The organism is Phocaeicola sp. RTP21198st1_B8_RTP21198_201120, assembly GCF_040929485.1.
Classification (GTDB): domain Bacteria; phylum Bacteroidota; class Bacteroidia; order Bacteroidales; family Bacteroidaceae; genus Phocaeicola; species Phocaeicola dorei.
The window spans coordinates 57672-173014 of record NZ_JBCOCI010000003.1 but is presented as its reverse complement, the minus strand read 5'-3'; the positions used below and the strand labels follow the sequence as shown (position 1 = coordinate 173014).

The window sequence follows — 115343 nt, the reverse complement described above, 5'->3', positions numbered from 1 at the left end:
CCAGAAAATGCTTCAGCCCGAAGAAAAATCCTTCAGCCGCACCCTTTGGGAGTATGCATACTCCGCACAGACTGGTTCCCCAATGCTTCAAAAGTCCTATATCCAGGCACTTGTCACCGTATCGCACCCCTAAATAAGCAAACTGACACAACCGGAAACATATTCTCTTTCATCAGGATAAGTTTGTATTTTCCGTCCATCACCTAGGTAAACACGCCATCCCACTCTGGTGAAAATCCGTTGTCACCTGTGTGAAACGGCTGCTTCACTAAGGTGAAGCAATAAAGCCATTACGGCACAAAGCAAACTCTTCCTAATAGTAACATCATTTCCAACAGGCATAAAAGCACTAAAAAAAATGAACTTACACAGAGACACATCCCGAACAGCCAAAAACTGAAGCTTCCATAATCGGGCTGAAGAAATTTCCAAAGGCAATCCTTTAGCCGCTTCGCCCTATTGACGGGCTTTTGCGGAGAGGCTGAAGCTTCTGAAACAAAAAACAGGGCAATGTCCCCGGAGGCACTGATAATCACCTCAATGGTAGCAGAAACCGACAAGTGTACACATGAAGCGGCAACTTCCGAATAAAATAAGCCCACTCCCGCAGTATATAGCCGGAAATATTGTATATTTGCTCTGTACAAAAAGAAATAGAACCACTATGAAGAAAGAAGAATTAATGCGGAAAGCCATTGAGCTTTCTATAGAGAACGTGGCAAACGGTGGCGGACCCTTTGGAGCTGTAATTGCCAAAGATGGTGAAATCATTGCGACCGGAGTCAATCGCGTCACTTCTCAATGCGACCCTACCGCCCATGCGGAAGTCAGCGCCATCCGTGCGGCGGCAACCAAACTGGGAACATTCAACCTGAGTGGGTGTGAAATTTATACTTCGTGTGAGCCGTGTCCCATGTGCCTGGGAGCCATTTACTGGGCACGACTGGATAAAATGTATTATGCAAACAACAAGACGGATGCCAAGAATATAGGTTTTGATGACTCTTTTATCTATGATGAGTTAAGCCTGAAACCTTCGGCACGCAAGCTGCCCTCCGAAATTCTTTTGGCGGAAGAGGCAATAAAGGCATTCCAACAATGGGCAGAGAAAAGTGACAAAGTGGAATATTAATTAATAGAAAGGCGCGGACGAAATCCCTATCATCCGCGCCCGAAATCTTTATAAGATCTTAAAGACTATTCTTTTACCGGCGTATTTTCCAACGTAGCTACTACGAAATCATAGAACTTACCTACAGAAGGAATAAAGCAGCGTTCATCCGGTGAGTGAGGAGAACGCAAGGTAGGGCCGAAAGAAATCATATCCAAGCCGGGAACTACCGCACCGATGATACCGCATTCCAAACCGGCATGAATCACTTTCACAGCAGGTTCTTTACCGAATTGTGCCTGATAAGACTCCTTCATCGCTTTCAGAATAGGAGAATCCACATTGGGCTCCCAGCCTGAATAACCACCTGAACGGGTCACTTCCATGCCTGCCATAGAGAAACAGCTTTCCAATGCAGTATTCAGATAATCCTTCATCGAGTCACGCGAGCTACGGGCCAATATCTTAATCTCCGCCTTACCACCGCCTATAGAAACAATAGCCAGATTAGAAGAGGTTTCTACAGTATCGGGGATAGTAGGAATCATACGCATTACCCCATTTTGACAAGCATAAATGGCATCCACCAGATTATCTTTGATTTCATCGGGAACCATCATCTTCGGCAATTCCACACGTTCTGCCTTGAAGCTGATCGGAGTTTCGTGTACATGATACTCTTCATTCCACAATTCTTCGCACTCCTTCACATAGTCCAGTACGTCCGCTTCTTCATCAGCCGGCACTGTAATAACGACTTCACATTCACGAGGAATCGCGTTACGCATATTGCCACCTTGCCAGGAAACCAGGCAAGCCTCATCGTAAGTTATCACCTGATTCATGAAACGAGCCATCAGCTTGTTAGCATTGGCACGTCCTTCATTGATTTCCAATCCGGAATGACCACCGCGCAGCCCTTTCAAGGTAACTTTCAAAGCGATGTCAGCCGGATCTGTTTCCACTTCTTTATATTCCAACACAGCTGTCAGGTCTTCTCCGCCTGCACAACCGATATACAATTCTCCTTCTTCTTCCGAATCCAGATTCAACAGAATATCACCGTCTACCGTTCCCGGCTTTAAGCCGAACGCACCAAACATACCTGTTTCCTCGTCGGCAGTAATCAGTGCCTCCAACGGACCATGTTTCAGCGTTTTATCTTCCATGATAGCCATGATAGCGGCAACACCCATACCATCATCAGCTCCCAAAGTCGTGCCTTTAGCTTTCACCCAATCTCCGTCAATGTAAGTTTCGATAGGATCATTTTCAAAATCATGCACTGTATCGTTATTCTTCTGAGGAACCATGTCCATGTGTGCCTGAAGAATCACCTTCTTGCGGTTTTCCATCCCCGGAGTGGCAGGCTTGCGATAAATGATATTACCGGCTTCATCCTGGAATGACTCTACGCCTACACTTTTTCCAAAGTTCAGCAAGAACTCTTGAACCTTCTTCAAGTAGCCCGAAGGACGGGGAACCTGAGTCAATGAATAGAAATGCTTCCACACATTCTGCGGAGCGAGAGAGAGAATTGTACTCATAACTTCTTAGTTTTATTTGTGAACGGCAAAGCCGCTAATCCATATATACCCAACAAAATTAATAAAAAAGTTTGTATTCCATGCACTAATAAGGCAAAAATTCCCGCATCTTCTTTTCCTACTCCATAGAGCATCATCATCGTTATGACAGCAAAATGCCACGGACCCGCCCCATTAGGAGTCGGAACCACTACCGCAATGCTACCTACGGCAAACATCACCAATCCTGCCATCACACCTAAATCATCAGAAAAATCGAAACAAAAGAAGGAAACATAGAATTGCAGGAAATAGCAAGTCCAAATGCCAACGGTATAAAGAATGAACAGAGGCATCCGCTTTACATGACGCAAAGACAGCACACCCACCCACACATTATGGAGAATGCCTTTCACTTTGGCAAAGACCGTCACATTCCTGATCAGAAAAAAGGCCAGTACCAATACAGCCAACACACAGATGATAGTAATATAGAAATGCCCCGAAGTAAAGACCTGTGCCAAAACCGTGGTATCCGTGCCGGTTTCTTTAAAAAAAGTATCGAACACTCTTGCCTGCATTATAAGAGTTACCCCTGTAATCAACGACACACACAGCGTATCAATCAACCGTTCCGCAACCACCGTACCCAGCGATTTGGAAAAAGATGTACCATCATATTTAGCCAACACCCCGCAACGGGAAATCTCACCTACACGGGGAACAACCAAGTTGGCGGCATAAGACACAAAGATGGCATACACACAATCGGATGTTTTGGGATACTCGCCCAACGGAGCCAGCGTAAGCTTCCACCGCCAGCCACGAAAAATATGACTAAACACGCCAAACACTAATGACACTAACATCCACCAATAATTCATTCCTCCATCCAAGACCTCCCATACCCGGGAAAAATTGAATCCGTGATACATCCATATCAGTATTGCAGCCCCCAAAAATAACGGAAATGCAATCTGCAAACCTTTATTTATAATCTTTTTTAATCGAGTTCGTTCCAAAATCTGTGTATATTAATTTAGAATGTTTACCTTTGCACGATGCAAAGATACTATCTTAGCGAAATAAACCTATTTATAAACGATAGAAAAATAACGGAATGGGATTAGTAAAGCCAAAAAAATTTCTAGGACAACACTTCTTGAAAGATCTCAGTATTGCAAAAGATATAGCCGATACAGTAGATGTGTGCCCTGACTTGCCAATTTTGGAAGTAGGACCGGGGATGGGGGTACTAACCCAGTTTATTATGCAGAAAAACCGTGCGGTAAAAGTGGTGGAACTGGACTATGAATCTGTAACCTATCTCCGTGAGAACTTTCCTGCCTTGGAAGATAATATCATTGAAGACGACTTTTTGAAACTGAACCTCGAAAAATTATTTGACGGGAAACCTTTTGTTCTGACCGGCAACTACCCTTATAATATATCCAGCCAGATATTCTTTAAAATGCTGGATTACAAAGACCTGATACCCTGTTGTACCGGAATGATCCAAAAAGAAGTGGCCGAACGCATTGCCGCCGGTCCCGGAAGCAAGACATACGGCATTCTCAGTATCCTGATACAAGCCTGGTACAAAGTAGAATACCTGTTCACCGTACACGAACATGTATTCAATCCGCCTCCCAAGGTGAAAAGTGCGGTCATCCGTATGACACGCAATGAAACGACGGAACTGGGATGCAATGAAAAATTGTTCAAGCTCATTGTAAAAACAACATTCAACCAACGGCGTAAAACTTTGAGAAATTCTATTTCTTCCATTTTAGACAAAGAGAATCCATTGAGCGCAGACCTGATTTTCAACAAACGCCCGGAACAGTTGTCTGTATCAGAATTTATCGAACTGACTAACAGAGTGGAAGCGGCACTGAAAAATAAAACGGATATAGTTTACAGTAACGATATCGCCCGGAAAGGAACAAACAAGAAAGAATAACACCTATTTATTATATTAACGGAAGAGTAGGATGAATAAAGAGGAATTAGAAAAAGTAGAGCAGCTGATCGAGCAAAAAGACTCAGAGCAACTTAAGGACTTGCTTGCCGGTCTACATCCTGCCGACATAGCAGAGCTGTGCAATGAACTGGATGCGGAAGAAGCACGGTTCATATACCTGTTACTGGACAATGAGACTGCCGCCGACGTCCTTATCGAAATGGACGAAGACGCCCGTAAGGAATTCCTGGAAATCCTTCCCTCTGAAACAATCGCCAAACGGTTCGTTGACTACATGGATTCGGATGATGCCGTGGACATTATCCGTGAAATGGACGAGGACAAACAAGAAGAAGTCCTCTCACACATTGAAGACATAGAACAAGCCGGAGACATTGTCGATTTGTTGAAATATGACGAAGACACTGCCGGTGGATTGATGGGTACCGAAATGGTAATCGTAAACGAAAACTGGAGTATGCCCGAATGTCTGAAGGAAATGCGCATCCAGGCGGAAGATATGGACGAAATCTATTATGTATATGTAGTAGACGATGACCAGCGGCTGCGCGGTGTGTTCCCGTTGAAGAAAATGATCACCAGCCCTTCCGTATCCAAAGTGAAGCACGTGATGAGGAAAGAACCGATATCCGTCCATGTAGATACCCCTATAGACGAAGTGGTACAAACCATTGAAAAATATGACCTGGTCGCCGTTCCGGTAGTGGACAGTATCGGACGCCTGGTAGGACGGATTACGGTAGACGATGTGATGGACGAAGTACGTGAACAGGCTGAACGCGACTACCAGCTGGCATCAGGTTTGTCACAAGACGTGGAAACAGACGATAATGTATTCCGCCAGACTACAGCCCGTCTGCCCTGGCTGCTCATCGGCATGATAGGCGGAATAGGCAACTCCATGATTCTGGGCAACTTTGACAGTACTTTTGCCGCACATCCCGAAATGGCCCTCTATATCCCCCTTATCGGCGGAACAGGCGGTAACGTAGGAACACAGTCCTCGGCACTTATCGTACAAGGACTGGCAAACAGCTCGCTGGATGCCCAAAACACCTGGAAACAAATAGTAAAGGAATCTGTAGTGGCCGTAATCAATGCTACTATTATTTCTATGCTGGTATATATCTATAATTTCATCCGTTTCGGGGCAAGTGCCACCGTGACTTATTCGGTTTCATTCAGCCTGTTTGCAGTAGTCATGTTCGCTTCCATCTTTGGGACCCTGGTTCCTATGACACTGGAAAAACTAAAAATAGATCCGGCCATCGCTACAGGTCCGTTCATATCCATCACCAATGACATTATAGGTATGATGCTTTATATGGGCATCACCGTATTACTATCCTGACACGTTTCACTACAGATTACATAGATTGAAATTCAGAGAAAAAACAGATTCACACAGAAACCGGCAAAGAATCACAATAAAAGAGAATCTGTATGAATCTATGTAATCTGCAGTGCATTTATCCCCCTTGATTCTCCTATTTTCTCCACTTTTAAGGATTTTCCTAAAAAAATCGGGAAAAACAGTATGAAGTTCTAATTTATTTCTTTTAATTTGTAAATTGTTGTTATAACAAAAACGCTTACTTTAAAAATCTATACGATGGACTCGAATGAAACTATCCGCCCTTTAACCGAAGTTCCAGTGGAACAGACATCTGAAACTTTGGTATCATCTTCCGCTACTGCAGAAGAAAATAACGCTACGTATGTACCTAAACAAACGAAAGAAGAGGTCATCGAACGTTTAAAAGAAATCAACGAAGACGCCTGCAATGCAGACAAACAAGAGTTGGATTTATTGAAACAGAACTTCTACAAGCTGCACAAGGCTGAGCAAGAAGCCGCCCGTAAGGCATTTATTGATGGCGGAGGTGCTCCTGAGGCATTTATTCCCCAACCGGACGATGCTGAAAACCGTTTCAAAGATATCATGAGCTCTATCAAAGAGAAAAGAAGCGCCATACAAGCAGAACAAGATAAAGAAAAAGAAGATAACCTGGTGAAAAAGCTCGCCATTATCGACCGCTTGAAAGAACTTGCCGAATCTCCCGAAGATGCCAACAAAGCATACAATGAATTCAAGAAACTGCAACAGGAATGGAACGATATAAAACAGGTGCCGGCTGCCAAAGTCAATGAACTATGGAAAAATTATCAGCACTATGCAGAAAAGTTCTATGACTTGATAAAGTTGAACAACGAATTCCGTGAGTATGATTTTAAAAAAAACCTTGAAATAAAGACTCATCTTTGTGAAGCCGCAGAGAAATTGGCTGATGAAGAAGATGTGATTTCCGCTTTCCATCAATTACAAAAGTTACATCAGGAATTCCGGAATACGGGTCCTGTTGCAAAAGAATTGCGCGAAGATATCTGGACCCGGTTCAAAACCGCCTCTACAGCCGTAAACCGTCGTCACCAGCAACATTTCGAAGCCTTAAAAGAAAAAGAGCAACGTAACTTGGATGAAAAGACCGTAATCTGTGAAATTGTGGAAGCAATGGAATACGATACGTTCACTACCTTCCAAGACTGGGAAAACAAAACTCAGGAAATCATTGCTTTGCAAGCCAAATGGAAAACAATTGGTTACGCACCTCAAAAAATGAACGTGAAGATATTCGAACGTTTCCGTGCCGCTTGTGATGAATTTTTCAAACGCAAAGCCGAGTTCTTCAAGTCCATCAAGGAAAGTATGGCAGGCAATCTGGAAAAGAAGAAAGCATTATGTGAAAAAGCAGAAGCACTAAAAGAAAGTACAGACTGGAAAGCAACTGCTGATATTCTAAGCAAATTACAAAAGGAATGGAAAACAATTGGTCCTGTACCTAAAAAGTATTCGGATGCCGTATGGAAACGATTCATTGCCGCATGTGATTATTTCTTCGAGCAAAAGAACAAGGCGACTTCTTCACAACGCTCAGTTGAACAGGAAAACATGGTTCAGAAAAAGGCGATCATTGAAAAGTTAAATACAATTGACGCACAGGAAACACCGGAAGAAGATGCCGGAAACACCATTCGAGAATTAATGAAAGAATGGAATAGCATCGGTCATGTACCGTTTAAAGAGAAAGATAAATTATACAAGCAATATCATGGTGTCATTGATAAGTTGTTTGACAAGTTGAATCTTTCCGCATCACAGAAAAAATTAAGTAACTTTAAATCAAGCATCAGTAAGGAAGGCAACCTTTATCGTGAACGCGAAAAACTGGTTCGTGCTTACGAAAACATGAAGAATGAAATTCAAACATACGAGAACAATTTGGGCTTCTTGACCAGTTCTTCCAAAAAAGGTAGCAGTTTGGTTACGGAAATGAATCGTAAAGTGGAAAAACTCAAGGCAGACCTAGAATTGATCTTAAAAAAAATAGAGGTGATTGACCAATCAATGAAAGACGAATAAAAACAGTTATAAAAAGAGTTTAATGCAAATGCGTTAGACTCTTTTTTTACTAACGTACTACTGATTTTTTGCACCTTTTTCATCCTGCGTGTTTTCATGGCCTACTAAAAAAGACAAATAGAACAATTGAGAGAAAGCAAAACCCCGAATTACTCCCGGATTGGCGTTGCATTGTTTTCGGACTGCCCCGCTTTTTTCATGAGTCTTACGGAAAAATAGAGAGTTGACACCAATTTTGATTGGTCTATTTTTAAGATAGCTAGCCCAAAATGAAAAAAGTTCTTCTAAAATTGCAATTTTAGAAGAACTTTGTCTTTAATAAGTGGTTTATGTGTTGGGATACCAGGATTCGAACCTGGAAAAACAGGACCAGAATCTGTTGTGTTACCATTACACCATATCCCAATTTTCCTATCAAAACACCCGTTTTGATTTTGACGCTGCAAAGATACGTTTTTTTATTTAATCCACAAATTTTTGAAGCTTTTTTTTCTAATCAAGATTCTTTTTTCTCCATTTGCTTTCTTTTCCAGCCTTCCTTATCCTTCTTGACCGTGTATCTTCACTCTAGGCTTAACATAACAATAAAAAGATTCTCTAACTAAAAAAAACAAAAACCGAATATATTTAATGCACATTTTTTCGCTAGAATGAGAAAACCAAGTATCTTTGTGCATTGTTGTAAATACATATATTAGAATAATCAGTTGTTAATAACATTATAATGAACGAAGCAGAGACTTTAGTAAAAAAAATAACAGAAGGCATTCAAGAAAAGAAAGGTAAAAACATTGTAATAGCGGACCTCACCGCCATTGATGATACCATTTGCAGCTATTTCGTAATCTGTCAAGGTAATTCCCCAAGTCAAGTTATAGCTATCGTTGACTCAGTCAAGGAATATGTACATAAAGAAATAGATGACAAGCCTACGGGAATAGACGGACTGAGAAACGCAGAATGGGTTGCAATGGACTACAGCGATGTACTGGTACATGTCTTTTTGCCGGAAACAAGAAATTTTTATAATCTGGAACATTTATGGGCAGATGCCAAACTGACCCAAATTCCTGATCTAGACTAATCCAATACAGAATCAAAATGAGTGAAAATACCAATAATAGACCAAAGATAAACATGCCACGCTTCAATTTGAGTTGGCTGTATGTTATCATTGCCATGAGTTTTGCCATCCTCTATTTTTCCAATCAAGAAGGAGGAATTGACAAACAAATAACATATACCGAGTTTAAAGATATGATAAACAAGGGATATGCCAATAAAATAATTGCATACGATGACAATACGGTAGAAATGTACATTAAACCGGAATTTGTTAAAGATGTATTAAAAAATGACTATAAAAAAGTAGGGCGTAACCCAGCATTGAACGTAGAAATAGGTTCCATGGAGTCATTGGATAAATTCATGGAAAAGGCACAGGAAGAAGGTCACTTTACCGGATCTATCAGTTATGAAAAGAAACGCGACTACTTCGGCGCATTATTTTGGAATATCGCTCCGTTTTTACTATTGATCGGTATCTGGATGTTTGCCATGCGTCGCATGAGCGGCGGAGCAGGGGCCGGAGGCGCCAATCCGTTCAACGTAGGCAAAAGCAAAGCTCAGGTATACGAAAAAGGAGACAAGACTAACCGGATTACTTTTAAAGATGTAGCCGGACAAGCGGAAGCTAAACAAGAAGTGGAAGAAATTGTAGAGTTTCTGAAACAACCTCAGAAATACACGGAGTTGGGAGGTAAGATACCTAAAGGCGCTTTACTGGTAGGCCCTCCGGGAACCGGTAAGACTTTGCTGGCAAAAGCTGTTGCCGGTGAAGCAGATGTACCTTTCTTTTCGCTTTCGGGTTCCGACTTTGTGGAAATGTTCGTTGGAGTAGGTGCATCCCGTGTACGTGACTTGTTCCGCCAGGCGAAAGAGAAAGCTCCTTGTATTATATTCATTGATGAAATTGACGCAGTAGGACGTGCCCGTGGCAAAAATCCAAGCATGGGTGGAAATGATGAACGCGAAAATACATTAAACCAATTATTGACAGAAATGGATGGTTTTGGTTCAAATAGCGGTGTGATCATTTTGGCCGCTACCAACCGTGCGGATATATTGGATAAAGCATTATTGCGTGCTGGTCGTTTTGACCGCCAGATTCATGTTGACTTACCCGACTTAAACGAACGTAAAGAAGTATTTGGAGTACATTTGAAGCCCTTAAAGCTGGATGAAAGTGTCGATCTGGATTTGCTCGCCCGTCAAACTCCGGGATTCAGTGGGGCAGATATTGCCAATGTATGTAATGAAGCAGCACTGATCGCCGCCCGCCATGGTAAGAATGCGGTTGGGAAACAAGATTTTCTAGATGCTGTAGACCGTATTATCGGTGGTTTGGAAAAGAAAACCAAAATCATGACTGCCGAAGAAAAGCGTACTATTGCTTTACACGAAGCCGGTCACGCTACGCTGTCTTGGTTTTTGGAACATGCCAATCCTTTGATTAAGGTAACCATTGTTCCCCGTGGACGCGCATTGGGAGCCGCATGGTATTTGCCCGAAGAACGGCAGATCACAACCAAAGAACAAATGCTGGATGAAATGTGTGCCACTTTAGGGGGACGTGCAGCCGAAGAGCTGTTCACCGGACATATTTCAACCGGTGCCATGAACGATTTGGAACGTGTGACAAAACAATCATATGGAATGATTGCTTACGCCGGAATGAGTGAAAAGTTACCCAACTTATGTTATTACAGCAACGATGAATACTCTTTCAGCAAGCCTTACAGCGAACGTACAGCCGAACTGATTGACGAAGAAGTGAAAAGAATGATCAACGAACAATATGATCGGGCAAAGGCAATATTGTCCGAACATAAAGATGGTCACAACGAGCTGGCCCGTCTGTTGGTTGAAAAAGAAGTAATTTTCGCCGAAGACGTGGAACGCATTTTTGGCAAACGTCCCTGGACCTCACGTTCAGAAGAAATTATGGCTTTAGAAGCTACAGTAAAACCAGTAGAAGTAACCGAAGATTTTGAAGAGAAGAAATCTTCAGATTCTGAGGAAAAGGAAAAAGAAAAAAAAGAAGCATAACATTGTAGAAAGATCTGTCAATCATAATCATGTCATTCTGAATGATATAAAGAGTCTGTAGTAATCCAGATACGGGTTCTTCATTATCACTCAGAATGATTAAACAACAGATCTTCTATTTTGATTTTTGAATCACTTAAGACTAACGACCGTGAAAAGCAATTTCTTACAACGTGCCATAACCGGAATTATTTTCGTTGCAGTACTGATAGGCTGCATAGTGGGTGGGGCTGTTTCTTTCGGTATCCTATTTGCCATTATCAGCGCATTGGCTATCAATGAATTCTGTAATTTGGTCAATCATGTAGAAGGAATACAAGTAAATAAACGCATATGTATTCTCAGCGGATTTTTTCTTTTCCTGTGCTTTTTTTATTTTGGAATAGATCCTTCACAAACAGGTATATTTATTCCTTATCTGGCTTTATTCATCTACCTGATGGTCAGCGAACTTTATTTGAAAAAAGAAAACCCTCTGAACAACTGGGCATACGCCATGCTAAGCCAAATGTACATCGCTCTGCCATTTGCTTTGTTGAATGTATTGGCTTTCCACTCGGACGAAACAGCGAGTATTTCACAATACAATGCTATTCTCCCACTATCTATTTTTATTTTTAACTGGGTGAATGATACGGGGGCTTATTGCACGGGGATGCTGTTTGGCAAACACAAACTGTTCGAGCGTATTTCCCCTAAAAAATCGTGGGAAGGTTCTATCGGTGGCAGTGTATTCTGCATCATATCCTCCTTCATACTGGCTCATTTCTTTCCCTTCATGTCCACCGGGGTATGGATTGGACTAGCATTAACAGTAGTAATATTCGGTACATGGGGTGATTTGACGGAATCTTTATTGAAGCGCCGTTTAGGTATCAAAGATTCGGGTAATATTTTGCCGGGACATGGTGGAATGCTCGATCGTTTCGACAGCGCAATCCTCGCTATCCCTGCAGCAGTAGTCTATTTGTATGTAGTTTCTTTATTTTAATTCCGCCAGATCCAAAAGATTAAAATCAGGCGTACTCTTGTCAGTAAGCGGGTAAGAGAAGATATATGTTTTTTCTTCACCGCCTACAGGACGTACCAGCACCTTTAATCCTTTTAATTCACTGTTTTCCGGTGAGTAACTTCCTAATTTGAAAGAAACCAGACCAGGTACCAACCGTCCTTGGCTGCCATTATTGTTATAGCGGAGTTCCAAATGCGCATACCCGTCATTTACCAAAGGAATCATCTCATTGACAACCAGATTGAGAATAGGCCTTTGGGGATTGGGAAAATTCAGCATAAAACGCACATTCATATACTCATTGGAAAACCATATATCTTTAATCTGCACTTTCATATTTCCTATACTATCCATATTATCAGGATTCAGTCCGATAATATCTTGAACAGGTACCATGGCATAGTCATTCAAACGGATATCATAGGCAAAACCACTCTCACCAGCTTCCAGAAAGGTATAACTTCCAAAGATACGCTCTCCCGTCTTCAAATCCCGGTAAGGTACAGCATTCTGTACCACCCACAATTTCTCTCCATTATCCAATATAAAATAAGGAGCGTCATACTGAGGTTGCTTTTCTACTGTAGCCATAGCTATAGTTACTGTACTATCGGGATAACTTTCGTCATTGCCACAAGCTGAAAAGGCGAATACTCCGCTAAAAAGAAGTACCGCCCCTAACATCGATGAAAAAGAATATTTCATATTTTCCGGGGTTTAGGTTATTTACCCGAAAGAACAAAAAAACAGCGTGAAAAGTTTATTTCTTCAGTAAGGCCACCATCTTGCGTGCCGCTGCCTCCGAAGCTCCTGCCGGACCTAAAATTTGAATTATACGATCATACTCTTCCAACATCTTATTCCTATATACCTTATTATATAGAAGAGCTTCCAACTCCGAACGTACATTATCTACCGTCATCGTATCGGCTACCAGTTCACGCACCACTTCCTTATCGGCTACCAGATTAACCAACGAAATATATTTCACTTTTAGAATATGCCGGCGAAGAAAAGCGATAAACGTCCCTACCGGAGTATAGTAACACACCACTTGAGGAACACGGAAAAGAGCTGTTTCCAAAGTTGCAGTACCCGAAGTCACCAATGCCGCCTGCGCGTGCTGCAACAGCCTGTAAGTCTGTCCGAAAATGATTTTAACCGGTACATTCGGATTTATATAACCCGCATAATAGGCAGGGTCCATCCCCGGAGCCCCTGCCAACACCAATTGATAATCTTTGGTAAACGGAGCAGCAGCCTCCAGCATCATCGGTAGGTTGTCTTTGATTTCCTGTTTCCGGCTGCCCGCCAACAATGCGATAACAGGCTTTTCGGACAAACCATTATCCGCCACAAATTCCGGAAACCCATCCGGATGTTTCTTACAATAAGCATCCACTGCATCTACACAAGGATTACCCACATAATGAACAGGGTACTGATGTCCGGCAAAAAACTCAATCTCAAAAGGCAGGATAGAAAACAATTCGTCCACATCCCGCTTGATATTTTTAATCCTATACTCTTTCCAAGCCCATATTTTAGGAGAAATATAATAGTAGACAGGTATTTGCGTCTGCTTCTTTATAAACTCGGCTATTTTCAGGTTAAAGCCAGGATAATCCACCAGAATCACTACATCAGGAGCCCAACGAACAATGTCCTGCTTACATTCTTTCATATTCCGAAAGATAGTACGCAAATGCAACAACACCGGGATAAAACCCATATAAGCCAGTTCTTTGTAATGCTTCACCCGCGTTCCACCAACAGCCGTCATCAAGTCCCCGCCAAAGAAACGGAATTCTGCTTCCGGATCTTCCTGTATCAAGGCACACATCAAATTAGATGCGTGCAAATCGCCTGATGCCTCGCCTACTATCAAATAGTATTTCATACTTCCAGATTCCAGTTTTTCAACTCATTCATCATCCCATAAGCGGTCACATCAATTTGGGTAGGAGTTACCGCCACATACCCATGCCCTAATGCCCAGTGGTCCGAATCTTCCGCTTCCGGTTCATAGTTATCAAACTCTCCGGTCAGCCAGAAATACTCTCCACCCCGAGGATGCAGACTACGCTTCCATTCATTAATCCAAGCCCCATTCGTCTGACGGCAGATGCGTACCCCTTTCAAAGAAGCCGTATCCGGAAAGTTCACATTCAAGCAAATACCCAAAGGCAAGCCATGCTCCAGGACCTGCTCAGTAATACGGCGTATATAAGGCAGCGATGAAGAGAAATCAGCATCCGCAAAATGATTACATAATGAATATCCGATAGAAGAAATCCCCTTCAGGCACCCTTCAATCACTACCCCCATCGTACCGGAATAATGCACATTCACTGAAGAATTATCACCGTGGTTTATTCCACCTATCACCACATCGGGACGACGGGGAACAACTGTATGCAATGCCAGTTTCACACAATCTACCGGTGTACCCGTACATTTATACACAGTCAAGTCCTCCTCTTCACGTACCTTGTAATACCGCACAGGATGTTCGGAAGTGATCGCCCCCGAAGCTCCCGAACGAGGACCATCCGGCGCCATTACGATCATTTCACCCACTCCACGCAACCCACGTATCAACTCATTCAATCCCTTAGCTTCCACGCCGTCATCATTTGACAGCAATATCAACGGTTTTTCTCTCTTCATATTTTTCCACTCTTTTTCTCGGAGCGTAAAGATACAACTCTTTGCCGGAACTACCCCTCGCCAGAAAAGAAAATTATCTTAATGTTCTACAACCCAGTGCTAAAAATAGAATAGAATTGAATGAAAATTTCTATCTTTGCCGCCGTTGAGTTATTAACAAAACCAATGAGTTATCAACAGTTTTGCTAATGTCTGCCGTTTTTTATAGGTACAATCACCTATTATTTGTTACTTCGCAGCGAGAAAAACTGATTAATATGGGAAAAATTATTGCTTTAGCCAATCAAAAAGGTGGCGTAGGTAAAACTACCACAACGATTAACCTCGCAGCTTCTCTGGCAACGCTGGAGAAAAAAGTGCTGGTTATTGATGCAGACCCTCAGGCCAACGCATCATCAGGATTGGGTGTGAACATCAAAGAGGTAGAATGCTCTATCTATGAATGTATTATCAACGAAGCCGATATACGGGAAGCAATTTATACCACCGACATTGACGGACTCGACATTGTATCTTCACACATCGACCTGGTTGGCGCAGAAATAGAAATGTTGAACCTGGAAGACCGCGAGAAGATCATGAAAAAAGTATTAGCCCCCATGCGGGACGAATATGACTATATCCTGATAGACTGCTCCCCGTCATTAGGCTTGATAACGATCAATGCGCTGACAGCAGCCGATTCAGTAATTATCCCTGTTCAATGCGAATATTTTGCATTAGAGGGCATCAGCAAATTGCTGAATACCATTAAGATTATTAAATCGAAACTGAATCCTTCACTGGAAATAGAAGGCTTCCTGCTGACAATGTTCGATTCACGTCTGCGTCTGGCCAACCAGATTTATGATGAAGTGAAACGCCATTTTCAAGAATTGGTATTCAAGACAATTGTACAGCGTAACGTCAAACTGAGCGAAGCTCCCAGCCACGGCATTCCTGCAATATTGTATGATGCCGACTCTACCGGAGCCAAGAATCATTTGGCATTGGCACAAGAAATTATAACACGTAACAGTAAGTAAACAATGGCAGTACAGAAAAAATTTGCTTTAGGACGCGGGCTTGACGCACTGATCTCGACCGAAGAAGTAAAGACAGCCGGCTCATCTTCTATCAATGAGATAGAACTGAGCAAAATATCCGTCAACCCTAACCAACCGCGCCGTGAATTTGATCCGGTGGCGTTACAGGAGTTGGCTGACTCTATTGCCGAAATTGGTATCATCCAACCCATTACGTTGCGTCAACTGAGTGAAGACTCTTACCAGATCATAGCCGGAGAACGTCGTTACCGCGCCTCCATACAGGCAGGACTTAAATCTATTCCGGCATACATCCGCACAGCCGATGACGAGAATGTAATGGAAATGGCGTTGATTGAAAATATTCAGCGTGAAGATTTGAATTCATTGGAGATTGCACTGGCTTATCAACATTTATTGGAACAATATGCATTGACACAGGAACGGCTGAGCGAACGTGTCGGAAAAAAACGTACCACTATCGCCAATTATCTGCGTCTGCTGAAACTTCCGGCTCAGATTCAAGTAGCATTGAAAAACCGCGAAATAGACATGGGACACGCCCGTGCCTTATTGTCCTTAGATGATCCTAAGACCCAAATACGTATCTTTAATGAAATACAGTCACAAGGCTATTCTGTCCGCAAAGTGGAAGAAATTGTCAAGGCACTGAGCAGTGGCGAGACAGTGGACAGCGGTGGGAAGAAGATCAAACCAAAAGGTTCCAAACTATCCGAGGAATACACTTTGCTGCAAAGCCATCTCTGCGGATTCTTCGGTTCAAAAGTACAGCTTTCATGCACAGCCAAAGGAAAAGGCAAGATCAGTATTCCGTTCAACAACGAAGAGGACTTGGAACGAATCATGGAAATACTGGATTCACTGAAAAAGAAAGAATAAAGCGTTATTACTACATTGAAAAGAAAAACATCCACATATAAAGTGTTTACATTCATGCTTTTATGCCTTATGATGGCTGGAAGCCTGAATGTTCACGCCCAAAAGGCACGCAACCGCCGTATGGGTATAAAGGCAGATTCTATCATACAAGTCAAAGATTCACTTGTCATTGACAGCCTAAAATTGTTGGAAGAACGACAAAAGATAGAAAATATGGAAGCACCTGTTGATACTGCCGCTTTAGTCCGTAAAAATGATTCCATACAGAAAGCAATGGCTGCCGAAACAAAACCCCGATTTATTCCGAACTCCAACCGTGCCATCTGGCTGGCGTTGGTAATTCCCGGCGGAGGACAGATATACAACCGTAAATATTGGAAACTGCCGATAGTATATGGAGGATTTGTGGGATGTGCATATGCGCTGACCTGGAACAACAGAATGTACAAGGACTATTCGCAAGCCTATCTGGATATTATGGACGATGACCCTAATACCAAAAGCTACGAAGACTTCCTGCCTCATGGCGTGAGTGCGGAAGGTATGGAGGATACCTTTAAAAAACGAAAAGATTTTTATCGCCGATATCGGGATTTAAGCATATTCTGTTTTATCGGTGTATATATACTATCTGTCATAGACGCATACGTGGATGCTGAACTATCTGATTTTGATATATCCAAAGACTTAGGTCTTCAAATACAACCTGTTATTTTTAATGATGGCCGGAGCAGGATACCTAATACAATAGGCCTGCAATGCAGCTTCAAATTTTAATCGCATGAAAAACTTTTTAATTGGTTTATTTACATTTATAGGAACAACGGGAATCAACGCACAAACCCAAAGTATTACCGTTCACTCGCAAACTACAGGAAAAGAAGAAATTATTGATGTTCCTGAAAGTATGCAGTCAGAAATGGACAGTCTTTACTGGGACTGGCAATCTAAGAATTACATCACATTGGGAGAAAACTGCACAATGGCCTCTACCAACCCTGTTGTAAGTGATTCCATCTATATGGATCGTCTGTCACGTATCCCCTCTATCATAGAAATGCCTTACAACGAGGCTGTACGCAAATTCATTGATATGTATGCCGTCCGTCTGCGCAATAAAGTATCCTTTATGCTTGCGGCAACCAATTTTTATATGCCTATCTTTGAAGAAGCACTTGATTTATACGACCTTCCTCAAGAACTGAAATATCTGCCGGTTATAGAATCTGCCTTAAATCCTGTGGCAGTTTCCCGCCAGGGAGCTACCGGTTTGTGGCAGTTTATGCTGGGTACAGGAAAAATATACGGGCTGAAAAACAATAGTCTGATAGACGAAAGGCGGGACCCGGTCAAATCAACTTGGGCGGCGGCACGTTATCTGAAAGACTTATATGACATCTATCAAGACTGGAACCTGGTATTGGCAGCTTACAACTGCGGGCCAGGCACTATCAACAAAGCCATACGCCGTGCCGGAGGAGCCACAGATTATTGGACAATCTACAACTACCTGCCCAAAGAAACCCGTGGGTACGTTCCTGCTTTCATTGCAGCAAACTACATCATGACTTATTATTGCGAACATGACATCTGTCCCATGGAAACACAGCTCCCCAACGCTACAGACACCATTCACATAAACAAAGACCTCCACTTACAACAAGTGGCAGAAGTATGCAACATCAACCTCGACCAGCTTCGCAGCCTGAATCCCCAATACAAAAAGGATATTATTCCCGGTAACAGCGAGTTGTGTGTACTTCGTTTGCCCAATAACTTTGTCAGTACTTTCATTGACCGCCAAGACAGTGTATTCGCTTATAAACCCAATGAATATCTGACCAAAAGAAAAACGGTAGCTATCAAAGAAACAACCAGTAGCAGAAACCGCTCATCCAAGGGAACTCTTTATCATAAAATCAAACAAGGAGACACATTGGGAGGAATTGCCGCCAAATACCACGTATCCATCAGTCAATTACGTAATCTAAACGGTATAAAGGGCAATAATATCAGAGCCGGAAAAAGTTTGCGGATCAGATGATTGATAAAAAATACAGATTTAACACTATACATTTTCTGAAAATACTTGCTTGAATATGTTTTTTGTATATTTTTGCAGTATAGATTATAGGAGGCAAAGATATGACGGATGAAAAGCAGACTCAGGAACAGGCGGATGAGGAAATGATAAACCAAGGGTTTCAGGAACTTTTGGACAGTTATCTAGCGACCAAACACCGTAAAAAAGTAGAAATCATCACAAAGGCATTCAATTTTGCCAAACAAGCACACAAAGGAGTAAAACGACGCTCGGGTGAACCATACATCATGCATCCCATAGCCGTTGCTAAAATTGTATGTACCGAAATAGGACTGGGATCAACTTCCATTTGTTCGGCTTTACTGCATGATGTAGTTGAAGATACAGACTACACTGTGGAAGACATCGAAAATCTGTTTGGTCCTAAAATTGCACAGATTGTAGATGGCCTGACTAAAATATCCGGCGGTATATTCGGAGACCGGGCTTCCGCACAAGCCGAGAATTTCAAGAAATTGCTACTGACCATGAGTGATGATATCCGGGTTATCCTCATCAAAATAGCCGACCGTCTGCATAATATGCGTACGCTTGGCTCCATGCTTCCCAACAAGCAATACAAAATTGCCGGAGAAACCTTATACATCTATGCGCCATTGGCTAACCGCTTGGGGTTAAACAAAATAAAGACAGAACTGGAAGATCTCAGTTTCAAATATGAGCATCCGGAAGAATATGCACAGATAGAATCCAAGCTACAAGAAACACAAGCGGAACGCGAAGAAGTATTCCGTGAATTTACAGCACCTATCCGCGCACAACTGGACAAAATGGGTATCAGTTATCAATTGATAGCACGAGTAAAATCCCCTTATTCCATTTGGAATAAGATGCAGACCAAGCATATCACATTTGAAGAAATATATGATATCCTGGCTGTCCGTATCATTTTCTGTCCCAAAAATCCGGAAGAAGAACTTAATGAATGCTTTAACATATACGTATCCATATCTAAGATTTATAAACCGCACCCAGACCGCTTGCGCGACTGGGTAAGCCACCCTAAAGCCAACGGCTATCAGGCACTTCACGTAACCCTGATGAGTAACAAAGGCCAATGGATAGAAGTGCAGATACGCAGTGAGCGGATGAATGACGTAGCCGAACAAGGCTTTGCCGCACACTGGAAATATAAAGAAGGCGGAGGCAGTGAGGACGAGGGTGAACTGGAAAAATGGCTGCGTACCATCAAGGAGATTCTGGACGATCCGCAACCGGATGCCATGGACTTTCTGGATACCATCAAACTGAACCTGTTCGCTTCTGAAATATTTGTCTTCACTCCGAAAGGTGAAATCAAAACAATGCCGCAAAACTGTACGGCACTGGATTTTGCATTCTCCATCCATACATTCTTGGGCAGCCATTGCATCGGAGCTAAAGTCAACCACAAGCTGGTGCCCTTGAGCCACAAACTGCAAAGTGGCGACCAGGTGGAGATTCTTACTTCCAAATCACAGCATGTACAGCCTTCGTGGATAAACTTTGCCACCACCGCAAAGGCCAAAGCCAAGATTTTGGCCATACTGAAACGCGAACAGCGAGGCATGCAGCAGGCCGGTGAGGAAATGTTACGGGAATTCTTTTCCAGAGAAGGAGTAGAGTACACTCCCGAAAATATACGAAAGATCTGTAATCTGCATACCATCAAAACACAGGAAGAATTGTTTGCCGCCATCGGATTAAAAACAATCATTCTAGGAGAAAACGACAAGAACGAACTGAAAGACAAACCGACTTCCAGTAACTGGAAAAAGTATATCTCTTTCGCCTTCGGAGGCAGCAAGACAAACAAGGAAAAACCGACAGAAGAGAAGGAACCCTTACAAAAGATAGACAGCAAGAAAATATTGAAACTGACTCCCGAAGCTATCCAAAAGAACTATGTGATAGCTGAATGCTGCAAGCCTATTCCGGGAGATGACGTTTTGGGATATATAGGCGACAATAATCGTATCATCATCCACAAACGCCAATGCCCGTTGGCTACCAAACTGAAGAGCAGTTACGGCAACCGCCTGTTGGCTGTCCAATGGGAGACGGGAAAATCCTTGTACTTTCCTGTAAATATCTACATAAAAGGTATTGACCACATCGGTCTGTTAAATAAGGTAACAGAAGTCATTTCACAACAATTGAATGTAAATATCCACAAGTTGAATATTGAAAGTAACGACGGTATCTTTGAAGGAAGAATACAGCTATTTGTGCACGATGTGGATGATGTAAAATCCATCACTACCAATCTAAGAAAGATAGATGAGATAAAAACCGTCACCCGTATCGAGAAGTTCGAAGACCAGCCGAATTAGCCAATACCAATTTCACCGCAGACTACACTGATTGTTCATAACGATTATCCGCAACTCGTTTTTAATCCGTGCAATCTGTGGTGAATATTCTTAAGTCAGATAATCCAGTTCTTTACGCATACTAACCAATTCCTCACGTATCAGTTTCAATCTGTCCAAAATCTCCGCAGTACGGATAGTGGTTTCTCTGTTCATCTTCAGTTTCTGCTTGGCCCCCTGTAAAGTCATCCCTTTCTCTTTCACCAGATGATAGACCAGCCGGATATTCTCAATATCCTCTTTACGATACTGACGGACATTCCCTCCCGCCTTCTTGGGAGAAATAATAGGAAATTCCTTTTCCCAATAACGCAACAAGGATTCATTTACATCAAACATCTTTGCCACTTCCCCTATGGAATAGTAAAGTTTCAGTTCTTTATTAGGATTATAGGCCATGGTAAATTAAAATTGAGAATTAAAAATTCACGGCTAGTCAAATACCTTACCGTGGTTGGCTGCAATCTGTATCATCTTATCATAATCTTCCGCGCTCAAATCCATGAAATAATAATTCACAGGATTCTGCACTTTTCCTTTCACGTGCACTTCATAGTGCAAGTGAGGTCCGGTACTTTTACCTGTACTTCCCACAGCTCCAATCACTTCACCCCTGACCACCTTCTGTCCCGGTCTTACCTTGTAAGCACTCAGATGTGCATAGCGCGTAAGATAACCAAAGCCATGATTCACTTCGATGGTATTCCCATAACCTGTCTCCCATCCGGCCTTCACCACAACACCATCACCGGTGGCATACACCGGCGTGCCCGGACTAGCAGAAAAGTCCATCCCCGCATGAAACTTGGTTGTCTTATAAATAGGATCTATACGGACACCGTAACCGGAAGCCGTCTTCTTCAAATCCTTATTGGAAACAGGCTGGATGGCCGGAATACATTTCAGCATCTCGTCATGGCTCTTACACAAATCCACCACCTCGTCAAAAGACTTGGACTGGATATAAAGCTGCCGGTTCAACATATCCAGTTTCTGAGTGGTATTGATAACCAGATCGGCATTCGCCATATCCCGTAACTGTTCATAGCGGTTTGTCCCCCCATAACCGGCCTTACGGACAGCATCCGAAACAGGATCGGCCTGCAACACCACCCGATACAAATTATCATCACGCTGCTGGATATCCTGCATCACCCCCATAGCCTCATCCAGACGATGAGACAACACATTATACTGGGCCAGTAAGCGAGCATTCTCTATACGGAGCTCTTTCTCGGACGGAGAACCAAAGATCAATAATAAAATAATAAAACTGCCTGCCCCCAAGCCCATTCCTACAAACAAACGGCGCAAGATGCTTAAGGCGCGCTGCCTCACTGTGGGGTAAATGCGGTCATAAGTTCGGGTCTTAGGATTATAAATATAGTAGACTTTACGCATCTAATTCTGCTTTTTGAAGTTTTTAATGCACAACACATCAATATTTTGCACAATTCTTGTCGACAAAAATAATAAAACCAATTATCTTTGCAAATCCTTTTTGAGAATATTAACTAGAAGACAATATATTAAGCGACATGATGACAGCTAAAGAAATTAGAGATTCTTTCAAAAGCTTTTTCGAGTCGAAAGGACACCAGATTGTCCCATCGGCTCCGATGGTCATTAAAGATGACCCCACATTGATGTTCACCAATGCAGGAATGAACCAGTTCAAAGACATTATTCTGGGCAATCACCCGGCCAAATACAAAAGAGTTGCGGACTCACAAAAATGTTTGCGTGTAAGCGGCAAGCACAATGACCTGGAAGAAGTGGGACATGATACCTACCACCATACTATGTTCGAGATGCTGGGCAACTGGTCTTTCGGAGATTACTTCAAGAAAGAAGCTATCGGCTGGGCATGGGAATATCTGGTAGATGTACTGAAAATAGATCCGAAAGATCTGTATGCCACCGTATTCGAAGGAAGTCCCGAAGAAGGACTGGAACGGGACAATGAAGCCGCCTCTTACTGGGAACAGTTCCTGCCGAAAGACCATATCCTCAATGGCAACAAACATGACAATTTCTGGGAAATGGGTGATACAGGTCCCTGCGGCCCGTGTTCTGAAATCCATATCGACTCACGTTCGGAAGAAGAAAAAGCTCAAATCCCCGGCAACCAACTGGTAAATAAGGATCATCCGCAAGTAATCGAGATCTGGAATCTTGTATTCATGCAGTTCAACCGCAAAGCAGACGGTTCACTGGAAGGTCTTCCCGCCAAAGTAATCGATACCGGTATGGGATTCGAACGTTTGGTGCGCACACTGCAAGGCAAGACATCCAACTATGACACTGACGTGTTCCAACCGATGCTGAAAGCCATCGCCGAAATGGCAGGAACCACCTATGGCCAAGACAACCAGAAAGATATCGCCATGCGCGTTATAGCCGACCATATCCGTACCATCGCATTCTCAATCACCGACGGTCAGTTGCCCAGTAACGCAAAAGCCGGCTATGTAATCCGCCGTATCCTCCGCCGTGCCGTCCGTTACGGATATACTTTCCTGGGACAGAAACAAGCATTCATGTACAAGCTGCTGCCTGTATTAATTGAGAATATGGGCGAGGCCTATCCAGAGTTGAACGCACAAAAAATACTGATCGAGAAAGTGATCAAAGAAGAAGAAGAATCTTTCCTGCGCACACTGGAAACAGGTATCCGTCTGTTGGACAAGACTATGAACGATGCCAAAGCTGCCGGGAAAAAAGAGATCAGCGGTGTGGATGCCTTTACATTATATGACACTTTCGGTTTCCCCCTCGACCTGACAGAACTGATTCTCCGCGAAAACGGCATGACTGTAAACGAAGAAGAGTTCAACGCCGAAATGCAGAAACAAAAAGAACGCGCCCGTAACGCGGCAGCCGTTGAAACTGGCGACTGGATCACCATAAAGGAAGGTGACACCCACTTTGTAGGTTATGACTTTACCGAATATGAAACCAGCATCCTGCGCTATCGCCAGATCAAGCAGAAAAACCAGACACTGTATCAAATTGTACTGAGCGATACTCCTTTCTATGCCGAAAGTGGTGGTCAGGTAGGTGATACAGGGGTGATCGTAAGCGAATTCGAAACCATCGAAATCATTGATACCAAGAAGGAAAACAACCTTCCTATCCATATCACCAAAAAACTGCCCGAACACCTTGACGTTCCGATGATGGCTTGTGTAGATACAGAAAAACGTGCCGCCTGTGCCGCCAACCACTCTTGTACTCACTTGCTGGACGAAGCGTTGCGCCAGGTATTAGGAACTCACGTAGAACAAAAAGGTTCTTTGGTGACTCCTGAGTCATTACGTTTCGATTTCTCTCACTTCCAGAAAGTGACTGACGAGCAACTTCGTGAAGTGGAACATTTGGTAAATGCCAAAATCCGTGAGAATATCCCTTTGACGGAATACCGCAATCTTCCTATCGAAAAGGCAAAAGAACTGGGTGCCATTGCTTTGTTCGGTGAAAAATACGGTGATGAGGTACGTGTTGTCCAATTCGGCAACTCTATTGAATTCTGCGGAGGTACCCACGTTTCGGCTACAGGCAAGATCGGTATGGTTCGTATTATCAGCGAAAGCTCTGTTGCTGCCGGTGTGCGCCGTATCGAAGCTATCACGGGTGCCAAAGTAGAGGAATTGATGGATACGGTCCAGGATACGCTGAATGACTTGAAGGCATTGTTCAACAATGCTCCCGATCTGAAAGTCGCCATCCGCAAGTATATTGACGAAAATGCAGGATTGAAGAAGCAGGTGGAAGAGTTCATGAAAGAAAAGGGCGCCGCACTGAAAGCCAGACTGGTAGAGAATGCCAAAGAAATAAATGGTGTGAAAGTGGTGAAAGCCATCATTCCGATGTCTGCCGACGTAGTGAAAGATATTGCCTTCCAGCTGAAAGGTGAAATTCCTGCCAATTTGTTCGTTGTAATAGGCAGTGTGGACAATAACAAACCGATGCTGACTGTCATGATTAGCGAAGACCTGGTAAAAGCCGGACAGAATGCAGGCAAACTGGTCCGTGAAGCAGCCAAACTGATTCAAGGCGGCGGCGGTGGTCAGCCCCACTTCGCAACGGCAGGCGGTAAGAATCCTGACGGTTTGAATGCGGCTGTTGATAAAGTGATAGAGCTGGCTGCATTGTAATCTATTCGAATTTCGTCCATATTTCGTATATATCAAAACTCCGCCATTCTGGTCTGAAAGCCGGTGGCGGAGTTTTTTTCATCTGGTTCACTAAGCCTTTTCTCCTCTATGGATAAGGGAAACAGAAAAGAAGATTTCTATCTCCCAAGCCTTTGGAGTTATCTCCATAACCTTTGGAGTCAACTCCATAAGCTTGGGAGTTAACTCCAAAGGTTATGGAGATAGAACATAAACGTTCAAAAAAGCTTAGCCATAAGGAAAAAAAAACTAACTAAACGGCTGGAAGCATATAATCAGTCATTAACACCTCACTGACTGTCTGCTTATTCCGTCTGCTCCTTCGGCCAGTTCACTAGATACAGAATTTCCGTAGCACGGGTGAAAGCCGTATACAGCCAACGGAAATAATCCGGAGTCAGCATATTCTCCGTCATATAGCCCTGATCCAAAAAGACCCGTTTCCACTGGCCACCCTGCGCTTTGTGACAAGTAACGGCATACGCATATTTCACCTGTAAGGCATTGTAATGAGGATCGGCTTTCATTTTCTTCATCCGCTCACGTTTCACAGTTATATCAGCATAATCCTCCAATACCGAATAAAATAACTTGTCATTCAATTCTTTAGGCAATGCGGGTGTTTCAGTATGCAAGGTATCCAACAAAAGTTTCACCTCCAGTTCCATACCATCATAGTCGGGGAACACCAGCACCACATCGGCAAAACGAAAGCCGTATGCCTCACGCACCCGACGAACACGGCGAATTACAGCTATATCTCCATTGGCTATAAAATCAATCTCCTTACAGCCCTCCGTCCAAAAATAGTTATTCTTCGCCACCATCAGCAGGTCACCGCTGTTCAGTTCATCCTCCCGAAACAAAATCGTATTCCTGATTCCCTTATTATAAATATTCGCCCGTTTATTGGAACGGCAGACCACAATCGTTTCGTCCATACCTGCCTGACCGTAACAATCATTAATAACCTCAATCAGCTCACTACCAGAAACCATCCGAATATCCGGAAACCCTTCCACACGGACAGAAGGCAAAGTGAGAAAATCTTCCGCGGATATGTAGCGGCGCAATTCTGTCGCATTCCAAAGAATCCCCGAATCGTGCATCTGACGGACCACCTCAGTGAGCTGCGCCTCATATACTTCCATGCCATACCCGCGTAACTTATCGGCCGAAAGAGACGGACTCTCCTCTTCTCCTACCGGAGGAAGCTGCGCCGTATCCCCTATCAGCATCAAACGGCAACCTGTTCCGGCATATACATATTGAATCAAGTCGTCCAGCAAACGCCCTGTACCAAAGACTGCCCCCGCCAATCCGTCATTAGCGATCATCGACGCCTCATCCACAATAAACAAAGTATGCTGATGCAAGTTATCATCCAAAGAAAAGTTATCCAGGTCATTTGAAAAGTTGCGCTGGCGGTAAATCTTCTTATGAATAGTATAAGCCGGATGCTGTGCATAATGTGAAAAGACTTTAGCCGCCCTGCCCGTCGGAGCAAGTAGAACACACTTTTGCTGTAACTGGTCCAAGGTCTTCACCAATGCCCCGATAAGGGATGTTTTACCCGTACCGGCATATCCCTTTAAGAGAAAAACCGAGTCCGATTGGTGGGAAAAGAGAAAATCTGCTAAAAATTTAACAGCTTTTTCTTGTTCTAAAGTTGGTTTATATAGAAAATTTCCCTTAATTTGCTGCACTAAATAACTATTAATCATAATTGCGTAATAAAAAGTTCCTTGAACTGTGCGTTATTAGATTTATTTGTTTTATTTTTGCGATGCGAATATAAACTAAAAAAAACACATATTTATCATGAAAACAGTTATTAATATTGTATTGGCTGCTTGCGTTATCGGTTTGATATACGTTTGCTACGGCAGTATCATGGGACCGATTAACTTCGATGACGCTAAAAAAGCTAGAGAGAAACAAGTTATTGCACGCTTAATTGACATCCGTAAGGCACAGTTGGAATACCGCAACCTGCACAACGGACAATACACTGCAAGTTTCGACACCTTGATTGATTTCGTCAAAACTGCAAAACTTCCATTTGTAAAGAAAGAAGGAGTTTTGTCTGATACGCAACTGGAAGCTGGCATGACTGAAAAGAAAGCTATGGCAATCATCAACAAAGCCAAAAAAACTGGTAACTGGAAAGAAGTTGAAAAAGAAGGTTTAATGAACTTCAAACGTGATACTTTATGGGTTGCCGTAACAGATACAATCTATGCTCCGGGATTCAATGCAGACTCTTTAAGATATGTTCCTTTCGGAAATGGTGCACAGTTTGAAATGGTTATCCGTAACGATACAACAAAATCAGGTGCCCCTTTGCATTTATTCCAAGCTCAAACTCCGTATGAAACATATTTGGGTGGTTTGAATGCTCAAGAATTGGCTAACCTTAAAGACCTTCAAACCAAACTGGGCAAATATTGCGGTTTAAGAGTGGGTGATATCGAACAGCCTAACAATAACGCAGGTAACTGGGAATAAGAATGACTGAACGTATCGATTTTACAAAATCGGAACAATATACATTATCCATCCGCCTCAGTGCGGATGGATTTTCTTTTTCTATCTATAACCCACTGACAGATAATGATTTCTGCTTTGTTCCGTATCCTGTCAATACCGGATACTCTATGACGGCTAATCTAAAGGAAATGTTAACCGAGACAGAAACTCTAAGATATCCGTATAAACGGGTTAACATTCTGTATGACTCCCCCCGTTTCACACCTGTTCCTTTAGAATTATTCGAAGACGAACAAATGGATACTGTTTTCTATCATAATTTTCCTAAAGGAAATAACGAGATTGTACTTTGCAATGTTCTGGGAAGGAGTAATGTGGTAATACTTTTTGCTATAGACAAACATACCCATTTGTTACTGACTGAACATTTTCCTACAGCTCGTTACTTCTCCACCGCCAGCCCGCTGACTGAATATTTCGCCCGGAAAAGCCGGTTGGGCAACAGCCGGAAACTATACACACACATACGCGAGCAACAAATGGAAGTTTTTTGTTTTGATAAGGGCAACTTATTACTGATTAACTCATTTCCATGCAAACAAACCACAGACCGTGTGTATTACCTATTATATATATGGCAACAATTAAATTATAATCAGGAAAAAGACGAACTGCACTTGACAGGAAAATTAGAGGACAAAGAAGAATTATTGAAAGAATTGCGCAACTATCTGCGTCAGGTATTCGTCATCAACCCCAAAGCGGAATTCAACCGCTCCGAGATAAGTAAAATAGAAGAGATACCTTTTGACATGCAAACCTTATTATTATGCGAGTAATCAGCGGTATATACAAACGGCGCCGTTTCGACGTGCCTCATACATTCAAGGCACGTCCAACAACGGATTTTGCCAAAGAGAACCTTTTCAATGTATTAAGTAATAATTATTTTGACTTCGAGAACGGAGTTACAGCTTTGGACCTTTTTGCCGGTACGGGCAGCATCAGTATAGAACTGGTTTCACGCGGTTGTGACCGGGTTATCTCAGTGGAAAAAGATCCCCAGCATCTTTCTTTCATCTCGCAGGTGATGCGTGAAGTGAAGACTGACAAATGTTTTCCTATCCGTGCTGATGTCTTTAGATTTATAGACAAATGCAGCGAGCAGTTTGATTTCATCTTCGCCGATCCTCCATACGCCTTGAAAGATCTGGAAAGTATCCCCACCCGTATTTTCGAAAGCGGGATTTTAAAGGAAGACGGATTATTGGTATTGGAACATGGCAAAGAGAACCATTTCGAGGATAATCCCCATTTTATTGAGCGCCGTGTATATGGCAGTGTGAACTTCTCTTTCTTCAAAGCAATGGTGCCAGCAACCGAACAATAGATTCTTGTGCTTTTTGATACCAAGGACGCTTCATCCATGTTTTTCTCTGTAACAGGATAGCGTCCTTCTGGTCTTGCAGGAAAATACCCTTCAACATCAATGCTGAGGCCGGATCATACATAAAGGCATTCACCTCAAAATTATGCTCAAAGCTACGGAAGTCCATATTAGTAGAACCTACCGTAGAGAGAGTATCATCACTAACCATCAACTTGGAATGCAAAAAACCTTTCTGATAAAGGTAAATCCTGACACCCGCACGCATGATATCATCCAAATAAGATAACGAACCTAAATGTGTTATCCACGTATCGGCACGTGCCGGTATCATAATGCGAACATCCACACCTGCTAAAGCTGCCGTTTTCAATGCCATCAGAATAGGTTCGGTAGGCAACAGATAAGGGGTTTGTATATAAAAATATTTTCGGGAACTACTGATAGCTATCAGTAACCCTTGCATAATATCCCGCCATTCGCCTACAGGATCGGAAGTAACAATCTGTATCAGAGCCTTCCCAAAGATTCCAACTTCGGGGAAATAACGGGAGGAAGTGATAAGAGTACGGTCTACCACATACCAATCGGTCAAAAAAGCAGTCTGTAACCCATATACCGCTTTTCCTTCTATCTTAATGTGAGTATCCCGCCATATCCCCCATGGAAAGCCTTTCATATAGCGCAAAGCAATGTTCATTCCTCCCATATAAGCCACACGACCGTCAATTACCACTATTTTACGGTGATTACGATAATTTACCTTACTGGTAAATAAAGGGAAACGAACTTTCAAAAAACTACGTGCTTCAATACCTGCTCCCCGCATTTCATCAAAAAAAGCATGGGGAACTTTCCAACAGCCCACGTCATCGTATAGTAAACGCACTTCTACTCCCTGCCGCGCTTTATCTATCAACACATCGCGCAGCAGCCTGCCTGCCGGATCATCCTCAAAAATATAAAACTGTAAATGGATGTGGTGCTTTGCTTTACTGATTTCTTTCATCAATGAATACAGCATGGAATAACCATCCGTAAAAACTTCCGTCGCATTTCCTTCAAAGGGCAAAGCATTATTCACTTTCCGGAAAAAACGCATCAACTGGTACTGTTCATCAGGACACTTAAACGCCTTTTGCGCTTGGTATTCTGCCATAGGACGTTTTATAAGACGGGTGAACCCTTTCTTGCTGATCAATTTCTCCTTACGTGTGCTTCTGCCGAAAAAGAAATAGAATACAAGCCCCACAATGGGCAGGAAAAAGAGTACAAGTACCCATGCCATTGTTTTAACAGGATTACGATTATCAAGTATCACTATAAAGATAGTTCCGATGATAATCACAAAATAAAGCACGTTAAAAGCAACAGCAAAGATTTCATTAAAGATACTCCACTCTACCATATAATTCCAAGTAATTTACTTATAAGCAAACTTATAAAAAAAATCCCAACCTATAACAATATAGATTGGGAAAAGATTAAGATATAGTTTCATTTAAAAAGGACGCCGGCCATGTCTTCCTGGACCGGGACCAAAACCGGGACCACCGAATCCCCTATGGCTATTCATCATCTTGTCACGAGCGGCTTTACTTCCAAAAATATTCAGACGATAGATAAAATGCACCATACAGTAACTATTGATACTGTTGTATTCGGTAACCGAACGTACATCTGCAGTCAAAGAACGGCTGATATTACTCTGTTGTTTTAAAATGTCATACATTTCAAAACTAACAGTTGCTGCTCCCTTCAATAAACTTTGTGCTATTTGGGCATTCCAAATCAGTTCATTATTGTTCAAACTGGCATCATCATATCCTCTACGGGACTGGTTGGTGATATTAGTAGACAATGTCATCTGCCATGGTAGAGTGACATTGGTACTCGCTCCATATGAGAATGTATAAGGATTTTGGTTCTTTTCAGGACGCAGCTTGCTACGTTCCGCTGTATATTCAATAGAACCATTCAATGAAAATTCAAACCAGTCATTCCGATAGGACCCATTCAGATTCTCCGCCAAAGTCAAGCCGGTAGTCGTATTCTTATCATCATGCAATGTTTCCTTATTGTATAAGAACGCTACTTGATTCCGGTAGTTAACACGAGAAAAAGAATTTATAGTAAACTTTTTATTCTTCAAAGCCGAATTAAAACCGAACATACCAAACGCATTCCAGTTTCCATTGATATTCTGAGGAGTTGAAGTAGTACCACCCGTATTCTCATCATATATCGTACTATTACTGATACTATTCTGAGTAGCAGTGAAATTTACATGGGTCATTATCCCACGCTGCTTCTCGGCATTATAAGTGTTATAAAACAAACGCATGGTATGGGCAAACGAAGGCTTCAAACCAGGATTACCCACACGGATATTCAACGGATTGGAATTATCGACAATCGGCAGCAGGTTTTCCATACTAGGCTGACTACTACGCCCACGATAAGTGATACGCAGCTGACTTACCTTAGAGAAGCGATAACGAAAATCCAGATTCGGAGCAAAATTGAATACCGTTCTTGTGGTATCAGTCATGTAATCTCCCTTCTTATAGGACAATTTCGTATTTTGAGGCTGTAAGGACATGCCGGCACTCAACTGATATTTCTCCCGGATAAATCGTAGTCCTAAAGAGATATCATGATTAAAGTATTTATATTCAGCATCCTTACTCAAGCTATCTACATAAGCAGTTTCATAGTCTTCGGGTAATCCGTCATTTATATTCCAAGGATACCCCAAATCATATGTCGATTTATCACTCTTGCTATTCTTATATTGGAATCTATAACTAAATTGCAGGAAAGTAGCCCGTGCTATAGGTTCGCTATAAGTAAATTGTGCTGTATAATTATAATTTTTAGTAGGCATCGTAATGTATTGATTACGATATTCAATGGAGTCCCCTCCTAAATAATTCTTTATCTGATAATAACGAGTTTCCGATTGAGCATACTGATCGCTGTCATCATCTCCATATCCAAACGAACCACGGAATGTAATATTACGTCCTTTATCATTCAGTTTCCGATTCAGCTGTAAAGTTGCATTAGCCGACAAACTATTTGATTTTGACAAATTGTGTTCATTGGTAGCATTAATACGAGTATCCCTTAACGGGTCATCGGTACCTATATTGTTAAAGTTCAGATAATCATTGGGATTTACCACATATTGGTAAGGGTCCTCATTAAAAGTTCCTGATTCTGTTGCCGAAGTCCCTTTTGTTTTATTATAAGAAACATTCGGCCGAAAAATAATATTGGTCATTGAATCGGGACGCCATTCCATACGAAAATCCGCATTGAAATCAGTCACTTTATTACGATCGGCTTTGTTTGAATTGGAATAAGAATCCCCCGACTGCAAAAAACGCTGTGAAGATCCTACTGTTACTACATCCGCATCACGATAGTTGTAACGCATGCTACCTCCCACTTCCATTTTTTCTGTTTCTGTAGCAAAATTCGCTCCTAGCATTTTAGTTGCGTTCAATCCATTGTTACGCCTCCAACGAGGTCCTCCTCCCGAAAATCCCTGATCATTCACATTATTGGCGGAACCAATAATAGAGAATTGAGTTTTATCATAAAAACGGTTTATCATAGCTCTTCCCGCATAACGGTCTTCCGTACCGGCCGCCAAATCCACATTTCCAAACCAACCCTGATTCATCCCCTTCTTTACCGTCAAATCGAGCACTGTTTCCTCCTCACCATCATCAATACCCGTAATGCGTGCCAAATCGGACTTCTTATCATATGTTTTCAGTTTTTCCACCATATCGACTGGCAGATTCTTCAAACCGGTCTTCACATCGCCACCAAAAAACTCTTTGCCGTCTACCATAATCTTTTTTACTTCCTTACCATTGATTTTGATATTACCATCGTCATCTATTTCTGCTCCCGGAAGTTTTTTCACCAACTCTTCCAACATTGCCCCCTCAGGAGTACGATAAGCAGAAGCATTATAACCAATAGTATCTTCTGAAATGGTTACTTGCGGAGCCTCGGCTACAATAACTGCCTCACCCAACATGATAGCATCGGTAGGTAAAGTGACCGTTCCAATATTAACGCTCGGTTTACCAGCTGTCAGCTGCAAAGATTTTTCCTGAGTAAGATAACCTACAAATGAAATTTTAAGTACATATTTTCCCGGACGGGCGGCAATAGAGAATACTCCGTTGTTATTGGTAACATTTCCTACCACCATTGTACTATCGGGTAGAGAAAGTAATTGTACGGTAGCTTGTCCAACCGGGCTTTTATCATCACCATCAATCACAGATCCCGTCACGGTTATGCGCTTGCCACTTTGCGCCCAAGAGAGAGTTGCACAGGTACATACCAGTAACAACAATAATATTAACTTCTTCATTTTTTTCCTTGAAATTTTAATGCCTAATGTCCTTTGGACACTCTTGTCAACAAAAGGTTTAACGGAAAAATGTATTTATTTCTTAAATAATCGGTCAACCCGGCTTTTTTGTACGCCAAATTCCAGACAAATAACATTAAAAGCCATATAAACTATAGCAATGGAATTATCCGCTTCTTCCAGATTTCCATTATATACTCCTCTGACCAACATTACAATATAATAAATGCCCAGCAAATAAATAGCATAACAAATAGCCTTGACACGTATTCGGGAAATCTTCTCATTCTCATCCTTCACTTTTGCCAAGAAGATCATAAACAGAGAAAACCAGATAAGTAACTTGATAGAAGCCTTTGTAAACAACAAGTTACTATCATTTATCATGCCAAACATAAACATGAGCAACGGTACGAAAACAGACAACAACAGAACAACATATCCCATCGTCCTACAATAAACCGGTAAAATTCCTTTCATTATTTTATATTTTAACGTACAAAAGTAATTATTTGTAAGCAAAGAACGGTCATCTTTTTGCTTTTTTACCTAAATTTGCAGGCAAATAATAGAAAATATGAGTAAACAAGAAGTTATTATCTGCCATAACTTAGAAGAAAATCTCAATAAGGCAATAACCCAATGCCCACATGACAAATTATTTGTCTTGGCTGATGAACATACGCGTAAACTTTGCATTCCTGTTTTATCTGGATTTGATTGTATTAAAAATGCCCATTTTATTTATATAGGGGCCGAAGATGTGCACAAAAACTTGGAAACATTGGCATATGTATGGAAAGAGTTGGGAGATAAAGGCGCAAGCCGTCATTCGTTACTTATCAATTTAGGTGGAGGGATGGTTACAGATTTAGGAGGATTCGCCGCATCAACTTTCAAACGAGGGATCAAATATATCAATATTCCTACCACGCTACTGGCTATGGTTGATGCATCTGTAGGAGGCAAGACCGGAATCAATTTCAACAGATTAAAGAATGAGATCGGAGTCTTCTCCCCTGCCGAAAGTGTATTGATTGACGCTGATTTTCTAAAATCACTGGATCTTCGAAATCTATTGTCCGGATACGCTGAAATGTTGAAACATGGTCTTATCAGCACCCATGATCATTGGATAGAATTGCTGAGATTTGACTTCAACAATATAGATTACAAGGTCTTACAGACTTTAGTCGGAAAATCTGTACAGATTAAAGAAAATATAGTGGAACAGGACCCTTTTGAAAGAGGAATCCGCAAAGCTTTAAATCTGGGACACACCGTAGGGCATGCTTTCGAAAGTCTGGCATTAGAGACACAGCATCCTATATTACATGGTTACGCTGTGGCATGGGGGATAGTTTGTGAACTTTATTTCTCCCACATCAAAACAGGTTTTCCCAAAGACAAGCTACGTCAAACCATCTTGTTCATCAAAGAACATTATGGAGTTATGCCTTTTGATTGCAAACAATATGAACACCTCTATGAATTCATGAAACATGATAAGAAGAACTCAGCAGGCATCATTAATTTCACCCTATTAACTGAAATAGGAGATATACAGATTAACCAATCGGCAAGTAAAGACGAAATTTTTGAAATGCTGGATTTTTATCGTGAATCCATGGGTTGCTGATCCCCCTTTAAACAGATGGAAAGATTGTACAATCTTTCCATCTGTCCGATACAATAAAAAACATCTTTTATTTATCCCCAATTATGCTCAGGCAAACTTTTAACAATCAAGAAATTAGAGTATTTATGATATATTAGTTAAAAAACCAAGCTTATCATTTAAAAAAGACAAATACAAAGTGCTTTTTTTCCGTAAAATTGTTCCTAAATACCATTGATCAACTTTTCAATGCTTCAGAAATCCTATTTTTGCACTATAATTGGTTGGTATAAATGTTATATAAGGAATTTGAAAAGAATAGAGAAGATATATTAGAGAATGAATTTTGCATGCAATCTGATGCATCAACATTGCCCATTACAGATTGCCCCTCTTATACCCCTATATGTACTATTGGAATCTGTATACAAGGAAATGCTAAAATAAGAATGGATTCTCAAGAATATACTATACATCCACATGATGTTTTTGTCTTTATGCCGGGATTGCTAGTCTCAGTCATAGAGACAAGTACTAATTTCACAACAAACTATTTTACACTTTCAAACACATTTTTCTATGATGTAATAAAAACTATCAGAAGTTTTTCTCCTCAATTTTTCTCTTACATGAAATCTCGTTTCCTTTATCCCTTGCCGGAACAAGAGATGCAGTATTTCATGAATTATTATGCATTACTGAAGAGTCGGAGCAAACTTCCCAAAAGTTTTTCCAGAGAAGCAATTATAGCTCTGCTAAGAATTATATTCCTAGATTTATATAATGACTTTGAAAATTATATCAATCATAGAAATAATACAAGTACAACACGTAAAGAAGATTTAACACATAGATTCTACACGCTAATGATGGATAACTACAGAGAACATAAAGAGGTTATCTTTTATGCCGACAAACTTCATGTTTCTTCCAAATATTTGTCTGAAGTAGTTAAAGAAACCAGTGGAAAATCTCCTAAGGACTGGATTATAGATTATTCATTACTGGAGATAAAAGAATTATTGAAAAACAGTTCTCTTAATATTCAGGAAATAACAATCAGAACTAAGTTCCTGAACCAGTCTGCTTTAGGTCGTTTTTTTAAAAGACACACCAATATGTCTCCCTCTGAATATAGGGAATCGACTTATTAGTTTTATCAATACCTTGCATAAAAAGATGTACTTTTAATGTAAAAAAGTACAGAGAATATTTGCAAATACAAAAAAGCCGTACCTTTGCATCCGCAATTCGGGATGTAGCCCAGCCCGGTTAGAGTACGCGTCTGGGGAAATTGAATAAGATTACCGATAATAAAATTACAATAATATATAAATCAAGGAGTTAAATAAATACTTAACTCCCTATTTTTTACCTGCGGATACCTTACGAATAAGGTTTTCGGGAAACTTGGCTTATTTTATCCGACTATTGCCTTTTATTATGCGGATTTTGCATTATTGCATTGAAGAATTTTCCAAATACATTAAATAAGTGGTAAAGCAAATAATCACCTCCTCTCTGCTTATTGTTCAGTCACCACAAAAGGCTCTTCTTTTAAGGCTGAAATAGCATAGCAGCAGTACACCCTAAATTCGCAGACTCACGATATAATCTTATCGCCTCGTCTTTGTCTTTAGACACTCCCCATAAACCGTTTTCATGAGCCTTACCTAACAAATACATTGCATAGGGAATTTCCAATTGGCTCATAAACACCAACAGACTAACACCTCTATATTCATTTAGAGGTGTTCCTCCAATACCACCATATAAGAATAAATTTATAGCTTCCCACTATACAATTTCATCACTGGGGTTTGTCATTGACGCACACACAAAGAGTTCGGCAGCTTTTAAAGGGTCTGGCTTCAAATCCCATGCTCCTACTTTATACAGATATCCACTTATCATTTGTGACTCAGAATGCCCCAAATCTGTAGCCTGTTGAAAATAAAAGAGTACTCTTCGGGTATCTTGAGGAATTTTTGTGCCATTCATGTACTACTTTCCTAACTCAAATGCAGCATCCTTATCCGTATTAGCCTGTTTCATTAACGACAAAAGATATTCAGAATCTAATGCCTGTACTTCCTTGTTTTCCATAATCTCATTTTTTAATATTATAACTTACTTATGTATATCACTAACTATTTTACAATAACACGCTGATATACAATTAGGAGCATCACGTATAAGATAACTATTCCAACACAAATACAATTGATTTCTCATACCAAACTTTTTATAAGTTGCATGAATATAACGAAGAATTTATGACCGAGATTTAAATATTTGTGCTAATTTTTATTGAATTACTGATTTTCAATCTATTAAACAAGTATTTTCGAGTACAAAGGAACTCTTTTTTACACTCTTAGAGGAGCAAACAATAAGGGTGGAGCAGCTTGCCCCACCTTATCTTAAATACCCCGTTAAAAACTTTATTTCTATAATATCATACCAAGAACTGTTTTCAAAACACGGCAGCTATTTTCTTTATATTGTTTAGCTTTTCACGCAAGGAGTTATTCTTTCGTGCTACCTGTATATTATAATCCGTTTGCATTCTTACAAGCAAATCGGCATTGACACCCAAAGCCGCCTCTAAAAACAAGGCAAATTCGGTAGTTATCGGACGTTTTGCATTTAATGTTTCATTTAAGGCAGAATAAGACAAGCCAAATCTCTTTGCAAAGTCTTTTTGCCTTATGCCTCTACATTCCAATTCTTCCTTTATCAATTCACCCGGATGATAGGGACGGAATGACTGCAAATTATTTGTTGCTATACCCATAGTTCCTCCTATTTATAATGATTTGTAATGTCTATCAAAGAACAGACTTCTATGATTGTTTGATTACCCGCATTGGTGATTTCCTTAAATTCCAATCTGTATTGGTCATTGATGCGTAAAGAAGAAAGTCCTTTTTTATCACCTTTCAACTTTTCATAGTTTAAAGACCTATACTGATATAAATCTTCCATTCGAGAGGCATTTAGTAGAGCTTTGACACACTTCAAATAACCATTGACTATTTGAGGTTGGAAACGATGCTTCTTATCATCAGTTTTTCCTTTTTCATAAAGTTCTGCCAAATATTCCTTTTCAAATTCTACGTTCATATAACCGTTCTTTGATGACACAAAGATAACACATATTTGCACAATTCGCAATATTAGCGAATTATTTTTATATCCTGCCGAGTACTTTTATTGTGTTAGATAAGTTTTTGGCCGTGCACGCCCAATAGACACCTCATTTAAAAGATAAGGCTTGGTAATCATCTGAAGAATAAACTTAGGAAGTGAAGTTTACACTCTCTGATGATTACCAAGTCTTATTTGAATAAGAAGAGGATTAACAGGCGGCATTGAATATTCGTTGTTCCTCCGTGACGCTCATCCTGTCTGCCGACTGCTCCAACAGCCAAGCAAGATATTGTTCTATTTTGCCTGTCAGTTCCAAGGTCAGGCTAGGGAGAGCCAAATGTTTTTTGCCCCACTCCAACGCTTCTTGGATTTTCTTTTGTATTTGCCCATGCAGGACACGGTCGGCTGGTTGCGGATTTTCCCGAAGTTTAAAAAGGACGTGCTTTACATAATAAGACAGGTTTTGGTCGGCATTTGCTATACAAATGCACCACTTGGCAAAGTCCTTGGCGCTCTCAAAAATACGGTAATCCACATCCCAACAATCATTAGGCAGTTTCACCATATCCTCATAATATCCAAACCACTCTGCAACCAGCGTCCAAAATACCTGTTTACTCCAAAGTTCCTCTGCTACTATATCCCTGCCAAACAACCTATTCAGTCCTTTGGTGCCAAATGTTACCTCGTACCTCAATAAGTTCCTCGGCAAGTTCTCTCTTCCATATTTAGGCAACTCACGCTTCTTCTTTGCCTCCTGTATCTTATCATAAAACTTGCAACGCACTTCTTCGTCCTCTATGTACTTAGTACCATTCCACTCATTAGGTCTAAATTTCTTCATGGCATCCAACTTCTGCATATACATAATAGGAGGCTCTGTCATGCTAAAGTTATGTGCAAACTCCGCAGACTCCACCACTGCCTTATACATAGGTACACCCAAGTCCTTACTCAACTTCATTATAAGCCACTTGACCAGCCTTAATGACAAGGTCTTTAAGTTATGTCCCCATAGACATTTAGGAAGACTGCCCTCAAATGACACATACGTTTCAGTAGCTATGACCCTACGTCCAAGCCAATACCCCTTACCACCCGTACCATTAGCAAAATAGTCCTTTACAACTGTACGTTGCAGGACTGTTTGCCAGTCGTACCCTGTTGGCAGGTCATATAGCATTAATTTGATTTTGTCATACATGGCTATGAATTAAAATGTATTTAAAATGTTATACAAAATTGAACTTATTAACTATTTACGAAGACGAGCAGCAAATCCCAACTCCATACTTTCAATGAATTCCTGCTTAGTTTCCTGCCTTTTAGCAATCATCCACGCTATTATTTCATCACGCCTAAATCTTAGTATTCGCCCACTTTCCGCACGATAACAAGGTATCTCCTTATGACTTGTCAACTTATAAATTGTATGTTTGGACTGCCCAATCAACTCACTACAAATATCAATGCCGAATACCTCCGGATAATCTTCCATCCGTTTTAGAGGTCTATTGTTCTTCTGTTTTTCGCCTTTACCCTCTGACGGTACTGTTCCCAGCATAGTACAAATTATTTCCCGTAACGACCTTATTTGAGCCAAAACATAATATTCCCACTCGTTTCTTAAAAACTCCATATCGTTATACAACCATGCGCTTTCCACAGAATCACGATGATGTTCATTAATGAAACCGTACTTTGCTATTGCACCATACAGGAAATCTTTTGCTAAAATAATTTTTCCCTCTTTCTGTAAGTAGGCTTCTTCATTATAGATATCATCCAATTCTTGACTACTCATCTTTAATTCTCCCTGAACTACAGACTTTACCTTTACTTCGTATAAGGAAATAAAATATTTGCTTTTCCACATAATAATAGCTGCATCAACTACCTTTAATGCCTGTCGGAGTTTTCCTTTATCCCCATCCGTCAATCGCTTCACATAAACAACCAACCAACTTTCACGGACTGTTGCTTCCCCTCTGAGCGACTTGTTTATCAAGTCGCCCAAAGGCATTCCATAATGAATAAACATACCTATAATATTTTTACGACTTTATCCAAAACACTTGTAGAGAAACTGGCAAGATATGTAGCCGTTGTCGTAAGGTTACTATGTCCCAGGGCTTGGCTTATTATTTCACGGGGAATATCATTGCCTTGCAAAGTCATGGCCATTGTGTGTCGTGCTGTGTAAGTTGTCAAGTTCAATGAAATTCCTAAAGTCTTACCCATTTTTTTCAAATTGGCATTAATACGTTTGTATCGGCAACGCACATGCTCATACAGTTGTTCGCCATCATACTCTTTAGTAATAATAGGAAGTAAATACTTGCCTGTTTGAGGTGTGTTTGCCTTAAACCATTCCAATAGCTCCTCTATGGCAGGAATAACGAATATTTTTATCGGTTTTACATTCTTGGCATTTTTTGTCTTTTGCCGTTTATACACGATATGCGTTCCTGTTGCCAACACTTCAAGATTGTCTGTTGTCAGGTTTGCCATATCAACAAAACTCATACCTAAACAATAATAAGAAAATAGGTATATCCGACGGGCACGCTCCAATACAAAATTTTGTTGAGGCGAGTTCTTTATCAACTCCAATTCTGTTGGCAGTAAATAGCGTTTTGCCGTTTCCTCCGCCAGCTTGTTGATTTCAAAACCACCTTTGCCAAACGGATAAGTGTTGTTTGAGGCTGCTTTTTCTTTAATGGCTTTATTGATTACTGCACGCAATGTTTTTAAAGTGTGCATACGGGTGTTTCCACAACAACCATTCTTTTCCATAGCCATATTTAAGCGATTGATGTATTTCACGTCTATTTCTGAAAACAAACGTTCTTTTGCCTTAGAGTCATATTTGCAAAACAGGTGCAAGTCACGCTCATAAACCTTTCCATTACCGATGTGACCTGTAGACTTTAAATCCTCCACCTGCTTCACCCAATAATCATAGATTTTTCCTTGTCTCGAAATTCCCAAAAATTCTTCTTCAAATTGGTTTAGTGTCCAATCCACCTGTGCTTTCATAAACTTATTCACCACTTCATTTTTACGTTCCTCGCAACTAATCAACCAGTTGTTATACGACTCATAGTTGGGGTTCACTCGTTTGTCCCTTTTAAATCGGTCCGCATTTGTATCCCACTCATTTTCAAAGGCGGACAATTTTAAATCAATGTATTTTAGTTTACCTCTTTTAGTGATGCGTAAACAAACAGGGTTACTCCCATCTTTTCTTTTGTTACTCGTGTGGAGTACAATACGAAACTTTGCCATAATCTTCTTTCTTTTTTTAATTAATAATACAGTTCTCTATGAGTGCAACGTAAAAATTCAATCCACGATTAAATTTTTGACGAGTAAAATTAACCTATTAAGATTTATTAACAATGAACACACGGAAAGTTTCTTTCAATATACGTCAACCCCATACTAATAATGAGAAATGTAGTAGCAAGATATATTCCTATTTTGTATCTATCTTCGATTAAAGTTTGATTAAAGTTTTAGGGTAAAATAATCCTATTCCATACAAAAGACGATAGACTAAATACAAATAGCCGAACAGAACAAAAGCCTTAAGCAATTAAAGTATTGTTTAGAAACAATTCTAAATAGCAGTAAGTAAAGCCATCATAAAACACTAATAATAAAGACCATACAAAACATACCATAGAATACAACAAATAAAAAGCAATCAATTTATTTGCAGATTAAAAATAAAGCACTACCTTTGCATCCGCAATTCGGGGTGTAGCTCAGCCCGGTTAGAGTACGCGTCTGGGGGGCGTGTGGTCGCTGGTTCGAATCCAGTCACCCCGACTGGTGATTATCAAGGAGTTAAGTTGATGACTTAACTCCTTTTCATTTGTAGCGATTACTTTTTGATTACACTTTTCGGATAACTTAGTCCAACCCAATACAAATTGTGATACCAATAGGATTTGTATTTAGTTGACCGTTAATGTTTCCTAACCCCTAATAATTTTTCTCATACGCAACCACACTCCCTGTTTGCGCATAGGTTCTTTTACTCTTCTATTAGAAACAAACCTAATATAACAAACAGGGTAGGACAACTATTGCCCTACCCCTATCTTATACGCTCCGTTAGAAGCCCTAATTATTGCATTCGATTATATCGTTTACAATACGTTCTCAACTCATTATAAGACTTTTCTAACCCTTTACTATAGAGTGCTGTTATCATACAACCTGTTCCCCATAGTTTCCCATACATTGGATGAGATTTGCTTCCCTTAATGTAATAAGTAAGGTCTGAAATCTCATACATGTCTTTATACATTCCTATTAAACTCAAATCTAATGATTTGTCGATTATAGAGTCCATTAAAGCCAACGGTTCACCTTTACCTATAAACAAGGGAGCTTGGATTGTGATTGAAAACTGGATGGAATCTTTTACATGATATGCCCAATAACTGAATGATATTGAATCTGCTGTCATAGCTTCACACCTTATTCCTTGTCCTAAAGGTATCGAATCATTCTTTTTGAAATAGGAATATTTGTTTTCGTAATGCTTTAAGACAGCCTCAAGATTGTCAGGGCTGACATTTGCTTCACCCCCTAAATTAACTAAAGTGGAGTATGCATTAATCAATCTTACTCCTATATCAATAAGTTCTCCACTTGTTGGTACAGGTTCTTGATGTACATTCTTACTGTTACAGCTTATTAACACAGCAGCAACAATCCATATTACAAGAAATTTTTTCATAATACTGCGATTTGCTTTCCACAGCCCCAACAGGAAAGGTTTATATAAAAAGATAGCGTGAGGCTGTTAGAATTATCTGCCTTTAGAGGTTCTGGACAAACCCACCACACGAGATAAAACGACACCCCACGCCAAGCCATATATATCACTGATATATACAAGATTAGCATGAGCGTTTGTATCGTCTATCCCCGTGTGGTTCGAAATTGTCCAGATTTCTAAATACGGGATAAAGCTAAACGCTTCCTTTAATTAATATGTCACCAACAGGTCTTTAACCTGTTAGCGGGACAAATATAACTAAAATTCAGCGTTCTACAAACGTTTTTAGGGATGTCGTGGAACAAATTTACTCATTTATTGATAGTTCACAAGATTTTAGGGAGAGAACTCCGATGAGGCGTTTGCACATTGGGACGTCTAAACTTTTGCAGACACCTCTAAACAGCCTCATCATCATACATGTAAATCCAAGCATACCTAACATTCGATTTTATTCCACTCTTTTTAGGTGATGCACGATTATTTCCACTCCTATATCATAAGACCTCTATAGCATTGTACCCTGTCATCACAAGACTCATCACTATATAACGAAGATTTCTTAACCCTTACTCTTCTTTGATGGCAACTTGCATTGTTTCTATCGACTGTACACTAACAGTCTTATCACTTTTTATACTCCTCTTACAACCCTCTATTGAAATCTTACTGCCTAATTGGGCACAAGGTTCCGCATCTGTATTTAGAATCTCGTATTGCTCCTTACAGACACTCTATTTAGTGAAAGCCTTTGGGCTATTATTTAATTCTTATCATACGCATCGGGGGATTCCGTAAATTTCCATGTTAGATAGTCCTCAATCTTTTTCGTCAGTTCTATTATCAATTCCGACTGTCCCATATATTGTTCAAAGTGTTGGAGAGCCTTTTTCATACGGTCTTGTATCCTTTTATGGGATTGATAATCTGTATCTTTTGGATTTTCTCTGTTTTTGAATAACTGTTCTTTTATGAAATTAGGAAGTGCGATAACACTGTTAGCTATACAGATACACCAATCCTCCATATCTTTTGTGGATTTTATTTGCTCAAAACTTACATCAAAGAGCCTGTCAGATAATTTACCTATATCCTCATAAGCACCAAACCATTCCGCAATGAATTGCCAAAAGACTTGTTTGTTATACAAATCACAGGCTTTTAGCTGACGTCCAAACACTTGTCTTATTTTTGCCTTTTTAAACTTCATTTCATAACGCAACAAGTTCTTTCTTTCCCTCTCCGGCAGAGGGCAGCTTTCTCGCTTATGGCGACGCTTGCCCCTCTGCCGGGATTCCTTCCCCTTATCATAAAAGCGAAGCATGGAACCACTTATAGGGAAATAAGTCGTACCTTTCCACTTGTTAGGGTGGGATGTCCCCAAAGACTGCATTTTGGATATATATAATTCGGGAGAATTTTCAACTTCAAAATTTTCTGCAATATCCACCTCAACAACATCAGCCTTGTCCATAGGAACATTAAGTTCTCGTCTTAATCGTTTGAGAGCCTCCTTCGTATGTTCTAATGTCAAACTCCTAATATTGTTTCCATAGTAATATTTAGAGAGACTCCCTTCTATCCTAATACGCTTATCTGTAACAGAAACACGTAAACCACCTGTATAGCCACAGCCACCCTCTACTTTTTTATACTCACAGGTCTGATAAATGTTTTGGAGAATTGCCTGCCATTTATATTTATCACCTATATCCTCTTTTTTCAATATCAATATAACCGTATCATACATAGCCTCACCTTTTGTATATACAAATTCCCTAATAATTACGGGTTATTATTTCCTGTTACGAGCTAACAGACGTTTATCCATGAACTCAATATACTCTTGAGTGGATTCCTGTTTTCGTTTTGTCATCCACTGATATATTTCCTCACGTCGAAACATTACTTTTCTACCATTGTCACCCGGACGGAAACACGGTATTTGATTTTCATGTATCAACTTATAGACGGTATTCTTTTTATAACCTGTTATTTCACAACACACATCAACCCCAAATACCTCAGGAGGGTCTATCGGTTGTTTTTCGGGTCTATTGCTCTTCTGTTTTTCGGTTTTAGGTTCTATTGACACTGTACTCAGCATTTGCTTTACAATTCCCTCTAACGACTTTATTTGGGCCAAAGCTAAATCTTCCCATTGGGACTTTAAGAAGTCTATATCATTATTTAGACGCGCCATATCCATTGCATCACAATGATGTTCGTTTACAAAGCCTATCTTCTCAATTTCATCATAGAGGTAATCAACCGTCAAAGCTATTTTGCCCTCTTTACGTAAACACTCTTCCTCCACAAACAAATCATCCAAATCTTGTGAAGTCCATTGGGTAGTACCCGTCCGATAGGCATTCACTCTTTCATCATATACTGAAATGAAGTAGGAACACTTCCAATTATCTATGGCATCCTCTATCTCGTTTAAAGCCTGTTGAAGTAACTCATGGTTATTTCCCATCTTACTATCCACATAGGTACGAAAATCCTCATCATGGAATTCTGCTGCTTCCCCTCTAAGCAGCTTTTCTATTAAGCTGCTTAAAGGCATATCCGTTTCTATTCTCATTATTTATTTAAAGGAGTTTTGCAGCCTCATCCACTACACTCGTCTCGAAGCTGTCAAGATATACATTTGTTGTTTCAAGATTGCTATGTCCCATTACTTGACTGATTACTTCACGGGGAACTTTGTTACTCTGTAATGTCATAGCCATTGTATGCCTACTTACATAGGTGGTCAATTTCTGACATTCAATCCCCAACGCTGCCCCTAATTTCTTTAGGTTCTTGTTGTAGCGTCCATAGCGAGAACGAATGTGATTATACAGTTGTTCTCCACTGTAATCCCTTGTTATGATAGGTGTTAAATAATCCCCAACAAGAGGCGTTTTTTGCTTAAACCATTCTATCAGTTCTTTTATTGTATCAGTCAGAGGTATTTTAATAGATTTTACTCCCCTTTGATTCTTTATCTTCTGCCTCTTGTAAACAATATGTTCACCTGTTTCAAGTTTTTCTATATGATGCGTTGTCAATGTAGCCATATCCACATAGCTGATACCAAAACAGTAATAGGAAAACAGAAACAGCCTCCGTGTATATTCCATAGTGAAATTTTCTTGTGGAGAGTTTTTAATCAAGTCCAAATCCTCTGCCAGCAAATACCTTTTACGCGTTTCTTCCTCCAACTTGCTAATTTCAAAACCACCATTTCCAAACGGGTAGGTGCTAACAGAAGCCTCTTTCTCTTTTATAGCTTTATTTAATACAGCACGCAGGGTTTTCATATAATATTTTCGTGTATTACCGCAACAACCGTCTTTCTCCAAGGCTACATTAAACGCATTCACATATTTGATATCTATTTCGGGAAATAAACGCTCCTCTATTTTATCGTCATATTTCCCCATTACATGGAGTGTACGTTCATAGGCTTTAGCATTCCCGTGATGATTCGTAGCCTTCAAATTTTCAATTTGGGTAAGGAAGAAGTCATAAACCTTCCCCTGTTTTGACATACCTAAAAACTGCTCCTTAAACAAGTTTAAAGTCCAATCAACCCGTTCCTCTGCAAACTTTCTTAAGATACTACTTATGCGTTCTTCGTAGTGGTTCAAAAGGTTGTTATCTTTTATATAATTAGGATTCAATCTTTTATCTCTTTTGAATCGTCCCGAACTTTTATCCCATTGATTTAATTGAGTAGTTACCCCTAAATCTATATATATCCTTTTACCGTCCTTAGTTACCCTTAAATATATAGGATAGCTCCCATCTTTCTTTTGATTACTCCTGTAAGCGATAATATTGAATCTTGCCATAACTAAATTATTTAATTGTTCTTTCCTACTGCTTTAAGTACCTTAGGATGATACAAATATACTCATTTAGTTGCAGAAATCATAGACTGAAAGCCAAGTAGTTCGACTACTTTTCCACCTGTCCATGCAAGGTGTTTTTTACCTCTCGATTACATTTTTATTACACTTTTCATCTCACTTAATCTCAATAGATACAACACATCACCCCATTCACAAGGTATTGTACCACTGATTTCTAACCCAATACCAATGAATACAAATATTCTTTCAACAGCTGGGGGGCGTGTGGTCGCTGGTTCGAATCCAGTCACCCCGACTGGTAGAAAAGGATTGATAATCAAACGATTGTCAGTCCTTTTTGCTTTTCTGCACCTTTTGCTTATATGCTCCCAAACATACCCTCGCAAGGGTAGTTGTGTAAACCGCTGTGTAAACCGTAAAATTATGAGCGTAACAATTGCAGTTGTTTGTTTCAAGAGCAAGACACTTGCCAATGGTGAACACCCTTTGATGTTAAGAATTACGCAAGACAGAAAAAGGGTAATGAAAAGTTTGGGCATATCTGTGAATCCTCAATATTGGGATTTTACTAAAGGAGAGCCAAAGCCCAAATGCCCTAACAAGGAACTAATCCAAAACATTATCTTAAAGGTCAAAGCTGAATACCAAACTAAGGTAATAGAAAAGCTATCAAGGGAAGAAGAGTTTACAGCAACTTCTTTAGTCTATGAGCAACGCAAAAACATCAAAGCCCAAACAGTGGAAGAGTTCTACTTGTCTTTGATAAAAGAACTGAAAGAAGATGGCAGGATAGGTACAAGCTATGCTTATCTCAATTCGTACAGGACATTAAAGAACTTCAATAAAGGAAAGAAATTAAATTATACCTTTAGCTATATTGATGTGGAATTTTGCAAAAAGTTTGAGAAATGGATGAAGAGAAAAGGTAACAACGATGTTACTATCAGTTATCAGTTTAGAAGTCTGAGAGCAGCTTTTAACAAAGCCATTGAAGCTAAAGTTGTCAGCAAAGATAAAAATCCATTCATAGAATACAAACTAAGCCGCTTCAATACCAAGACAGCCAAGAGAGCGTTATCTAAAGATGATATTCTTAAAATCATAGATGCAGATTGCAGTCAAGCAAGCGAAATGCGGCAATTTACACAAGACATATTTACGTTCTCTTACCTCTGTGGTGGAATCTCGTTTGTGGATATAGCCCACTTGACAGAAACGAATATCATAGAAGATAGATTGCTTTATCAAAGACAAAAGACACATGGGAGCATAAACTTAATGCTGACAGACAGAGCCAAACAGATTATTCAGAAATATAGCTTATATCAACGTCAGACAGGTTACCTGTTCCCCATACTTCATAATAAGCGTCATGTTACACCTATGCAGCAGAATAATAGAGTACACAAAATCTGCCATCAGATTAACACAGAATTAAGAGCATTTGCAAAGGAGTTAGGCATTACGGCAGAAGTTACCACCTATGTTGCAAGACATTCAAGTTTTCTTTTCTAATTGAAATACAGACAATTGGAAAATATCTATACTATAATAGGTAACGATTTAGAAACGAGCGAACTACGTATATTTGTCATGTTTTGCATTAAGTCTAAAGAACACTTTTATTACACTGCAAAGATAGTATTTTTTTGTTTATCTGCAATTTCCCTGATTGTAATTTTAACTGGCAATAGCAGGTGCTACAGCAGGTTCAACAGGCAATTTTGATAAACCTTATTTCATATTTTCCTAATTAATGTAGCAAATCCCATTCAGGGCTGTTCATCAACTCCACGCTGACGCAACTCGGGTGCAATATTTTATGGAAGATGTTTCGCAACGGAATGCTGGAACATTACGGGCTGTTTCTGAATCTGGAGACGATGAAGGTGAATCCAATATCTGTGTAGGTTTACCTTATAGAAATGAAAGGTATTAAATGATAACCAAGCAGAGATGCAATCACATAATCTCTTATGATGACGGTGAAGATAACCTGCTCAAATTCGATTAGAGCAAGGCTAAGATTTCTGAAGAGATTCTATCTTTATCATGTTCTTGACAAAGTAGCACATTCCCGTCCAGCATTGTAATGTGTTTGATTGCTTAGTTCTTATCTAAACTTTGAAAATTTCATTGATAATCAACTGGCTATATTCGCCTATTTTGCTACAATGTCCTTTAGTTTTAATCTTTCAAAACGACATTTTTTTGTACTTCAGCATTGAATAGATGTCTGTTATTTAAATGAAGTTTTGACATTATCATTTCTCCTTGGCACTAGCAGTTTGTATACGTTTCATAAAGAAATAGTATCCAATTATTATTATTTATTCGGTAAACACTAATTATATTCTGATGGCAGACATCCATATTCTTCCTTAAAGTACTTGGCAAACTGCTTGGGGGACAGCCCCACCTGATAAGCTATTTGAGAGATACTGAGTTGACTCTTCTCCAATAATTGTTTTCCGCGTTTAAGACGTAAGATTCTCATAAACTCCAAAGGAGACTTCCCCGTAATAGACATCAACTTCTTATATAGACCACTCCGGCTAATACCTATCTGCGCGCTGAGCTCCTCAACGGAAAACTCTGAGTTATCCATATTTTCTTCCACAATGCGGATAGCCTTCTCTATTAATTGTTCATCCAGACTGCTAATCGTTATTTCGGATGGAGATACCTCCATCTTGCCGAACTTTTCATGGTTGCTCTGTGTCCATTGCAGCAACTTCTGAATCCGCAACAATAGGATGTCGAGGTTGAAAGGCTTGGTGATGTAGTCGTCGGCTCCTTCGCGCAATCCGCCCAACACATGTTCTTCGGCGGTGCGGGCGGTCAGCAGGATGACGGGGATGTGCGAGAACCGGATGTCCGTCTTGACGGCATGGCATAATTCCAGCCCGTCCATGACAGGCATCATCACGTCGCTGATTACCATTTGTACAGACTGCTGCGACAGGATCTCAAGTGCTTCCTTGCCGTTGGAAGCCTCGAACACCTGATAGTGTTCTTTCAGGCATCCCACTAGGAAACGGCGGAAATCGTCGTTGTCCTCCACCACAAGAACCGATATGCCTTCCTCTTGGGAGCCGTGGCAAAGCTGCCTTTCCTCATTCGTCCCGCCCACGACAGGCAAGGTAATGACAAAGATGCTTCCTTGCGGCCGATTATCGGTTATCCGGATGGTACCTTGGTGCAAGGTCACGTATTCTTTAACGATATGCAATCCGATGCCGCTGCCTACATACGTTGTGGCGGCGTGCTGTTCCTGAAAGAAACGGTCGAACACTTTTTCCTTGTTCTCGTCCTTGATGCCAATGCCTGTATCGGCCACTTGTATGCGTACATGTTCTTTTTCCGACACACGTATTTTATCGACCGTAACCACCACGCTTCCATCTTCCCGATTGTACTTGACGGCATTGGACAGAAGGTTGAGCAAAATGCGTTGCATCTTGTTTCGGTCAAAGGACATGCTGATATCGGCATCCATCAGGTTTAACTCCAACTGTATGCCGTTTTTAAGAGACAGTTCCTTGAAGGAATCGCAAGTCTCTTTGACAAAATCCGACAGGTTACCGTATGAAAGAGAGAGTTGGGCTTTCTGCTTATCCAGTTTTCGGAAGTCAAGCAACTGATTGACCTCGTCCAGTAAAGCCACCGCATTGCGATGAATCAGCTCCAAGTCTGCTTTCAGGTTTCGGGCCGACTCCGAAGCCAGCAACTTTTCGAGCGGAGTGATAATCAAAGCCAGCGGAGTACGAAGGTCGTGACTGACATTGGTGAAGAAACGCATCTTCGCCTCATCCATTTCATGCTGTTGCGTTATCTCCATCTCATGCTTTTGTTGTTCCATCAAGCGTTTGTGCTTTCTTTGGGTATTCCTTAATATAAGAAGGAAAAGAAAAATGACCATCAGCGCATAACACCCATACGCCGGCAACGAAAGCCAAAACGGAGGACGGACGTGAATAAGTAAAGAAGATACAGGATTGTCGTATCCGTTAGGCTCATACACTTTTACTTGCAATCGGAAGGTCCCGTAAGACAAACGGTTGAAATGAATGCGGTTTCCCTCCAGCTTCACCCATTCCTCCTGTTCTCCCAAGCGATAGGCAAATTGCTGCTTGTGCCGATTCTGATAATCCATGGACGATACCTCCAGCGCAAAATTACTATCGGAATAGTCCATGGTTATCTCCTCTAATAGCTGAATGTTTTTGGGGAGCAGGATGCGTCCGTTGGAAGTACGGGAACCGACTTCCATTTTCTGATTCGCCAACAGCAAGTCGGTAAATACAACAGGATTCCCGGAACGATTGTAGAAGTCGGTTGGCCGGGGAGTTATTTTCAAATATCCGCCAATGCCTCCCATCAGGATTTCCCCTTGCCCGGTGCAGGTAATGGAATGTGAGTTAAAAGTCATATCGCCAATACCGTCTTCTTCAAAATAGGGGTAACACAAGTAGGATGAAGACTTTCCCGTCGGAGAGGCCGCCACCCAAATATTTGTTATTCCATGATCGGTCGCCACCCAAATGTTCTTATACTTGTCTTCCGTCACGGCACGAATGCACTGGTGCGACAGCCCGTCTTCTATAGAAAGGTGTATCATTCCATCCTTTTTCTCGTCAAAAACAGTCATTCCGGTACGAGTACCAATCCACAACAATCCACGACTGTCATAAAACAGACAGGTGATATAAGAATCGGGCAAGGACTGAGTCCCAGCTTTATTCCCTGTTAGGGGAACCATCTTTCGCGTATAGATATCCATGGAATAAAGTCCGCTGCTGGTTCCGACATACAGGTTACGTCCTCCCGAATAAGCCAGATCCATGATACTGTTCGTTTGGAGGATGGAAGAATCCATCGTATAGGCGGTAAAGTTCCCATCGGCATCCATGGCATACAATCCTTGCATAAACGTACCGAACCAAATGGTTCCGTTCGCATCTTCCGCTATGCGTCGGATGTATTTCAATGAAGCGGGAGCGGCATTACGCAAGGGAATGAACGTTCCTCCTTGTTCATAAAAAGCTCCTCCTCCATAAGTTCCGAACCAAAGCCTGCCCTTGGCATCCAGACACGAACAAATAATCAAATCGGAAGGGATGGAGTGTTTTTTCATTTTAAAGCGCGTATAAGAGGCCTTGCCCGCATCCTGTCGGATTAGCCCCTCTCCATCGAACCCCATCCACAGGTTTCCTTCCTTGTCTTCCTGCAAGCATTTCACGTCTTCCTGTTCCGGCAAGAAACAAGTGTTGAAGGCTATTTTATCCAAAGCGGCAAAAGATACTCCCTGTTTGCCCGTTCCTACCCACATGGTGTTCTGATTGTCTTTGAAAAAACAATTGATATGATTGTCGGCCAATGAAAAAGGATTCTCTGATTTCTTGTTTATCCGCACCAATTGCTTGTCTTGATTGTAACTGATATAAACTCCTTTGTCATCCGTTCCAATCCATAAATTGCCGTCCCCGTCATCCATTACGGCAGTTATCAACGCATCTGTCACTTCCTGCCTACCCACGTAATCTATCCATTGTTTTTGATTGGTATCATAAACATTGCAAGCCCGAAGCATGCGAAGCGTAAAACCAAAGCCTGTCCACCGTATCTATATAAAGGTTATATTGCAAACCGGAAGAGAGGGTTCTTCGTGTTTCCGGACGGATATGTTGAAAGTTTGAATCGATGCGGGCTATTTCTCCATTCGAGAAGAGCAGATAGGCACACGAACGCCGACAAACAACCTGTTGCATTTTTTCCTTTCCAGGCAGTTGAAAGGTATGCAACTTACTCTTTGCAAAATCATAATGGAACAACGTATCCATCACGGTACACCACAGGTTGTAATCCTTATCGACAGTAAGATAGCTCACCTCTCCCGTTATTCCATATTTATTTAAGACAGGCTGTATCTTGTTCTCCAATTTATCTTGTTCCCGATCGTAGATATAATAACTGACGGGACCTTTTATCCAAATATTGCCTGCCGCATCTTCTGCGATAGATTCAATGTCATTGTTGTAAGCCCCTAATTGGGTCGTTGTGTATTTCTTGAACTGATAACCATCGTATCTGTTCAGACCGTTGAGCGTGGCAAACCACATGAAGCCATACTGGTCGCGCAGAACAGACCGTACATAATTATCCGAAATCCCGGACTTCACATCAAGATTTCTAAAGTTTAATCCGTCGTGCGCATATACAAGCCCACAGACAAAACACATCAAAATCAGGAGCAAGTTCTTTTTCATCATATCAGTATTAGGTTTAACGCTGCAAAGTTATAAAAATCAAATGGGATAATAGAGGCAAACACTATCCCAAATGAGTAAAAACACTTCCCAAATTGATAAATACACAATACGGATAGTCTGATAATCAATTGAAGAAGCCGATCTATATCTTTCCTCATACATTTGCCAGCACAAAAAGAACCGAATTTAAATTTAATGAATAACATGAAGAACACCCTTGTAACCCTATGTCTTTCCGCAGTACTCTGCGGTGCGTGTTGTACAGAAACGCAACAGCAGGCATCTCCCTTTGTACAAGTTGAAAAGGGAATGTTTGTCCGTGATGGCAAACCTTATAAATATATCGGTGCCAACTTTTGGTATGGAGGCATTCTTGCTTCCGAAGGTGAAGGAGGAAATCGTGAACGCTTGGTTCAGGAACTGGATTCCTTAAAGAGTATAGGTATAGACAATTTAAGAATACTGGTAGGCAGCGACGGTGCCCGTGGAATTACCTCGAAAGTAGAGCCTACGCTCCAGACAGCACCGGGTGTTTACAACGATACCATTCTTGCCGGGCTGGACTTTCTTCTTTCTGAAATGAAAAAAAGAGACATGCTGGCAGTTCTCTACCTGAACAATTCCTGGGAATGGAGCGGCGGGTATAGCCAATATCTGGAATGGGCCGGAAAAGGAAAAGCCCCTGTCCCAAGCATAGACGGATGGCCGGCATTCATGGATTATGTTAAGGAATTTCCAAACAACAAGAAAGCAAAATCACTTTTTGCCGACTATGTAAAGGATATCATTACCCGAATCAATAGGTATACAAACATAAGTTATGTGGAAGACCCCACAATCATGTCATGGCAGATAGGCAACGAACCTCGTGCGTTCTCGGGAGAAAACAAAGAGGCTTTCGCTATCTGGATGGCTGAGGTTAGTCGTTTCATCAAGTCGCTCGACCGGAATCATCTGGTCTCAACAGGTAGCGAGGGCAAACATGGCTGTGAGGAAGACCTCGCCCTGTTCGAGCGAATCCATGCCGACAAGCACATTGACTATATGAACATTCATATCTGGCCCTACAACTGGGGATGGGCGCCGGCAGACAGTTTGTCGGAAAAGGCAGAGGCAGCGCAGTTGCAATCGAAACAATACATAGACGAGCATCTGGAAATAGCACAAAAATATGGCAAACCGTTGGTTTTGGAAGAATTCGGTTATCCAAGGGACGGGTTCCGGTTTGACAAATCAGCTACAACACAGGCACGAGATACCTACTATCAATACATATTCAGCCTGATAACCGATAGGACCGCGCAATCAGCCGGACTGACTGGATGCAACTTCTGGGCATGGGGCGGACTGGCTGCCCCCAAGCACTTATATTGGCAAAGAGGAGATGACTATACGGGCGATCCGGCGCAAGAGCAGCAAGGCCTGAATTCGGTATTTATGTCCGACAGTACCACTATAGCCATTATCCGTACTGCCAACCAACAACTGAAACAACATTCATTTTAACTATTTATACCATGAACAGAAACAGAAAAATTTGGATTGCCGGCTTCATGCTGTACCTGTGTACCGCATCCATGTTTGCACAAATCCGCGGAAATGAAATCCGCGTGGTGGTCTCGCCCGATCATTCGGACTGGACATACCGACTGAAAGAGAAATGTACTTTCACCATTCAGGTGTACAAAGCGCAGAATGTATTGCCCGATGTGAAAGTGGACTATGAACTAGGCCCTGAGTGGTATCCCACAGAAAAGAAAGATGGAGTATCACTGAAGGATGGAAAGCTGACTGTCAGCAGCAGCATGAACACTCCCGGTTTTCTTCGTTGCAAAGTGAAGGCGTACGTTGGCAACAAGACATACGACGGCATGGCAACCGCCGCATACGCTCCGGAATCCATCCGGGCACATGCCGTAAACCCAAGCGACTTTGACAACTTTTGGGAAGGCACTTTGAAAGAAGCCCGCCAGGTACCTTTGTCTTCCACCATGGAACTGCTACCGTCACGCTGCACCGAAACGGTCAATGTCTATCAGGTCAGTTTCCAAAACATCCGTCAAGGCTCGCGTACTTTCGGTATTCTCTGCATGCCTAAAGCTTCCGGCAATTATCCGGCACTGCTCCGTGTACCCGGTGCGGGAGTGCGTCCCTACTACGGCGATGTGGAAACAGCTGCCAAAGGTGCCATTACTTTGGAAATCGGTATTCATGGCATTCCGGTAACCATGCAGCAGTCTGTCTATGACGAACTGGCATACGGGGCACTTTACAATTATCAGTATCAAAATGATGACAATCGTAACTACAGTTATTACAAGCGTGTATTTGTGGGTGCCCTGCGGGCGGTCGATTTCATAACCTCTCTTCCCCAATACAACGGCAAGGCCTTGGGTGTAACCGGTTCCAGCCAGGGCGGTGCGTTGTCTATGGTTACAGCCGCATTAGACAAACGGGTTACGTTCTATGCCGCCATTCATCCTGCCATGTGCGACCATCGGGCACACTTGCAGAAGGTAGCCGGAGGCTGGCCGCATTATTTTTACTATTTCCCGACTCCTACCCCGCAACGAATCCAAACGGCAGATTACTATGACATGGTCAACTTTGCCCGCCGGATTACGGTGCCCGGCTGGTTCAGTTGGGGATACAACGACGATGTGTGCCCACCTACTTCCACATACGCCGCTTACAACAGTATCACCGCTCCCAAGGAACTTCACCCCTATCTGGAAACCGGACACTACTGGTATCAGGAACAATACGAGCAATGGAGCCAATGGCTGTGGGCGCAAATGGGATTATAAACAAGAAACATTTAATTTTATAGAAAGACACAATATGAAAAGAAATCTTCAAAAAGGCATATTAGTCACCAGTGCTTGTGCCGCATTTTTATTGGGCAATGTACAGCAGGCTTACGCCGTTGCAGCAGATGCCATCGAGATTGTACAACAAAACAAGAAGATTGCCGGTATCGTGGTTGACCAAAACGGTGAAGCGGTAATCGGTGCCAATGTAATACAGAAAGGAACAACCAACGGAACCATCACCGACATTGACGGTAAGTTCACCTTGGAAGTGCCTGCAAAAGCCGTACTGACCGTCAGCTTTATCGGATATCAATCGCAAGATGTAGCTTTAAAAGGAAATGAAACTCAACTTACGGTTACGCTCAAAGATGATACAGAGGTATTGGATGAAGTGGTAGTGGTGGGATATGGTACGATGAAGAAGAGAGATTTATCCGGTGCGGTATCCCAGATCAAGAGCGATGACCTGATGAAAGGAAATCCGACTGATTTAAGCCAAGGATTGGCCGGTAAGGTAGCCGGCGTACAGATTAATGCCGCCGATGGTGCTCCCGGTGGTGGAGTAAGCATTCAGGTACGTGGAACCAACTCGTTCTCTACCAGTTCGCAGCCTTTGTTTATTGTGGACGGAGTTCCTTTTGACGCCGGTTCCACTCCGGCCAGCGATGCCAATCAGAACAACAATAACACTTCAAACCCTTTGTCGTTCATCAATCCACACGACATTCAAAGCATTGAAGTGTTGAAGGATGCTTCCGCCACAGCCATCTATGGTTCACGTGGAGCCAATGGTGTGGTGATTATCACAACCAAACGGGGCGAAGCCGGTTATGAGCAAGTGGAATTTTCAAGTAATTTTTCTTTTTCACGCATAGCCAACAAAGTGAAGGTGCTTGATGCTGCGACTTACGCCAGCTATATAAACGAACAAGACCTGAACAGCTACCAATACGATGGCAAGCCTTATGCCCAACTGTCTTATCCCGGAATGTGGAGCTATCCTTCATTGCCCAACGGAACACTGGATTATGAAAACGGCAAATACCTGCCTTCTCCTAAAGATTACCGTAATCCGGGTTATTATACCGATGAATACGGCAACCAGACTTGGGTGGGAGGAGCCGACTGGCAAGACCTGATTTATCAGAACGGCTTTTCGCAAGAATACAACTTGAGTGTAAGCGGCGGTTCGGAAAAAGGATGGCATGCCTTCTCCGGTAACTTCCTGAATCAGGATGGTATTATCAAAGAGTCCGGTTTTACCCGTTATGCACTGCGTGCCAACATCGGTCGCAAAATGTACAAATGGCTGGAAATGGGAATGAACATGAACTTTACCCACACTGAAACCGATTTCAGCAAAACAAACTCCAATGACTATGGTGTGATTCGTTCGTCATTGATTTTCCCGCCCAATTACGACCCGACACACATGGACCAGACAACCAATGACGAATTGAGCTGGCTGGCATCCAATCCATACGCTTACATCAATGATACAAAGGATCACCTGAAGGCCATCAATGTATTCACGTCATCGTATGCAGAAGTCAAGTTGTTCCCTTTCTTGAAATTCCGTCAGAATTTAGGTATCAGTTATACCAACCACAATCGCGGTACTTACTTCGGTCAGCAAACCCAAGAAGGATCGGGACAGAACGGCATCAACGGTAAAGCAGGACAATCGGACAATTGGTACATGGGAATCACGACCGAATCTTTGTTCACTTTTGACAAGACTTTCGGAGTGCATGGCATCAATGCCGTAGTAGGTTTCACGGCAGAAAAGACCAATTGGGGCAGCAAGTCAATGAGCGCCACCGGATTTCCCAATGACTTGACACAAGACTATGACATGAGCCTCGGTACCAAGCCCGGCAAGCTGCAAAGCGACCGTGGCGATGCGGCATTGGCTTCTTTCCTCGGCCGTATCAATTACACCTTGCTGGACAAGTATATCTTTACCGCCTCCTACCGTACCGACGGTTCCAGTAAGTTTACTGATGCCAACAAATGGGCCGGTTTCCTTTCGGGTGCCTTTGCATGGCGCATGAGTGAGGAGAAGTTTATCAAGGACTTGAACATCTTCAGCAATTTAAAGTTCCGTGCCAGCTATGGTGAAACGGGTAATCAAGGTATCGGCAGCTATCGTACCCTGCCTATGCTGAGTGTTGCTAATTATCCGTTTGCCGGTGGCATCAACAGCGGTTTTGCCCAAGTAGACTGGCGTGGACCGGTAGCCGATGACTTGCGTTGGGAAACGACTGCACAATACAATGTAGGCCTCGATATGGGTTTCCTGAATGGACGCATCAATCTGACGGTGGATTATTACCACAAGAAAACCCGCGACCTGTTGCAAGAAGTGAAGATCCCTTTGAGTACAGGTTTTGCCAACATGATGGTAAACAGTGGCTATGTAACCAATGAAGGTCTGGAAATCTCAGGTAAATTCTACCTGTTGCAAAACACACCGTTGAAGTGGAACATTGATGCCAACATCTCTTTCAACAAGAACCAGATCGGCGGTCTGGAAGCCGACCAGTTCGCTACCCGCTTGTGGTATAAGGCCGACGAGGTGTTCTTGCAACGCAACGGTTGCCCCATCGGTACCATATTTGGCTATGTAGAAGATGGCTTTTATGACAATCTGGCTGAAGTGATGGCCGACCCCGATCCCGCCGTTCGCGCCAAAGGACAGAAAATGATAGGCGAAATAAAGTATCGCAATTTCGATGATAATCCTGCCATCACCAATGCCGACCGTGTTATCATCGGCGACACGAATCCGGACTTTGTATATGGCATCACCAATAACTTTTCTTGGAAGAACTTCACATTGAGTTTCTTCTTCCAGGGCAGCCAGGGCAACGACATTTTCAACGGTAACTTGATGGATGTGAAAATGGGTAATGTAGCCAACATTCCGCAAGCCGCTTACGACACCCGTTGGACTCCTGAAACAACCGCAATCGCCCAATGGCCGAAAGCCGTATCAAGCTACGAACGTAATATGCTTATCAGCGACCGGTATGTGGAAGACGGCTCTTACCTGAAGTTGAAGAACTTGAACATTGGCTATAACTGGGCCAATCCTTTCAAGGGTATCAAGAACTTGAACTTTTATGCCAGTGCCACCAACCTGTTTACCATTACGGACTATAGCTGGTTCGACCCCGAAGTAAACGCCTTCGGTTCCGATGCTTCCCGTCGTGGAGTGGATATCTATTCTTATCCGAGCAGCCGGACTTATTCCATCGGAATGAAGGTCACTTTTTGATTGTGAGATATCAATAGCAAACAATAACTTAAAAGAAAAAGAACAATGAAATTCAACCATATATTTCTCAGTGTCGCTCTTTCTGCTGCCTTAATGGGTAGCTTCACATCTTGCGATGATTTTTTGGCCGAAGATCCGTACGCTTTCGTAGGTCCCGACCAAGTAGGTAATGACAATGTTGCCGTGAATCTTTGGGTGACAGGCGTATATAGTAAATGGGCCAATGACATGTTCCGTTGGCAGAACTTCCCCCGTGTCCTCGAAATGGACTGTGATTATACAAGCGGTCCCGATTGGGCATTCAGTAATCTGGGAGCCGGCAACTTTCAAGGAGACGAAGTGGCCGATGCCGTTTGGAAAGGTTGCTACAGCTTAATCAACCGGGCCAATGTAGCTTTAAACTATGTGAACCAAATTACGGGAGCGGATGAAAAGGTCAAAGCCAACGCCATCGGGGAACTGAAGTTCAACAAGGCTTTTGCCTACTTCATGCTCACCAAGGCATACGGCGATATTCCGATGTTCAATGTGGCTATCAGCGAAGGTGCTTCTTATGAACAGCCCCGCCGCCCTATTGCAGAGGTATATGCCGAAATCATCCGCTTGCTTGAAGAAGCCATTCCTGTGATGTACAAGAATACAGATGTCGATTTCCAGGAAGGGCATGTAGCACAGGGTGCCGCAGCCGGTCTCTTGGCCAAAGTGTATGTCACGATGGCTTCCGGTTCCATGACTGCCGGCGAAGAAATGATAGTAAAGACCGGTGCCAGCTATGAGTTCAATAACGGTGAGAAAGTGCTGGTTCTCCCCACGAGCAAGACTTTCAGAAAGACGCAAGTCGCCGGATATGAAAGTTTCGACACCAAAGACTGTTACACCAAAGCCGCACAATATGCCAAGGACGTGATGGGTGGAAAGTACGGCAGCTATGACTTGCTTCCTTATGATGAACTGTGGAAACGCAGCAACTATAACAAGGCAGAGCACATGTTCATGCTGCAAACCTTGAACAACGACGAAGAGTATGGCAATACCATTCACCGTTGGTTTAGTGGAACGGAAAATGCCCAAGGTCTGATTCAGCAAGGCCAATGGATTGGCAACCGTTATCATTGGTACACGCTGTTCGACAGCAAGGATTATCGTATCACCAAAGGTGTGAAACACCGTTTTCGCTATTCTTATCAAGCCAGCGACAATTACGGTTTCTATTATCCCAATACGCCTGAATACAAACTCATGGCAACCGGTTATGATGAAAACGGAAACAAGGTGGCAGATCCTGTGGCTCCCTACAACGACGGTGTGCAATACACCTTCAATGTAAGCAGCTCCACATTGGCCTACAGCACCAAGTATTCCGATGTAACCGACCCCACCGTAGAGCGTTCGGATGCCTACTGGCCGTTCCTGCGCTATGCCGATATCGTGCTGATTTATGCTGAGGCTATGTGTGAGTTGGGCAGCGGTGTTGATAGCGAAGCCATCAAAGCCCTGAATGCCATCCGCACCCGTTCAAATGCCAATCCGGCTGTCACTTCGGGCAATGGTGCCATTGATTCGAAAGTCGCTTTACGTTCGGCTATCTTTGAAGAACGTGCCAAGGAACTGGCATTGGAAGGCGACCGTCGCTGGGACTTGATTCGCTGGGGACTGTATCTGGATGTCATGAACTCCATTGGCGGAACCAACGAAGACGGTACGAAAACCAACTACGATGAAGCATCGGTGAACAAACACCGTGAAGCCAAGCACTTGCTTTTCCCCATCCCGTCGGCCGAGATTTCGACCAACGATGCCATTGACAGCAACAACCCGGGCTGGAGCTAAACACATAGAAAAAGAATTGTCGTACAATCAAAAAATAAACAGAATATGAAAAAGCTGAATATAGCTGTCTGCGGGCTGATGTTTGCCGCTGCCACAGCAACGCTGGTTTCCTGCCAGGATATAGTGACTTATAATGATGGATATGATGACGGAATGACTTCAAACGGTGCTCCATCCATCTCCGCCATTTATCGTGCCGACGATACGGAAATGACTGCTCCACTCACCGGAGCAGCCTTTGAAGACATGATCAAGCTGACCGGCGAGAATCTGAGCCACGCAAGAAAGGTGATGCTGAATGATGTAGAGATAGCACTGAGCGAAGTCTATGCCACCGCTCATGCCGTCTATTTTCCGATACCCCGCACCATCCCCGGTGAAGTGAACAACAAGCTTTACTATGAAACGGAATTGGGAAACACCTCGGTAGACTTTACGGTCCAGATTCCCGAAGTCAGTATCTCGGGATTGTATAATGAGTTTGCCCTGCCGGGAAGCTCCATCAAAGTAAACGGTGCTTATTTCGACCTCTATGGATTCGGGGGCGGCACGGAATCCTCCACCATCACGATGAACGGAGTGGCCTTGGAAGTAGATTCATTGACCGAACAATATATGTCCATTGTCGTACCCGAAAATACTTCGGATAACTCTACGATCGTTTTCTCTTGGGAAAGTGCAAGCGGAACAAAGACAGTCAGTGTTCCTTATCGCAATACAACCGGTATTCTTTGGAATCTGGACACTCCTGACGCCTACGGCTTTTGGGCGGGAACCGAACTGATTACTACCGGAAACGGATCCAACGAGCCCGCTCCTTTGAACGGTTCTTATTTCCGCGTCAAAGGATCGTATGCCGCATGGAGTTGGAACAGCCTGTTGTGCGGAGGATGTGACATCCCGGCCGAAGCCGCTGCCAATCCTTCGGACTATTGGTTCAAGTTCGAAGTAAACTCCGCCAACGGCAATCCGTTCTACGATTCCGCTTCTGTCGGTTATCTCATTCAGCTGAACGGAGGGCAATATGCTTGGAATCCCTCTGCTAACGGAAGTTTTAATACTTATGGCAACTGGTGTACCGTTCGGCTGGAGCTGTCGGAAGTGGCTACCAATGGAATCAATGCCGGATGGAACAATCTCTTCTGGATTATGCAGCCCAACTCGGACTGGAACACAGATCATAGTTTTGCCAATATCCGAATCGAGAAAAAACAATAAGCCATGATGAAAGATATAAGAATGATGATAACAATCGTGGTGCTGGCAGGCGGAATGCTTGCCTGCACCAGCCCAAACACGTCCTCGGGGCGTACTCCCGAAGCGGAGCAGATGCTTACGGAACTGAAAGAAGTCTCTCGGCAGAACCATTTCCTGTTTGGTCATCACGACGACCCTGTATATGGCATCGGGTGGGATGGAGACGAGAACCGCAGCGATGTGAAAAGCGTATGCGGAGATTACCCCGCCATGATGTCCTTCGACTTGGGACGCATTGAACTGGGCGGCGACAAGAACCTGGACAATGTTCCCATAGAACGCCTTCGCCGCGAAATCATCGCACAGTATGAACGCGGCGGCATGGTGTCGCTCAGTTGGCATACGGACAATCCTGTTACAGGGAAAGACGCTTGGGATGTAAGCGACTCTACCGTTGTGGCCTCGGTGCTGCCGGGAGGAGCGCAACATGATAAGTTCATGGGCTGGATGGGCACAATAGCCGATTTTATGAACTCGCTCACCACAAGCGACGGACGGAAAGTGCCCGTTCTGTTCCGCCCGTGGCACGAACATACGGGAAGCTGGTTCTGGTGGGGACAGGCCCTGTGCAGCGCCACCGAATACAAAGCCTTGTGGCGCATGACTTATGAATTCATGCAGCAGAAAGGTGTGAAGCATTTGCTTTATGCCTATTCGCCGGGAACGGAACCGAACAATACCGCCGAATATCTGGAACGCTATCCCGGAGACGACATCATCGACCTGATAGGCTTCGACACGTACCAGTTCGACCGCCGGGAATATCTGAACAATATGGAAAAGGCGCTGACCATACTGACGGAAGTAGGACAATCGCACGATAAGCCGACCGCCGTTACCGAAACGGGATACGAAGCCGTGCCCGACTCTACCTGGTGGACGGAAACGCTGATGCCGGTCATTAGCAAGTATCCCATAAGCTACGTATTGGTGTGGCGCAACGCACGCGAACGCCCCAACCATTACTATGCCCCTTACCCCGGACAAGCTTCGGCCAATGACTTCGTGAAGTTCCATGCCGACCCGCGCACGCTGTTCGTCCGTGATATGAAAACAAAGAAATAACACCCCTTTAAATAAACGAGAAGATATGAATTTCGAAGATAAAGTAAAACAATTGTTCGATGAGCATGAAGTGTTGCTCTCACGTCGTAATGAACCGCAGGAAAAAGAAAACGGCATTATCACCCGTTATAAGCATCCGATACTGACCGCCGCACACACGCCCGTGTTTTGGCGTTATGATTTGGACGAGAAGACCAACCCCTACCTGATGGAACGCATCGGAATGAATGCTACCCTGAATTCGGGAGCCATCAAGTGGAACGGAAAGTATGTATTGGTGGTGCGCGTGGAGGGAGCCGACCGCAAGTCTTTCTTTGCCGTGGCCGAAAGCCCCAACGGCATTGACAACTTCCGCTTCTGGGACTATCCCGTCACGATGCCCGAAGATGTGATTCCCGCCACCAACATTTACGACATGCGTCTCACGGCGCACGAAGACGGCTGGATATACGGCATTTTCTGTGCCGAACGCCACGACCCCTCCGCTCCGGCAGGCGATTTGTCATCGGCTACCGCCACCGCCGCCATCGCCCGTACCAAGGACTTGAAGAATTGGGAGCGCCTGCCCGACCTGAAGACGCGCAGCCAACAGCGCAACGTGGTGCTGCATCCCGAATTCGTAAACGGCAAGTACGCCCTATACACCCGTCCGCAAGACGGATTCATCGATGCGGGAAGCGGAGGCGGAATCGGCTGGGCGTTGGTGGATGACATGACGCAAGCGGAAGTAACCGAGGAAACCATCATCGACCAACGCCATTACCACACCATCAAGGAGGTGAAGAACGGCGAAGGACCTCATCCCATCAAGACTCCCCAAGGCTGGCTGCATCTGGCACACGGCGTGCGCGGTTGCGCCGCAGGTTTGCGCTATGTGTTGTATATGTACATGACCGCCTTGGATGATCCTACCCGCGTGATAGCCTCGCCCGCAGGCGCTTTCATGGTACCCGAAGGCGAGGAACGCGTGGGCGATGTATCCAACGTGCTGTTCACCAACGGATGGATTGCGGACGAGGATGGAAAAGTGTTCATCTATTATGCTTCCAGCGATACCCGTATGCATGTGGCGACTTCTACCGTGGAGCGGCTGGTGGACTATTGCATGAACACGCCCCGAGACGGATTCTGTTCATCGGCTTCGGTAGAGACCTTGAAAAAACAGATAGAAAAGAACCTTCGGCTGATGCGGGAATGAAAAACGCCCGACAAGCACCGCCGACAATCGTCGATAGTGCTTTTTCTTCGGAAAAAGCACCGTTGACTGCAATCGACAGCACTTTTTCTTCGGAAGAAGCACTATCGACTCCGATAATCATCCATAAAAATCGAATTACCATGATAATGCTCAAAGAAAAGATAGGTTACGGACTGGGAGACATGGCCTCGTCCATGTTCTGGAAGCTCTTCGGTTCCTATCTCATGATATTTTATACCGACGTGTTCGGTATGCCTGCCGCCGCGGTAGGCACCATGTTCCTGGTCACCCGGGTATGGGATTCCGCCTTCGACCCCGTAGTCGGCATCTTGGCAGACCGCACCCATTCGCGCCGGGGCAAGTTCCGTCCCTACCTGCTGTTTCTTGCCGTGCCGTTCGCGCTCATCGGCATCCTTACGTTCACCACTCCGCAGTGGAGCCTGACCGCCAAAATCATCTATGCCTATGCCACTTACTCGCTGATGATGATGGTCTATTCTGCCATCAATGTGCCCTACGCCTCCCTGCTGGGAGTCATCAGCGCCGATCCGCACGACCGCAACCTGCTGGCCGTCTATCGCATGCTGTTCGCCTACCTGGGCAGCTTCATCGCCCTGTTGCTCTTCATGCCCATGGTGAATGTGTTCAGCCGGGGGCATAGCGAACAATACGGCTGGATGATGGCGGTGGTGGTGATAGCCGTGGCGTGCGCCGCTTTGTTTTATGGCTGTTTCGCCCTGACCCGCGAACGGGTGAAACCGATAAAGGAGGTGCAAAACCCGTTAAAAGAAGACTTGAAGGACTTGTTTCACAACCGCCCTTGGTGGATATTGCTGGGCGCGGGCATTGCCGCCCTGGTGTTCAACTCCATCCGCGACGGTGCCACGGTGTACTATTTCAAATACTTCATCGTCGAAGAGAACCATGAAACGGTTTCCCTGTTCGGACTGTCCTTTGTGCTGAGCGGACTTTATCTGGCCGTCGGGCAAGCCGCCAATATCATCGGCGTGATGCTTGCCGCCCCGGTGAGCAACCGCATCGGAAAGAAAAAGACCTACATGTGGTCCATGATATGCGCCACGCTGCTCAGCATCGTGTTCTACTGGCTCGACCGCGACGACATCGCACTGATATTCACCTTCCAGGTGCTGATCAGCATTTGTGCGGGCAGCATTTTCCCGTTGCTTTGGAGCATGTATGCCGATTGTGCGGACTACTCGGAACTGAAGACAGGCAACCGCGCCACGGGGCTTATCTTTTCGTCCTCGTCCATGAGCCAGAAGTTCGGTTGGGCCATCGGAAGCGCCGTTACGGGCTGGCTGCTTGCCTATTTCGGTTTCCGGGCCAATGCCGTGCAAAACGAGCAGGCCATTCAAGGCATTAAAATGTTTCTGAGTTTCCTGCCTGCCGTGGGAACCGTGCTGAGTGTCGCGTTCATCAGTCTCTATCCGCTGTCCGAGAAGAAAATGAAGGAAATCACGGAAGAGCTGGAAGAACGAAGAAGAAATTAATATTTGATTATGAAAAAGAGAATGGAAACAACGATATTTCAACTCAAGAAAGAGGTGGAGGAAATACTTACCACCAACATCCTTCCCTATTGGATGGATAAAATGATAGACGTACAACATAGCGGATTCTATGGCCGCATCAACGGACAAGAGGTATTAATGCCCGAAGCTGAGAAAGGAGCCATCTTGAACGCACGTATTCTTTGGACTTTCTCTTCGGCTTACCGCCTATTGCATAAGCCTGAATATTTGGAAACTGCCACCCGTGCCAAGCGTGAAATCATCGACAGATTCTACGACAAGGAATTTGGAGGAATTTATTGGAGTATCAGTGCCGAAGACCGCCCGCTAGACACCAAGAAGCAGATCTATGCCATTGGGTTTGCCATCTACGGACTCAGTGAATACCATCGTGCTACGGGAGACAACGAAGCGTTGGAATACGCCATCCGTTTGTTTCACGACATTGAGGCGCACAGCTTTGACCGAAAGAAAAACGGATATTTCGAAGCACTGACCCGAGAATGGGAAGAATTGGATGATATGCGTCTCAGCAACAAGGATGCCAACGAACGCAAGACCATGAATACCCATTTGCACATTCTTGAGCCGTACACCAACCTGTTCAGGGTATGGAAAGACGATTACCTGAAACATCAGCTGTACAACCTCGTTCGCTTGTTCATCGATCGCATACTGGATACAGACACATCGCATCTACAGCTCTTCTTCAATGACGATTGGGAAAGCCAATACCATATCATCTCCTACGGACACGACATTGAAGCGTCCTGGCTCCTTCACGAAGCTGCCATGGTGCTAGATGACAAAACACTATTGGACGAAGTGGAGCCTCGTATCATTGACATTGCCGAAGCTGGCACCGAAGGTTTTCTAACCACTGCGGGTATGCTATATGAACAAAATGTGGACACGGCTTCAATAGATGCCGACCGCCATTGGTGGGTTCAGGCAGAGACCATTGTGGGCTATATCAATTTGTATCAGCATTTTGATGACAAACTGTCTTTATCCCGTGCCTTACAGTGTTGGGAATTCGTCAAACGGAATTTGATAGACCGCGAGAATGGAGAATGGTACTGGAGTCTCCGAGCCGACGGTAGTGTGAATCGAAATGAAGACAAAGCGGGATTTTGGAAATGTCCTTATCACAATGGACGCATGTGTATGGAAATTATGGAAAGATTTGTTTAAAAACTGTCATTCATTATTTTTGAGAACGATTTTAAACATTGAAAAGGTATGAAAAGAATAATCATAGCGCTTTGTATGCTGTACCTCTTCGGAGGAAATTTATCAGCCAAAGTAGTTTTACCCCAAATTCTGAGCGACCATGCGGTATTACAGCAACAGACAGAAGTGAAGCTATGGGGTAAGGCAGTACCGAACACTACGGTCAACGTAACTCCTTCATGGAATAATCAGACGATAACCGCTCAATCCGATAATGAAGGAAGATGGCAGGTAAGCATACAGACTCCTGCCGCCGATTTCACTCCATACAGTATTGAGTTTTCAGATGGAGAAATAACTCGCATCCAAAACATACTAATTGGTGAAGTTTGGTTCTGCTCTGGACAATCGAATATGGAAATGCCGCTGAACGGTTTCTGGAATTGTCCGATAGAGCATGCTAACGAAACGATAGCCACCTCTGGCGAATGGAACGCTATTCGTATGGCTACCATTCCCAAGACCGGTGCATTGACTCCCCAAGAACATGTAGCGGGTAGTTGGAAAGAAAGCAATCCTTTCAACGCACCTTATTTCAGTGCAACCGCTTTCAACTTTGCCAGGATGTTGCACCGGGTGCTTCGTGTACCAGTAGGCATTATCTCGTGCGCTTGGGGTGGCTCGCGTGTAGAAGGCTGGCTGCCTCGTGAGGTAGTGGAAGGTTTTCGGGATGTTGACTTAAAAAAGGAAATCAAGAAGCCAGAAAAAGGGAAAGAATGGGATTACTATACACCGACAGTTATGTATAACGGCATGCTAAAGCCCCTTCAACGCTATACCATTCGTGGATTTCTTTGGTATCAAGGAGAATCGAACGTAGGTAAAGAGAAAACATATGTCGAACGTCTGCGAATCATGGCTGAGCTTTGGCGCAAAGAGTGGGGAAAGGGAGAACTTCCTTTTTATTTGGTAGAAATTGCTCCATATGATTATGGTGAAGGAATCAGCGGAGCATTATTACGCGAAGCACAGTTCCAAGCATCTTCTCTCATTCCCAATAGCGGTATGGTATGTACTAACGATTTGGTTTATGCCTACGAAAAGTCGCAAATTCATCCCTGCCAAAAAGAAGAAGTGGGCAAACGATTGGCTTATCTTGCACTGAACAAGACCTATCAGTATGGAAGCATAGCCTGCGAATATCCTTCTTATTGGAACATGAGTATACAAAGTGACACAGTAGAACTGACTTTTCACCATGCAGATGAAGGACTGAGTCCGTGGAAAGATATAAAAGGTTTCGAGATAGCCGGAGCAGATAAAGTGTTTTATCCGGCCGTAGCCGTTCTCGTCCCTGAAAAGAAAACCATCCGGGTACATTCGGATAAAGTGAAACATCCGGTGGCTGTGCGTTATTGCTTTCATAACTTCCAACCCGGCAATTTAAAGAATCATCGCGGTATGCCCGTCATTCCATTCAGAACAGATCATTGGTAAACAAATAAATTAAACCAGCATGAAAAATATATTAGTAGCAACAGTATTATCTCTCAGTATGGCAACAAACGTATGTGCCCAAGTGCAACCGGCCATTCCTTCGGATGCCCGGATAGAAAAGAAAGTGGAATCTCTTCTGAAAAAGATGACCCTGGAAGAGAAAGTAGGACAGATGTGTGAAATTACCATCGATGTAATAACCGATTTCAGCAGCCCGAATGACTTTAAGTTGAGCGAAGCCTTGCTCGATACCGTCATCGGGAAATACAAAATAGGTTCCATCCTGAATGTTCCCCTCAGTGTGGCACAGACCAAAGAAAAGTGGGCGGAAACTATTCGCCAAATCCAAGAAAAGTCATTACAAGAGATTGGCATCCCTTGTATCTATGGTGTAGACCAAATTCATGGTACAACCTATACCCTTGACGGTACCCTCTTTCCACAAGGAATTAACATGGCGGCCACCTTCAACCGCGAACTGGTACGCCGTTCGTGCGAAATATCTGCCTACGAGACAAAAGCCTGTTGTATCCCTTGGACATATGCTCCTGTTATGGACCTGGGACGCGATCCGCGCTGGCCGCGTATGTGGGAAAGCTATGGTGAGGACAGTTACGTCAATGCCCAAATGGCCGTCGAAGCAGTAAAAGGATTCCAAGGAGAAAATCCGAATCGAATAGACAAGTACCATGTGGCAACCAGTTTGAAACATTTTATGGGGTATGGCGTACCTGTTTCGGGCAAAGACCGTACTCCCTCTTCCATTTCGGAAATTGATTTGCGCGAAAAACATTTCGCTCCTTTTTTGGAGTGTATCCGCAACGGTGCGCTAACTCTCATGGTCAATTCGGGTGTGAACAACGGAATGCCTTTTCACGCCAATAAGGAACTGCTCACTGGATGGTTAAAAGAGGATTTGAACTGGGATGGCATGATTGTAACAGACTGGGCCGATATTAACAATCTTTGTACCCGCGATCACATTGCCGCCACCAAGAAAGAAGCCATCAAGATTGCCATCAACGCGGGCATTGATATGTCCATGGTTCCTTATGAGGTGAGTTTCTGTACGTGGCTGAAAGAACTAGTGGAAGAAGGTGAGGTATCGATGAGTCGTATTGATGATGCTGTGCGCCGTGTGCTCCGCTTAAAGTACCGTTTGGGGTTGTTTGAAAATCCTTATTGGAATATTGAAGAATACAATAAATTTGGCAGCAGTGAATTTGCCCAAGTAGCACAAAAGGCAGCCGAAGAGTCATTGGTACTATTGAAGAATGAAGAAAATGTACTTCCCTTAGCTCAAGGAAAAACAATTTTACTAACCGGACCCAATGCCCATTCCATGCGTTCACTAAATGGAGGATGGTCATATTCCTGGCAAGGTGACAAGGCCGATGAATGTGCAGAAGCTTATCATACCATTTACGAAGCCTTATGCAATAAATATGGCAGAAATCATATTATTTATGAACCAGGCGTTACCTATGTCACCGGGAAAGGCTCTCTGTGGTGGCAGGAGAACCAACCAAAAATAGAGAAGGCAGTACAAGCAGCTAGTAAAGCGGACATTATCATCGCCTGCATCGGAGAGAACTCTTATTGTGAGACACCGGGTAATCTGACTGATTTAAATCTTTCAGGTAACCAAAAAAAATTGATAAAAGCTTTGGCTAAAACAGGGAAACCGATTGTCATGGTGCTGAACGAAGGTCGTCCGCGTATTATCAATGAAATTGTTCCGCTAGCAAAAGCTGTGGTACATATCATGTTGCCTGGCAACTATGGGGCTGACGCACTTGCAAACCTACTGGCAGGTGATGCGAATTTCAGCGGTAAATTGCCGTTCACTTATCCTCGTTTGATTAACTCACTAGCTACTTATGACTACAAGCCTTGTGAAAACATAGGCCAAATGGACGGAAATTACAACTACGATGCTGTAATGGATGTACAATGGCCATTCGGTGCCGGACTGAGCTATACTACTTACCGTTACAGCAACTTCCGTGTGAACCGTTCTTCTTTCACCGCTGATGATGAACTTGTTTTCAGTATTGATGTGACCAACACAGGCAAGATGGCAGGAAAAGAAAGCGTGCTTCTCTGCTCCAGTGACTTGGTGGCCAGTCTTACACCTGACAACATCCGTTTGCGCGGATTCGAAAAAGTCTCGTTGCAACCGGGCGAGACCCGGACAGTCAGTCTGAAGTTGAAAGGCAGCGACCTCGCCTTTGTAGGTTACGACGGAAAATGGATACTCGAAAAAGGAGAATTCAGAATGACTTGCGGCAGTGAGCAAATCATAATTCAATGCAGCGATACGAAGAAATGGGAAACTCCTAATAAATAATTTTTAGCGACAATATCATAAGCCCCCAATTACCAGACACAGTACGATGCAGGATGGGCATGTGCTATTTTGCCAAGAACGTGATGGGGTCTTTAAAGAGACTTTATTTTACTCTAACCGAACTTCGTCATCATAAGAGGCTATATCTGTTAGCCTCTATGTGTGGCGAAATATTTATTTAGCCGACACTAAATAAAAATCTATGACACCACTATGTTAATTATTAGTGGGATAGATGTGCAAGAAGTATGGTTTGCATTGGTTGTTCTACAGCTTTTTCGATGGATAGAAGATAACCAAACTGATAAAAAGTATCTGTAAAGGAGTATGTTCCTTCAAGGACGAAGTGAACAATGTCGAAAAAGAGATAGACGAAATCAATGACTCCGAACAAAAGAAGTAAGTATATGGCAACTGATAAGAGCATACAATCCCTCAGGAAACATTTGGAGGTTCTGTGGATGACAGTCATGAAGATCGTCGCCGTAACCGTCGTGTTCGTTATTACGGCATTCTTCTTCAAGGAGCAGCTGTTTGATGTTATACTTGCTCCGAAAAACGGTAAATTCATCACTTATCGGTTACTCAACCGAATAATTTTATGGACAGGAAACAGCATACCTCCATTCTCAATCAGGTTTATCAACACGGAGTTTGCTCAGCAGTTCATCATTCACATGAAGACGGCATTGTGTGCCGGTATGTTGTGTACCTCTCCTTACATACTTTACCAACTGTTCCGATTTGTATCTCCTGCGCTTTATGATAATGAACGGCGATATGTAATCCGAATGGTCGGAGGTGGCTATGCGATGTTCTCTCTGGGGGTACTCGTCAGCTACTTTTTAATCTTTCCGCTGACATTCCGTTTCTTGGGAACTTATCAGGTGAACGGTGATGTGGATAATCTCATCACGTTTGATTCGTATATCTCAACACTCGTTATGATGTGCCTTGCGATGGGTGTTATCTTCGAGATATCTATCCTCTCGTGGCTGTTTGCCAAACTGGGTTTCCTTTCAGCTGATTTCATGCGCAAGTACCGCAAACACGCCATTGTGATAATCCTTGTGGTTGCTGCGATTATTACGCCGACATCGAACGTGTTCACGCTTTCGCTGGTCGCCCTGCCGATGTGGGTACTTTATGAAATGAGTATATGGATTGTAAAAAACTCAAAGATGAATGAAGATACTGTTGCAACATAAGATATTCATTGGATATTTCCTTTTGATGGCGATCATCGGCAGCATGGTCGCTATTGTTCTCCATGAGCGTAACCGGGTACAGAAGATAGAAAACGAATCAATCGCCATTTTCCAGACCCAATATGACATCAACACCGCCCACCGCTATGTTACCGCATTGGTGACTTATGGCGAATCCGTCTTGGTGTGGAACAATGAGGATTCCCTGGCTTACCGGAAACGTTGTGTGCAGACCGATTCCATGCTGCAAATCTTACGAGTGCAATGCGAGGATTTCATACGACTCGCTCAGATTGATTCGCTCCGCACATTGTTAGCCGCCAAAGAAGAGCATCTGTTCCAAATCATGGAAGCCTCACGGAAACAAAAAAGAACAGACACTCTCTTGTTCAATCTGAAGCCAACCGTGACGAAACAAACAACTACCCGGACAGTTACCCGTAAAAAGAAAGGCATCGCCGGATTCTTCGGAGGCAAGGAAACCGTACAGATACCCGTTGTCACAACCCGGCAAACCTCGTTGGATAAAAACTTGATTTCCTTGATGAATGAACAGCAACGGGACATAGATGCCTATACAGACAGCCTGCGGTTATGTAACAAAGAACTCAACCGTAAACTGCGAATGCTGATTACAAGTCTGGATGAACAGACATGGACTGCTTTCCGAAACAAGGAGGCGCGTCTGAAAGCATCCTACGAACATTCGACTTTGGTCATTACCGGCTTGATTATATTCTCAATCATCCTGTTGTTCATTTCATATCTTGTCATACAACGGGATATTAAGGTCAAGGCAAAAAACAAGAAACACCTGGAGGAAACGATAGAGCAGAACATCGCGCTGTTAGAGATGCGGAAGAATATCATCCTGACAATCTCCCATGACATCCGTGCCCCTCTGAACGTAATCAGCGGTAGCGCGGAACTTGCCGTGGATACTAGGGAAAAGAAACGAAGAAACACGCACCTGAACAACATCAGGATCGTGTGCCGACATATTGTACATCTGCTTAACAACCTGCTGGACGTGTACCGCCTGAACGAGGCAAAAGAAACCCGCAACGATGTGCCGTTCAACCTGAACGCCCTGTTGGAACGCATTGCCTTTGGCTTCTCCCATGTGGTCAACAACAAAGGCATCCTGTTCAGCCACGACTTTACCGATACCGATGTCAAACTTTGCGGTGACGTGGACCGTATCGAGCAGATTCTGGACAACTTGCTCAGCAATGCCGTCAAATTCACGGAAACCGGCACGATCAGTTTGAATGCCCGTTATAACGAAGGAAAGTTGCTGTTGGAAGTCAAGGATACCGGCATAGGCATGAGTAAAGATGCGCTTTCTCGTATATTCCGTCCGTTTGAACGATTGGGTTCCGTCAGGAACGCGGAGGGTTTCGGATTAGGCCTGCCAATAACAAAAGGTCTTGTCAACCTGCTTGGCGGGACAATAGACGTTACGAGTGATATTGACCGTGGCAGCACGTTCCGCGTGACGCTCCCATTGAAAACCACGGATGAAACAATAGAGAGCGAGAGCCTGACAATACCACACCCTGCACATCTGCCTCAGAATGTGCTTGTCATTGATGACGATGCGATGCTACTGGACGTGATAAAGGAAATGCTGGAGCGCAACGGCATGAATTGTACGGCCTGCACAACCACCAAAGATATAGTCAAGGCGATGCGGGGCAAGGATTATGACCTGTTGCTTTCCGACATTCAGATGCCGGGAACCAACGGCTTCGACTTGCTGACCCTGTTGCGTCGTTCGAATATCGGGAACTCCCGCACGATCCCCATTATCGCCATGACCGCGCGTGGTGACAGGGACAAGGAGGCTTTTCTCCATGCCGGATTTACGGACTACATTTATAAGCCGTTTTCTTCCTCGGAACTGCTCGGACTGTTTTCGAGGATAAAGACAGACAGGCGGGAGGAAAAGCCGGAGGTTGATTTCAACATGGTACTTTCCGAGGTCAGTGACAAGTACAAGGCACTGCTTTCCTTCATATCCCAGTCGGAAAAGGATAGGGAGGAACTTGATGCCGCCATAAAAAACAGCGACCGGCATAAGTTGCGTGAAATCACCCACAGGATGCAACCGATGTGGGAGTTACTGCGGATGGAAGAGCCCCTGCTGGCTTACCGTACTTTTCTGAAGGACAGAGAAACAAGCGACAAAGAGTTAAATGAATATACCCGGCAGATAATAGACAGCACCGCCACGCTAATCAGGGCGGCGGAAGCCGAGATAAAAAGACTGACGAATGAAACGGAAAATACTGATAGTTGAAGACAATGTGGGGCTGTCACAAATACAGAAAGACTGGCTTTCCCAAGCCGGTTATGAAGCGGTGACAGCCATGAACGAGCCGATAGCCCGCTCGCTGATACGCAAAACGCAGTTCGACCTTATATTGTCGGACGTGCGGTTGCCGGAAGGCGACGGCATTTCCCTGTTGGAATGGCTGCGCAAGGAGAAGAAGGACATCCCGTTCATCATAACGACCGAATACGTTTCCGTCCCGGACGTTGTGCGCACCATCAAACTGGGAGCCAGGGACTACCTGCCTAAACCGGTACACAGGGATTACCTGTTGGAACTGGCGGAAGATATATTCCATCCCGTAGCCACCGTGAGAAAGCAGGAGAGGCAGTTGTTTCACCGCACAAGCCCCATGATCCTGAAAGTGGAAAAGTTTGCCAGACTGGTCGCCCCTTCCGAGATGTCCGTGATGATACTCGGAGCCAACGGGACCGGTAAGGAATCGGTGGCACAGACCATCCATGACAACAGCGAACGATATGGCAAGCCTTTTGTCGCCGTAAACTGTGGCGCATTGCCCCGTGAGTTGGCCGCCTCGTTGTTTTTCGGGCACGAGAAAGGCGCGTTCACCGGTGCGGATACGGCAAAGAGCGGATATTTCGACCTGGCGAAAGGCGGCACGCTGTTCCTTGACGAGATAGGCACCATGCCGCATGAAATCCAATCCATGCTTCTTCGGGTATTGCAGGAGAATGTATATACCCCGATCGGTAGCGGCAGGGAACGGATTTCGGATGTCAGGGTCATTTCCGCGACAAACGAGAATATGGAACTGGCTATCAAGGAGGGGCGGTTCAGGGAAGACCTTTACCATCGTCTGAACGAGTTTGATATCCGGCAGCCTTCTCTGGAGGAATGCCCGGAAGACATCCTCCCGTTGGCAGAGTTTTTCCGTGAACGCTTCTCGAAAGAACTGAAAAGGGAGACACGGGGATTTACGGAGGATGCCAAACGCAGGATGCTTGCCTACCGGTGGCCGGGCAACGTGCGCGAACTGCAAAACCGTGTCAAGCGTGCCGTGCTGGTTTCGGAAAATCCTTTATTGGAACTTCCTGAGTTAAATACAGGAGGTCAAATGGAGCACACGAATGGGGAGATCGCCTCTATCATGTTACCATTGAAAGACGAGAAAATAGAAAAAGAATCCATCATAAAAGCCCTGCAAATATGCAACGGACATCGTGAACAAGCGGCGCGGTTACTGAAAATAAATCCCGCGACATTGTATCGGAAGATGAAAAAATACGGACTGCGGTAGGTTGAAAACACGAATAAAGTTCATTCTCTTTTCAGTAGCGGCCATTTTTTGAGAGGCCGACTGTATATATTATTACGGTCATTTTTCAAGTTTTTGTTCCTGATTTTCCGTCTTCAGGCGCAACGACTTCGGAGTGAAGCCCGTCCCGAGCCTTCAGGCGAGTGGCAAGTTGTTTTGGGGTGCCGGAAATAATTTCGGGTGCCCCAAAACACAACTTGCCATGTTCGCTTGAACATGAATTTTTCTTCCGAAAAATCAAAATGTGGCATTCTATCCGCTTTCCGCCAATAAACCCCTTCTACCGCCATCTTTATCATTCCTTGAATACCCAAAACTGGAGCCATCGAGACACTTGGGCGGTGTAACAGGATGACACACGGTGTCACAGACCGTCAGCAGACCGCCATGATAGTGGCAATCCGGAAATTTTATCGTTATTTTGCCGCATGTCAGAACGCGTCCGGTCGCACAATTATCCATGTGTTCGTCAAGTACGGGGTGTATTATTGCATCCGCCCATTGGGTAACGGGTGAACGGAAACATATAAGAACATAATAATGCGTCCACTCCCCCATGTATGAATGCGTGACCGTCTTAATGCCGGACGGAACACATGAGGGATTGGGTACGTGACCGACTTATTTGGTGGATGTACATACCCGTTCAGCGATACTCACATGCGGGAATGGTCATATGGTCGCATTCACGACATGAGGGAAATGCAAGATTGCCGGAAAAGAATTGTCCAACTATCTAAAATATATAATTATGGCAAAGAGAAAAGAGGTTAAAATCAACGAGGAGCAGATACGCGACATGATGACTGGGGACATTCCTGCCGTCTTCATGGAAAAAAATCATGGAAACAACGCTGCCGACTCCCCCAAAGAAGGTGGCAAGGAACCAAAAACGGAAAATCAATCCGGGATTCCTGCCGTACCAAACAAAGTGGAAGATTCCGGCATATCTACCGGTGAAGAAGTACCGACCCCGGTCCTCCGAGAGAAAACACGCCAGAAAAGGAACGGCTTGCAGGATTATCCCGAACATCTGTTTGATAACAACGTTGTAAGGGAGCGCCGACAGACCTATGTCAGCAGTGACAACTACGAACGGGTGCGCATCCTGCTTTCCGTGATAGCACCGACCGTCAGCATCTCGTGCTATATAGACAATATCCTCTCGGCACACCTGGAACAGTACCGTGACGAGCTGAATGCCCTATACAGCAGCCGTATCAACCTGAAACCGTTATGATTCTACATGTGGCCGCATGAGAAAAGGGACACCCGGCTGTCGGAATCTCTTCCTTCAGCCGGATGCCCCCCCCGTTTCTCTTTAACGGTCCCGTGTTCATCTCGTACCGGTGGCTCTCCTTCCTTTCGGTATCGGATTGTCAAGGATTATCCTGTAACAGAACTTTCCGTCCACCTTCACCGGCTCCCTTGCCACCATAAATCCGGCACATTTCTCCACCTTCGCGGCATCGAGTATCATTCCGGCTATGAAGCTGTTGGAAAAACGGGCGCAACGTGGGTCATTCCATATCATGAAGCCGTTTTCGTCATCCGATACGAACATGTACCAGTCTTTCGGCCTGTCATCGTCCCTGGCGATTCCCAGCCGGTTTCCGGCGTGCAGTTTAAGTTCCCTGCTCAATATCTTACTCAGGTACATGCTGCCGTCACGGCATACCGTGATGATCCGTTTTCCCTTGTAGGTCAGTGCCGGATGTGAATTGCTCTTGTCATAAACTGTCAGTTTCATAATCAATCATGTTTTTAGTGATACATTTATTTTCTGTCATGCCGCCTCGCCGGCCATAATCAGTCTTCTTTGGGCAATGAATCTCCGGTTCGCCCGGACGGATTCCATCATGGTCTGTGCCCTACGTGCCACCACCGATGTTTTCTCGCCCATGTGTCTGGCGATGGTACGGAACGAGCTGCCGGTCTCGTAAAACCGCAGCATGAATATCCTGTAATCCTCGTAGGAGAAGTGCCGCCTGAAGAATTTCTGTATGTCCCTTACCAGCCTGTCGCACCCGGTAAGCATCTCTTCCCGCTCATCGGTCTCTTCCGTGCAGTCCGCCTCACCCAGTCTTGAGAAATACTCGTCCCCGGGGTTGTCGTAACGGCTGTCTTCCCTTGTTCCCGATTGCAGGATTTTCCGATAACACCCGAAGAAGTAGGATTCCAAGTCCTCTATTCCGTTGTTTGAGAACATCACCTGCTTCCTGACTGCCAGATACGCGTCATGGAACGCGTCCTCGTTGATCTTTCCATAAAGGGACACGCTCTCTTTCAGTCTCGCGTATGAACGGCCAAACCATCCGTTGAATTCTTTCACGTCTTTTGTTGCCATATCCTTTGATTTTTATCTGTTAGACATCCGGCCTGCGGTGCAGGCACTCTTGTTTCTTTGTATGCTTTACAGCCGTTCTCCCGCCGGAAAGGTGTCAAGGCTCGGCTGGAAAAAATACCGGAGCGCGGAGCGTGAGGATGATTTTTTCCCAGCCGACCCGCAGGGCCCAGCCTTGCGCCCCGGTGGGGAACGGCTACCTTTGCTTCAAAGAAATAAGGGTGTCCTTTGAGGTTTCCACCTTTGATTTTTTCACCTGACGGTGAAAAAGAATGTCTATTGGAGACACGTGCCGTCCGGTTTGTAGGCGATTCCCGTTTTTTTATTTTCTTCGCTTCCGAAACGGTTTACGGGCACATGAATCCCTTTCAGATACCATCTGTCTGCCATTCCGTTTTTACAATAAAAAATCAATGTTAAACTTAAAATTACAGGAATATGGAAGTAGTGGTCATAGACAAGGCGACTTTCGAGAGGATGCTCTCGGAGTTCGAGAATTTCGCGGGAAAGGTGGAACGTCTCTACCGGGAACATGAGGATCTGGGAGAGAGGGAATGGCTTGACAGCGATGACGTGTGCAGGCTGCTCGGTATCAGTCCGAGAACCCTACAGACGATGCGGGAGAATGGGACGCTGGCTTACACCAAGATAAGCCACAAGGTGTATTACAGGCCGGAGGATGTGAAGACTGTCTTTCCCGTGGTGGAGATGAAACGGTGTATTGTAGCCAATAAAGGAAGAAATTGTAATACTGATACAGTTAATCATAAATATCGTGCTTATGAATGACAATGGCAACATCCGGCTGCTGACACCGGAAAACGACATGCGTGTGAGAGCCTTTTTCTCGTCGCTGGAAGACCTTTCAAAAAGGGTGGAGAAAATATGCGACAGCAACAAGCCGTCACTGGACGGGGAACGCTATTACAACGACAAGGAGCTGGCGGTGAAACTGAAGGTCAGCCGCAGGAGCCTACAGGATTACCGCAACAATGGCATACTGCCATATATCCGGGTAGGAGGAAAAATTCTGTATAGGGCTTCCGACATTGAACGGGTGCTGATGGACGGGTACAGGGAAGCGTACCGTTTGAATAGATGAACTTGAATCTACCCTCGTAAAGTTGCTTTTATTTCGTGAAACTACCTTCCGGGTATAGTAATCTACGTAGAAGTAACTTTCTTTATACAATGATGTCAAAACGAAAAGTAGTAAGAAAAACATCAATCCATTTTCTAAAGACCGTAACACTACTTGCTGTAGAACGGATAGGCATACTCCAAAACAGTGAAAAGACAGAAGTAAGGATGAAGGCTGACGGAGTATCTAGGCGATTTTTCTGGAGGGAGTGTAGTTTGCTGTCTGCCCGCTTCATCCAGCTTTCAAAAGCGATTTGGAAACAAGCAAAATTCTATATTCTTCTTGCTTTGTGGAACAAAAAGATTTAATTCTTGATTTCAATCTCTACTTGTGTGAGAAGTTCGGCTACAGAAACAGTTGTAGCGTGATGCAAAATGCCAAGGTGATGACTACAAGTATTATCAGATACTCGGTTTAAAATTTATCCATAAAGACCTGTTCGGGTAAGACAACTATGGATTGGCGATGAAAGACTTGAATATCTGATATTTGGTTTAAGGTTAAGGAGGGGATTTTCCTCTCCTTTTCTCTTTATATAGCAGATAATTTTATATCTTTGCAAACATATTGGTAATATAAAGATAATGCGATGGATAAACCCATGAACCGGATAAAAGAGGTGCTTGAAGAAAGAGGAATCAAGCAAATTTGGCTGGCAGAAAAACTCGGTAAAAGTTTCTGTATAGTCAATGCATACGTTTGCAACAGACGTCAACCCAGTTTAGAAGTATTGTTTGAAATAGCAAAGATTCTTCAAATTGACCCCAAAGATTTAATTGATAGTAAAGATTGATATATTATGGCTAAGACTCAAGACGAAATAAAAGAATTGCTTTCCACGAATTTATTTAAAAAGGGAATTGCGAATAATTATATTACTATCAACAACGATAATAGTTATATAACATACCATTGTAAGAATAATACAAAACGTAAACTCAGTAATCCAGAGGAATTTGTACAAGCAACAGCATATCTAAAACTTGTTATTGACTATAATTATTCGCCTCTGAATATATCTGTCAATGAAAATGTTCAAGTAGGTTCTTCAACAAAAGAAGCGGATATTCTTGTTTATAATGAGACAAATTCCAAAATCTTGATTGTAGTTGAATGTAAAGAGGAACAAATAAACGAAAGACAATTTCAAGTTGCAGTTGATCAAGCATATAGCTATGCCCATTCTTTGGCAAGTCAGTATATCTGGGTTACGTCTGGGATTAAAGATGAGTACTTTGAGATAGTTGAACTATATCCTGTAGAACGAATTAGCATCTCAGATATTCCCAAACGAGCGGGGAAAGTCGAAAGGTATAAATATGTAAAAGGTGCAAAAGAACCTCAGGCTGGGACACAAGCAGAATTGCGACAAAAGTTCAAATCAGCTCACGACGCTTTGTGGGGTGGCGGAGCTTTAGCTCCTACTACAGCTTTCGATGAATTGGATAAACTTATTTTCTGTAAAATATGGGATGAGAAATGGAGGGATAATGCACCAAAGACAAAAGGGGAACCATTTGCCTTTCAAATCATCTCTTATCCCGAGGACAAAGATGACAAACAAAACCTGAAAGCCAAAACGGAACTTGAAAAACGTGTTCGAGAATTGTATGAGCATGGACGAAAGAAAGACCCTGAAGTCTTCAAAGATGCCATCAAGTTGGATAAGCATAAGATATATACAGTCGTTCAGTATCTACAAGACATAAATCTTTCCAGAACAGATCTTGATGCAAAAGGGGTTGCCTTTCAAAGTTTCATGGGAGAATTCTTCCGTGGAGATTTCGGACAATTTTTTACGCCTAATCCGATTGTTGAGTTTATCGTTAATTCCATAAATATCGACAAGGACTGGAAAGTGCTTGACACATCCTGTGGAAGTGGTGGTTTCTTGCTTCATGCTTTAAAAGCAATTCGTGACGAAGCGAATGAAATATATGGTGAGGATGTAGAAAGTGCATCATGGAAAGATTATTGGCACGAGTTTGCGGAAAAACATTTATTCGGCATTGAAATCAACGAACAAATATCGCGCGTTGCCAAAATGAACATGATAATTCACGATGACGGTCATACAAACATCATTACCAATGACGGTCTTAAGAACAATAAAACATTGGAAATTGAAAATCGTAATCTTAAGTTCCAAGATGGGACGTTTGATTTGATTATGACCAATCCTCCATTTGGTTCCACTATTAAGGCAGACGAAGTAAACTATTATAAAGAATATGAGCTATTTGAGAAGAATCTTGGTATAACTGAGATAAAGGAGCGGATTGCAGATGACAACAATAAAAAGAAATGGCGAACCTCTCAAAGTACAGAAATTCTGTTTTTGGAGCGATGTTACAAATACCTAAATGAAGAAAACGGCTATTTGGCAATCGTTGTCCCTGATGGTATTCTGACAAATTCAACAAGTCAATATGTACGTGATTGGCTAGTAGAAAAATTCAGAATACTGGCTGTCGTTTCTCTACCACAGCATACATTCTCACACGTTAAAGCTGGTGTAAAATCTTCTATTTTATTTCTCAAAAAACATCCAAAGGTTGTGACTCAGAAATTTGAGAAAACGCTCAAAGATGTTAAGGCTATTGTGCAGAAAGAAAAATGCCTTGACAAGGAACAGCGCACAGAACGGATATTAGAGCTTTATAAGGAGCGGATTTTTCAGTTTGTTAATGACTATAAGGTGCTGATGATAGAAGTTGAAAATATTGGTTATGATGCTACTGGAAAGAAGATAGAAGGCAGTGAACTTCTAGAGGTGGCAATTAAAATAAAAGAATATATAGGAACGCTATAATTCATTTAAAAGAAATGGTGACAACTAATATCATACATATAAGTGATGCTATAAATAGCAGATTAGATCCGCATCAATTCAACCAGGAAAGAATGATAATGTTGAAACGAATTTACGCCTCAAGACAGTGGTGTAAATTAAAGGACATTGTTATTAATGTAAAAACAACGACCCAAACATTATCTGACAAAGATATTTACATAGGATTGGAAAATATTACAAGTAATACTGGTGAATATTTTCCCACAGAAGAAAAACAATCAATATCATCCGCAGCGGTGTTTAAGCGAGGCGATATCCTATTTCCAAAATTGAGGCCATATTTGAATAAAGTATATCGGGCAGAATTTGATGGAAAATGTTCTACAGAGTTTCATATTTTCAAGGCAAAAGGAATTAATCCAGACTTTCTCACCATTATTCTCCGTTCCAATATTGTACTTGCTCAAACAAAACATTTGATGACAGGTAATACCCTCCCAAGACTGCAAACAACAGATATAGAGAATTTAGTTCTTCCTATAATTCAACATGAAGAGCAAGAACGAATAATAAGAATATACAAAAAGGGATTAAACGATAAATTTGGAAATGATAAAAAGGCAAAACTATTATTAGGAGATATAGATTCTTTTATACTAAAGACTCTTGGAGTTATTCTGCCTTCAAGAGATACTTATGCCAAAAAAAACAAAGTTACACTATCTCAATTAATAGGCAATAGGTATGACCCTTATTACCATAATGAATACTTTGAAGAAGCATTTAAACATCTAAAAGAGACTTCCAATTACAACTTGGTAAGATTGAGAGATATTTCCGTATTGATAACAAGTGGTATTACTCCAAAATCAGGTGGTGATGATTATACTGATTCTGAACATGGTATAGCATTTATCAGAAGCGGGAACATTGACATAATGGGGGAAGTGGATTTTGATAATTTGTTATATATAAAACACGAAGTCCATGATACGCGAATGAAGTCATCAAAAGTACAAGAAGGTGATATAATGATTGCTATTGTTGGCGCAACAATAGGACAAGTGGGAATTTTCCATTCGTCTCGTGAAGCAAATATCAATCAGGCAATAGCTTTAGTACGCTTGAAAGATGGATATAATCCGGAATATATTAAGGAAGTTATCAAATCTTCAATAGGTCAGCTAAATCTTGATCGCCTAAAACGACCAGTAGCTAGAGCTAACATAAATCTTGAAGAAATATCTACAATGCTTATTCCTGTACCCGAAATAGAGGTTCAAGATGAGATAGTAAAAAGTATTGTTTCAATACGGCAACAAGCAAAACGACTTCAAAAAGAAGGAGTTGAATTACTTGAAAAAACAAAGCAGGAAATAGAAAACATAATATTAGGTAATTTATGAAAGAAGACATCTATTGCATTGCATGTCAATGCCAGACCATTATAAATAAACAAATAAAAGTTTCTCATAACAAAATTATAGATAAAATGTGTGGGGTTATTTACACAGATTACGACATTAATGGTGATATAAAACTATTAGAGACAAATTTGTTGTCTTTAGTAGAAAACACCAAAGTCAAATATCCAACAATATCCCAGTTATTACAGAAACATATAGAGCAATATGACAATGACAAAATTATACATTTAAGTGCGATTGAAGCTATTGTTGACTGTATCGTTTCTTTAGAAAAGAAAAATGTAAACAGTAAACGAATTTTCATAAGCCATTCGTCCAAGAATAAAGACATTGTTGAAAAATTTGTTGATTACATTTTACAATTCGGTATAGGAATAAAAGCCGAAGACATATTTTGCACTTCTATTGAAGAAATGGGAGTAAAAAATGGTGAGGATATTCGTAAACACATACAAACGAATATTCAAAATGTAGATTATTCATTCTTGATAATTTCTAAAAAATACAAGGCCAGCGAAATCTGTATTAATGAAATGGGAGCAGTATGGGCTTACGACAACAAAGTACGATTATATCTTTTACCTGATGTGAATTTTAACAAAATAGGTTGGTTGTACGACACACGAAAGGCGGAAATGATAAATTCATCTATAGCCTTAGATGCGCTACATAAGGAAATGATAGAATATTTTGGATTACCGGATAAGGAAATCTGGAGTCGCCAAAGAGAAGCATTTCTAAAATATATAAACAACATCAAGTAGAGATTATGGCAAAGTTAGAAGGAATAATATATAAGACATTTAATCATTATGTAGTGCTTAGAGGTTTCGCACCCATAAAGGATCTGGCCGCAATATCTCATAAACCAGATTCATATCAAAGAAATGCTTTGGACAATCATAAAAAAGAAATCGTTGAGTTTCTTGCAAATGGAGAATACAAGTATTTCCCTGAAATTACTCTTGCTTGCAGAGTACATGATTATGAGAACTTTGCAAGAAATATCGGTATTGATAATGCGGTAGATAGAGATGATGCCCAATTTGTTCCTGGATTAAAAGTTTTAAGTGAAAGACTCCCTTATGAGGGGTATCGGGCAAGACATGCTTATTTAATCAAAAGAACGAATACTGAATTAGTTAGGGTTGACGGGAATCATAGATTGGAACCTTTTGACAGTCCTGCTGATAGCGTTTGGACTGAAACAAATGCGGACATAAATGAGTTGAAAAAACTTATTGTGCCTTTTACTGTGATATTCTCAGCAGAAGAACAAGCGGACAAGTTTGAAGCTGGTATATTTCATAACATAAATTTTAAGCAAGAACCATTAAGACAAGAGGCAAGTTTGAAAATTATTCATGATTTGAATGTGTTTGACGATAAAGAAAATTTAGGGAAAGAATACCCAATTGCACTTCGCCTAATAGAACAAGTAAAGTCAGGACGATACAATGCGATTCCTTGGTTAAGGGTTAATGATTCTATTGACCAAGACTATTATCGTACTGCTTGTTTGAGAATCGTACAATTAATTAACAAGTTTATTCCAGAAATTAAAAAGGCATGCGAAGAAGAGCAAAAAAAGTTGCCAAGCACTCAAGCAAAATATGAAAAACTGGATTCGCAATTAGCTGAACTTCAAACATTGCATAATCAACTTGTAGAGAAATTAGATGATTTCAAATTTAGGAGCAATTATGATGTAACTTCACCAGAGTATAGGACACTGGAGAAAGATATTTATGGATATAGTTTGCAAGTACGCGATTTGCAAAATCAATACAATGGAGCAAAATACTCATTAGAAGTCAGAAAGAGTCAATTGAAAACTTATCAATCATTTCTCGACAAGGTGCAAGATGCAAACGCCATAGAACAAGCTTTAAATATAGTTGGACGAGAATATGAACAATTTGAGGGAAACGAATATGGGAATATTTCTTTCTTATGTGCAATGGTGTTTTATGCATTATTAGATAATAATCGACTTAAATCCTTTGTGTATTGGGCGAAGCAAAATGGAATAAACAAAATTGTTGATGCAGACGATTTGTCCGACGATGGCTCAGAGAACTTGGTAAATATGTTTGAGCGAATACATCAGACAAAAAGAAATGAAATATTCATATCAATGCAATTTGGGGATTCTCAAAGTGAATTGATATACGAAAAGATTGTTCGAGCAGTAGAGACATTTAATGCTAAACATCGCAATATAACATTGAATCCAAGACCTATTAGAATTGATAGAACCATTGAATCAAGCACATTTTCCATTCAAGATAGAATATTGGATGCTATACAGTCATGTAGTTTGATTATTGCAGATTTAAGTAGTGCCAACATTAATGTTTATCATGAAATAGGATATGCAATGGGGGTGGCACAATCTCACAATATGATTCCTAACATGATATTATTATATAAAGAAGACACTGACCACAATAAAGAGAGAAAAGATGTGGATAAATTTATTGGATTCAATCTAAGGAATTTGTCACAACTTCGTTTTAAGGATTATTCCCAGTTAGTTGATGGACTTGTAGAACGATTAGAAAAGCATTACGGTGTATAATTATGGGCAAAACAGTAACAACATATCTCATTGATGGAGACCCGAAAGGAACTCAATACGCATTCATTAGCAACAAGATTTGCCAAATGTTTGTCGTGCCACGTTCTAACCTCTCTTATTTGAATACACAAGAGAAGTTGCAAAAACCTGCGTTTTATATATTACTGGGCGAAGATGAATCAACCAAGCCACAGGCATATATAGGTGAAACGGAAAACTTTAAAGAACGTGTAAAAGACCACGACAGCAAAAAAGCGTTTTGGCAAAAAGCGCTCATATTCGTATCGAAAGATGCCGATATGACTAAAGTTGATGTGCAATACTTAGAGTATAAAGCGATAGCTGAAGCCAAGAAAGCAAACGCTTTTGTTTTAAGCGATAATAAACAAATCCCTAAAGCACCGAATCTACCAGAACATCAACAGGACTCAATAGATGAATTTTTCGAAGATGTGAAGTTTTTGGCATCATTTATCGGTTGCAATATCTTTGAAGTATCACAACCGAAGGAAGAACATTTGTTCTACACCAAAGGTAGAGGATGCAATGCAAAAGGCTTCTATAGTTCTGATGGATTCACAGTCCTAAAAGGAAGCATTGTTGCCCCAACAATGGTACCGTCTTTCAACTGGAAAGAAAAGCGAGAAAAGATGCTTCAAGACTACACCGCTAATGAAAACGGAATATTGGTATTGACATCGGATAAAACTTTTTCAAGTCCCAGTACTGCCGCAGATTTCTGTATTGGTAGCAGCAATAACGGCTGGTTAGTATGGAAAGATAAAGATGGAAATACATTAGATTCAGTTTATAGAAAACAGTTGTATTAATTTTAAAATATGGAAATAATAGATATTATTGCAATTCTAGGAGCACTAGCATGGTTACCACAAATATTTTTATGGATATATCATTGGCTACAAAAACCAAAAGTAAATGTATATCATGACGAAGAAGCTGAAGTTGGTTTCATCAAATTTGGTAATGCATTCAATATAAGGTTATCTTTTTTATCTAGGCATAAAAACGCCTTAATAGACAATATTGAACTAATTATCAAAGATAAAGATGGTGCGAATCATACATTTAAATGGATCTGGTATAGTGAAACTTTATATGAACTTCAAGCACCAGCCGGCAATGCTACAATGGCTAAACGGCAAAATGCAATAGCTATCAATGCGTATAAAGATGTTTTAATCGAAAAATTTGTAGGATTTCAATCGATATCCTTCATTGAAGAAAGGAAACAACTTACATATAAATTGAATTCATTCATTGAGAACCAAAAAATTGCAGGAGAGATTAATGTGGATATGGTAAAGCGTTCTAATGAATATAATCAACTATTAAGACTTTACAAAAATTCCATGATATGGAAAACAGGAGATTATCAAGCCATATGTAAAATACATATAGCTGATACAAATGAATATATCGAACATTTATTCCATTTTACATTGTCAGATATTGAAATTGATACACTTAAAAAGAATATTGGATTTGCAAGTAAAGTTATAGAAATAGAATTTATTAATGGACAACAACAATTAGAAGGTAGTTGGTTATGGGCTACACCAAGTATAAACAACCAAATTATAGCCCCATGATAAACTTCGACGAATACATCCAACAAGGCGAACCGCAAAAGCGTGAAAAAGGCTATGCGTGGCAAACGGCAATAGGACTTCAAGCGGTAGATGGCCTGAAGCCCTCCAAATATCTTATTGACACTGCTCGTAAGCATATTGAGGGGGATATAACCATTGATGAAGTACAACAACTTATCAAGAGTTACTACGATTCGAAAGATATTCGTACTGAAAAAGATAACGAAACGGAGGAAGCTGATAAAGTTTCTGCTAATATAACCAAGCTCTTGAACGAACGTTCGTTTGCTTTCACTGTAGCTGGATTGACTGCTATCCATCGACGGATATTTGATGGTGTATTCAAATTTGCTGGACAAATCAGAGATTACAATATTACTAAAAAAGAATGGGTGCTTCGTGGTGATACCGTATTCTATGTATCTGCTCCAGACATTCGGAGAGCCATCGAATATGACCTTGAACAAGAAAAGACGTTTGATTATACGGGGTTGGACATTTATCAAATAGCGAGCCATGTAACTCAATTCGTATCGGGATTGTGGCAGATTCATCCGTTTGGAGAAGGTAATACCCGAACTACAGCAGTGTTTGCCATCCAATATTTACGTTCGATGGGATTCAATGTTGAGAATGACCTTTTCGCTAAACACTCTTGGTACTTCCGTAATGCTTTAGTTAGAGCCAACTATCAAAACATACAAAAAGGAATCAAAAGGGAATCTGCCTATTTGGAACGATTCTTTCGCAACCTATTGATGGGAGAAAACAATGAATTGAGGAATCGTTTTATGATAGTCAATGCTCCCGAAGACATGGTCATCGCCACCCCGACAAGCACCCCGACAAGTACCCCGACAAGTACCCCGATAAGCTCAGAGAATCCATTACAGATAGATAATGAAAATATCATCCGGTTAATAAAAGCTATTGCGAACAATAGATTATCTGTCAAAGAGATGATGGCAGCCGTAGGATTAAAAGACCGTGAGAATTTTATGGAATACTCACTCAATCCAGCCATAAAAGAGGGATTTGTTTCTATGCTCTACCCCGACAAGCCTCGCCATCCCCGTCAGAAATATCTGTTGACGATTAAAGGATTGGCAGTGTATAATTCTAACTATATGCAAAAATGACAGACGAGAACTGCATTTTCCTTACATTCTATGTACTTGTAAAAACGGAGGTTGTCTGATAAAATGAATTATCACTGATAATCAGTGGTGTAAATATGCTGGTACGGCAGTGTCAATATTCTTGGCTATCCAACAGAAGAAGATAGTATTTTAAAAATTGCAGACATCAAACTTGCAAACGAACTTTTGGATGTCATTTACAACAATGGAGAGAAGCTTGTATGAAAACTCAAGAAGTAAGGAGAAATCGACAAAAGAGAAGAAGAAATAAAAAGTAGGAAGAAAATCATTCACTATGCTTTCTAAGGACAACACCCCAAGTGCAAAAGTTTTTGCCGAACAACGCTGTAGGAAAGCAGATAGCCGGACCGAATGCTGACAAAGTGACAAAGCACATCGAACTGGACAAAGGCGAATATTGGCAAGTGGTCGAAAAAACGGATTGATTTTTCTGGAGGGAGCGCAGTTTGCCGTCTGCCTTTTTCTTGGTGTTTCAAAAAATATCTCTCCTATGGAATATCAGAACAGCATACAGACCGGTAGCATCCTACTGTCAGTATGCTGTTTCTCTTTTGGTTGTTTTTATATCGACTTTTCCGTCAGTCGCTTGTTTCCGCTGCCGTCAGCGTCTATTGTACAGACGTGAAAGGGAAAAGGTTTTCGGGCTGAATACCCTTTGCCCGCAAAGGAAGATTCTGCCCGAAACGGCACGGCCGCCTGGCCTTTTCACTTTCAATAAAGTCTGTACTAACTTCCATGGACGGCGAGGGAACAGGCGACCGCGAAATGGTGGTTCTAATTAGAATCCGCTCCATTCTTACTTCTTCTTTCCATCAGCTTATCCATATCCTCGGAAATTTTATCATCGGTCACTTTGGCATAGCCTTGCGTGGTCCTGATGTTCGTGTGTCCCATCATTTTGCTGATACTCTCAATCGGCACACCTGCCGAAAGCGTCAAGGTCCCGAACGAATGCCTGCTCGCGTGGTAGCTGAGATTCTCTTTCACACCGGCCAATATGCCTATCTCATGGATGCAGTACCAAAGCCTGTTCCGATTGGGCAGAGGGAATACCGGCCTGCCGTCATCGGTTGTATTGTACAAGGACAATATCTGCTCGGCTACGGGGTGTAACGGTATAAAGGACTCGACATCGGTTTTCTTCCTGTTGATACGGATGAAGCGTCTTCCGTCCGCGGTTGTTCCAATATGCGAGGGATAAAGCCGTTTTACATCGACATATGACAAGCCCGTGAAGGCTGAAAAGATGAACGCTCTCCGGGTAAGCTCCTGCAACCTCTCCGGCATGGGCTGTTCCATAATCCGTTGAAGTTCCGCCCTGCTAATATGCCTCAGTTTGGAGTCGGGTTTCTTTTCGTATGTGACATCCGCAAGCGGATTGAAGCGGATAACCTCCCTGTCCACGGCAATATAGATAAGCCTGTTCAGCCATGTAAGGCAGTGGTTGATATGTCCCGCCCCGCAATCTTTGGATTTCAGGTAGAGCTTATAGCCCCAGCCGATGTCTTCGGTAATATCCTCAAAGGCGATGTCCCTCATACCCAGCGACAGCAGATACTCATGCAGGTATGACTGTGAGGATTTGGACTGGCGGTAAGAAGAGGTAGATTTTATCACTTCGGAACGGATTCTAAGTCTTTCCCGTTCCTCTTCCCCGGCTTTCAGCAATGTGACCGGGACGGCAGACACACTGGAAATCTCGTTCTTCAACATTTCTGCCGTGACCATGCCCGCATCCTTCAACAGCTTGTCATATGAGGCCTCTATTCTGGAGCGGAGTGCTTCAAGGAGGTTGTTCGTCCTTGCGTCCCTTACCTCTCCGGTCTTGGCTTTCCAGTCTTTGGGATTGCAGTAACAACCCGTGGCAAACACGCTGTTCTTGCCGTCAATGGTAATACGGCACATGATGGCGGTAGTTCCGTCCGCCTTGACCTTACTGCGGTTGATATAGTATAGAATTTTGAATGTACTTCGCATGATTGAATCGTTTTTTAAGGGTTAGAGAACAAGTTTCAGTTCCTTTGTCGCCTCGATATATTTGTCCATGTCCTCGAAAAGCTTTTTAGGGGTTACACGGGCATACACCTGGGTGGTCCTTATATCCGCATGCCCCAGCATCTTGCTGACAGTCTCGATAGGTACGCCGTTTTCGAGGGTCATGAGAGTCGAGAACGAGTGCCGCCCCATGTGGTAGGACAAACGTCCCTTGATGCCGGCTTTCATTTTGATGCTCGTCAGACACCATTTCAGGGCCTGGTATGGAATTACGGGAAACAGAGTCGGCCTTGTGTCATCACGATATTTTTCGATAAGAGCTATAGCTTCAGGCAACAGCTTCACACGGCTCAACTGCCCGTTCTTTCCCCGGCGGTATTTCAGCCACAATGCCCCGTTATCGTCCCTTGACAGGTTGTCGAGAGTGATAGCTACCACATCCACGTACGAGGTTCCGGCATAACAGGCGAAAAGGAACATGTCCCTGACAATGGAGTGTTCCGGGCGGCATCCGGTAAGCTCTATATCCCGTATCTTCTCGAAATCCTCCTTGCTTAATGCTCTTGGAGCTGTTTCCTTCTGCTTGGGTAATTTGTAGTGTTCAAAATAATATTTGTCCGAATATCCCTCCTTGAAGGCTATGCGGCAGATCTTCTTCAGGATAGCCAGGTAATGGCGCACTGTCTGGACGCCCAGGCCTTTCTCTATCACGACAAACTCCTGAAATTCCCGGATGAATTGCTCGTTGAGCTGGCAGAAAGCAAGGTCGGATACCTTGAACCTGCTGCTGACGAAATCAGCGAGACGGTTGCGGGTGTAAAGGTAGTTGGGCAAGGTGCGGTGAGACACATCAATGCCTACACGTGCCCTGATTTCCTCGATATGCCTGTCAAAGAGTTTGAGCAAGGTCATCTGCGTATCCTTGCTGCCTTGAAAGGCTTCCTTGACTGCTGTCGCATCGAAATCGGTCTTTCGTTCCAGAAGGGAATCGAATGCGGAGTTTACAGCCAACAGCAGCCTGTCGATTCTTGCGTTGACTTCCACCGCCTCCTTGCTCTTGCCGTTCAGACGGCTTTCCCGGGGATTCCACAGTTCGGGAGTGCAGGAGAGCTTGCAGCTGAACTGCGCCATCGTCCGGTTAACGGTGATGCGTCCCATTATCGGGGCTTTGCCCGACTTGTCCAGTCCGCTCTTTTTGAGGTAGAGCAAAACCTTGAATTTTTCTACTTTCATACGCTTATATTTTTAGTGGCAAATTTACCTGTTTTATAAGCGTTCTTCGATATGCAAAACTATGACAATCAGTGTAATATATCGCTGGCTTAAATTATTTGATCCGCTCTTCGTTACCTTATCCCTACCGGTAACAGCCCTGCTAACGATTTGGTAACCGAGTATCTTCAATAAGCCTCGCTTTTTTGCTTTTCCTTTATGTGGAAGAATATAGAGAAATGCTTAATTACCAATAGATTGCGTTGCGCTTTCTTTTCGTTTCCATTACTCATATTACTTCTTTCCTTCCATCAGGCAAGGCATTCGTTCGCAACCATCTTAAAAAAGTCTGGAGTAAATATAGGAATTATATCGCAAGCATTGGGACACCAAGACATCAAGACCACCCAAATATACCTAAGTCAATTTGATAATGAACAGGTGGATGATGCCATGAAGAATCTGCTCTAAGCCAATAATTCCCCACTTGTAGCAATGCAGGTGGGGATTATTTTTTAACTTTGTCCTAAACTAATAATTATGGAGCAACTAAAGGAAGATTATATAAGCATTGACACCCGTCTGGAATACATGGAAGCCATAGCCATAAAATATGTTCCAGACGTAGATATAGACCCATCCACAGGAGAAAGATACGTCTGTGGTACTACTGCCTTACCTATATTCATAAGGAGATGCAATCAGAATAAACTACATGGTAACTTCACATACGAAGATTATATAGCCCATGAGGATATACAGAATACTCTGAAAGGTTTGGGAGTTGATATAGATAAGTTCTGGTTTCTACTCCTGTTCATCTTTGACTATACTTGTGGCACGTGTTTGGATGGAATGAAAGCCACAGGCATTGGAATAGAACAACTAACCAAATTCGCTAAAGCCATAGCTGACAACCATAAGGAGATTAACCAATTTGGAGTAAGTTTTAAAAAGCCTATCACTGTCTCTGTAAAGATAGAGGGCAAGCATCAGATAGTAATTGATAATGAAAATGCCATAGGATATTTGGCTGCTACCATTGCCAATAACTTAAAGGAGATGGAAGAACACCCTTGGATGCAAAGCCAGCAAGTCAGCATAAGCACCCACGCAGAAGAAAAGGAATCCGTTCAGATATGGTTGTTCTATAAGATGTTCAATGACTTCTTCAATTTAGAGCCATATAACAAGCAGTTTAATGTCAGACAGAAGAAAGGAAGTACCATATCACTTAGCAAGACATTACTCATATCAAGACTTATCTACTTCACTAAGCTATCTACGAACAAGAATTTCTCAGAGGATGAATTTACTTTAAAAGGCTATATCAAGCAATATAAAGACAAAAGAATTGATACAGCGAATAGCATATACTTCTAACAATACATTGATAACCAATACAGTCCTGCTTCATACCATTAAGAGGGTACAGAAAGCAGGACTTTTTTTCTCTCTTTTAATCCTACCATTATATCCCATCTTTGCACCGTCAAAACGATAGCGAACGAGCCAATAATTAAGAGGGGAAGTAAAACCACTCATTAATTTCTCTCTTTTAATCAGCCCAGAAGCCAGTAGTTTTGCAGCGTAATCAGATAACCAAGTGTACATAGGTTTGAGGATTACACTGAATTAGTAATAACAACTTAAAAAATAAATTACAATGGAAAATTTAAATTTAAATGCAACAGAGATGGTAAACAACAGTGTAGAATCAAACAACGCAACTATGGGTAACGTAGAGGAACTGACTAAGGTTTTGAAACAAGAAGAAAAAGAATTACAGCGTCTCATTAAGAGAAATGCAGATGAAGCAGTGATAGCAGCACAACAGAATGTCGTTGATAAGACTAAAGCCAAGTTGGAACAGGCACAGGAATTTGAGAAAGAATCCAATGAGAATATAGGCAATGATTTCCTTACATTCTCAATAGTCAATGAAGAAACAGGTGCAAGAGTAGAACAGCAGAAGAAGATAGCATTCGTAAAGAACAATAGACCTGTAAACCCCAAGAAGGTAGATAGCTTCATTGCTCTAATAGCTGCAAATAAATATGAGAAGGCATTTCCTATTATTGTAGTGGAAGCAGCAAAGCTGATTGAAGCAGGTTACACTGTTACTGACATCAAAGGCAGGGAATTGACTAAGGAAGAAGCTGCGGACTATCTCGTTATTCTTGACGGACAGCACAGATGCACAGCATTCGCCAAGCTGGTAGCAACAGGCAAGTACACTGAAACCATTCCCAATGTTTATGTAAGGGATATTGAGAATGTAGGTGAATACTTGGTAGATATTAATAATGTAGGCAGCAGTTGGGATAAAAAAGACAGATTAGTTGTAGCTTCTTTGACTACTAAAGATGAACTATTCCAAAATGTAGCAGAATTGTTAAACGAAGGGTTCAATCCAACCACAGCCATGTTGATTTACACAGGTAAGAGCTTATCTGACAAACAAGTGAGCAAGGCTTTAAAAGGTGAAGAAATAACCCTCCCAAAAGGTACAGAAATTAAAATTGAAAGAGGTAACAGGTTCATCAACTTATGCAAGGCTGCCAACATGAGCGTCAGTTTCATTACCAAACGTTACTTCATCAAAGACTTCAACAGTTATGCCAAATCCACAAGCGAAGAACAAGCATTTGAAGCATTAAACAAATTGAAAGAGCTGAACTATACAGAAGCAAATTGGAAAGAAATTAAAGAAGAAGATGACTTCATAGAAATACTGAAAGAAGCTCTGGAAGCATAAGAGACCAATAGCAAAGCCCATCTGACAGGTGGGCTTACTCTCCCCAAGCTATTAGATATTCTGAATAGCATAAAGTCTGATTCTTGAATGTGTGGTCTTATCATTAGTTCCTCACCTATGGAATTACTACTTTTACAATACCATAAGCAGATAACCCCACCACACAGATTGACAGACTACAAACTATTCAGAATATCTAAAATGGAAGAATTTACCTATGAGCAGATAAGGGCTAAGGCTCTTAAACAGGGAGTGAAAGATAACAAAGTTCATATTGGATTATGGGCTAATCTTAATAACTATCTAAAGACAAGGAGAAAGAAGAATGGAAAGGTTACTACCTATTATATCTCATTACAGAAGCTGGCTTATTAACTCATTAATATTTAAACTGACATGATAATTCATCTACCAACAGGGAAGAAGTTCCATAACAGGAAAGAAGCCAAGATATACTTTGGGACTGCCTACTATTATAAGATGGAACGGGAGAAGAAAGATTTAATGTTTACCAATAATGTTCAATCAGCTACTAATGAATATGAAGATACCTCAAAGACACCTGCAAAGCAGGACAAGTAACATTAGGCAGGACTATGCCACCATTAATAAGTCAATAGTGGATAAGCTCAATCCACCCAATCTATACAGATTCTTCTGTCTGTCCTTATATAGAAATGACTATTATAAGGTCAGATGGAGAATTAAGGATTTAGCCAAACGGACAGGAGAGAATGAGAATGCACTAAAAAACTTCAATAAAGATATAGAAGCAGTGTTGGTTAGAAAGAGATACCCTGCACCAATCAATCATCCTATATATGAATTTACAATGAGAAGCCTTTACTGCATCCCACCCATAGACCGCCCCAACTTTATAACATTGTCCTACCTCTTTATGAAAGTGGATTTGGATATTAAAGTGAAAGGCTATTATATCAAGCTTCTATTGATAGCAGAAGATAACAAGATATTGCTTTCTTCTAATAAGTTGGCAAGTAAATTAAAAATGGGCAAACCAAGTGTGGAAAGTTACAATTTGGATTTATATGGTGCTGGTCTATTGAAGTTTTTACCCAAAGGGATAGCACTTACCCCAAAAGAACTACTATTAGACAATGATATAGCCAAACAACGTAAGGAGTGGAATCCCACCAACTCAAAAAACGTGTTTAAGATAGGCTTCAAGTCCAAATAACAGGCAAGCAGGATTTTTCGTACTGTTTATTATTATATTAATAAATGGTACGAATAATCCCAAGTCTGCCTTATTCTGAATTTAGAAGCATCTAAAGTTGAATTTCTACGATAAGGGTAAGCAGCCATTATGAATGCTACTTCGTAATGGCAATTTAAAACCATCAGAATAATGCACAAGACACCCCTACCCACATAAACACCCCCTTATAGCCCTTAAATAAAAAAGAATGCTTTAACAATGCAGTCTAAAAGCTGACAGGAATAAGCATTCTTTTTTAAATCAGAAAAGGGTACAATGTACTATTGCCACAGCCAACCAATATTTTACTATTGCTCTCAACTTCCTTTGATTGAATATTTAGGGAAAGACATAGAACAGCCTAAGACGCAAGCGAAGTAATTCACTTGTGTTTTGGGCTTGTTCTTGTTAAATCCATTCAATCAATAACCATTTAATTCAATTTCATTATGAGAGATTTAGTTATTATGCCAGCTATGGCACAGCGTAGAGAATCATTAAACATGGGTGAGTTTGCAGAAGAAGCAATCATTGCGGAAGAAGTTGCAGCACCCAAGAGAGTAAACCACTTCATTGAAGCCAACACGCAGGAAGTAACCTTGCAGCACCTACAACAAGACTGCATCATTCCAAGTTTCGCATCAATGGAGGAAACCATAAGCCACCAATCCTTTATTGGTGCAGTAGTGGATGCAGCCAAGGATTATTTTCATGGGGAGCAGTTTGATATGCCAGAGATTAGAATCTCACACCCTATCAATGGCAGAATCCCAAGTGCATTAGGAAAGAAAGCATCTGAACTGACAGACGCAGAGAAAACTTTGTTCTATCAGAGGATGTGCTTCTGCTTTGAAATCCCGTCTATTGTACATGATGAATACGGTAATCGTTTGGCATTATCCATTGGTGGAGTGAGGGCATATAACGAGATTAACCTGTACAGTAAGAAATCTGTGGAGAGATTTAAAATCTTCATAGGCTTTCGTAATCGTGTGTGTTCAAATTTAATGCTCACCACTGACGGCTTGCAGGATAAGGTTGAAGTCCTAAACGTACAGGAACTATATGCAGCAGCATTGAATCTGTTCCATGCTTACAACCCATCCAAAGACCTGCATCTGTTAAGGACACTTGGGCAGATGTCAATCTCCACAAGCGAGTTCTGTCAGATAATAGGCAGGATGAGGTTATATCAAGCTCTTACACCCAACCAGCAGAAACGCTTACCTCGCCTATTATTGGGGGACAGCCAAGTTAATGCAGCTTGCAGGGCTTTTGTTTCTGATGCAAACTTCAAGAGTACAGGGGACAGCATTACAGGTTGGCAGTTACTTAACTTGCTCAATGGCTCTGTGAAGTCAAGTTACATAGATAACTTCTTGGAGAGGAATCTTAACTGTACAGAGTTTGTACAAGGCATCCAGCGTGCCAAATTAGGAGATAGTGAATACGCTTGGTTCTTGGGCTGAGTGGATTGTTGATTGAGAGAGGAAAGGGCATCATTAACTTGGTGTCCTTTCTCTATTTTATGAACTGTTTAAAACTACATGGATTATGGAATTACAAAATTCTCGTGAATACAAAGCTGCACAAGAGTTAGAACGTGCGCTTAATGATATGGGTTGGAATCCAACAAGATTTGCTGAAAGTGTTAGTCACTACCACCGCACTCTACAACAAGAGTTGATGAAAACCATTGTGGCAATCATTAAAATGGTAGGCGATGATAATTATGGTATAGACCTCAGAAATCAAGCATCGCATGAATTATGCAGAAAGATTATTGACAGTGGTGCATTGGATGATACATATCTGCCTTTTATCTAAAAGGACAGAAAGTAATATGCAAAAGGACTGCTATTCAGTTGGTTGTCCTTTTTTTTATATCTACCAATTTATTAAACATTGTACATTATGAATATAGATTATACTGTGGGTGAAGTGGAACTAACCTACAAACCCAAATTCAAAAACCTGCATAAAATTGTCAGTTCTGAGGATGCTTATCAATACTTGCTTCCTACATATAAGGAAGGTACAATCTGTTACAAAGAATATTTCAAAGTCTTGTTTCTAAACCAATCCAACCAAGTTTTAGGCTATACGCTCATATCAGAGGGCGGAATTACTGAAACTTGTGCTGATGTCAGAGTGATTCTACAAGCTGCATTACTTACTAATTCAGTAGCCATTATTCTTGCACATAACCACCCAAGCGGTAATCTGAAACCAAGCAGGCAAGATATGGAAATAACTAAGCAGGTCAAGGATGCTGCAAGACTTATGAGAATTTCAGTAATAGACCACCTCATACTTACAGATGCAGGATATTACAGCTTCGCAGACGAGGGTACATTATAATAAGGTAAAGGGCACTCAATTTCTAAGTTGGGTGTCCTTACCATATTCACTTTCATTATTAGTGAATGTTTGTTTGATTATCAATGCTTTAATTATTGACGGTCTAAATAAACATTCACTTCTATTCATTTGCTTATAAAACAGAACATTATGTCACTTAAATATTCAAGCACAACGGCAGACTATCTTGTTTGGTCTGATGCAATGAACCTCATAAGAAAATTGGCAAAGGATGAGAATTATAAAATCTCACTTCTTATAGCTTTGGGATGCTTCACAGGATTAAGAATATCTGATATTCTATCTCTAAGGTGGAAGCAGATATTAGGTGCTGACGAGTTTACAGTAATTGAGAAAAAGACAGGCAAGGTAAGGACTATCAGACTGAACCTTGGGTTACAGCAGCATATTAAAGAGTGCTACGGGCATATAAATCCTGTTGGAATCAATGCGCCAATTCTTATAAGTCAGAAAGGCACTATCTTCACAGTCCAGAGAATCAATATCATTCTTAAAGAGGTCAAGAAGAAGTACAAGTTAAAGATTAAGAACTTTAGCTGCCATTCACTTAGAAAGACTTTTGGAAGACAGGTCTATAACATGAACAGTGATAACGCTGAACTTGCTTTAGTAAAACTGATGGAACTGTTCAACCATAGTTCTGTTGCCATTACTAAAAGATACTTGGGGTTAAGGCAGGAAGAAATATTACAGACTTATGACTGTTTGAGCTTCTAATGACAGGCAGGACAAATTTAGAGCAAGGTCAGTCTTATATACCCCAATCTGAATTTGTCCTACCCTCTAATTCAGACGGAGATATTAACTTTAGCTTTATAAATCCATGTGGGTAACAATTTCTAAGATTCAGTTCTTATAAGGGAAATTATCATTTTGATACCCACATGGATTTACAGAGTTCAGATACAATTCTGACTAAATATTTTATGCGGACTATGTTTTGTGGCAGAATCTACTATTTATCTTCACCTCATGCTCATTTATTTAGAACCTTTCGTTATCTTTGCAACCAATTTCAACGAACTAATAAGATAGGGAGTTGGAAGGACATATTTAACGAAAGGTGTTATTGAAATTATCTTCTTAGATTAAACTTCGCAACTTTAATTTTAGCATGAAGATGATAGCAATAGCACCCACACATTTGATATATATTCATCGCTTAGGTGAACTATATACCTCTTGGTGTGGGGCTATTGTTTTATCCATGCTAAGGGTAATGCGAAGACCTAATCTAAGGATAAGACAGATATAGTTCCCACACCTCTTTTATTTTAACTGCTTATCCATAGGGAACAGATAGGCACAATACCATTATTATGGAATTAGTTGATAGTTTAAGTGCCAAAAGTCCCCTATGCTATGATACAGGGTGTAGATTATATATGCCCTCATCATTCTTAGAGAAATCCTTTAAATTGCCATATATCGAATATACTACAAAAGGCAGAATAAGTAAAAAAGAACGAGAAGAACAATACATTTTAAAAGAATGGGATAAACTAAGATTTTTATACCGCTGCATGAATCAATGTACAGACTTTTACTTATCTCAAAATGAAATAGATTATTTATTATCTGATTCTTTCAAGACTTTATGTAGCATATTTCAAAAAGCATCCCCTCCTGTCATTGATGACGATGGATGCTTACTCGTAAAATCTTTTGACGAGCCACCAAGAACCTATGTTCCTATAGCTAATCACATGGGAGAATATTGCAGATATAAAATAGAATATCTGCCAGAAGAGGGTACATTATATGTTCAAACTACTAAGAAAGGAGATACTAAGAGTGAAATTAGAAATCTTAAAGTTGAATGCCCATTCGAGTTTTATAAATATCTACAAATATATTGGGGCATAGCATATATTGAATACCTGTCTGATGGGTGTGAATATAATTGTTGCCCCAAATATGAGACACGCAGAATCCATGACGCTATAGATAGAGGAATGATTAAAGTAATAAAATAAATATAATAACAATGAAAACATTTAGATTATTAGCAACCTCATTATTGGTTGCATTAAGCATGGGATTTACTTCCTGTGGAGATGATGAGTTGGATGTTACCCCCGCTCCCCCTATCAATAACATAGAGGATGAATCCACCCAAAGAGATAAGATGTTTGATGAATATATAGGAGATTACTCCAATATAACATGTAGATTTTGTCAAGCTGGTGAATCATCTATTCTTTTTACAGGATTGAAGAATAAACATTTATGGTTCGCAGAATACGAAACAGCAACCAGAGGCATCAAATTTGAGTGGACTGATATAGAAGAAACTGATACTATTCAAAAAGTCTATAAGGGATATGGAGAATATGAAACCATCAAATTAGATAACATCTTCCCTCTATTTCATAAAAAGACTACCGCAGGTAATATTGTAACATTGGCTTTAAATGGATACCGTCAGAACATCTTTACTTTTAATGGCAGGACAAAACGTAATCAACTCCAATCTGACCCAAATAAGAACAAGGTGGCTTACAGTTGGTTTCAAGAATCTGTCTTTATAGGCAATTGCTGCTATTCAAGTGAAGGGGATACTGTCTATGTAGCCATGAAACAACCTGAATTCGACAGTCACGGTATGCCTGCTGAAACGGAGCTGATTTCTTATGAAGAAGGAATAAGATTTCTAACTGGCTACTTAGAGGATGTCTCTGCTGAGAATATCTCAATTAGTAAATACAACTATAAGGATGCTAAATCTGTTTGGGTAACTCGGATTGTTCCCCCCTTTGATGTAACTTCTGATGCAAAGAGAGTTCTTACATTAACTGGTAACACAACCAATATTTGGAATTATAAATGTGAAGTAACATTTTACGATGGCACTAAGAAGGACTTTACATTTAAAATCAATATAGATAATGGTAAGATTGTTACTGACGAAGTAAAGGTTACAGGCATATCAATTAATGAGCAATCTGTTAGTCTAAAGCAAGGTGAAACATTCCAATTAATAGCTACTGTACAACCCGATAATGCAACCAACAAGAAAGTTATATGGAGCAGTTCCAATGAAGCTGTTGCAAGTGTAAATCAAGATGGTTTGATAACAGCCAATTCAGTAGGTGAAGCGAATATCACAGTAACAACAGAAGATAGCGGTTTCAGTACGACTTCAATTGTTATTGTGACAAAAAAGCAGGACGATTACACGTCTTTAATTATAGGCAAATGGAAAATGACAAGCGGTGATGCAGTTGCCACCCATGTTACTTACAAGGGTGATGGTACATTTGAGTACACAAGTGCAGAAGTTAGCTCCTACAAAGAAGTAGGTAAATACAAAATAGATGGTAACAAACTCTATGAAATGTACAGTGACGAAGATGAATGGGCTATTAGTGATATTCTGTTACTTAATTCTATGACCTTATCAGTACAAGAGTTGGAAGCAGATGGTGTAACACCCAGTGGTAAGAAATTCTCTTATCAAAGAGTGGAGTAAAAGACTTATTCCAACGTTTACTAAAACAGAATAGAAGCAGCATTTGAGGAAACTCTTATGCTGTTTTTCTTTATTTGGGCAGCTATCTTTACAAAAAATAAAGAATAGAGATATAGATTATACTATTAACCATATCAAGATATTTCCTATTCTTTATTACTTAAATTAATAATTAATCATCCTCAATATTAATGATAAACTTTATGCCAATCCATATAAATACAGTATCTTTGTAACGATAAGAATATGTTTAATCCAAACGGTGGAAAGCACCTGTGTAAACTGAGGTGCAAACTAAAGGAAAAGGATTATAAAGATAAGTTCTGATTATCAACTCCGTAGAAAAAGATTTGGAGTCGCGCTGGGGGGCGTGTGGTCGCTGGTTCGAATCCAGTCACCCCGACTGGAAGAAAGCATTGATAATCTGATGATTGTCAATGCTTTTTGCTTTTTAGACAATTCTCGTAACTATGGCAGTTTGGCGGGATGGTTGAAAACGGCTCAGTTTCTTTTTAAGATGCATCCTTCATGACCAATAAAGAAGGAAGCGCTTTAAAGACTTTTTCATTGGCAGCAATCCCCACACAAGTATCATAGCTTAAAATAAGCAATCCATGAATTATCGGCAATACCAAATCCTCTATTTCAACCAAAGGATACAGATGTACCCTATTTGCATACTGCTTATTTATCTTATATATTTGTCCTACATATTCTTCACTTCCACTGCTGAAATAATATAAATGAATAAAACTCCCTCCATCTTCCAATAAACGACGCACATAAGTGAAAAGAAAACTATCCATACTTCCATTTATCAATACAGCCACTTCATCTCCATTACGATAGTCACGATTTACAAAGATAGCAACAGGACAAGAAGCATGCTCTAACACATCATCCACTTTTTTACGAAACAAACCAAAAAAAGAAGTCATCGACTTTTCACCGTCAGTCATAAAGCGAGGCCCTGCGCCTAACAACAAAATATCCGGTGACTCCGCTTCTACAGTGGAAATCATATCAGATACCAAATTATCAGTTACTCTATAACGCTTCTCTATATGTATATTCAAGTGCTCTGCCTGTTTATCAACAGGAATAAAACTTTCTTCAAAAAATTGCTCAACACTAGTAGGATTCACATCGGTACCCGTTGTATAATGAGCTGCAATTACCTGATGATAAGAAAGTTGTTTTCCAAAGAGTAATTTGTATACCGATAATAGCTTACCACCTGTTTCGGGACGTCCAAAGAACAAAAGCAATTTTCGTTGCAAAACCGTTTTTTGTTCTCTTACTGCAAAGCCCCATTCGACTAAATTTAATAAAGGTGTCGTCATAAAAGTCGTAACCAAAGCCATTATGATAAGAATAACAAAGATAGATGGAGGAAGTACCCCCAACTCATAACCGATATTCAATGCCACCAATTCCATCAATCCACGGGTATTCATCAAAGTACCTATGGTGAAACTATCTTTCCAAGACTCACCCACCAAACGGGAGGCCACAGCACATCCACCAAATTTTCCGACAACCGCTACAGTAATCAATAACAGGCATACACACCATAATTCCGGCGTATTAATTAATCCTATCTGTGTGCGTAATCCTGTAAAAGCAAAAAATAACGGTAGAAAAAAAACCAATGCTATATCCTCAACCTTCTCCATCATTACCTTACGGAAACCAAAATTAGAAGGCATGACTACACCCGCCATAAAAGCACCAAACAAAGCATGAATCCCCAAAATTTCCGTAATAGCCGCCGATACAATCAAAACCAAAAAAATAAAACTGACAAAGGTCTTGTTTATAACTTCTTTATTGGAATAAAGTGTACCGATTTTCTTTAAAAACGGACGAACAACAACAAACATCACAGCTATATAGACAAATGTAAGAAGAACTGTATACAAAGCACCTCCCAACGTTCCTGCTTTTGTAATAGCAATGACAACCGCCAACAAACACCAAGCTGTCACATCATCATTGGCTGCAGATGCTATCGTAAGAATTCCTACAGGTTTCCGTGTCATATTCCGTTCTTGAATAATACGGGCCAAAACCGGAAAAGCGGTAATACTCATAGATATACCAATAAATAAAGCAAATGGAAGAAATGCTGTTTGCTGGGAAGCATATTCCTCATATACCCAGTAAGAAGCCAACATTCCCAAGAAGAAAGGTACCAAAATTCCTGCATGACTAATAACTAATGTTTCATTTATCTTATTTTTCAATACTCCGAAATCAACCTCCATTCCAATAACAAACATAAATAGTACCAACCCTAACTGACTGATAAGTTCCAGATTAGTCAAAGAATCCGGTTGAAACAAAAAGCCGAAAAACTCAGGATAAAGAGATCCCAGCAGGGAAGGCCCCAAGACAATTCCTGCCACTATCTCACCTATCACTCCCGGTTGCCCTATATAGCGGAATGCAGACGCAAAAATACGAACCGCAATCAATACAACTATAATTTGAATGAGTAAAATGGAAAAAGGATGCTCCAGATTATCAAGTAATATAGTTTTAAACATAGTAAAAGCATCATCACCTGCTGTCGCTGGCTTTATAGATGACAAATGCAAAAAACGCTCACCACCTGCTATAGCGGTATAAATCAACCCTCCGAATATCAATAGCATCATCAAGTAAATAAAGTAGTTTTTACGTGCCTTTCTCATACTCGTTATACAGAAATAATATTAATGAAAATATAACAAATAAAGCTGTTAAAGAGTTCATCAACCAAAAACCTTTTTCATACCTTTGCTCTACAAATTTCATGAAGATGTCCGAACGCAAAATAATACATATCGATATGGATGCATTCTACGCATCGGTAGAACAACGTGACAACCCCGAATTATGTGGAAAACCGCTTGCTGTGGGACACGCTGAAGAACGAGGTGTGGTAGCTGCTGCCAGTTACGAAGCCCGCCGTTACGGAGTACGTTCCGCCATGTCATCACAAAAAGCCAAAAGACTTTGCCCAGAACTGATTTTTGTTCCGGGGCGAATGAATGTATATAAAACTGTATCCCAGCAGATACATGATATTTTTCATACCTATACAGATATCATAGAGCCTCTGTCACTAGACGAAGCTTTTCTGGATGTAACTGAAAATAAAGCAGGCTTTTCACTTGCTATAGATATAGCCAAAGATATTAAAAAGCGTATTCGCAAAGAATTGGGATTGATAGCTTCAGCCGGGGTCTCTTATAACAAGTTTCTAGCCAAAATAGCATCGGATTACCGCAAACCCGACGGATTATGTACAATACATCCCAACCAAGCATTGGATTTCATCGCCCACCTTCCCATCGAATCTTTTTGGGGAGTAGGTCCGGTAACAGCCCAAAAAATGCACACATTAGGGATTCATAATGGTACCCAATTACAAGCCTGCACTTTAGAAATGCTTACCCGGCAGTTTGGTAAAGCAGGTAATCTGTATTACGATTTCGCACGAGGCATTGACCTCCGTCCTGTAGAACCCATAAGAATCCGTAAGTCCGTAGGATGCGAACATACATTGGAAAAAGACATTTCTCTTCATTCTTCCGCCATCATTGAACTATATCATGTAGTTACCGAATTGCTAGAAAGACTGAAACGCACTAATTTCAGCGGTAACACACTTACTTTAAAAATAAAGTTCCATGACTTTAGCCAAATAACCCGCAGCATCACTCAAAACAGTGAACTGACAAGTATGGATAAAATTCTTCCGTTAGCAAAAAAATTACTGAAAGAAATTGATTATGAAAGCCACCCCATCCGCCTTATCGGACTATCCATATCTAATCCAAAAGAAGAAAAAGAAGAAATAAAAAAACAATGGGAACAACTTTCATTGGAATTTAAAGAGTGGGATTAAGGTACTGGATAAATGAATCAATATAAGATTCCATTGTTTCAAACCCCTTCACTCCATTCTTTAATTCTAATCCATAATATATTCCCGCCAGCAAACCTGTCAATGCTCCTACCGCATCACTTGACTTACCTGAGTTTATAGCCGAAAATACGCACTCCTTATAACTATTTCCTGCCATAAACCAATTGACCACTGATTCCACCGTATCTACAACAAAGCTTCCATTACAAAGATTTTGCCTGTTAACCTCCACATCACATCTCTGCTCAGCCTGCTGTAATGCCTGTTCTTTATCTTCATATTCCAACAGGCAACGAATGAACTCAATAAAAAACCAAGTATACTTAAAGCTATAACGACTATTATGAGTGATCTTAATAAAAGAAAAAATCTCCTCTTTAGATAAAGGAGAAAAAGCCAAAACACAACACCCCATCAAACTGCGGTTGCCACTATTAGAATCCGAAGACACTCCCCTGAAATTTTTCATGATTGCTTTTTGGGTCACCTGATCAATATCAAACTCAATGTTTTCTCCTGTATACTTTCTATTGAAATACCAGTTTCTTAAATTCTGCTGATAAAGTTCCAAATTGCAACGACTGTCCAAAGCACATAATAACATCGAGGTATTCCCTGAACATTTATCTCCCCGAAGATAAGATTTTGTCCATATAGGTTTAAATGTCCCTTTTCCTTTTCCCCTGTAAGGCATTCCCAACCAATCTCCTAATATAAATCCCGTTAGTCCTGTTTTAATTCTTTTCATGGCATGTGTTAATTACAAAGCACAAAAATAATAAAAAGAGAAACAAATCCTTGCCTTCCATTGTTAAATTCATAATTAATGGGTATTGATAAGTATGTATGCTACAACTAATTTTGTTGCCAACAGAAAATGTATTACCGGGTAATAAAGAAAGGAGAACAAATGAAAAGAATCGTATTACTCCGCCATGGAGAAAGTACTTGGAACAAAGACAACCGTTTTACAGGATGGACAGATGTAGATTTAACCGAAAAAGGTATCGCTGATGCCAACCAAGCAGGTACACTCTTAAAAGAAAAAGGATTTCATTTTGATAAAGCTTACACTTCTTTTTTAAAGCGTGCAGTCAAAACATTAAACTGTGTGCTAGATAAAATGGATCAAGATTGGATACCTGTAGAGAAAAGTTGGCGTCTAAACGAGAAACATTATGGCGTATTGCAAGGATTAAACAAAAGCGAAACAGCTTCTAAATATGGAGAAGAACAAGTATTGATATGGCGCCGTAGCTTTAACGTAGCCCCCAAAGCCCTATCGGAAGACGATCCGCGCAATCCGAAAACAGATACCCGTTATAAAGAAGTTCCTGACAAAGATCTTCCACGTACTGAATCTCTGAAAGAAACAGTAGAACGTATATTACCTTATTGGAAATGCATCATTTTCCCCAATCTAGCTACAGCAAACGAACTGCTGGTAGTGGCTCATGGAAACAGCCTCAGAGGAATTATTAAATATTTGAAACACATACCGGATGAGGAAATTGTAGGCCTTAATCTACCTACCGCTATTCCGTATGTGTTCGAGTTTGATGATGACCTGAATTTGAAGAAAGACTACTTTTTGGGAGATCCGGAAGAAATAAAAAAACTAATGGAAGCAGTAGCCGATCAAGGAAAGACCACCCCCGACGGCAGGAAATAATTTTCCTGCGCTGTCCGAAACCTCCATCACAGAATGGAGAATACATCAAAATAGTGTTTTCAATAATGCATTCAAGCGCAATCATACGCCTTTATACTAGAAAGAAAACATTATGGATAAAGAATTATTAATCAATAAAAGAAAAAAATAGTATGAGTAAAATAACAAATTTATTGGGTGACCAAGCAGCATTTTATTTAGAGCACACCTGTAGAACTATAGATAAATCATTAATCCATATCCCTTCTCCAAACACCATTGATGATACTTGGATATCATCAGACCGCAATATTCGTACCCTAAGCAGTCTTCAAGCCCTGTTAGGACACGGGCGACTTGCAAATACAGGGTATGTATCTATTCTTCCTGTAGATCAAGGCATAGAACATACAGCAGGAGCCTCATTTGCTCCCAATCCACTTTACTTTGATCCGGAAAATATTGTAAAACTCGCTATTGAGGGGGGCTGTAATGGCGTAGCCTCTACTTTCGGAGTATTAGGTTCCGTTGCTCGCAAATACGCCCACAAGATTCCTTTTATTGTCAAACTAAATCACAATGAATTATTGACTTATCCCAATTCTTACGACCAAGTGATGTTTGGCACTGTAAAAGAAGCCTGGAATATGGGGGCTGTAGCAGTAGGCGCCACTATCTATTTCGGTTCTGAACAGAGCCGCAGACAACTGGTTGAAATAGCGGAAGCTTTTGAATATGCCCACGAACTAGGCATGGCTACTATTTTATGGTGTTACTTACGTAATAATGCTTTTAAAAAAGACGGCGTAGATTATCATGCAGCAGCCGATTTGACCGGACAAGCCAATCATTTGGGAGTTACTATCAAAGCGGATATTGTAAAACAAAAATTACCGGTCAATAACGGTGGTTTTACAGCCATTAAATTTGGAAAGACAAATGATAAAGTTTATACCGATCTGACTTCAGAACATCCTATCGACCTCTGCCGCTATCAAGTAGCCAATGGATACATGGGACGTGTAGGATTAATCAACTCTGGAGGTGAATCTCATGGCAGTTCTGATCTAAAAGACGCGATAATAACAGCAATCGTTAATAAACGTGCCGGAGGCATGGGTCTCATAAGTGGACGTAAAGCCTTTCAAAAACCGATGAAAGACGGAATTGAATTGTTAAATACCATTCAAGATGTTTATTTGGATTCAAGCATCACTATAGCTTAACTTTCACTATATGTCCAAGCCGGGAACAAAACAGCCACCTTTCCATGTTCTCGGCTTTTTTATACTCTCGGCTTCCTTTTTTAAGTAGCAACCTTCAAGTATTAAGATAATATTCCTACCTTTGCAATCCGATACACATTATTATATTATATAAGGTATGATGCAAATAAAAGTAACGGCACCCGCTCAAATATATACAACGATCCAGCTCCCCTCTTCCAAGAGTATCAGCAACCGTGCATTGATTATCAACGCACTGGGAAATAGAACATTCCAACTTGAGAACCTATCTGACTGCGATGATACCCAAGTAATGATTCACGCCTTAAATGACGGCAAAAATACCATAGACATTATGGCAGCCGGAACAGCCATGCGCTTTCTTACCGCTTATTTGTCCGTCACTCCGGGAACACGGATCATCACTGGTACACAACGTATGCAACAACGTCCCATCCAGGTGTTGGTCAATGCTTTACGTGAGTTAGGAGCAGAAATAGAATACATAATCAATGACGGATATCCTCCTCTGCGTATCACCGGACACAAACTGCAGAAAGATACCATCAGCCTGCCGGGCAATATCAGTTCTCAATATATCTCAGCCTTATTAATGATTGCTCCTATACTAAGTAACGGGCTGGCCCTTACACTGACAGGAGAAATTATATCCCGCCCTTATATCAATCTTACCCTACAGTTGATGAATGACTTTGGAGCCAAAGCCAAATGGCTCAATGAATATCAACTAAAAGTTGAGCCACAACCCTACCAATCCATACCTTTCTACGTGGAAAGTGATTGGAGCGCAGCTTCATATTGGTATCAGATAGCCGCTCTTTCCAACAAAGCGGAAATCATTTTACCGGGATTATTCGAAACAAGCTATCAAGGGGACAGTAAAGTGGCTGAAATTTTCCAGTTACTAGGAATCGAAAGTATTTATGGAAATAAAATGGTAACATTGAAAAAGACCGATAAAATAGCCGAACGTCTGGATTATGATTTCATCAACCAACCAGATTTGGCACAAACATTTGTTGTCACTTGTGCGTTAATGAATATTCCCTTCCGCTTCTCAGGCTTACAAAGTTTGAAGATTAAAGAAACAGACCGTATAACAGCCTTGATAAAAGAAATGGGAAAGCTAGGATATATACTTCATGAAATAGACGATCGTATTCTGTCTTGGGAAGGTGAACGATGTGAAATGACCGCTGATGCCGCCATTGACACTTATGAGGACCACCGTATGGCTATGGCGTTCGCTCCGGTTTGTGTAGTGATGCCCGAAATCCGGATTAACAACCCACAGGTCGTTTCAAAATCCTATCCTTACTATTGGGAAGATTTAAAGAAAGCTGGTTTTATAATAGAGGAGATATAAAGTTATGCTCATACTTATTATTGGTCTGATTATTTTGGCAGGTATCGCCATGGCAGTGGGAGTTTTACACAACCGCCAGATACAAAAAAAGATAGAAAGCGGAGAATTGAAGACCGCTCCCGAAATAGTGGAAGCAGACGCTGAATGTTGTGGACAACATGAAATTTGTGAAAAAGAAAGCCTGCTTGCCGCTGTCAGCAAAAAAATAGAATATTATGATGATGAAGAACTGGACCGCTTTCGCGGCCGTCCCTCAAATGGTTATAATGAAGAAGAAGTGGAAGAATTTCGAGAAATCATGTACACTTGTAAAGAAGATGAGGTAGCCGGATGGAGCCGTAGCCTGCAATTACGTGGAGTAGAACTGCCAGACGAGTTGAAAGACGAACTTTTCCTGATTGTAGGTGAACGAAGATTCAAATAATCCGCCCTACATCAAGCAAAGCCTCCATTTGAATAAAAACCACTGAAAAAAGAATACAGTATGGATATATTAGAACTTTTGCATTATACTTTCTTCCAACATGCCTTGCTAGGAAGCTTGTTTGCCAGCATTGCCTGTGGCATTATCGGCACATACATTGTGACGCGCCGTTTGGTATTTATCAGTGGAGGAATTACCCATGCCTCTTTTGGAGGTATCGGTCTAGGATTATACGCAGACATCTCTCCTCTATTATCTGCTGCAATCTTCTCCGTACTCTCTTCCTTTGGGGTAGAATGGTTAAGCAAACGGAAAGATATGCGCGAAGACTCTGCTATCGCTGTGTTTTGGACTTTTGGTATGGCAGTAGGTATTATATTTAGCTTTTTAGCTCCAGGATTCACTCCCGATTTATCCGCCTTTCTGTTCGGTAACATTCTGACCATTACGCCCACAGATATTTTGTTACTTGCCATTCTTTCCATACTGTTGATACTATTTTTCACTTTATTTCTAAATCCTATCATTTGCATCGCTTTCGACCGGGAATTCGCATGTTCTCAACGTATACCGGTAGCTTTATTTGAATATATTCTAATGATGTTCATTGCACTGACCATCGTATCATGTCTCCGCATGGTAGGTATAGTACTTGCCATTTCTCTGCTGACCTTACCACAAATGACCGCTAATTTGTTTACCCATAGTTTCAAGAAAATTATTTGGTGGTCTGTCATCATTGGTTATGCAGGTTGTTTAGGTGGACTGTTCATTTCTTATAAATTACAAGTTCCTTCGGGTGCAGCGATAATCTTTTTTTCAATCCTTATCTATACTTTTTGTAAAATGGGGAAAAGCATGTATATTTACAAACAAAAGAAACTCAATCAAACCAATGAATATGGAAATTAAAATCAATTCTTTAAACTCTATCCACGAAGCTGCCAAACAATTCATCGCAGCCATGGGTGACAATACCGTTTTTGCTTTCTACGGAAAGATGGGGGCCGGTAAAACAACATTTATCAAAGCTGTATGCGAAGAGCTGGGGGTAACAGATGTCATTAACTCACCAACTTTTGCCATTGTCAATGAATACCGTTCGGATGAAACAGGCGAACTTATTTACCATTTTGATTTCTATCGTATCAAGAAACTGGACGAAGTATACGACATGGGATATGAGGATTATTTCTATAGCGGTGCCCTCTGCTTCATCGAATGGCCGGAACTGGTAGAAGAACTCTTGCCTGGCAATGCTGTAAAAGTCGAGATTGAAGAATCTGAAGATGGAAGCCGCATCATGCGCTTTGAAGCTGAATAAAAGAAAATATCCACTGTAGGGACGAACATAATCTGCCCCTACAGCCAAATTCATTAAATTATGGGAATGCATTATCTGATCCAAGCCATATTCATATTGGTAGGACTACTGTCCGTTCTGGCAGCCTTATTTAATTGGGAGTGGTTCTTTACCGCACACAACACACAGTTCATTGTCAGTAATGCAGGGCGCCAGCGTGCACGACTTTTCTATGCTATATTAGGACTATTAATGATAGCTACAGGAATCTATTTCTTTTTGAATGTACAAGGCATCGTATAAACACATAGTAAACAAAATCTGTGAATATTAAATTTCCCTATCCACCAGACATAAAACACTTTTTTCAGGAAAGAGCGGGATTTTCACCCGCCCTGTTATAACCAAATTCCAAATCAATCTATAATTTCAGCCAACAGCCCTCTAGTTTCATCAAGATCAAATTCTGTAGGATCAAAATTATACCCCAACCATTCTTTATATTCACGCGCAGCTTTGGAGCGAGGTTTTTCTAAAGCTTTCAGCATTTCCCTATACCCCCATATGCCATTACAATCTTCCGGCGGACAAGCATTTTCACCATCCAACAAGGCAATAACCGGAATTTCCTCTTTCTTATAAGACTGACAGGATTCTAATATAATTTCATGTATCCAACTATCCCCGAAATCATATTCATACTTAATCTTTGATCCCTTGCGACTTAATAATTCACCTAAAGAAAGCATACCGGAATCAAACTGTTTGAGTGCACCTTCAAAAAAACAATCACCTGTCCGATCTTTGGGAGGAAGATAATAAGTGTCCCCCTTAATAAAACGATGCAAATGATAACCATCCCATCCCATTGCCACTTCTACCACCTCAGAAAATCTTTCCAAGCAAATATTCGAAGGGACCTCCAATATGCGCCAAACTAACGGTTCAGAATCTTTCAACTCTATTTTTATTCTAAGTTTTTTAGCAGGCTGATCTTCTATGTAAAGCGGATCATCGTAAATTTCCTCATCCTCGTCCTCATCAGTAGCAGCCTCAAAAACTTCAGCTAAATAATCTTCTACCCGCTCCATTTCCAACCCATGCATTTCCGCATAAGGCATTTTTTTCTTTAGTTCATTAATACTTGGAATGCCATAAGGTTTAATATGATAAGTCCGATAAATCTTTTGCAAAATAGGTAAAGTTTCTACCCCTCGAATATCCATCATGCAAGCTGTAACATGATCAAGCAGCAAAGTGGAACAAATATCATTCTTCTGATCTTTCAGTATATCAAAATAATAACCCAACAAATTACCAAACCAATCCATCACTTCCTCTCTTCTGGCAGGATGAGTTATCACAATATGAGCAACCGCTTCAATCACTCTATATTTAGACATAGGAAGCAATCCAGGCTCTTTCATAAAGTCCATCAAAACATCTAATTGATTCTGTCCCAATTGATAGGTTATAGCAGACAACATTGTTTCATACAAATAACCGAAATAAAAATCATAGAAATCCAAGTCTTGCCGCAATACTTCCAAAACAATATCCAAACAACGTTCCATACGAAAATGCTCCATCATTCCTAATGCATACCACATTCTATATGAATAACATTTTTCGGGCATTTTCCGATATACGACAAAGATGTTAAAAATAAAATTACGGAGATCTCGTTCCAATGTTTCTTGTGGAATAACAGCACAAGAAGAGTAGATTTCAGCCGGTGACAGACTACTCATATCATCCATCGTCCACAAAGGCATCAAATAAGATGCGACTGGCTGTGCAATCAATCTATAATCGGGACACTGATGATGATAATAAATATGAGACAGTTCTTCATCTACCTGATTGGCTCCATCATTAAACAATTCAAATGCAATTTCTTGTTCTTCCGGAGTCAATAAAGACATGATATCCTCCAAAAAACCAGGTAGGAATTGGGAATTTTTCTTTTTAGCCATTAAGCAATGTTTTTATAGTTAAAATGAGCATGAGCGTTTTTACAAAGGTATTCTATTATTTTCTTTTACAAAAGAAATAAGAGAGCTAATAGTAGATATTACCTTGTTTTCAAATATAAAAAATGCGTATCCCTAGCTGGAGATACGCATCTTTTATTTTATTATGAGACTATCTTCTTAATCTACCTGTCCCAATGAATTCCCATATTCCATTTCCCCCTGGACTACAAAGAATACATCATTGGGGTCATAAGGCCCCATTCCGTCTTTCTTGGCTTCCTTGACTATGTAATTCACAATTTCATCTTGATCAATATTAATGTATCCCTCTTCATCAGGTTGTACATCAAGGCATCCGCTGGAGGTATAGTAATCCACAATCACATCAAGAATATAATACAAATCATCCTCCGTGAATTTATCTTTCAAATCCTGAGGCAGATAATTTTTGATAAACTCTATCGTTTTTTGATCATCCTCATCTTCCAATAAGAAATCGTCTTCCATTCCCATAGTCGTATATATTAAAGGGTGAATATTCTTTTTATTACAGTAAAGCTTTAATTTTTTCTTCCAGCTGGGCCTTGGTCACTGCACCTACAGTCTTATCTTTCACTTCACCATCCTTGATAAAAAGAACGGTAGGAATGTTACGTACACCAAATTTACCGGTCAGTTCGTCGTTATCATCCACGTCGCACTTTCCAATTATTACCTGATCCTTATATTCTTCTGCCAAAGCTTCAACATCCGGAGCTATTTTTTTACAAGGACCACACCATGTTGCCCAAAAGTCCACTACTACAGGCTTGCCCGATGCCAGCAATTCTTCAAAATTGCTATCTTTAATTTCTAGTGCCATAATTATTATACTTAGTTATTTAAAATGTTAGCGCAAATATACTAATTAATTTTGTAAGAGAGCTGTGGTTGGCTCTTTAAATAAGTCATGATCTCTTTTTGAACCGAAATCTTCATAGTACGTGACATCAGATTGACATACATTTGTCCATCCTCATCCATTACATGAAAATAAAGCTCTGCATTACCGGGATTTGCCTTGATTAAGGCTGAAAACTCCGTTATCAGCTCTTCATCCAATGCAGACAAAGGAGCTGAAACTGTAAGTTTCTCAATAATCTTTTCCTTTACTTCTGGTAATAATTCAATAGTACTTATCTTCACCT

Annotated in this window: 97 protein-coding genes, 2 tRNA genes and 1 pseudogene (1 of these 100 only partly in view); 65 read left to right on the top strand and 35 right to left on the bottom strand. The window is 41.6% G+C overall.

Features of this window, described 5'->3' with window-relative positions:
- The first annotated feature begins 664 nt into the window (after positions 1-664).
- Positions 665-1132: a nucleoside deaminase gene (locus AB5935_RS03255; protein ID WP_038612533.1), complete on the top strand. Its 468-nt coding sequence runs from the start codon at positions 665-667 to the stop codon at positions 1130-1132.
- Positions 1133-1197: 65 nt separating this feature from the next.
- Here the strand turns inward: AB5935_RS03255 and AB5935_RS03250 are convergent, their stop codons facing one another.
- Positions 1198-2658, bottom strand: coding sequence for an aminoacyl-histidine dipeptidase (locus AB5935_RS03250; RefSeq protein WP_007836257.1), 1461 nt, complete (start codon positions 2656-2658; stop codon positions 1198-1200).
- Positions 2655-3659, bottom strand: a complete 1005-nt coding sequence (locus AB5935_RS03245; RefSeq protein WP_007836258.1) for a lysylphosphatidylglycerol synthase transmembrane domain-containing protein — start codon at positions 3657-3659, stop codon at positions 2655-2657. Before AB5935_RS03245 ends, AB5935_RS03250 begins: the two co-directional genes overlap by 4 nt.
- Positions 3660-3757: 98 nt before the next feature.
- Here AB5935_RS03245 and rsmA point away from each other — a divergent pair, with 98 nt between their 5' ends.
- From rsmA to AB5935_RS03230, 3 genes are all read left to right on the top strand, one after another.
- Positions 3758-4600 (top strand): 16S rRNA (adenine(1518)-N(6)/adenine(1519)-N(6))-dimethyltransferase RsmA, encoded by an 843-nt coding sequence (gene rsmA / locus AB5935_RS03240; RefSeq protein ID WP_007836259.1) that lies wholly within the window; start codon positions 3758-3760, stop codon positions 4598-4600.
- A gap of 31 nt (positions 4601-4631) precedes the next feature.
- The gene (gene mgtE / locus AB5935_RS03235; protein ID WP_005845823.1) at positions 4632-5972 is read left to right on the top strand and encodes a magnesium transporter; all 1341 of its coding nucleotides are present in this window, start codon (positions 4632-4634) and stop codon (positions 5970-5972) included.
- Positions 5973-6233: 261 nt separating this feature from the next.
- Positions 6234-8042, top strand: coding sequence for a DUF349 domain-containing protein (locus AB5935_RS03230; protein ID WP_038610965.1), 1809 nt, complete (start codon positions 6234-6236; stop codon positions 8040-8042).
- A gap of 334 nt (positions 8043-8376) precedes the next feature.
- Here AB5935_RS03230 and AB5935_RS03225 read toward each other — a convergent pair.
- Positions 8377-8447: transfer RNA gene (locus tag AB5935_RS03225), tRNA-Gln, on the bottom strand.
- Positions 8448-8766: 319 nt separating this feature from the next.
- Here AB5935_RS03225 and rsfS point away from each other — a divergent pair.
- From rsfS to AB5935_RS03210, 3 genes are all read left to right on the top strand, one after another.
- Positions 8767-9126: a ribosome silencing factor gene (gene rsfS, locus AB5935_RS03220; RefSeq protein WP_007836264.1), complete on the top strand. Its 360-nt coding sequence runs from the start codon at positions 8767-8769 to the stop codon at positions 9124-9126.
- A gap of 17 nt (positions 9127-9143) precedes the next feature.
- Complete coding sequence (gene ftsH / locus AB5935_RS03215; protein WP_038610968.1) at positions 9144-11150, top strand: ATP-dependent zinc metalloprotease FtsH; 2007 nt, start codon at positions 9144-9146, stop codon at positions 11148-11150.
- A 151-nt stretch (positions 11151-11301) separates the two neighbouring features.
- Positions 11302-12141 carry a phosphatidate cytidylyltransferase gene (locus AB5935_RS03210; RefSeq protein WP_008674878.1) on the top strand — a complete coding sequence of 280 codons (840 nt, stop codon included), beginning with the start codon at positions 11302-11304 and terminating at the stop codon, positions 12139-12141.
- On the opposite strand, the gene AB5935_RS03205 is transcribed toward AB5935_RS03210, so the two are convergent.
- From AB5935_RS03205 to surE, 3 genes are read right to left on the bottom strand one after another with little or no spacing between them, the layout of a single operon-like run.
- Positions 12133-12867 (bottom strand): NigD-like protein, encoded by a 735-nt coding sequence (locus AB5935_RS03205; RefSeq protein ID WP_007845865.1) that lies wholly within the window; start codon positions 12865-12867, stop codon positions 12133-12135. The two genes, AB5935_RS03210 and AB5935_RS03205, sit on opposite strands and share 9 nt — an antisense overlap.
- Before the next feature lie 55 nt (positions 12868-12922).
- Positions 12923-14062 (bottom strand): lipid-A-disaccharide synthase, encoded by a 1140-nt coding sequence (gene lpxB / locus AB5935_RS03200; RefSeq protein WP_007836272.1) that lies wholly within the window; start codon positions 14060-14062, stop codon positions 12923-12925.
- Positions 14059-14832, bottom strand: coding sequence for a 5'/3'-nucleotidase SurE (surE, locus tag AB5935_RS03195; protein WP_007836273.1), 774 nt, complete (start codon positions 14830-14832; stop codon positions 14059-14061). The genes lpxB and surE overlap by 4 nt, the downstream gene beginning before the upstream one ends.
- A 257-nt stretch (positions 14833-15089) precedes the next feature.
- Between surE and AB5935_RS03190 the strand changes: the two genes are divergently transcribed.
- The 5 genes from AB5935_RS03190 (at position 15090) to AB5935_RS03170 (ending at position 21173) form a co-directional block, all read left to right on the top strand.
- Entirely contained in the window at positions 15090-15857 is a 768-nt protein-coding gene (locus AB5935_RS03190; RefSeq protein ID WP_007840682.1) for a ParA family protein, read from the top strand.
- Positions 15858-15860: 3 nt separating this feature from the next.
- A complete protein-coding gene (locus AB5935_RS03185) occupies positions 15861-16757 on the top strand; it encodes a ParB/RepB/Spo0J family partition protein (protein ID WP_005845804.1) in 897 nt (298 codons plus the stop codon).
- 15 nt (positions 16758-16772) lie between these two features.
- Positions 16773-17534: a DUF5683 domain-containing protein gene (locus tag AB5935_RS03180; protein WP_008674882.1), complete on the top strand. Its 762-nt coding sequence runs from the start codon at positions 16773-16775 to the stop codon at positions 17532-17534.
- A gap of 4 nt (positions 17535-17538) precedes the next feature.
- Positions 17539-18801, top strand: coding sequence for a lytic transglycosylase domain-containing protein (locus AB5935_RS03175; protein WP_007836276.1), 1263 nt, complete (start codon positions 17539-17541; stop codon positions 18799-18801).
- A gap of 101 nt (positions 18802-18902) precedes the next feature.
- Positions 18903-21173: a RelA/SpoT family protein gene (locus AB5935_RS03170; RefSeq protein ID WP_007836277.1), complete on the top strand. Its 2271-nt coding sequence runs from the start codon at positions 18903-18905 to the stop codon at positions 21171-21173.
- Positions 21174-21263: 90 nt separating this feature from the next.
- Here AB5935_RS03170 and AB5935_RS03165 read toward each other — a convergent pair whose 3' ends face one another.
- Together AB5935_RS03165 and AB5935_RS03160 are read right to left on the bottom strand one after the other, a co-directional pair.
- Complete coding sequence (locus AB5935_RS03165; RefSeq protein WP_007836278.1) at positions 21264-21611, bottom strand: MerR family transcriptional regulator; 348 nt, start codon at positions 21609-21611, stop codon at positions 21264-21266.
- Positions 21612-21644: 33 nt separating this feature from the next.
- Positions 21645-22613 (bottom strand): M23 family metallopeptidase, encoded by a 969-nt coding sequence (locus AB5935_RS03160; protein WP_007840678.1) that lies wholly within the window; start codon positions 22611-22613, stop codon positions 21645-21647.
- A 137-nt stretch (positions 22614-22750) separates the two neighbouring features.
- On the opposite strand from AB5935_RS03160, the gene alaS reads away from it, so the two are divergent.
- Positions 22751-25369 carry an alanine--tRNA ligase gene (gene alaS / locus AB5935_RS03155; RefSeq protein ID WP_007836280.1) on the top strand — a complete coding sequence of 873 codons (2619 nt, stop codon included), beginning with the start codon at positions 22751-22753 and terminating at the stop codon, positions 25367-25369.
- A gap of 323 nt (positions 25370-25692) precedes the next feature.
- Here the strand turns inward: alaS and AB5935_RS03150 are convergent, their stop codons facing one another.
- Positions 25693-27111 carry an ATP-dependent RecD-like DNA helicase gene (locus AB5935_RS03150; protein ID WP_038610971.1) on the bottom strand — a complete coding sequence of 473 codons (1419 nt, stop codon included), beginning with the start codon at positions 27109-27111 and terminating at the stop codon, positions 25693-25695.
- A 97-nt stretch (positions 27112-27208) separates the two neighbouring features.
- On the opposite strand from AB5935_RS03150, the gene AB5935_RS03145 reads away from it, so the two are divergent.
- The 3 genes from AB5935_RS03145 to AB5935_RS03135 are packed head-to-tail and all read left to right on the top strand — an operon-like array spanning position 27209 to position 29267.
- Complete coding sequence (locus AB5935_RS03145) at positions 27209-27895, top strand: hypothetical protein (protein WP_008656262.1); 687 nt, start codon at positions 27209-27211, stop codon at positions 27893-27895.
- Positions 27896-27897: 2 nt separating this feature from the next.
- Positions 27898-28716, top strand: a complete 819-nt coding sequence (locus tag AB5935_RS03140) for a DUF3822 family protein (RefSeq protein WP_007836286.1) — start codon at positions 27898-27900, stop codon at positions 28714-28716.
- Positions 28707-29267, top strand: coding sequence for an RsmD family RNA methyltransferase (locus AB5935_RS03135; protein WP_007836288.1), 561 nt, complete (start codon positions 28707-28709; stop codon positions 29265-29267). Before AB5935_RS03140 ends, AB5935_RS03135 begins: the two co-directional genes overlap by 10 nt.
- On the opposite strand, the gene cls is transcribed toward AB5935_RS03135, so the two are convergent.
- From cls to AB5935_RS03120, 3 genes are all read right to left on the bottom strand, one after another.
- A complete protein-coding gene (gene cls / locus AB5935_RS03130; protein WP_007836290.1) occupies positions 29236-30672 on the bottom strand; it encodes a cardiolipin synthase in 1437 nt (478 codons plus the stop codon). The genes AB5935_RS03135 and cls overlap by 32 nt on opposite strands.
- A 93-nt stretch (positions 30673-30765) precedes the next feature.
- Positions 30766-33663, bottom strand: a complete 2898-nt coding sequence (locus tag AB5935_RS03125) for a TonB-dependent receptor (protein ID WP_007836292.1) — start codon at positions 33661-33663, stop codon at positions 30766-30768.
- Between the two features lie 75 nt (positions 33664-33738).
- Positions 33739-34143 (bottom strand): hypothetical protein, encoded by a 405-nt coding sequence (locus AB5935_RS03120; RefSeq protein WP_007845871.1) that lies wholly within the window; start codon positions 34141-34143, stop codon positions 33739-33741.
- A 97-nt stretch (positions 34144-34240) separates the two neighbouring features.
- On the opposite strand from AB5935_RS03120, the gene aroB reads away from it, so the two are divergent.
- Positions 34241-35302 carry a 3-dehydroquinate synthase gene (gene aroB, locus AB5935_RS03115; protein ID WP_038610975.1) on the top strand — a complete coding sequence of 354 codons (1062 nt, stop codon included), beginning with the start codon at positions 34241-34243 and terminating at the stop codon, positions 35300-35302.
- A gap of 272 nt (positions 35303-35574) precedes the next feature.
- The gene (locus AB5935_RS03110) at positions 35575-36435 is read left to right on the top strand and encodes an AraC family transcriptional regulator (RefSeq protein WP_038610978.1); all 861 of its coding nucleotides are present in this window, start codon (positions 35575-35577) and stop codon (positions 36433-36435) included.
- 403 nt (positions 36436-36838) lie between these two features.
- On the opposite strand, the gene AB5935_RS03105 is transcribed toward AB5935_RS03110, so the two are convergent.
- The 7 genes from AB5935_RS03105 to AB5935_RS03075 form a co-directional block, all read right to left on the bottom strand.
- Positions 36839-36967 carry an SEL1-like repeat protein gene (locus AB5935_RS03105; RefSeq protein WP_227191478.1) on the bottom strand — a complete coding sequence of 43 codons (129 nt, stop codon included), beginning with the start codon at positions 36965-36967 and terminating at the stop codon, positions 36839-36841.
- A 111-nt stretch (positions 36968-37078) separates the two neighbouring features.
- Complete coding sequence (locus tag AB5935_RS03100; RefSeq protein ID WP_007836306.1) at positions 37079-37282, bottom strand: hypothetical protein; 204 nt, start codon at positions 37280-37282, stop codon at positions 37079-37081.
- 475 nt (positions 37283-37757) lie between these two features.
- A complete protein-coding gene (locus AB5935_RS03095) occupies positions 37758-38078 on the bottom strand; it encodes a HigA family addiction module antitoxin (RefSeq protein ID WP_007836307.1) in 321 nt (106 codons plus the stop codon).
- 8 nt (positions 38079-38086) lie between these two features.
- Entirely contained in the window at positions 38087-38407 is a 321-nt protein-coding gene (locus AB5935_RS03090; RefSeq protein ID WP_008674893.1) for a type II toxin-antitoxin system RelE/ParE family toxin, read from the bottom strand.
- Between the two features lie 235 nt (positions 38408-38642).
- On the bottom strand, positions 38643-39638 hold the full coding sequence (locus AB5935_RS03085; RefSeq protein WP_038610981.1) for a phage/plasmid replication protein: 996 nt from the start codon (positions 39636-39638) through the stop codon (positions 38643-38645).
- Between the two features lie 51 nt (positions 39639-39689).
- Positions 39690-40475, bottom strand: a complete 786-nt coding sequence (locus AB5935_RS03080; protein WP_038610985.1) for a helix-turn-helix transcriptional regulator — start codon at positions 40473-40475, stop codon at positions 39690-39692.
- A 2-nt stretch (positions 40476-40477) separates the two neighbouring features.
- Entirely contained in the window at positions 40478-41722 is a 1245-nt protein-coding gene (locus AB5935_RS03075) for a site-specific integrase (RefSeq protein WP_038610988.1), read from the bottom strand.
- A gap of 471 nt (positions 41723-42193) precedes the next feature.
- Here AB5935_RS03075 and AB5935_RS03070 point away from each other — a divergent pair.
- Positions 42194-42268: transfer RNA gene (locus tag AB5935_RS03070), tRNA-Pro, on the top strand.
- A gap of 301 nt (positions 42269-42569) precedes the next feature.
- Here AB5935_RS03070 and AB5935_RS03065 read toward each other — a convergent pair.
- The 4 genes from AB5935_RS03065 to AB5935_RS03050 all read right to left on the bottom strand — a co-directional run bounded on the left by AB5935_RS03065 (position 42570) and on the right by AB5935_RS03050 (position 47071).
- Positions 42570-43187 (bottom strand): hypothetical protein, encoded by a 618-nt coding sequence (locus AB5935_RS03065; protein ID WP_008674896.1) that lies wholly within the window; start codon positions 43185-43187, stop codon positions 42570-42572.
- A gap of 805 nt (positions 43188-43992) precedes the next feature.
- Positions 43993-44979 carry a phage/plasmid replication protein gene (locus tag AB5935_RS03060; RefSeq protein ID WP_008674897.1) on the bottom strand — a complete coding sequence of 329 codons (987 nt, stop codon included), beginning with the start codon at positions 44977-44979 and terminating at the stop codon, positions 43993-43995.
- A gap of 45 nt (positions 44980-45024) precedes the next feature.
- Positions 45025-45816: a helix-turn-helix transcriptional regulator gene (locus tag AB5935_RS03055; protein ID WP_008674898.1), complete on the bottom strand. Its 792-nt coding sequence runs from the start codon at positions 45814-45816 to the stop codon at positions 45025-45027.
- Positions 45817-45823: 7 nt separating this feature from the next.
- On the bottom strand, positions 45824-47071 hold the full coding sequence (locus tag AB5935_RS03050) for a site-specific integrase (protein WP_368327324.1): 1248 nt from the start codon (positions 47069-47071) through the stop codon (positions 45824-45826).
- A 444-nt stretch (positions 47072-47515) separates the two neighbouring features.
- Between AB5935_RS03050 and AB5935_RS03045 the strand changes: the two genes are divergently transcribed.
- Positions 47516-48607 (top strand): site-specific integrase, encoded by a 1092-nt coding sequence (locus AB5935_RS03045; RefSeq protein WP_244058002.1) that lies wholly within the window; start codon positions 47516-47518, stop codon positions 48605-48607.
- 829 nt (positions 48608-49436) lie between these two features.
- Here AB5935_RS03045 and AB5935_RS03040 read toward each other — a convergent pair.
- Positions 49437-52685, bottom strand: coding sequence for a two-component regulator propeller domain-containing protein (locus AB5935_RS03040; protein ID WP_368327323.1), 3249 nt, complete (start codon positions 52683-52685; stop codon positions 49437-49439).
- Entirely contained in the window at positions 52660-53364 is a 705-nt protein-coding gene (locus AB5935_RS03035) for a two-component regulator propeller domain-containing protein (protein WP_368327322.1), read from the bottom strand. Before AB5935_RS03035 ends, AB5935_RS03040 begins: the two co-directional genes overlap by 26 nt.
- A 204-nt stretch (positions 53365-53568) precedes the next feature.
- Here AB5935_RS03035 and AB5935_RS03030 point away from each other — a divergent pair, with 204 nt between their 5' ends.
- The 16 genes from AB5935_RS03030 to AB5935_RS02955 all read left to right on the top strand — a co-directional run bounded on the left by AB5935_RS03030 (position 53569) and on the right by AB5935_RS02955 (position 77418).
- Positions 53569-54870: a glycoside hydrolase 5 family protein gene (locus AB5935_RS03030; protein ID WP_007831873.1), complete on the top strand. Its 1302-nt coding sequence runs from the start codon at positions 53569-53571 to the stop codon at positions 54868-54870.
- A gap of 11 nt (positions 54871-54881) precedes the next feature.
- Positions 54882-56171 (top strand): acetylxylan esterase, encoded by a 1290-nt coding sequence (locus AB5935_RS03025; RefSeq protein ID WP_227235706.1) that lies wholly within the window; start codon positions 54882-54884, stop codon positions 56169-56171.
- A gap of 34 nt (positions 56172-56205) precedes the next feature.
- Positions 56206-59457 (top strand): SusC/RagA family TonB-linked outer membrane protein, encoded by a 3252-nt coding sequence (locus AB5935_RS03020; RefSeq protein WP_120053221.1) that lies wholly within the window; start codon positions 56206-56208, stop codon positions 59455-59457.
- Positions 59458-59502: 45 nt separating this feature from the next.
- A complete protein-coding gene (locus tag AB5935_RS03015; protein WP_038611065.1) occupies positions 59503-61287 on the top strand; it encodes a RagB/SusD family nutrient uptake outer membrane protein in 1785 nt (594 codons plus the stop codon).
- Between the two features lie 45 nt (positions 61288-61332).
- Positions 61333-62505: a glycan-binding surface protein gene (locus tag AB5935_RS03010; RefSeq protein ID WP_038611068.1), complete on the top strand. Its 1173-nt coding sequence runs from the start codon at positions 61333-61335 to the stop codon at positions 62503-62505.
- Between the two features lie 3 nt (positions 62506-62508).
- A complete protein-coding gene (locus tag AB5935_RS03005; protein ID WP_007831886.1) occupies positions 62509-63609 on the top strand; it encodes a glycoside hydrolase family 26 protein in 1101 nt (366 codons plus the stop codon).
- 25 nt (positions 63610-63634) lie between these two features.
- Positions 63635-64807: a glycosidase gene (locus AB5935_RS03000; protein ID WP_007831887.1), complete on the top strand. Its 1173-nt coding sequence runs from the start codon at positions 63635-63637 to the stop codon at positions 64805-64807.
- A 140-nt stretch (positions 64808-64947) separates the two neighbouring features.
- Positions 64948-66318, top strand: coding sequence for an MFS transporter (locus AB5935_RS02995; protein WP_038612542.1), 1371 nt, complete (start codon positions 64948-64950; stop codon positions 66316-66318).
- A 21-nt stretch (positions 66319-66339) separates the two neighbouring features.
- A complete protein-coding gene (locus tag AB5935_RS02990) occupies positions 66340-67533 on the top strand; it encodes an AGE family epimerase/isomerase (protein WP_051926299.1) in 1194 nt (397 codons plus the stop codon).
- Positions 67534-67581: 48 nt separating this feature from the next.
- A complete protein-coding gene (locus AB5935_RS02985) occupies positions 67582-69009 on the top strand; it encodes a sialate O-acetylesterase (protein WP_038611074.1) in 1428 nt (475 codons plus the stop codon).
- Positions 69010-69028: 19 nt separating this feature from the next.
- Positions 69029-71359: a glycoside hydrolase family 3 N-terminal domain-containing protein gene (locus AB5935_RS02980; protein WP_038611077.1), complete on the top strand. Its 2331-nt coding sequence runs from the start codon at positions 69029-69031 to the stop codon at positions 71357-71359.
- A 407-nt stretch (positions 71360-71766) separates the two neighbouring features.
- Positions 71767-72567: a twin-arginine translocase subunit TatC gene (gene tatC / locus AB5935_RS02975; protein WP_032935604.1), complete on the top strand. Its 801-nt coding sequence runs from the start codon at positions 71767-71769 to the stop codon at positions 72565-72567.
- A complete protein-coding gene (locus tag AB5935_RS02970) occupies positions 72545-74869 on the top strand; it encodes a hybrid sensor histidine kinase/response regulator (protein WP_051926300.1) in 2325 nt (774 codons plus the stop codon). Before tatC ends, AB5935_RS02970 begins: the two co-directional genes overlap by 23 nt.
- Positions 74844-76160 carry a sigma-54-dependent transcriptional regulator gene (locus AB5935_RS02965; RefSeq protein ID WP_038611080.1) on the top strand — a complete coding sequence of 439 codons (1317 nt, stop codon included), beginning with the start codon at positions 74844-74846 and terminating at the stop codon, positions 76158-76160. The genes AB5935_RS02970 and AB5935_RS02965 overlap by 26 nt, the downstream gene beginning before the upstream one ends.
- A gap of 369 nt (positions 76161-76529) precedes the next feature.
- Complete coding sequence (locus tag AB5935_RS02960) at positions 76530-76694, top strand: hypothetical protein (RefSeq protein ID WP_165861703.1); 165 nt, start codon at positions 76530-76532, stop codon at positions 76692-76694.
- Positions 76695-76929: 235 nt separating this feature from the next.
- A complete protein-coding gene (locus AB5935_RS02955; protein ID WP_038611083.1) occupies positions 76930-77418 on the top strand; it encodes a DUF3408 domain-containing protein in 489 nt (162 codons plus the stop codon).
- 96 nt (positions 77419-77514) lie between these two features.
- Here the strand turns inward: AB5935_RS02955 and AB5935_RS02950 are convergent, their stop codons facing one another.
- Together AB5935_RS02950 and AB5935_RS02945 are read right to left on the bottom strand one after the other, a co-directional pair.
- A complete protein-coding gene (locus AB5935_RS02950; RefSeq protein WP_007831907.1) occupies positions 77515-77928 on the bottom strand; it encodes a hypothetical protein in 414 nt (137 codons plus the stop codon).
- A gap of 36 nt (positions 77929-77964) precedes the next feature.
- The gene (locus AB5935_RS02945; RefSeq protein ID WP_038611087.1) at positions 77965-78525 is read right to left on the bottom strand and encodes a helix-turn-helix domain-containing protein; all 561 of its coding nucleotides are present in this window, start codon (positions 78523-78525) and stop codon (positions 77965-77967) included.
- 435 nt (positions 78526-78960) lie between these two features.
- Here AB5935_RS02945 and AB5935_RS02940 point away from each other — a divergent pair, with 435 nt between their 5' ends.
- The 10 genes from AB5935_RS02940 to AB5935_RS02895 all read left to right on the top strand — a co-directional run bounded on the left by AB5935_RS02940 (position 78961) and on the right by AB5935_RS02895 (position 89214).
- Positions 78961-79311, top strand: coding sequence for a helix-turn-helix domain-containing protein (locus AB5935_RS02940; RefSeq protein ID WP_007831911.1), 351 nt, complete (start codon positions 78961-78963; stop codon positions 79309-79311).
- Positions 79304-79624: a helix-turn-helix domain-containing protein gene (locus tag AB5935_RS02935; RefSeq protein WP_038611090.1), complete on the top strand. Its 321-nt coding sequence runs from the start codon at positions 79304-79306 to the stop codon at positions 79622-79624. The genes AB5935_RS02940 and AB5935_RS02935 overlap by 8 nt, the downstream gene beginning before the upstream one ends.
- Before the next feature lie 628 nt (positions 79625-80252).
- Positions 80253-80456, top strand: a complete 204-nt coding sequence (locus AB5935_RS02930; protein WP_038611095.1) for a helix-turn-helix domain-containing protein — start codon at positions 80253-80255, stop codon at positions 80454-80456.
- A 6-nt stretch (positions 80457-80462) separates the two neighbouring features.
- The gene (locus AB5935_RS02925) at positions 80463-82475 is read left to right on the top strand and encodes a restriction endonuclease subunit M (protein WP_051926301.1); all 2013 of its coding nucleotides are present in this window, start codon (positions 80463-80465) and stop codon (positions 82473-82475) included.
- Positions 82476-82489: 14 nt separating this feature from the next.
- Positions 82490-83863 (top strand): restriction endonuclease subunit S, encoded by a 1374-nt coding sequence (locus tag AB5935_RS02920; protein ID WP_051926302.1) that lies wholly within the window; start codon positions 82490-82492, stop codon positions 83861-83863.
- Positions 83860-84648 carry a toll/interleukin-1 receptor domain-containing protein gene (locus AB5935_RS02915; protein WP_038611098.1) on the top strand — a complete coding sequence of 263 codons (789 nt, stop codon included), beginning with the start codon at positions 83860-83862 and terminating at the stop codon, positions 84646-84648. Before AB5935_RS02920 ends, AB5935_RS02915 begins: the two co-directional genes overlap by 4 nt.
- 5 nt (positions 84649-84653) lie before the next feature.
- A complete protein-coding gene (locus tag AB5935_RS02910) occupies positions 84654-86465 on the top strand; it encodes a hypothetical protein (RefSeq protein WP_038611101.1) in 1812 nt (603 codons plus the stop codon).
- A gap of 2 nt (positions 86466-86467) precedes the next feature.
- Positions 86468-87295 (top strand): GIY-YIG nuclease family protein, encoded by an 828-nt coding sequence (locus AB5935_RS02905; RefSeq protein ID WP_038611104.1) that lies wholly within the window; start codon positions 86468-86470, stop codon positions 87293-87295.
- Positions 87296-87304: 9 nt separating this feature from the next.
- On the top strand, positions 87305-88075 hold the full coding sequence (locus tag AB5935_RS02900; protein WP_038611107.1) for a hypothetical protein: 771 nt from the start codon (positions 87305-87307) through the stop codon (positions 88073-88075).
- Positions 88072-89214, top strand: coding sequence for a Fic family protein (locus tag AB5935_RS02895; RefSeq protein ID WP_038611111.1), 1143 nt, complete (start codon positions 88072-88074; stop codon positions 89212-89214). Before AB5935_RS02900 ends, AB5935_RS02895 begins: the two co-directional genes overlap by 4 nt.
- A 795-nt stretch (positions 89215-90009) precedes the next feature.
- Here AB5935_RS02895 and AB5935_RS02890 read toward each other — a convergent pair.
- Both AB5935_RS02890 and AB5935_RS02885 read right to left on the bottom strand, forming a co-directional pair.
- Positions 90010-91212, bottom strand: coding sequence for a site-specific integrase (locus tag AB5935_RS02890; RefSeq protein ID WP_038611114.1), 1203 nt, complete (start codon positions 91210-91212; stop codon positions 90010-90012).
- Between the two features lie 21 nt (positions 91213-91233).
- On the bottom strand, positions 91234-92463 hold the full coding sequence (locus tag AB5935_RS02885) for a site-specific integrase (protein ID WP_038611117.1): 1230 nt from the start codon (positions 92461-92463) through the stop codon (positions 91234-91236).
- Positions 92464-92754: 291 nt separating this feature from the next.
- On the opposite strand from AB5935_RS02885, the pseudogene AB5935_RS02880 reads away from it, so the two are divergent.
- The 11 genes and pseudogenes from AB5935_RS02880 to AB5935_RS02830 form a co-directional block, all read left to right on the top strand.
- Positions 92755-92913, top strand: a pseudogene (locus AB5935_RS02880) (tyrosine-type recombinase/integrase); the annotation flags it as partial.
- A 69-nt stretch (positions 92914-92982) separates the two neighbouring features.
- Positions 92983-93825, top strand: coding sequence for a hypothetical protein (locus AB5935_RS02875; RefSeq protein WP_038611122.1), 843 nt, complete (start codon positions 92983-92985; stop codon positions 93823-93825).
- 283 nt (positions 93826-94108) lie between these two features.
- A complete protein-coding gene (locus tag AB5935_RS02870; protein WP_120053230.1) occupies positions 94109-95200 on the top strand; it encodes a hypothetical protein in 1092 nt (363 codons plus the stop codon).
- A 396-nt stretch (positions 95201-95596) separates the two neighbouring features.
- Entirely contained in the window at positions 95597-95782 is a 186-nt protein-coding gene (locus tag AB5935_RS02865) for a hypothetical protein (RefSeq protein ID WP_120053233.1), read from the top strand.
- Complete coding sequence (locus tag AB5935_RS02860) at positions 95742-96398, top strand: hypothetical protein (RefSeq protein ID WP_038612557.1); 657 nt, start codon at positions 95742-95744, stop codon at positions 96396-96398. Before AB5935_RS02865 ends, AB5935_RS02860 begins: the two co-directional genes overlap by 41 nt.
- Before the next feature lie 470 nt (positions 96399-96868).
- Positions 96869-97888 (top strand): DUF3871 family protein, encoded by a 1020-nt coding sequence (locus AB5935_RS02855; RefSeq protein WP_038611127.1) that lies wholly within the window; start codon positions 96869-96871, stop codon positions 97886-97888.
- Between the two features lie 85 nt (positions 97889-97973).
- Positions 97974-98246, top strand: a complete 273-nt coding sequence (locus AB5935_RS02850) for a hypothetical protein (protein ID WP_038611130.1) — start codon at positions 97974-97976, stop codon at positions 98244-98246.
- 87 nt (positions 98247-98333) lie between these two features.
- Positions 98334-98780 (top strand): RadC family protein, encoded by a 447-nt coding sequence (locus AB5935_RS02845; RefSeq protein WP_038611135.1) that lies wholly within the window; start codon positions 98334-98336, stop codon positions 98778-98780.
- Between the two features lie 150 nt (positions 98781-98930).
- The gene (locus tag AB5935_RS02840; RefSeq protein WP_038611138.1) at positions 98931-99518 is read left to right on the top strand and encodes a tyrosine-type recombinase/integrase; all 588 of its coding nucleotides are present in this window, start codon (positions 98931-98933) and stop codon (positions 99516-99518) included.
- A 602-nt stretch (positions 99519-100120) separates the two neighbouring features.
- Entirely contained in the window at positions 100121-100777 is a 657-nt protein-coding gene (locus AB5935_RS02835; protein ID WP_038611141.1) for a hypothetical protein, read from the top strand.
- An 11-nt stretch (positions 100778-100788) separates the two neighbouring features.
- The gene (locus AB5935_RS02830) at positions 100789-102273 is read left to right on the top strand and encodes an Ig-like domain-containing protein (RefSeq protein WP_051926303.1); all 1485 of its coding nucleotides are present in this window, start codon (positions 100789-100791) and stop codon (positions 102271-102273) included.
- A 512-nt stretch (positions 102274-102785) separates the two neighbouring features.
- Here the strand turns inward: AB5935_RS02830 and AB5935_RS02825 are convergent.
- A complete protein-coding gene (locus tag AB5935_RS02825; protein ID WP_007836324.1) occupies positions 102786-104969 on the bottom strand; it encodes a cation:proton antiporter in 2184 nt (727 codons plus the stop codon).
- Between the two features lie 107 nt (positions 104970-105076).
- Here AB5935_RS02825 and dinB point away from each other — a divergent pair, with 107 nt between their 5' ends.
- Positions 105077-106168, top strand: a complete 1092-nt coding sequence (gene dinB, locus AB5935_RS02820) for a DNA polymerase IV (protein ID WP_008656253.1) — start codon at positions 105077-105079, stop codon at positions 106166-106168.
- On the opposite strand, the gene AB5935_RS02815 is transcribed toward dinB, so the two are convergent.
- Positions 106152-106937, bottom strand: coding sequence for an ADP-ribosylglycohydrolase family protein (locus AB5935_RS02815; RefSeq protein ID WP_007840658.1), 786 nt, complete (start codon positions 106935-106937; stop codon positions 106152-106154). The two genes, dinB and AB5935_RS02815, sit on opposite strands and share 17 nt — an antisense overlap.
- 162 nt (positions 106938-107099) lie before the next feature.
- Here AB5935_RS02815 and gpmA point away from each other — a divergent pair, with 162 nt between their 5' ends.
- The 7 genes from gpmA (at position 107100) to AB5935_RS02780 (ending at position 112483) form a co-directional block, all read left to right on the top strand.
- Entirely contained in the window at positions 107100-107861 is a 762-nt protein-coding gene (gene gpmA, locus AB5935_RS02810; RefSeq protein ID WP_007840657.1) for a 2,3-diphosphoglycerate-dependent phosphoglycerate mutase, read from the top strand.
- Positions 107862-108013: 152 nt separating this feature from the next.
- On the top strand, positions 108014-109066 hold the full coding sequence (locus AB5935_RS02805) for a class I fructose-bisphosphate aldolase (RefSeq protein WP_007840656.1): 1053 nt from the start codon (positions 108014-108016) through the stop codon (positions 109064-109066).
- A gap of 157 nt (positions 109067-109223) precedes the next feature.
- Complete coding sequence (locus AB5935_RS02800; RefSeq protein ID WP_007836338.1) at positions 109224-110453, top strand: 3-phosphoshikimate 1-carboxyvinyltransferase; 1230 nt, start codon at positions 109224-109226, stop codon at positions 110451-110453.
- A gap of 4 nt (positions 110454-110457) precedes the next feature.
- Entirely contained in the window at positions 110458-110877 is a 420-nt protein-coding gene (locus AB5935_RS02795) for a hypothetical protein (protein ID WP_007836339.1), read from the top strand.
- A gap of 60 nt (positions 110878-110937) precedes the next feature.
- Positions 110938-111789 carry a metal ABC transporter permease gene (locus AB5935_RS02790; protein ID WP_007845883.1) on the top strand — a complete coding sequence of 284 codons (852 nt, stop codon included), beginning with the start codon at positions 110938-110940 and terminating at the stop codon, positions 111787-111789.
- Entirely contained in the window at positions 111773-112201 is a 429-nt protein-coding gene (gene tsaE, locus AB5935_RS02785; RefSeq protein ID WP_007836341.1) for a tRNA (adenosine(37)-N6)-threonylcarbamoyltransferase complex ATPase subunit type 1 TsaE, read from the top strand. Before AB5935_RS02790 ends, tsaE begins: the two co-directional genes overlap by 17 nt.
- A gap of 60 nt (positions 112202-112261) precedes the next feature.
- Positions 112262-112483 carry an immunity 17 family protein gene (locus tag AB5935_RS02780; protein WP_038611144.1) on the top strand — a complete coding sequence of 74 codons (222 nt, stop codon included), beginning with the start codon at positions 112262-112264 and terminating at the stop codon, positions 112481-112483.
- Positions 112484-112596: 113 nt separating this feature from the next.
- Here AB5935_RS02780 and AB5935_RS02775 read toward each other — a convergent pair whose 3' ends face one another.
- The 4 genes from AB5935_RS02775 to dnaE all read right to left on the bottom strand — a co-directional run.
- Positions 112597-114156, bottom strand: coding sequence for a plasmid pRiA4b ORF-3 family protein (locus tag AB5935_RS02775; protein ID WP_007836344.1), 1560 nt, complete (start codon positions 114154-114156; stop codon positions 112597-112599).
- A gap of 177 nt (positions 114157-114333) precedes the next feature.
- Positions 114334-114669 carry a hypothetical protein gene (locus AB5935_RS02770; RefSeq protein ID WP_007836345.1) on the bottom strand — a complete coding sequence of 112 codons (336 nt, stop codon included), beginning with the start codon at positions 114667-114669 and terminating at the stop codon, positions 114334-114336.
- Between the two features lie 34 nt (positions 114670-114703).
- Entirely contained in the window at positions 114704-115018 is a 315-nt protein-coding gene (gene trxA, locus AB5935_RS02765) for a thioredoxin (protein ID WP_005839896.1), read from the bottom strand.
- A gap of 41 nt (positions 115019-115059) precedes the next feature.
- Positions 115060-115343: the 3' end of a DNA polymerase III subunit alpha gene (gene dnaE, locus AB5935_RS02760; RefSeq protein WP_038611147.1), read on the bottom strand. It continues 3514 nt past the right edge of the window; the window shows 284 of its 3798 coding nt (coding positions 3515-3798); its start codon lies beyond the right edge, outside the window; the stop codon is at positions 115060-115062.

Bases quoted from the DNA above. Each gene is read 5' to 3' on its own strand.
- AB5935_RS03255 (WP_038612533.1), top strand. From the start codon at position 665: ATGAAGAAAGAAGAATTAATGCGGAAAGCCATTGAGCTTTCTATAGAG.
- AB5935_RS03250 (WP_007836257.1), bottom strand. From the start codon at position 2,658: ATGAGTACAATTCTCTCTCTCGCTCCGCAGAATGTGTGGAAGCATTTC.
- rsmA (WP_007836259.1), top strand. From the start codon at position 3,758: ATGGGATTAGTAAAGCCAAAAAAATTTCTAGGACAACACTTCTTGAAA.
- mgtE (WP_005845823.1), top strand. From the start codon at position 4,632: ATGAATAAAGAGGAATTAGAAAAAGTAGAGCAGCTGATCGAGCAAAAA.
- AB5935_RS03230 (WP_038610965.1), top strand. From the start codon at position 6,234: ATGGACTCGAATGAAACTATCCGCCCTTTAACCGAAGTTCCAGTGGAA.
- rsfS (WP_007836264.1), top strand. From the start codon at position 8,767: ATGAACGAAGCAGAGACTTTAGTAAAAAAAATAACAGAAGGCATTCAA.
- ftsH (WP_038610968.1), top strand. From the start codon at position 9,144: ATGAGTGAAAATACCAATAATAGACCAAAGATAAACATGCCACGCTTC.
- AB5935_RS03205 (WP_007845865.1), bottom strand. From the start codon at position 12,867: ATGAAATATTCTTTTTCATCGATGTTAGGGGCGGTACTTCTTTTTAGC.
- lpxB (WP_007836272.1), bottom strand. From the start codon at position 14,062: ATGAAATACTATTTGATAGTAGGCGAGGCATCAGGCGATTTGCACGCA.
- surE (WP_007836273.1), bottom strand. From the start codon at position 14,832: ATGAAGAGAGAAAAACCGTTGATATTGCTGTCAAATGATGACGGCGTG.
- AB5935_RS03190 (WP_007840682.1), top strand. From the start codon at position 15,090: ATGGGAAAAATTATTGCTTTAGCCAATCAAAAAGGTGGCGTAGGTAAA.
- AB5935_RS03185 (WP_005845804.1), top strand. From the start codon at position 15,861: ATGGCAGTACAGAAAAAATTTGCTTTAGGACGCGGGCTTGACGCACTG.
- AB5935_RS03175 (WP_007836276.1), top strand. From the start codon at position 17,539: ATGAAAAACTTTTTAATTGGTTTATTTACATTTATAGGAACAACGGGA.
- AB5935_RS03170 (WP_007836277.1), top strand. From the start codon at position 18,903: ATGACGGATGAAAAGCAGACTCAGGAACAGGCGGATGAGGAAATGATA.
- AB5935_RS03165 (WP_007836278.1), bottom strand. From the start codon at position 21,611: ATGGCCTATAATCCTAATAAAGAACTGAAACTTTACTATTCCATAGGG.
- AB5935_RS03160 (WP_007840678.1), bottom strand. From the start codon at position 22,613: ATGCGTAAAGTCTACTATATTTATAATCCTAAGACCCGAACTTATGAC.
- alaS (WP_007836280.1), top strand. From the start codon at position 22,751: ATGATGACAGCTAAAGAAATTAGAGATTCTTTCAAAAGCTTTTTCGAG.
- AB5935_RS03150 (WP_038610971.1), bottom strand. From the start codon at position 27,111: ATGATTAATAGTTATTTAGTGCAGCAAATTAAGGGAAATTTTCTATAT.
- AB5935_RS03145 (WP_008656262.1), top strand. From the start codon at position 27,209: ATGAAAACAGTTATTAATATTGTATTGGCTGCTTGCGTTATCGGTTTG.
- AB5935_RS03140 (WP_007836286.1), top strand. From the start codon at position 27,898: ATGACTGAACGTATCGATTTTACAAAATCGGAACAATATACATTATCC.
- AB5935_RS03135 (WP_007836288.1), top strand. From the start codon at position 28,707: ATGCGAGTAATCAGCGGTATATACAAACGGCGCCGTTTCGACGTGCCT.
- cls (WP_007836290.1), bottom strand. From the start codon at position 30,672: ATGGTAGAGTGGAGTATCTTTAATGAAATCTTTGCTGTTGCTTTTAAC.
- AB5935_RS03125 (WP_007836292.1), bottom strand. From the start codon at position 33,663: ATGAAGAAGTTAATATTATTGTTGTTACTGGTATGTACCTGTGCAACT.
- AB5935_RS03120 (WP_007845871.1), bottom strand. From the start codon at position 34,143: ATGAAAGGAATTTTACCGGTTTATTGTAGGACGATGGGATATGTTGTT.
- aroB (WP_038610975.1), top strand. From the start codon at position 34,241: ATGAGTAAACAAGAAGTTATTATCTGCCATAACTTAGAAGAAAATCTC.
- AB5935_RS03110 (WP_038610978.1), top strand. From the start codon at position 35,575: ATGTTATATAAGGAATTTGAAAAGAATAGAGAAGATATATTAGAGAAT.
- AB5935_RS03105 (WP_227191478.1), bottom strand. From the start codon at position 36,967: ATGTATTTGTTAGGTAAGGCTCATGAAAACGGTTTATGGGGAGTGTCT.
- AB5935_RS03100 (WP_007836306.1), bottom strand. From the start codon at position 37,282: ATGAATGGCACAAAAATTCCTCAAGATACCCGAAGAGTACTCTTTTAT.
- AB5935_RS03095 (WP_007836307.1), bottom strand. From the start codon at position 38,078: ATGGGTATAGCAACAAATAATTTGCAGTCATTCCGTCCCTATCATCCG.
- AB5935_RS03090 (WP_008674893.1), bottom strand. From the start codon at position 38,407: ATGAACGTAGAATTTGAAAAGGAATATTTGGCAGAACTTTATGAAAAA.
- AB5935_RS03085 (WP_038610981.1), bottom strand. From the start codon at position 39,638: ATGTATGACAAAATCAAATTAATGCTATATGACCTGCCAACAGGGTAC.
- AB5935_RS03080 (WP_038610985.1), bottom strand. From the start codon at position 40,475: ATGTTTATTCATTATGGAATGCCTTTGGGCGACTTGATAAACAAGTCG.
- AB5935_RS03075 (WP_038610988.1), bottom strand. From the start codon at position 41,722: ATGGCAAAGTTTCGTATTGTACTCCACACGAGTAACAAAAGAAAAGAT.
- AB5935_RS03065 (WP_008674896.1), bottom strand. From the start codon at position 43,187: ATGAAAAAATTTCTTGTAATATGGATTGTTGCTGCTGTGTTAATAAGC.
- AB5935_RS03060 (WP_008674897.1), bottom strand. From the start codon at position 44,979: ATGTATGATACGGTTATATTGATATTGAAAAAAGAGGATATAGGTGAT.
- AB5935_RS03055 (WP_008674898.1), bottom strand. From the start codon at position 45,816: ATGAGAATAGAAACGGATATGCCTTTAAGCAGCTTAATAGAAAAGCTG.
- AB5935_RS03050 (WP_368327324.1), bottom strand. From the start codon at position 47,071: ATGGCAAGATTCAATATTATCGCTTACAGGAGTAATCAAAAGAAAGAT.
- AB5935_RS03045 (WP_244058002.1), top strand. From the start codon at position 47,516: ATGAGCGTAACAATTGCAGTTGTTTGTTTCAAGAGCAAGACACTTGCC.
- AB5935_RS03040 (WP_368327323.1), bottom strand. From the start codon at position 52,685: ATGCTTCGGGCTTGCAATGTTTATGATACCAATCAAAAACAATGGATA.
- AB5935_RS03035 (WP_368327322.1), bottom strand. From the start codon at position 53,364: ATGATGAAAAAGAACTTGCTCCTGATTTTGATGTGTTTTGTCTGTGGG.
- AB5935_RS03030 (WP_007831873.1), top strand. From the start codon at position 53,569: ATGAAGAACACCCTTGTAACCCTATGTCTTTCCGCAGTACTCTGCGGT.
- AB5935_RS03025 (WP_227235706.1), top strand. From the start codon at position 54,882: ATGAACAGAAACAGAAAAATTTGGATTGCCGGCTTCATGCTGTACCTG.
- AB5935_RS03020 (WP_120053221.1), top strand. From the start codon at position 56,206: ATGAAAAGAAATCTTCAAAAAGGCATATTAGTCACCAGTGCTTGTGCC.
- AB5935_RS03015 (WP_038611065.1), top strand. From the start codon at position 59,503: ATGAAATTCAACCATATATTTCTCAGTGTCGCTCTTTCTGCTGCCTTA.
- AB5935_RS03010 (WP_038611068.1), top strand. From the start codon at position 61,333: ATGAAAAAGCTGAATATAGCTGTCTGCGGGCTGATGTTTGCCGCTGCC.
- AB5935_RS03005 (WP_007831886.1), top strand. From the start codon at position 62,509: ATGATGAAAGATATAAGAATGATGATAACAATCGTGGTGCTGGCAGGC.
- AB5935_RS03000 (WP_007831887.1), top strand. From the start codon at position 63,635: ATGAATTTCGAAGATAAAGTAAAACAATTGTTCGATGAGCATGAAGTG.
- AB5935_RS02995 (WP_038612542.1), top strand. From the start codon at position 64,948: ATGATAATGCTCAAAGAAAAGATAGGTTACGGACTGGGAGACATGGCC.
- AB5935_RS02990 (WP_051926299.1), top strand. From the start codon at position 66,340: ATGGAAACAACGATATTTCAACTCAAGAAAGAGGTGGAGGAAATACTT.
- AB5935_RS02985 (WP_038611074.1), top strand. From the start codon at position 67,582: ATGAAAAGAATAATCATAGCGCTTTGTATGCTGTACCTCTTCGGAGGA.
- AB5935_RS02980 (WP_038611077.1), top strand. From the start codon at position 69,029: ATGAAAAATATATTAGTAGCAACAGTATTATCTCTCAGTATGGCAACA.
- tatC (WP_032935604.1), top strand. From the start codon at position 71,767: ATGGCAACTGATAAGAGCATACAATCCCTCAGGAAACATTTGGAGGTT.
- AB5935_RS02970 (WP_051926300.1), top strand. From the start codon at position 72,545: ATGAAGATACTGTTGCAACATAAGATATTCATTGGATATTTCCTTTTG.
- AB5935_RS02965 (WP_038611080.1), top strand. From the start codon at position 74,844: ATGAAACGGAAAATACTGATAGTTGAAGACAATGTGGGGCTGTCACAA.
- AB5935_RS02960 (WP_165861703.1), top strand. From the start codon at position 76,530: ATGACACACGGTGTCACAGACCGTCAGCAGACCGCCATGATAGTGGCA.
- AB5935_RS02955 (WP_038611083.1), top strand. From the start codon at position 76,930: ATGGCAAAGAGAAAAGAGGTTAAAATCAACGAGGAGCAGATACGCGAC.
- AB5935_RS02950 (WP_007831907.1), bottom strand. From the start codon at position 77,928: ATGAAACTGACAGTTTATGACAAGAGCAATTCACATCCGGCACTGACC.
- AB5935_RS02945 (WP_038611087.1), bottom strand. From the start codon at position 78,525: ATGGCAACAAAAGACGTGAAAGAATTCAACGGATGGTTTGGCCGTTCA.
- AB5935_RS02940 (WP_007831911.1), top strand. From the start codon at position 78,961: ATGGAAGTAGTGGTCATAGACAAGGCGACTTTCGAGAGGATGCTCTCG.
- AB5935_RS02935 (WP_038611090.1), top strand. From the start codon at position 79,304: ATGAATGACAATGGCAACATCCGGCTGCTGACACCGGAAAACGACATG.
- AB5935_RS02930 (WP_038611095.1), top strand. From the start codon at position 80,253: ATGGATAAACCCATGAACCGGATAAAAGAGGTGCTTGAAGAAAGAGGA.
- AB5935_RS02925 (WP_051926301.1), top strand. From the start codon at position 80,463: ATGGCTAAGACTCAAGACGAAATAAAAGAATTGCTTTCCACGAATTTA.
- AB5935_RS02920 (WP_051926302.1), top strand. From the start codon at position 82,490: ATGGTGACAACTAATATCATACATATAAGTGATGCTATAAATAGCAGA.
- AB5935_RS02915 (WP_038611098.1), top strand. From the start codon at position 83,860: ATGAAAGAAGACATCTATTGCATTGCATGTCAATGCCAGACCATTATA.
- AB5935_RS02910 (WP_038611101.1), top strand. From the start codon at position 84,654: ATGGCAAAGTTAGAAGGAATAATATATAAGACATTTAATCATTATGTA.
- AB5935_RS02905 (WP_038611104.1), top strand. From the start codon at position 86,468: ATGGGCAAAACAGTAACAACATATCTCATTGATGGAGACCCGAAAGGA.
- AB5935_RS02900 (WP_038611107.1), top strand. From the start codon at position 87,305: ATGGAAATAATAGATATTATTGCAATTCTAGGAGCACTAGCATGGTTA.
- AB5935_RS02895 (WP_038611111.1), top strand. From the start codon at position 88,072: ATGATAAACTTCGACGAATACATCCAACAAGGCGAACCGCAAAAGCGT.
- AB5935_RS02890 (WP_038611114.1), bottom strand. From the start codon at position 91,212: ATGCGAAGTACATTCAAAATTCTATACTATATCAACCGCAGTAAGGTC.
- AB5935_RS02885 (WP_038611117.1), bottom strand. From the start codon at position 92,463: ATGAAAGTAGAAAAATTCAAGGTTTTGCTCTACCTCAAAAAGAGCGGA.
- AB5935_RS02875 (WP_038611122.1), top strand. From the start codon at position 92,983: ATGGAGCAACTAAAGGAAGATTATATAAGCATTGACACCCGTCTGGAA.
- AB5935_RS02870 (WP_120053230.1), top strand. From the start codon at position 94,109: ATGGAAAATTTAAATTTAAATGCAACAGAGATGGTAAACAACAGTGTA.
- AB5935_RS02865 (WP_120053233.1), top strand. From the start codon at position 95,597: ATGATAATTCATCTACCAACAGGGAAGAAGTTCCATAACAGGAAAGAA.
- AB5935_RS02860 (WP_038612557.1), top strand. From the start codon at position 95,742: ATGAAGATACCTCAAAGACACCTGCAAAGCAGGACAAGTAACATTAGG.
- AB5935_RS02855 (WP_038611127.1), top strand. From the start codon at position 96,869: ATGAGAGATTTAGTTATTATGCCAGCTATGGCACAGCGTAGAGAATCA.
- AB5935_RS02850 (WP_038611130.1), top strand. From the start codon at position 97,974: ATGGAATTACAAAATTCTCGTGAATACAAAGCTGCACAAGAGTTAGAA.
- AB5935_RS02845 (WP_038611135.1), top strand. From the start codon at position 98,334: ATGAATATAGATTATACTGTGGGTGAAGTGGAACTAACCTACAAACCC.
- AB5935_RS02840 (WP_038611138.1), top strand. From the start codon at position 98,931: ATGTCACTTAAATATTCAAGCACAACGGCAGACTATCTTGTTTGGTCT.
- AB5935_RS02835 (WP_038611141.1), top strand. From the start codon at position 100,121: ATGGAATTAGTTGATAGTTTAAGTGCCAAAAGTCCCCTATGCTATGAT.
- AB5935_RS02830 (WP_051926303.1), top strand. From the start codon at position 100,789: ATGAAAACATTTAGATTATTAGCAACCTCATTATTGGTTGCATTAAGC.
- AB5935_RS02825 (WP_007836324.1), bottom strand. From the start codon at position 104,969: ATGAGAAAGGCACGTAAAAACTACTTTATTTACTTGATGATGCTATTG.
- dinB (WP_008656253.1), top strand. From the start codon at position 105,077: ATGTCCGAACGCAAAATAATACATATCGATATGGATGCATTCTACGCA.
- AB5935_RS02815 (WP_007840658.1), bottom strand. From the start codon at position 106,937: ATGAAAAGAATTAAAACAGGACTAACGGGATTTATATTAGGAGATTGG.
- gpmA (WP_007840657.1), top strand. From the start codon at position 107,100: ATGAAAAGAATCGTATTACTCCGCCATGGAGAAAGTACTTGGAACAAA.
- AB5935_RS02805 (WP_007840656.1), top strand. From the start codon at position 108,014: ATGAGTAAAATAACAAATTTATTGGGTGACCAAGCAGCATTTTATTTA.
- AB5935_RS02800 (WP_007836338.1), top strand. From the start codon at position 109,224: ATGATGCAAATAAAAGTAACGGCACCCGCTCAAATATATACAACGATC.
- AB5935_RS02795 (WP_007836339.1), top strand. From the start codon at position 110,458: ATGCTCATACTTATTATTGGTCTGATTATTTTGGCAGGTATCGCCATG.
- AB5935_RS02790 (WP_007845883.1), top strand. From the start codon at position 110,938: ATGGATATATTAGAACTTTTGCATTATACTTTCTTCCAACATGCCTTG.
- tsaE (WP_007836341.1), top strand. From the start codon at position 111,773: ATGAATATGGAAATTAAAATCAATTCTTTAAACTCTATCCACGAAGCT.
- AB5935_RS02780 (WP_038611144.1), top strand. From the start codon at position 112,262: ATGGGAATGCATTATCTGATCCAAGCCATATTCATATTGGTAGGACTA.
- AB5935_RS02775 (WP_007836344.1), bottom strand. From the start codon at position 114,156: ATGGCTAAAAAGAAAAATTCCCAATTCCTACCTGGTTTTTTGGAGGAT.
- AB5935_RS02770 (WP_007836345.1), bottom strand. From the start codon at position 114,669: ATGGGAATGGAAGACGATTTCTTATTGGAAGATGAGGATGATCAAAAA.
- trxA (WP_005839896.1), bottom strand. From the start codon at position 115,018: ATGGCACTAGAAATTAAAGATAGCAATTTTGAAGAATTGCTGGCATCG.